Annotated in this window: 109 protein-coding genes and 1 pseudogene (2 of these 110 only partly in view); 52 read left to right on the top strand and 58 right to left on the bottom strand. The window is 59.9% G+C overall.

What is annotated here, in order from left to right; translation table 11 throughout:
- From GH769_RS25305 to lptE, 6 genes are all read left to right on the top strand, one after another.
- Positions 1–565: the final stretch of a pitrilysin family protein gene (locus tag GH769_RS25305; protein ID WP_032903962.1), read on the top strand. Its footprint begins 818 nt before the window's first position; only the last 565 of its 1383 coding nucleotides appear in the window; the start codon falls outside the window, past its left edge; the stop codon is at positions 563–565.
- Between the two features lie 68 nt (positions 566–633).
- Entirely contained in the window at positions 634–1665 is a 1032-nt protein-coding gene (locus GH769_RS25300; RefSeq protein WP_020301398.1) for a DUF5924 family protein, read from the top strand.
- Positions 1666–1719: 54 nt separating this feature from the next.
- On the top strand, positions 1720–2868 hold the full coding sequence (locus GH769_RS25295; protein WP_014716352.1) for an ABC transporter permease: 1149 nt from the start codon (positions 1720–1722) through the stop codon (positions 2866–2868).
- Positions 2865–3668, top strand: a complete 804-nt coding sequence (locus tag GH769_RS25290) for an ABC transporter ATP-binding protein (protein ID WP_014716351.1) — start codon at positions 2865–2867, stop codon at positions 3666–3668. Before GH769_RS25295 ends, GH769_RS25290 begins: the two co-directional genes overlap by 4 nt.
- A gap of 1 nt (position 3669) precedes the next feature.
- A complete protein-coding gene (locus GH769_RS25285) occupies positions 3670–4608 on the top strand; it encodes an MlaD family protein (RefSeq protein ID WP_003187394.1) in 939 nt (312 codons plus the stop codon).
- Complete coding sequence (gene lptE, locus GH769_RS25280; protein WP_032903960.1) at positions 4605–5216, top strand: LPS assembly lipoprotein LptE; 612 nt, start codon at positions 4605–4607, stop codon at positions 5214–5216. The genes GH769_RS25285 and lptE overlap by 4 nt, the downstream gene beginning before the upstream one ends.
- A 91-nt stretch (positions 5217–5307) precedes the next feature.
- Here lptE and GH769_RS25275 read toward each other — a convergent pair whose 3' ends face one another.
- From GH769_RS25275 to GH769_RS25255, 5 genes are all read right to left on the bottom strand, one after another.
- Positions 5308–6537 carry a nucleoside recognition domain-containing protein gene (locus tag GH769_RS25275; protein ID WP_019816928.1) on the bottom strand — a complete coding sequence of 410 codons (1230 nt, stop codon included), beginning with the start codon at positions 6535–6537 and terminating at the stop codon, positions 5308–5310.
- Between the two features lie 97 nt (positions 6538–6634).
- Positions 6635–7966: a glutamate/aspartate:proton symporter GltP gene (gltP, locus tag GH769_RS25270; RefSeq protein WP_003187390.1), complete on the bottom strand. Its 1332-nt coding sequence runs from the start codon at positions 7964–7966 to the stop codon at positions 6635–6637.
- A 712-nt stretch (positions 7967–8678) separates the two neighbouring features.
- Entirely contained in the window at positions 8679–9146 is a 468-nt protein-coding gene (locus GH769_RS25265; protein WP_014716348.1) for an inhibitor of vertebrate lysozyme family protein, read from the bottom strand.
- A gap of 2 nt (positions 9147–9148) precedes the next feature.
- Entirely contained in the window at positions 9149–9313 is a 165-nt protein-coding gene (locus GH769_RS25260; protein WP_003187386.1) for a DUF1328 domain-containing protein, read from the bottom strand.
- A gap of 77 nt (positions 9314–9390) precedes the next feature.
- Positions 9391–9675, bottom strand: coding sequence for a hypothetical protein (locus tag GH769_RS25255; protein ID WP_014716347.1), 285 nt, complete (start codon positions 9673–9675; stop codon positions 9391–9393).
- A 389-nt stretch (positions 9676–10064) separates the two neighbouring features.
- Between GH769_RS25255 and algB the strand changes: the two genes are divergently transcribed.
- Complete coding sequence (gene algB / locus GH769_RS25250) at positions 10065–11411, top strand: sigma-54-dependent response regulator transcription factor AlgB (protein WP_014716346.1); 1347 nt, start codon at positions 10065–10067, stop codon at positions 11409–11411.
- Positions 11412–11421: 10 nt separating this feature from the next.
- Positions 11422–13209 (top strand): KinB sensor domain-containing domain, encoded by a 1788-nt coding sequence (locus GH769_RS25245; protein ID WP_020301401.1) that lies wholly within the window; start codon positions 11422–11424, stop codon positions 13207–13209.
- A gap of 32 nt (positions 13210–13241) precedes the next feature.
- Here the strand turns inward: GH769_RS25245 and GH769_RS25240 are convergent, their stop codons facing one another.
- The 6 genes and pseudogenes from GH769_RS25240 to GH769_RS29235 all read right to left on the bottom strand — a co-directional run bounded on the left by GH769_RS25240 (position 13242) and on the right by GH769_RS29235 (position 18724).
- Positions 13242–14018 (bottom strand): N-acetylmuramoyl-L-alanine amidase, encoded by a 777-nt coding sequence (locus tag GH769_RS25240; protein ID WP_014716344.1) that lies wholly within the window; start codon positions 14016–14018, stop codon positions 13242–13244.
- A gap of 89 nt (positions 14019–14107) precedes the next feature.
- The gene (locus tag GH769_RS25235) at positions 14108–16168 is read right to left on the bottom strand and encodes a GGDEF domain-containing protein (protein WP_032903957.1); all 2061 of its coding nucleotides are present in this window, start codon (positions 16166–16168) and stop codon (positions 14108–14110) included.
- Positions 16165–17043, bottom strand: a complete 879-nt coding sequence (locus GH769_RS25230) for an endonuclease/exonuclease/phosphatase family protein (protein ID WP_003187377.1) — start codon at positions 17041–17043, stop codon at positions 16165–16167. Before GH769_RS25230 ends, GH769_RS25235 begins: the two co-directional genes overlap by 4 nt.
- Positions 17044–17053: 10 nt before the next feature.
- Positions 17054–17689, bottom strand: a complete 636-nt coding sequence (dsbA, locus tag GH769_RS25225) for a thiol:disulfide interchange protein DsbA (protein ID WP_014716341.1) — start codon at positions 17687–17689, stop codon at positions 17054–17056.
- A gap of 167 nt (positions 17690–17856) precedes the next feature.
- Positions 17857–18483, bottom strand: coding sequence for a cytochrome c4 (locus GH769_RS25220; RefSeq protein ID WP_014716340.1), 627 nt, complete (start codon positions 18481–18483; stop codon positions 17857–17859).
- A gap of 33 nt (positions 18484–18516) precedes the next feature.
- Positions 18517–18724 (bottom strand): annotated as a pseudogene (locus GH769_RS29235) (cytochrome).
- A 192-nt stretch (positions 18725–18916) separates the two neighbouring features.
- Between GH769_RS29235 and yihA the strand changes: the two are divergent.
- Positions 18917–19558 carry a ribosome biogenesis GTP-binding protein YihA/YsxC gene (gene yihA / locus GH769_RS25215; RefSeq protein WP_003187369.1) on the top strand — a complete coding sequence of 214 codons (642 nt, stop codon included), beginning with the start codon at positions 18917–18919 and terminating at the stop codon, positions 19556–19558.
- A 271-nt stretch (positions 19559–19829) separates the two neighbouring features.
- Here the strand turns inward: yihA and polA are convergent, their stop codons facing one another.
- Positions 19830–22625 carry a DNA polymerase I gene (gene polA / locus GH769_RS25210; RefSeq protein WP_020301404.1) on the bottom strand — a complete coding sequence of 932 codons (2796 nt, stop codon included), beginning with the start codon at positions 22623–22625 and terminating at the stop codon, positions 19830–19832.
- 74 nt (positions 22626–22699) lie between these two features.
- Here polA and GH769_RS25205 point away from each other — a divergent pair, with 74 nt between their 5' ends.
- Positions 22700–22990 (top strand): DUF2782 domain-containing protein, encoded by a 291-nt coding sequence (locus GH769_RS25205; protein ID WP_014716338.1) that lies wholly within the window; start codon positions 22700–22702, stop codon positions 22988–22990.
- A gap of 56 nt (positions 22991–23046) precedes the next feature.
- Positions 23047–24000, top strand: a complete 954-nt coding sequence (locus tag GH769_RS25200; protein WP_014716337.1) for a homoserine kinase — start codon at positions 23047–23049, stop codon at positions 23998–24000.
- 107 nt (positions 24001–24107) lie between these two features.
- On the opposite strand, the gene GH769_RS25195 is transcribed toward GH769_RS25200, so the two are convergent.
- On the bottom strand, positions 24108–25037 hold the full coding sequence (locus GH769_RS25195; protein ID WP_003187364.1) for a zinc ABC transporter substrate-binding protein: 930 nt from the start codon (positions 25035–25037) through the stop codon (positions 24108–24110).
- Positions 25038–25095: 58 nt separating this feature from the next.
- On the opposite strand from GH769_RS25195, the gene zur reads away from it, so the two are divergent.
- Genes zur through GH769_RS25175 form a run of 4 tightly spaced genes read left to right on the top strand, consistent with a single transcriptional unit; the run spans position 25096 to position 27886 of the window.
- Positions 25096–25578 carry a zinc uptake transcriptional repressor Zur gene (zur, locus tag GH769_RS25190; RefSeq protein ID WP_014716336.1) on the top strand — a complete coding sequence of 161 codons (483 nt, stop codon included), beginning with the start codon at positions 25096–25098 and terminating at the stop codon, positions 25576–25578.
- Entirely contained in the window at positions 25578–26348 is a 771-nt protein-coding gene (znuC, locus tag GH769_RS25185; RefSeq protein WP_003187361.1) for a zinc ABC transporter ATP-binding protein ZnuC, read from the top strand. The genes zur and znuC overlap by 1 nt, the downstream gene beginning before the upstream one ends.
- Complete coding sequence (gene znuB, locus GH769_RS25180) at positions 26341–27129, top strand: zinc ABC transporter permease subunit ZnuB (protein WP_014716335.1); 789 nt, start codon at positions 26341–26343, stop codon at positions 27127–27129. Before znuC ends, znuB begins: the two co-directional genes overlap by 8 nt.
- 37 nt (positions 27130–27166) lie before the next feature.
- Positions 27167–27886, top strand: a complete 720-nt coding sequence (locus tag GH769_RS25175; protein ID WP_032903955.1) for a PA5502 family lipoprotein — start codon at positions 27167–27169, stop codon at positions 27884–27886.
- A gap of 86 nt (positions 27887–27972) precedes the next feature.
- Here the strand turns inward: GH769_RS25175 and katE are convergent, their stop codons facing one another.
- Positions 27973–30114: a catalase HPII gene (gene katE / locus GH769_RS25170; RefSeq protein WP_108538275.1), complete on the bottom strand. Its 2142-nt coding sequence runs from the start codon at positions 30112–30114 to the stop codon at positions 27973–27975.
- A 265-nt stretch (positions 30115–30379) separates the two neighbouring features.
- On the opposite strand from katE, the gene GH769_RS25165 reads away from it, so the two are divergent.
- Genes GH769_RS25165 through GH769_RS25155 form a run of 3 tightly spaced genes read left to right on the top strand, consistent with a single transcriptional unit; the run spans position 30380 to position 32883 of the window.
- The gene (locus tag GH769_RS25165) at positions 30380–31387 is read left to right on the top strand and encodes a methionine ABC transporter ATP-binding protein (protein WP_014716332.1); all 1008 of its coding nucleotides are present in this window, start codon (positions 30380–30382) and stop codon (positions 31385–31387) included.
- Positions 31387–32061: a methionine ABC transporter permease gene (locus GH769_RS25160; protein WP_003187354.1), complete on the top strand. Its 675-nt coding sequence runs from the start codon at positions 31387–31389 to the stop codon at positions 32059–32061. The genes GH769_RS25165 and GH769_RS25160 overlap by 1 nt, the downstream gene beginning before the upstream one ends.
- Before the next feature lie 51 nt (positions 32062–32112).
- Positions 32113–32883 (top strand): MetQ/NlpA family ABC transporter substrate-binding protein, encoded by a 771-nt coding sequence (locus GH769_RS25155; RefSeq protein ID WP_014716331.1) that lies wholly within the window; start codon positions 32113–32115, stop codon positions 32881–32883.
- Positions 32884–33012: 129 nt separating this feature from the next.
- Here GH769_RS25155 and GH769_RS25150 read toward each other — a convergent pair whose 3' ends face one another.
- From GH769_RS25150 to GH769_RS25130, 5 genes are read right to left on the bottom strand one after another with little or no spacing between them, the layout of a single operon-like run.
- Positions 33013–33648 carry an SCO family protein gene (locus GH769_RS25150; protein WP_014716330.1) on the bottom strand — a complete coding sequence of 212 codons (636 nt, stop codon included), beginning with the start codon at positions 33646–33648 and terminating at the stop codon, positions 33013–33015.
- The gene (cyoE, locus tag GH769_RS25145) at positions 33645–34544 is read right to left on the bottom strand and encodes a heme o synthase (protein ID WP_032903952.1); all 900 of its coding nucleotides are present in this window, start codon (positions 34542–34544) and stop codon (positions 33645–33647) included. Before cyoE ends, GH769_RS25150 begins: the two co-directional genes overlap by 4 nt.
- Positions 34532–35611, bottom strand: a complete 1080-nt coding sequence (locus GH769_RS25140) for a heme A synthase (protein WP_032903951.1) — start codon at positions 35609–35611, stop codon at positions 34532–34534. Before GH769_RS25140 ends, cyoE begins: the two co-directional genes overlap by 13 nt.
- Positions 35612–35621: 10 nt before the next feature.
- Positions 35622–36206, bottom strand: coding sequence for a hypothetical protein (locus tag GH769_RS25135; RefSeq protein WP_014716327.1), 585 nt, complete (start codon positions 36204–36206; stop codon positions 35622–35624).
- Positions 36172–36936, bottom strand: a complete 765-nt coding sequence (locus tag GH769_RS25130; protein WP_032872186.1) for an SURF1 family protein — start codon at positions 36934–36936, stop codon at positions 36172–36174. Before GH769_RS25130 ends, GH769_RS25135 begins: the two co-directional genes overlap by 35 nt.
- A 31-nt stretch (positions 36937–36967) precedes the next feature.
- Here GH769_RS25130 and GH769_RS25125 point away from each other — a divergent pair, with 31 nt between their 5' ends.
- Entirely contained in the window at positions 36968–37171 is a 204-nt protein-coding gene (locus tag GH769_RS25125) for a twin transmembrane helix small protein (protein WP_003187345.1), read from the top strand.
- Between the two features lie 6 nt (positions 37172–37177).
- On the opposite strand, the gene GH769_RS25120 is transcribed toward GH769_RS25125, so the two are convergent.
- The 4 genes from GH769_RS25120 to coxB form a co-directional block, all read right to left on the bottom strand.
- Positions 37178–38065: a cytochrome c oxidase subunit 3 gene (locus GH769_RS25120; RefSeq protein ID WP_003187344.1), complete on the bottom strand. Its 888-nt coding sequence runs from the start codon at positions 38063–38065 to the stop codon at positions 37178–37180.
- A 35-nt stretch (positions 38066–38100) separates the two neighbouring features.
- Complete coding sequence (locus GH769_RS25115; protein WP_003187340.1) at positions 38101–38652, bottom strand: cytochrome c oxidase assembly protein; 552 nt, start codon at positions 38650–38652, stop codon at positions 38101–38103.
- A 135-nt stretch (positions 38653–38787) separates the two neighbouring features.
- Entirely contained in the window at positions 38788–40371 is a 1584-nt protein-coding gene (ctaD, locus tag GH769_RS25110; RefSeq protein WP_003187339.1) for a cytochrome c oxidase subunit I, read from the bottom strand.
- Positions 40372–40429: 58 nt separating this feature from the next.
- Positions 40430–41557 carry a cytochrome c oxidase subunit II gene (gene coxB / locus GH769_RS25105; protein WP_014716323.1) on the bottom strand — a complete coding sequence of 376 codons (1128 nt, stop codon included), beginning with the start codon at positions 41555–41557 and terminating at the stop codon, positions 40430–40432.
- A 369-nt stretch (positions 41558–41926) separates the two neighbouring features.
- On the opposite strand from coxB, the gene GH769_RS25100 reads away from it, so the two are divergent.
- The gene (locus tag GH769_RS25100) at positions 41927–42574 is read left to right on the top strand and encodes a hypothetical protein (RefSeq protein ID WP_032903950.1); all 648 of its coding nucleotides are present in this window, start codon (positions 41927–41929) and stop codon (positions 42572–42574) included.
- 67 nt (positions 42575–42641) lie between these two features.
- Here GH769_RS25100 and GH769_RS25095 read toward each other — a convergent pair whose 3' ends face one another.
- From GH769_RS25095 to GH769_RS25070, 6 genes are all read right to left on the bottom strand, one after another.
- Positions 42642–44183: a SulP family inorganic anion transporter gene (locus GH769_RS25095; protein WP_014716321.1), complete on the bottom strand. Its 1542-nt coding sequence runs from the start codon at positions 44181–44183 to the stop codon at positions 42642–42644.
- A gap of 85 nt (positions 44184–44268) precedes the next feature.
- A complete protein-coding gene (locus GH769_RS25090; protein WP_003187331.1) occupies positions 44269–45000 on the bottom strand; it encodes a carbonic anhydrase in 732 nt (243 codons plus the stop codon).
- Positions 45001–45228: 228 nt separating this feature from the next.
- Positions 45229–46287, bottom strand: a complete 1059-nt coding sequence (locus GH769_RS25085; RefSeq protein WP_153649900.1) for a PA0069 family radical SAM protein — start codon at positions 46285–46287, stop codon at positions 45229–45231.
- Between the two features lie 82 nt (positions 46288–46369).
- Entirely contained in the window at positions 46370–47668 is a 1299-nt protein-coding gene (locus GH769_RS25080) for a cytochrome c (RefSeq protein WP_108538276.1), read from the bottom strand.
- Positions 47669–47680: 12 nt separating this feature from the next.
- Positions 47681–49465, bottom strand: a complete 1785-nt coding sequence (locus GH769_RS25075; protein ID WP_014716318.1) for a GMC family oxidoreductase — start codon at positions 49463–49465, stop codon at positions 47681–47683.
- Positions 49466–49467: 2 nt separating this feature from the next.
- On the bottom strand, positions 49468–50220 hold the full coding sequence (locus tag GH769_RS25070; RefSeq protein ID WP_032901553.1) for a gluconate 2-dehydrogenase subunit 3 family protein: 753 nt from the start codon (positions 50218–50220) through the stop codon (positions 49468–49470).
- Positions 50221–50495: 275 nt separating this feature from the next.
- Here GH769_RS25070 and GH769_RS25065 point away from each other — a divergent pair, with 275 nt between their 5' ends.
- Positions 50496–51146: a dual specificity protein phosphatase family protein gene (locus GH769_RS25065; protein WP_032901552.1), complete on the top strand. Its 651-nt coding sequence runs from the start codon at positions 50496–50498 to the stop codon at positions 51144–51146.
- A gap of 35 nt (positions 51147–51181) precedes the next feature.
- On the opposite strand, the gene GH769_RS25060 is transcribed toward GH769_RS25065, so the two are convergent.
- Both GH769_RS25060 and prlC read right to left on the bottom strand, forming a co-directional pair.
- Positions 51182–51457, bottom strand: coding sequence for a YheV family putative zinc ribbon protein (locus tag GH769_RS25060; protein WP_014716315.1), 276 nt, complete (start codon positions 51455–51457; stop codon positions 51182–51184).
- Positions 51454–53505 carry an oligopeptidase A gene (gene prlC / locus GH769_RS25055; protein ID WP_032901551.1) on the bottom strand — a complete coding sequence of 684 codons (2052 nt, stop codon included), beginning with the start codon at positions 53503–53505 and terminating at the stop codon, positions 51454–51456. The genes GH769_RS25060 and prlC overlap by 4 nt, the downstream gene beginning before the upstream one ends.
- 101 nt (positions 53506–53606) lie before the next feature.
- Here prlC and GH769_RS25050 point away from each other — a divergent pair, with 101 nt between their 5' ends.
- Both GH769_RS25050 and GH769_RS25045 read left to right on the top strand, forming a co-directional pair.
- The gene (locus GH769_RS25050) at positions 53607–54149 is read left to right on the top strand and encodes a gamma carbonic anhydrase family protein (RefSeq protein ID WP_003187318.1); all 543 of its coding nucleotides are present in this window, start codon (positions 53607–53609) and stop codon (positions 54147–54149) included.
- Entirely contained in the window at positions 54146–54805 is a 660-nt protein-coding gene (locus GH769_RS25045) for an HAD family hydrolase (protein WP_020301417.1), read from the top strand. Before GH769_RS25050 ends, GH769_RS25045 begins: the two co-directional genes overlap by 4 nt.
- A gap of 95 nt (positions 54806–54900) precedes the next feature.
- Here the strand turns inward: GH769_RS25045 and GH769_RS25040 are convergent, their stop codons facing one another.
- Positions 54901–55944: an aminopeptidase gene (locus tag GH769_RS25040; protein ID WP_014716311.1), complete on the bottom strand. Its 1044-nt coding sequence runs from the start codon at positions 55942–55944 to the stop codon at positions 54901–54903.
- 110 nt (positions 55945–56054) lie between these two features.
- On the opposite strand from GH769_RS25040, the gene GH769_RS25035 reads away from it, so the two are divergent.
- Entirely contained in the window at positions 56055–56477 is a 423-nt protein-coding gene (locus GH769_RS25035) for a hypothetical protein (protein WP_032901550.1), read from the top strand.
- Position 56478: 1 nt separating this feature from the next.
- Here GH769_RS25035 and GH769_RS25030 read toward each other — a convergent pair whose 3' ends face one another.
- Both GH769_RS25030 and GH769_RS25025 read right to left on the bottom strand, forming a co-directional pair.
- Entirely contained in the window at positions 56479–56718 is a 240-nt protein-coding gene (locus GH769_RS25030) for a DUF1161 domain-containing protein (protein WP_020301418.1), read from the bottom strand.
- A 212-nt stretch (positions 56719–56930) separates the two neighbouring features.
- Positions 56931–57362, bottom strand: a complete 432-nt coding sequence (locus tag GH769_RS25025; RefSeq protein WP_003187311.1) for an OsmC family protein — start codon at positions 57360–57362, stop codon at positions 56931–56933.
- A 218-nt stretch (positions 57363–57580) separates the two neighbouring features.
- Here GH769_RS25025 and GH769_RS25020 point away from each other — a divergent pair, with 218 nt between their 5' ends.
- Positions 57581–58582, top strand: coding sequence for an LLM class flavin-dependent oxidoreductase (locus tag GH769_RS25020; RefSeq protein WP_014716309.1), 1002 nt, complete (start codon positions 57581–57583; stop codon positions 58580–58582).
- Positions 58583–58719: 137 nt separating this feature from the next.
- On the opposite strand, the gene GH769_RS25015 is transcribed toward GH769_RS25020, so the two are convergent.
- Together GH769_RS25015 and GH769_RS25010 are read right to left on the bottom strand one after the other, a co-directional pair.
- Positions 58720–58947 carry a DUF1161 domain-containing protein gene (locus tag GH769_RS25015; RefSeq protein WP_014716308.1) on the bottom strand — a complete coding sequence of 76 codons (228 nt, stop codon included), beginning with the start codon at positions 58945–58947 and terminating at the stop codon, positions 58720–58722.
- Between the two features lie 116 nt (positions 58948–59063).
- Positions 59064–59279 carry a dodecin gene (locus tag GH769_RS25010; protein WP_005783406.1) on the bottom strand — a complete coding sequence of 72 codons (216 nt, stop codon included), beginning with the start codon at positions 59277–59279 and terminating at the stop codon, positions 59064–59066.
- A gap of 157 nt (positions 59280–59436) precedes the next feature.
- Here GH769_RS25010 and GH769_RS25005 point away from each other — a divergent pair, with 157 nt between their 5' ends.
- A complete protein-coding gene (locus GH769_RS25005; protein ID WP_003187304.1) occupies positions 59437–59763 on the top strand; it encodes a YqjD family protein in 327 nt (108 codons plus the stop codon).
- Positions 59764–59771: 8 nt separating this feature from the next.
- Here the strand turns inward: GH769_RS25005 and GH769_RS25000 are convergent, their stop codons facing one another.
- Positions 59772–60668 carry a LysR family transcriptional regulator gene (locus tag GH769_RS25000; RefSeq protein WP_019816921.1) on the bottom strand — a complete coding sequence of 299 codons (897 nt, stop codon included), beginning with the start codon at positions 60666–60668 and terminating at the stop codon, positions 59772–59774.
- A gap of 108 nt (positions 60669–60776) precedes the next feature.
- Here GH769_RS25000 and trpB point away from each other — a divergent pair, with 108 nt between their 5' ends.
- The 3 genes from trpB (at position 60777) to GH769_RS24985 (ending at position 64660) form a co-directional block, all read left to right on the top strand.
- Entirely contained in the window at positions 60777–62003 is a 1227-nt protein-coding gene (gene trpB, locus GH769_RS24995; RefSeq protein ID WP_014716306.1) for a tryptophan synthase subunit beta, read from the top strand.
- Positions 62003–62812, top strand: coding sequence for a tryptophan synthase subunit alpha (trpA, locus tag GH769_RS24990; protein ID WP_014716305.1), 810 nt, complete (start codon positions 62003–62005; stop codon positions 62810–62812). The genes trpB and trpA overlap by 1 nt, the downstream gene beginning before the upstream one ends.
- Positions 62813–63001: 189 nt before the next feature.
- On the top strand, positions 63002–64660 hold the full coding sequence (locus GH769_RS24985; RefSeq protein WP_032901549.1) for a BBE domain-containing protein: 1659 nt from the start codon (positions 63002–63004) through the stop codon (positions 64658–64660).
- A gap of 32 nt (positions 64661–64692) precedes the next feature.
- Here GH769_RS24985 and GH769_RS24980 read toward each other — a convergent pair whose 3' ends face one another.
- From GH769_RS24980 to GH769_RS24955, 6 genes are all read right to left on the bottom strand, one after another.
- Complete coding sequence (locus GH769_RS24980; protein ID WP_032901548.1) at positions 64693–65997, bottom strand: MFS transporter; 1305 nt, start codon at positions 65995–65997, stop codon at positions 64693–64695.
- A gap of 162 nt (positions 65998–66159) precedes the next feature.
- On the bottom strand, positions 66160–67308 hold the full coding sequence (dgoD, locus tag GH769_RS24975) for a galactonate dehydratase (RefSeq protein ID WP_003187297.1): 1149 nt from the start codon (positions 67306–67308) through the stop codon (positions 66160–66162).
- A gap of 48 nt (positions 67309–67356) precedes the next feature.
- Positions 67357–67977: a 2-dehydro-3-deoxy-6-phosphogalactonate aldolase gene (locus GH769_RS24970; RefSeq protein WP_014716302.1), complete on the bottom strand. Its 621-nt coding sequence runs from the start codon at positions 67975–67977 to the stop codon at positions 67357–67359.
- A gap of 1 nt (position 67978) precedes the next feature.
- Complete coding sequence (locus GH769_RS24965) at positions 67979–68938, bottom strand: 2-dehydro-3-deoxygalactonokinase (protein ID WP_014716301.1); 960 nt, start codon at positions 68936–68938, stop codon at positions 67979–67981.
- Positions 68939–69114: 176 nt separating this feature from the next.
- The gene (locus GH769_RS24960; RefSeq protein WP_014716300.1) at positions 69115–69441 is read right to left on the bottom strand and encodes a DOPA 4,5-dioxygenase family protein; all 327 of its coding nucleotides are present in this window, start codon (positions 69439–69441) and stop codon (positions 69115–69117) included.
- 30 nt (positions 69442–69471) lie between these two features.
- Entirely contained in the window at positions 69472–70422 is a 951-nt protein-coding gene (locus tag GH769_RS24955; RefSeq protein WP_032901547.1) for a LysR family transcriptional regulator, read from the bottom strand.
- 103 nt (positions 70423–70525) lie between these two features.
- On the opposite strand from GH769_RS24955, the gene betC reads away from it, so the two are divergent.
- From betC to GH769_RS24940, 3 genes are all read left to right on the top strand, one after another.
- Positions 70526–72040 carry a choline-sulfatase gene (gene betC / locus GH769_RS24950; protein WP_032901546.1) on the top strand — a complete coding sequence of 505 codons (1515 nt, stop codon included), beginning with the start codon at positions 70526–70528 and terminating at the stop codon, positions 72038–72040.
- 18 nt (positions 72041–72058) lie between these two features.
- Positions 72059–72973, top strand: coding sequence for a choline ABC transporter substrate-binding protein (choX, locus tag GH769_RS24945; RefSeq protein WP_032901545.1), 915 nt, complete (start codon positions 72059–72061; stop codon positions 72971–72973).
- 222 nt (positions 72974–73195) lie between these two features.
- The gene (locus GH769_RS24940) at positions 73196–74764 is read left to right on the top strand and encodes a SulP family inorganic anion transporter (RefSeq protein ID WP_032901544.1); all 1569 of its coding nucleotides are present in this window, start codon (positions 73196–73198) and stop codon (positions 74762–74764) included.
- Positions 74765–74892: 128 nt separating this feature from the next.
- Here GH769_RS24940 and aroE read toward each other — a convergent pair whose 3' ends face one another.
- Complete coding sequence (gene aroE, locus GH769_RS24935) at positions 74893–75711, bottom strand: shikimate dehydrogenase (RefSeq protein WP_032901543.1); 819 nt, start codon at positions 75709–75711, stop codon at positions 74893–74895.
- Entirely contained in the window at positions 75711–76643 is a 933-nt protein-coding gene (hemF, locus tag GH769_RS24930; protein ID WP_014716294.1) for an oxygen-dependent coproporphyrinogen oxidase, read from the bottom strand. Before hemF ends, aroE begins: the two co-directional genes overlap by 1 nt.
- A gap of 178 nt (positions 76644–76821) precedes the next feature.
- Here hemF and GH769_RS24925 point away from each other — a divergent pair, with 178 nt between their 5' ends.
- Complete coding sequence (locus GH769_RS24925) at positions 76822–77799, top strand: quinone oxidoreductase (RefSeq protein WP_014716293.1); 978 nt, start codon at positions 76822–76824, stop codon at positions 77797–77799.
- Positions 77800–77916: 117 nt separating this feature from the next.
- Here the strand turns inward: GH769_RS24925 and GH769_RS24920 are convergent, their stop codons facing one another.
- From GH769_RS24920 to GH769_RS24910, 3 genes are all read right to left on the bottom strand, one after another.
- The gene (locus GH769_RS24920) at positions 77917–78474 is read right to left on the bottom strand and encodes an L-threonylcarbamoyladenylate synthase (RefSeq protein ID WP_014716292.1); all 558 of its coding nucleotides are present in this window, start codon (positions 78472–78474) and stop codon (positions 77917–77919) included.
- A gap of 73 nt (positions 78475–78547) precedes the next feature.
- The gene (dprA, locus tag GH769_RS24915) at positions 78548–79651 is read right to left on the bottom strand and encodes a DNA-processing protein DprA (RefSeq protein ID WP_032901541.1); all 1104 of its coding nucleotides are present in this window, start codon (positions 79649–79651) and stop codon (positions 78548–78550) included.
- Positions 79652–79714: 63 nt separating this feature from the next.
- Positions 79715–80491 (bottom strand): hypothetical protein, encoded by a 777-nt coding sequence (locus GH769_RS24910; RefSeq protein WP_032901539.1) that lies wholly within the window; start codon positions 80489–80491, stop codon positions 79715–79717.
- A 135-nt stretch (positions 80492–80626) separates the two neighbouring features.
- On the opposite strand from GH769_RS24910, the gene def reads away from it, so the two are divergent.
- From def to GH769_RS24885, 5 genes are all read left to right on the top strand, one after another.
- Entirely contained in the window at positions 80627–81133 is a 507-nt protein-coding gene (gene def / locus GH769_RS24905; protein ID WP_003187273.1) for a peptide deformylase, read from the top strand.
- Between the two features lie 69 nt (positions 81134–81202).
- Entirely contained in the window at positions 81203–82156 is a 954-nt protein-coding gene (gene fmt, locus GH769_RS24900) for a methionyl-tRNA formyltransferase (protein WP_032901537.1), read from the top strand.
- Entirely contained in the window at positions 82153–83463 is a 1311-nt protein-coding gene (gene rsmB / locus GH769_RS24895; protein ID WP_032901535.1) for a 16S rRNA (cytosine(967)-C(5))-methyltransferase RsmB, read from the top strand. The genes fmt and rsmB overlap by 4 nt, the downstream gene beginning before the upstream one ends.
- Before the next feature lie 22 nt (positions 83464–83485).
- Entirely contained in the window at positions 83486–84859 is a 1374-nt protein-coding gene (gene trkA / locus GH769_RS24890) for a Trk system potassium transporter TrkA (protein WP_014716287.1), read from the top strand.
- A gap of 134 nt (positions 84860–84993) precedes the next feature.
- Positions 84994–85305, top strand: coding sequence for a M48 family metallopeptidase (locus tag GH769_RS24885; protein WP_032901533.1), 312 nt, complete (start codon positions 84994–84996; stop codon positions 85303–85305).
- 131 nt (positions 85306–85436) lie between these two features.
- Here GH769_RS24885 and GH769_RS24880 read toward each other — a convergent pair whose 3' ends face one another.
- Together GH769_RS24880 and GH769_RS24875 are read right to left on the bottom strand one after the other, a co-directional pair.
- Positions 85437–86324 (bottom strand): lysophospholipid acyltransferase, encoded by an 888-nt coding sequence (locus tag GH769_RS24880; RefSeq protein WP_014716285.1) that lies wholly within the window; start codon positions 86322–86324, stop codon positions 85437–85439.
- Between the two features lie 40 nt (positions 86325–86364).
- Entirely contained in the window at positions 86365–86922 is a 558-nt protein-coding gene (locus tag GH769_RS24875; RefSeq protein WP_032901531.1) for a DNA-3-methyladenine glycosylase I, read from the bottom strand.
- Between the two features lie 81 nt (positions 86923–87003).
- Here GH769_RS24875 and glyQ point away from each other — a divergent pair, with 81 nt between their 5' ends.
- From glyQ to GH769_RS24855, 4 genes are all read left to right on the top strand, one after another.
- Positions 87004–87957 (top strand): glycine--tRNA ligase subunit alpha, encoded by a 954-nt coding sequence (gene glyQ, locus GH769_RS24870; RefSeq protein WP_003187265.1) that lies wholly within the window; start codon positions 87004–87006, stop codon positions 87955–87957.
- Positions 87954–90008 (top strand): glycine--tRNA ligase subunit beta, encoded by a 2055-nt coding sequence (gene glyS, locus GH769_RS24865; protein WP_032901529.1) that lies wholly within the window; start codon positions 87954–87956, stop codon positions 90006–90008. The genes glyQ and glyS overlap by 4 nt, the downstream gene beginning before the upstream one ends.
- Positions 90008–90547, top strand: a complete 540-nt coding sequence (gene gmhB / locus GH769_RS24860; RefSeq protein ID WP_173877514.1) for a D-glycero-beta-D-manno-heptose 1,7-bisphosphate 7-phosphatase — start codon at positions 90008–90010, stop codon at positions 90545–90547. Before glyS ends, gmhB begins: the two co-directional genes overlap by 1 nt.
- An 82-nt stretch (positions 90548–90629) precedes the next feature.
- On the top strand, positions 90630–91400 hold the full coding sequence (locus GH769_RS24855; RefSeq protein ID WP_032901527.1) for a 1-acyl-sn-glycerol-3-phosphate acyltransferase: 771 nt from the start codon (positions 90630–90632) through the stop codon (positions 91398–91400).
- 181 nt (positions 91401–91581) lie between these two features.
- On the opposite strand, the gene GH769_RS24850 is transcribed toward GH769_RS24855, so the two are convergent.
- Positions 91582–93861 (bottom strand): CHASE2 domain-containing protein, encoded by a 2280-nt coding sequence (locus GH769_RS24850; protein ID WP_032901525.1) that lies wholly within the window; start codon positions 93859–93861, stop codon positions 91582–91584.
- 410 nt (positions 93862–94271) lie between these two features.
- Here GH769_RS24850 and GH769_RS24845 point away from each other — a divergent pair, with 410 nt between their 5' ends.
- On the top strand, positions 94272–94994 hold the full coding sequence (locus GH769_RS24845; RefSeq protein ID WP_014716281.1) for a response regulator transcription factor: 723 nt from the start codon (positions 94272–94274) through the stop codon (positions 94992–94994).
- Between the two features lie 105 nt (positions 94995–95099).
- Here GH769_RS24845 and gyrB read toward each other — a convergent pair whose 3' ends face one another.
- From gyrB to dnaA, 4 genes are read right to left on the bottom strand one after another with little or no spacing between them, the layout of a single operon-like run.
- A complete protein-coding gene (gyrB, locus tag GH769_RS24840) occupies positions 95100–97517 on the bottom strand; it encodes a DNA topoisomerase (ATP-hydrolyzing) subunit B (protein ID WP_032901523.1) in 2418 nt (805 codons plus the stop codon).
- A gap of 4 nt (positions 97518–97521) precedes the next feature.
- A complete protein-coding gene (gene recF / locus GH769_RS24835; RefSeq protein ID WP_003187251.1) occupies positions 97522–98625 on the bottom strand; it encodes a DNA replication/repair protein RecF in 1104 nt (367 codons plus the stop codon).
- Between the two features lie 20 nt (positions 98626–98645).
- Complete coding sequence (gene dnaN / locus GH769_RS24830) at positions 98646–99749, bottom strand: DNA polymerase III subunit beta (RefSeq protein ID WP_003187250.1); 1104 nt, start codon at positions 99747–99749, stop codon at positions 98646–98648.
- Positions 99750–99787: 38 nt separating this feature from the next.
- Positions 99788–101308, bottom strand: a complete 1521-nt coding sequence (gene dnaA / locus GH769_RS24825; RefSeq protein ID WP_032901521.1) for a chromosomal replication initiator protein DnaA — start codon at positions 101306–101308, stop codon at positions 99788–99790.
- A gap of 585 nt (positions 101309–101893) precedes the next feature.
- On the opposite strand from dnaA, the gene rpmH reads away from it, so the two are divergent.
- From rpmH to mnmE, 5 genes are all read left to right on the top strand, one after another.
- Positions 101894–102028 carry a 50S ribosomal protein L34 gene (rpmH, locus tag GH769_RS24820; RefSeq protein ID WP_003213577.1) on the top strand — a complete coding sequence of 45 codons (135 nt, stop codon included), beginning with the start codon at positions 101894–101896 and terminating at the stop codon, positions 102026–102028.
- A gap of 13 nt (positions 102029–102041) precedes the next feature.
- Positions 102042–102449, top strand: a complete 408-nt coding sequence (gene rnpA / locus GH769_RS24815; RefSeq protein ID WP_020302575.1) for a ribonuclease P protein component — start codon at positions 102042–102044, stop codon at positions 102447–102449.
- A complete protein-coding gene (yidD, locus tag GH769_RS24810; protein ID WP_019816912.1) occupies positions 102442–102687 on the top strand; it encodes a membrane protein insertion efficiency factor YidD in 246 nt (81 codons plus the stop codon). The genes rnpA and yidD overlap by 8 nt, the downstream gene beginning before the upstream one ends.
- Before the next feature lie 2 nt (positions 102688–102689).
- Positions 102690–104372: a membrane protein insertase YidC gene (yidC, locus tag GH769_RS24805; RefSeq protein ID WP_014720596.1), complete on the top strand. Its 1683-nt coding sequence runs from the start codon at positions 102690–102692 to the stop codon at positions 104370–104372.
- Positions 104373–104451: 79 nt separating this feature from the next.
- Positions 104452–105822, top strand: a complete 1371-nt coding sequence (gene mnmE / locus GH769_RS24800) for a tRNA uridine-5-carboxymethylaminomethyl(34) synthesis GTPase MnmE (RefSeq protein WP_014720595.1) — start codon at positions 104452–104454, stop codon at positions 105820–105822.
- A gap of 18 nt (positions 105823–105840) precedes the next feature.
- On the opposite strand, the gene GH769_RS24795 is transcribed toward mnmE, so the two are convergent.
- The 3 genes from GH769_RS24795 to GH769_RS24785 all read right to left on the bottom strand — a co-directional run bounded on the left by GH769_RS24795 (position 105841) and on the right by GH769_RS24785 (position 109817).
- Positions 105841–108231 (bottom strand): TonB-dependent siderophore receptor, encoded by a 2391-nt coding sequence (locus GH769_RS24795; protein WP_014720594.1) that lies wholly within the window; start codon positions 108229–108231, stop codon positions 105841–105843.
- Positions 108232–108366: 135 nt separating this feature from the next.
- On the bottom strand, positions 108367–109311 hold the full coding sequence (locus GH769_RS24790) for a FecR domain-containing protein (RefSeq protein ID WP_032901520.1): 945 nt from the start codon (positions 109309–109311) through the stop codon (positions 108367–108369).
- Positions 109311–109817 (bottom strand): sigma-70 family RNA polymerase sigma factor, encoded by a 507-nt coding sequence (locus GH769_RS24785; RefSeq protein ID WP_032901518.1) that lies wholly within the window; start codon positions 109815–109817, stop codon positions 109311–109313. Before GH769_RS24785 ends, GH769_RS24790 begins: the two co-directional genes overlap by 1 nt.
- A 541-nt stretch (positions 109818–110358) precedes the next feature.
- Between GH769_RS24785 and mnmG the strand changes: the two genes are divergently transcribed.
- The 4 genes in view from mnmG to GH769_RS24765 are tightly spaced (at most 18 nt apart) and all read left to right on the top strand, a layout consistent with a single transcriptional unit that may run on beyond the window.
- Positions 110359–112251, top strand: a complete 1893-nt coding sequence (gene mnmG, locus GH769_RS24780; protein WP_014720591.1) for a tRNA uridine-5-carboxymethylaminomethyl(34) synthesis enzyme MnmG — start codon at positions 110359–110361, stop codon at positions 112249–112251.
- On the top strand, positions 112248–112892 hold the full coding sequence (gene rsmG, locus GH769_RS24775; protein ID WP_020302581.1) for a 16S rRNA (guanine(527)-N(7))-methyltransferase RsmG: 645 nt from the start codon (positions 112248–112250) through the stop codon (positions 112890–112892). Before mnmG ends, rsmG begins: the two co-directional genes overlap by 4 nt.
- A gap of 18 nt (positions 112893–112910) precedes the next feature.
- Positions 112911–113708 carry a ParA family protein gene (locus GH769_RS24770; RefSeq protein WP_003195891.1) on the top strand — a complete coding sequence of 266 codons (798 nt, stop codon included), beginning with the start codon at positions 112911–112913 and terminating at the stop codon, positions 113706–113708.
- Positions 113709–113717: 9 nt separating this feature from the next.
- On the top strand, positions 113718–113928 hold the 5' end (the start) of the coding sequence (locus GH769_RS24765) for a ParB/RepB/Spo0J family partition protein (RefSeq protein ID WP_003195890.1). 662 nt of this gene lie beyond the right edge of the window; the window shows 211 of its 873 coding nt (coding positions 1–211); its start codon is at positions 113718–113720; its stop codon lies off the right edge, out of view.

The raw sequence follows: 113928 nt of genomic DNA, 5'->3' as shown, positions 1-113928 counted from the left end.
TGTGCTGGACGACCAGCATGATGAAACCTACAACCTGCTCAAGGACTACCTCGACTGGGCGCTGTACCGGCAACTGCGCCTCAAGCACGGTTTGTCCTACGGCCCGTGGGTAGAACGCGAAGTGCTCGGCGGCGTTGGGTTCCTCAGCCTGAATGCCGACCTTGAGCGAGAAAACCTCGCTGAAGCCGAGCAGGTCTTGCAAGACCTCAAGGCCCAACTGCTCAAGGATGGCCTCGACCCAACAGTATTCACACGCCTGCAACAAGCCGCCATTGCCCGCCAAGCCTGGGCAGTGCAGGGCAACAGCGCACTGGCAGACTATTACTGGAGTGCGGCCGGCGACTACTCCAATGGACGTTTCAGCGACCCGGTCAAACGCATCAAGGCCGTGAGCCTGGCGCAAACCAACCAGGCCATGCGCGAAGCGTTCCAGCAGCCGGGCTACTGGCGCATCGAAAAACCGCTGTTGAGTTATGACGCCTTGACCTGGATCGGTGCGGGCCTACTGGGCCTGATCATCCTTGGTTTGATCGGCCTGAGGCTTTATCGCAAACCTGTTGAGTAATGAGGCACAGAATATCGGGCCAAGGCGTTATTCTGTCTGAGATTTTTCCCACAACCAGTGAACCGCCCATGCCGAACTTGCCGCCCCTCATCCAGCGCGTTATAGAACTGATCAAGCGCTACCCAGGGGTGATTGCACTCGGCGGTTTCATCTCGGGGGTGGGCAGCTTCATCCTGGTAGACCGCCAGCAGGGCATGGCCAGCTGGATCGCGGTGATCATGCTGGTGAGCTGGTTGTGGCTGATGCTGGAGAACAGCTTTACGCAACTGTTCACCAAAGTCTTCAATCGCGAGATCCCTGAACCGCTGCTGCGCTACGCCACCCAGATGATCCACCAGGAAAGTCTGTTTTTCGTCCTGCCCTTCTTTTTCGTCACCACCGCCTGGAACAGCGGCCAATCGTTGTTCACTGGCCTGCTCGGCGCAGCGGCGCTGGTGTCGATCATCGACCCGCTGTATTACAAATGGCTGGCGCCCAAACGCTCGCTATTCCTGGCCCTGCACACCCTGACCCTATTCGCCGCGTTGCTGACCGCGCTGCCGATCATCATGCACCTGACCACCGCCCAGAGTTACAAACTGGCGTTGGGCGTGGCCATGGTCCTGTCGATCCCGAGCCTGGCCGTCAGCCTGCCGCTGCGTAGCCTCAAGGGCTGGGCGATGCTGCTGGGGGTAACGGCCGCCATCGGCTGCGCCGGCTGGTTCCTGCGCAGCTGGGTACCGCCCGCCACCCTGTGGATGACCGAAGTCGCCATCAGCACCCAACTGCAAGACCGCACGCCGGGCGACGACCTCAAGCAAGTCACCTCCGCCCAATTGCGCAGCGGTGGGCTGTATGCGTACACCGCCATCAACGCACCACGCGGGCTGGATGAGCGGATTTACCATGTGTGGAAATTCAACGGCCAGGAAGTCGACCGCATTGCCCTGGACATCCATGGTGGGCGCAAGGAAGGCTATCGCGCCTGGACCCACAAGCAGAACTTCCCCGGTGACGCCGTAGGGCGCTGGCAGGTGCAGGTGCTCACCGAAGACGGGCAAGTCATCGGCGTTCTGCGCTTCAAGGTGATAGACACAGCACAAGCGGACAACCCAAAGTAAGCCGGATCGTGCTATTACGTAGCAATTGTGGATAGCCAAACAAGCTCGGAGCTTATGACCACTCGCACGACGGCCGGCGCGGCCCATCTAGATACGTCCAGCACCCCGCCTTCGCTACGGATTACCGGCGACTGGACGCTGGCCCACTACGCCGACCTGAAGAAGCTGTCGGCCGCACTCGACGGCCAATACGACGCCGGCGCCCGCATTGACCTCAACGGCCTCGGCGCGCTGGATACCGCCGGCGCCTCGCTGCTGGTAGAGCTGCTGGGCCCTGCACGCATCGAACACTCTGCCGAACAGACCGATTGCACCCTGGCAGCCGCCGACCGTGCACTGCTCAAGACCGTCTACCGCTCCCTGAATGACTTTTGCGTACCGATCAAAGAGCCGGAAGAGGCCGCCGGCATTCAAGTGTTGGCTCGCATCGGCCGTGCAGTAGACACGGTCTGGCAAGACGCAATGAAGCTGTTGGGCTTTATCGGCCTGATCCTCGAAACCTTCGCCCGCGGCATTTGGCGGCCCAAACGCTGGCGCCTGACGCCCATGGTCGCCCACATCGAACAGACGGGCCTGGATGCGGCGCCTATTGTTGCGCTGCTGACCTTTCTGGTGGGCGCCGTCGTGGCCTTCCTCGGCGCCACTGTGCTCAAGAGCTTCGGCGCGACGATCTTTACCGTGGACTTGGTGGCGTTCTCCTTCCTGCGTGAATTCGGCGTATTGCTCACCGCAATCCTCATCGCCGGCCGTACCGCCAGTGCGTTCACCGCGCAAATCGGTTCAATGAAGGCCAACGAAGAAATCGACGCCATCCGCACCCTGGGCCTGGACCCTATGGAGCTGTTGGTATTGCCCCGCGTGTTGGCGCTGCTGGTGGCGTTGCCGATGCTGACCTTCCTGGCGATGCTCTCGGGGATCGTCGGCGGTGGTGTGGTGTGTGCGGTGGCCCTGGATATTTCGCCAGCGATGTTTCTTTCGCTGCTGCAATCGGACATTGGCGTGCAGCACTTTCTGGTGGGCATGGTGAAGGCGCCGATCTTTGCGTTTTTGATCGCGGCCATTGGTTGCCTGGAAGGTTTTAAAGTCAGCGGCAGTGCCGAGTCGGTCGGCGCGCACACCACGTCCAGCGTGGTGCAATCGATCTTTGTGGTGATCGTGCTGGATGCGGTCGCGGCGATGTTCTTCATGGAGATGGGCTGGTGAGTCGTCTACACCGTGCGCCCACTGAGGCGGTGATTGAAGTACGTGGCCTGTGCAACCGTTTCGGCAGCCAAAGCGTGCATGAGAACCTCGACCTGGATTTGTACAAGGGCGAGATCCTGGCGGTGGTGGGGGGCTCTGGCAGCGGTAAATCCGTGTTGTTGCGCAGCATCGTTGGCCTGCGGCGCCCCAGCGAGGGCGAAGTGCGGGTGTTCGGCAAAAACCTGCCGAGCCTGCCTGAACATGAACGCTCACTGGTAGAACGCCGCTTTGGCGTACTGTTCCAGAAGGGCGCGCTGTTTTCCTCGCTGACGGTGACCGAGAACGTGGCTCTGCCATTGATCGAGCACGCCGGCCTCAGCCGCGCCGATGCCGAGCACCTGGCGGCGGTCAAGCTGGCCCTGGCGGGGTTGCCGCTGTCGGCGGCCGACAAATACCCGGCCTCGTTATCCGGCGGCATGATCAAGCGCGCAGCTCTGGCCCGCGCACTGGCCTTGGACCCGGACATCCTGTTCCTGGACGAACCCACCGCCGGTCTCGACCCGATTGGCGCGGCGCAGTTCGACCAACTGATCCTCACCCTGCGCGATGCGCTGGGCTTGAGTGTGTTCCTGGTCACCCACGACCTCGACACGCTGTACACCATCACCGACCGTGTGGCGGTGCTGGCGCAGAAGAAAGTGCTGGTGGCCGACGCCATCGATGTCGTTTCGGAAACGGACGACGCCTGGATTCACGAATATTTCCACGGCCCCCGGGGCCGCGCGGCATTGGATGCCGCTCAATCGCTCAACGAGGTATGACATGGAAACCCGAGCCCATCATGTGATGATCGGACTGTTCAGCGTAATTGTGGTGGTCGGCGCGATGCTGTTTGGCCTGTGGCTGGCCAAGTCCAGCGTCGATACCGCCTTCCAGGATTACGAAGTGATCTTCAACGAAGCGGTCAGCGGCCTGTCCCAGGGCAGTGCGGTGCAGTACAGCGGCATCAAGGTGGGCGACGTGATCAGCCTGCGCCTGGACCCCAAAGACCCACGCCGCGTCCTGGCGCGCATCCGCCTGGCCGGGCAAACGCCAATCAAGGAAGACACCCAGGCCAAACTGGCCCTGACCGGTATCACCGGCACCTCGATCATCCAGCTCAGTGGCGGCACCCCGCAGAGCCCGGAGCTCAAGGGCAAGGACGGCAACCTGCCGGAAATCATCGCGTCGCCATCGCCTATCGCACGCCTGCTCAATAACAGCAACGACCTGATGACCAGCGTCAACCTGCTGCTGCACAACGCCAACCACCTGTTCTCGCGGGAAAACGTCGAACGCCTGAGCAACACCCTGGACAACCTGCAACAAACCACCGGCGCCATTGCCGAGCAACGCGGCGACATCAAGGTGGTGATGCAGCAATTGATGCAAGTGAGCAAACAGGCGGGCGCGGCGCTGGAGCAAACCACCGTGCTGATGCGCAGCGCCAATGGTTTGCTCAGTGAACAAGGCAAGCAAGCCTTCGGCAGCGCCGAGCAGGCGATGAAATCCCTGGAGCAAAGCACCGCCACCATCAATACCTTGCTGACCAATAACCAGGACTCGGTGAACAGCGGCATGCAGGGCCTCAACGAACTGGCGCCAGCCGTGCGCGAGTTGCGTGAAACCCTCGGCTCGCTGCGCGCCATCTCCCGCCGTCTGGAAGCCAACCCCAGCGGTTACCTGCTGGGCAGCGACAAGAACAAGGAGTTCACGCCATGAAGCGTGCGTATCACATGATCGTCCCCATGGCCCTGGCACTGGTCAGCGCGTGCTCGATCCTACCCAAGCCGGACCCTTCGGACGTGTACCGCCTGGCGTCCACCCAGCCGGCCAGCCAAGGCACGCCGGTGAGTTGGTCGCTGCGCGTGACCAAGCCGCAGACCAGCGAGTTTCTCGACAGCCCGCGCATCGCCGTGGTGCCAGATGGCAACTTGATCAGCAACTACGCGAACTCGCGCTGGAGTGACCCGGCGCCGGTGCTGCTGCGTAATCGCCTGCTGGATGGCTTCCAGCGCGACGGGCGCGTGACATTGTTGAGCACTGACGAGACCAACCTGCAAGCCGACTATAAACTGGGCGGGCAGTTGCAGGCGTTTCAGAGCGAGTATCGGGGCAAGACGGTGGAGGTGGTGATTCGCCTCGACGCGCGATTGGTGCGTGGGCGTGATCAAAGGATTATCGCCAGCCGTCGGTTTGAAGTGAGGCAGCCGGTGAGTGACACCCAGGTGCCAGCGGTGGTGGCTGCTTTTGGCCAGGCTGGGGATCAGTTGAATAAGCAGGTGGTGGATTGGGTGGTGAGTCAGGGCAATACAGCACTGAAACCTTGAGGACCTCATCGCAGGCAAGCCAGCTCCCACAGTCTGATTTGTGAACACAGTCAAAGTGGGAGCTGGCTTGCCTGCGATAGCGATTGTAGCCTTAACCAAAAAACCAGTAGCACACCGAAACAGCCGCGACCACACCAGCAAACTCCGCGAACAACGCACACCCCACCGCATGCCGAGCCCGCTGGATCCCCACCGAACCAAAGTACACCGCCAACACATAGAAAGTGGTTTCCGTACTGCCCTGAATCGTCGCCGCCACCAAGGCCGGGAAGCTGTCCACACCCTGGGTCTGCATGGTCTCGATCAGCATCGCCCGCGCCGCGCTGCCGGAGAACGGCTTGACCATCGCGGTCGGCAGCGCGTCGACAAAGCGCGTATCCAGGCCCGTCCAGGCCACCACATGGCGAATCCCTTCCAGGCCGAACTCCAAGGCGCCCGAGGCACGCAACACGCCAACCGCACACAGCATCGCCACCAGATAGGGCAACAGGTTCTTGGCCACGTCGAAGCCTTCCTTGGCGCCTTCGACAAAGGCCTCGTACACCTTGACCTTGCGCAACGCGCCGATCACCAGGAACAGCATGATCAAGCCAAACAGCGTGAGGTTGCCCAGGATCGACGACAAACCGGCCAGCGCTGTGGCAGACAGGGTCGCCAGCAGCGCCATGAAGCCGCCCAGTACCAGCGCGCCGGGGATCAGATAGGCCAGCACCACCGGGTCCCACAAACGCAGGCGCTGCATCACCGCCACCGACAGCAGGCCCACCAGCGTCGAGGCGCTGGTGGCCAGCAGGATCGGCAGGAACACCAGCGTCGGGTCCGCAGCGCCTTGCTGGGCGCGGTACATGAAGATAGTCACCGGCAACAGCGTCAGCGAGGACGCGTTGAGCACCAGGAACAGGATCTGAGCGTTGGTCGCCGTATTGGGGATGGGGTTGAGCTCTTGCAGTGCCTTCATGGCTTTCAGGCCGATGGGCGTGGCGGCGTTGTCCAGGCCCAGGCCGTTGGCGGCAAAGTTGAGGGTGATCAAACCGATCGCGGGGTGCCCGGCGGGCACTTCCGGCATCAGGCGGCGAAACAGCGGGCCGAGGGCCTTGGCCAGCCAATCGACGATCCCGGCTTTTTCGGCGATCCGCAGAAAGCCCAGCCATAACGTCAGGGTACCGAACAGCAGCACCATGACTTCCACCGATAATTTGGCCATGGCGAAAATGCTTTCGACCATCGCCGCGAAGATCCCGGCGTTACCGCCCACCAGCCATTGCGCCAGCGCTGACACCATTGCCACGACAAAGAAGCCAAGCCACAGGCCATTGAGCATCAGATAAATCCCCCGAAAGATGGGGCGAATGATAACGGGGCTGGCAGAAACGACAAACCCCGGAATTCTCCGGGGTTTGTTTTCGATCAATCTGCAATCAGCTACGGGTGGCTTGTGCCGTAGGCAGGGCTTCCTTGCTGCGCCAGTGCGGCAAGGAATTCCAATAGCGCTCGCCCTTGGCGTCGTCGTACATGCCTTCCCAACGGGAGATAACCAGTACGGCCAAGGCGTTGCCGATCACGTTCAGAGCGGTACGCGCCATGTCCATCACACGGTCGACACCGGCGATAAACGCCAAGCCTTCCAGTGGGATGCCCACGCTGCCCAGCGTCGCCAGCAACACCACGAAGGACACGCCCGGCACGCCGGCGATGCCTTTGGAGGTCACCATCAGGGTCAGTACCAACATCAATTGCTGGCCGATCGACAGGTCGATGCCATACAGCTGGGCAATGAAGATTGCTGCGATGCTCTGGTACAGGGTCGAACCGTCGAGGTTGAACGAATAACCGGTCGGCACCACGAAGCTGCAGATCGCTTTCGGCGCGCCGTAGGCTTCCATCTTTTCGATCACACGCGGCAGCACGGTTTCGGAGCTGGCGGTGGAGTAAGCCAATACCAACTCATCTTTGAAGATGCGGATCAGCTTGAGGATCGAGAAGCCGAACAGGCGGGCGATCAAACCCAGGACCGCGAAGGCGAAGAACAGGATCGCGACGTAAACCAGGATCACCAGCTTGGCCAGCGGCAGCAGCGAGGCGAAGCCGAAGTTGGCGACCGTCACCGCGATCAGCGCGAATACACCGATAGGGGCGTACTTCATGATCATGTGGGTGACTTTGAACATGCTCTCGGACACGCCCTGGAACATGGTCACCAGCGGCTCGCGCAGCTCAGGCTTGAGGCTCGACAGCCCCAGGCCGAACAGCACCGAGAAGAAGATGATCGGCAGCATCTCGCCACGGGCAACAGCGGCGAAGATGTTCGAGGGGATCAGGTTGAGGATGGTTTCGATGAACGCATGTTCATGCTGCACTTCGGCGGCAGTCGCCTGGTACTTGGAGATATCCACGGTACCCAGGGTACTCATGTCGATGCCAGCGCCTGGGTGGAACAGGTTGGCGAGCAACAGGCCCACCACGATGGCGATGGTGGTGACGATTTCGAAGTAGAGGATGGTTTTGACGCCGATACGACCGAGCTTTTTCGCGTCGCCTACACCGGCGATACCGACGATCAGCGAAGAAATCACAATCGGGATCACGATCATCTTGATCAGGCGGATAAAGATATCGCCCGCCGGCTGCAACACATTGCTGATCCACCAGGCCTTTTCAGCACTGAAATGGTTGAGTACTGCACCGATTGCAATGCCCAGTACCAAACCGATGAGGATCTGCCAGGCGAGGCTTAGCTTTGCCTTCTTCATGTCATTACCCTTGCTTCAAGTGGACTTACGGCAAATGCGCCAGCTGCAACGCTCGAAAGCGAAAAAGTGTGTGCATCTGCCTCCATGGAAGGTCACCGCAGCGTGGCCGAAATGGCTTACTGGCAGGCGAAAAAAGGCGCAACTATTCCCATGCAAGGGAGCGACGTCTAATGCCGTAAACGCCTACCCCATGCCGAATCGGCATGGCTTTTTTTGAAATAATTTGTCCAAACGGTCAGTTCGTATCTGCCATTCCGGCGGGTGAATATGCCGTTGAGCGGCTAAATCAGGCTCGCGCAGAGATACTGGACGACTCGGATTGATTGGCAGAAATGTCTGAGAAATCCATCACCTAGCGCCAGAAAGATCCTATAGCGCCGATGAAAAATTCTCGATAGATGGTCACACCGACATACCCGGTAATGGTTGGCCAGAGGCAAAAAGCAAAACGGCGGCTATGAGCGGCATGAAACGCGGGGATGAGAGTCGTAAGCCCGCCGCAAGTTCAGCAAGCTTGAGGTCTTGTGAACTTGCGTCGCAGCTTTTCGCCTGACCCGGCCCTTGCGCAGGTACTCCCTGTACCCGTAGGTCACGCCGATCCTGATCGATCAGAGCAACCCGGCCCCCTGGTCATGCATCACTCAAGGAGCGATGCAAACAGAAAGAAGCACAAGGGCTTCCTTCTATGGACGCCAGCTCCGTCAGACGGAACCTAGTACCAATTCGGGTCTTTCTTGAGCTGCTCCATCAGCAGCTTTTGCATACCCTCGTCCGGCTTACCGAGAAAACGGTAATCGGCGTGCCGTGTCGGCGACTTGTCCGCTGGCAAACCAGCCGGGACTTCCACCAACATGGCGTAGGCATCTTCCTTGTCGAGGCTGAAGGCGACGATCAGGCGCTTGTTCAGGCAGGTGTCTGCGGTTTCGCAGAGCGGCCCGACCAAATACTTGTCGCCATCTTCCTCAACGGCATTCATTTGCTCGGCCGTGCCCGACAGGTTCATCACCCATTCGGGCAGGCGTTCCTCTTTCTTCACCACGTCTTGCCAGGTTTCACGGTACTGCGGATCCGCGCTGAGCAATTCGTTAGCCCGGGATTGGCCGTCATTGGCGGCCAAGGCAAGGCCACTTCCGCCCAACAGCAGGGCAGCAGCAAGGGCTTTAAAAGGCAGGCTGACCATATTCAACCTCGGCCTTTGCGACCAAAGAAGAACGAAGCGATAAACATCACCAGGAAGACCACAAACAGGATCTTGGCGATGCCGGTGGCGGTGCCCGCGATACCACCGAAGCCCAGGACTGCGGCCACAATGGCGATGATCAGAAATGTGATTGCCCAACTCAACATGGTGATTCTCCTTATGCTTCTATAGGGGTAACAGCGGTGATGCCGTGCAGTCGCTCAACATAAGCGACGTTTTTTGCCTAGAACACCCAACGGTCATGGGCCGGCAGTTCGTCCAGAGTGGAACCCTGATCTACCAGGCTCAATTGCGGGGCAGTCACATCGGCGCTGGCGCTGCCAATGGAACGGAAATGGGTCTGGGTCATGACGGGACGTTCAAATTGCGGGGCTGGCTGCGCACGCTCCTGCCAATGCTGCAACTGCTGGCCGGCAATCAACGTGACCATCAACGCCAGGCTGGCGAACAGGCCCTGCTGCAAGCGCAGCGGCGATACACGCAATTGGCTGAAGCTTTGGCGAGTCATACAGCATTACTCCCGCATTCTGATTATTCGTTCATGACGCTCTTGGGGGAGATATTGCAGAGTGCATGCCAGCTTTATTGCAAAATAAAACCTAATAAAATCAATAATTTATACTTGATCGATGGAATCATCGCCTAGCATCCTGCACGATGCCTCGGTATAGGCCGTGCGAAATGCACGATGCCCAGTAGACGGAACCAGACACTTGGCGCACACATCGAAGGGTCGAAGAGCAATAAGCCCTGAAAATGTCCGCAAACCACGTCTGTAGGAAGGCGCGCAGATAGCTGCACGAAGAAGCCTTTTATGAATCAGAATAAACCATGCAACTTGCCCGATTATTCCGGGACTAAACACCATCACATTTATAGTTAAGGAGTGCGGGACAGATGGATTCAGCCAAGGAACTTCAAGGCCGCATTCTTTTAGTGGATGACGAATCCGCGATCCTGCGCACCTTCCGCTATTGCCTGGAAGATGAGGGCTACACCGTCGCCACCGCGAACAGCGCCGCGCAGGCCGATGCCCTGATGCAGCGTCAGGTGTTCGACCTGTGCTTCCTCGACCTGCGGCTGGGCGAGGACAATGGCCTGGACGTGCTGGCCCAGATGCGCGTGCAGGCTCCGTGGATGCGCGTGGTGATTGTGACCGCCCATTCGGCTGTGGATACCGCCGTGGACGCCATCCAGGCTGGCGCCGCCGACTACCTGGTCAAACCTTGCAGCCCAGACCAATTGCGCCTGGCTACCGCCAAGCAACTGGAAGTGCGTCAGCTCTCAGCGCGGTTGGAAGCACTGGAAGGCGAAGTGCGCCAGCCCAAAGACGGCCTCGACTCCCATAGTCCGGCCATGATGGTGGTGTTGGAAACCGCGCGGCAGGTGGCCGGAACGGACGCCAACATCTTGATCCTCGGCGAGTCCGGCACCGGTAAAGGTGAGTTGGCCCGGGCGATACACGGCTGGAGCAAACGCTCGAAGAAGTCCTGCGTGACCATCAACTGCCCCTCACTGACCGCCGAACTAATGGAAAGCGAACTGTTCGGCCACAGCCGTGGCGCGTTCACCGGCGCCAGTGAAAGCACCTTGGGCCGAGTGAATCAGGCGGACGGCGGCACGCTGTTTCTCGACGAGATCGGCGATTTCCCCCTCACGTTGCAACCCAAGTTGCTGCGGTTTATCCAGGACAAAGAGTATGAGCGCGTGGGCGACCCGGTCACTCGCCGCGCCGACGTGCGCATCCTCGCAGCCACCAACCTGAACCTGGAAGACATGGTGCGCGATGGCCGGTTCCGTGAAGACTTGCTCTACCGCCTGAATGTCATCACCTTGCACTTGCCGCCGCTGCGCGAACGCAGTGAAGACATCCTGACCCTGGCTGACCGCTTCCTTGCCCGCTTCGTCAAGGAATACGCGCGCCCGGCACGCGGCTTCAGTGATAATGCCCGCGAAGCGCTACTCAACTATCGCTGGCCCGGCAACATCCGCGAACTGCGTAACGTGGTGGAACGCGCCAGCATCATCTGCCCTCAGGAAAAGGTGGAGATCAGCCACCTGGGGATGGCCGAGCAACCGGCCAACAATGCACCGCGTATCGGAGCGGCTTTGAGCCTGGACGAGCTGGAAAAAGCTCATATCGGCGCCGTACTTGCGACCAGCGACACGCTGGACCAAGCGGCCCGCACACTCGGCATCGATGCGTCGACGCTGTACCGCAAACGCAAGCAGTACAACCTTTGAACAGGACTTTATGAAGCTCGCGATGAAACTGCGCACCCGGTTATTCCTGAGCATCTCAGCGTTGATTACCGTGGCTTTGCTGGGGTTGATCCTGGGCTTGGTCAGCGTCATGCAAATGGCCAAGACCCAGGAATCGTTGATCCGCAGTAATTTCATCACCCTGGACCTGGGGCTCAAGTTGCGTCAGAGCCTGGGCGACCAGTTGATCATGATGCTGGAGAAGCGTCCCGACCCAGACGCCCTGCAAGCCTCAAAGCAGCATTATTTCGATCTGTTGGACCAGGGCATCGCCCATGAACAGGCCGACGGCAAAAACCATGGTTTCAGCCAGGCACGCTCGGATTACCAGAATCTGCTCAATGCGTTTGACCAATCCCAACAGGCATCACCGCCTGCGGGCAGCAAGGAAAAGCTCACCGAAACCTTCAACATACTGCGCAACGGCTTGATTGCCGAACACAAGCGAGCGCTGGAAAATATCAGTACCAGTGAGCATAAATCCCGTGAGCGCGCCTTGTTGATAGCGGGCCTGCTCGGGCTGGTGGGGCTCGCGGTGCTGATCATCGGTTTCGTCACGGCCCATGGCATCGCCCGGCGTTTCGGTGGTCCCATCGAGGCCCTGGCCAAGGCCGCCGACAAGATCGGGCAGGGCGACTTTGAAGTCACGCTGCCGATCTCCTCCGCAGCGGAAATGAACCTGCTGACCCGCCGTTTCGGCATCATGGCCGAAGCGTTGCGCCAACATCAGGCCACTAACATCGATGAGCTGCTGGCCGGCCAGCAGCGCCTGCAAGCGGTGCTCGACAGTATCGATGACGGCCTGTTGATGATTGATCGCCAAGGCTGCCTGGAGCACCTCAACCCTGTGGCGCAGCGCCAATTGGGGTGGGATGAGGAACGGCTGGGTCAAGGGCTTGGCGAAGCCATGGGTCGCGCGGAAATGGATGAACAGCTGCAACTGGTGCTACGCGGCGGCAACCTGGAGCGGGCCCCGGATGATCTGGAGGTGGAAGTCGAGGGTGAGTTACGCCTGCTGACCTACAGCCTGACCCCGGTTAGCCATACACAGGGGCACATTCTCGGGGCCGTGATGGTGCTGCATGATGTGACAGAACAGCGCGCCTTCGAACGGGTGCGCAGCGAGTTCGTGTTGCGCGCCTCCCATGAGCTGCGCACCCCGGTTACCGGCATGCACATGGCCTTCGGCTTGTTCCGTGAGCGGGCCAAGTTCCCACCGGACTCCCGCGAGGCGGACCTGCTGGATACGGTCAATGAAGAGATGCAGCGCCTGATGCAGTTGATCAATGACCTGCTCAACTTCTCGCGTTACCAGAACGGCCTGCAAAAACTCACCCTGGGGACGTGCGATGTCACCGACTTGCTGGAGCACGCACGGGCCCGATTTGCTGAGCCTGCGAACGCCCAGCACATTGAGTTGCTGGTAGAAGCTCAACCTGAATTGCCACGGCTGTATGCCGACCAAGTGCAACTGGAGCGGGTGCTCGACAACCTGCTGGGTAATGCCCTGCGCCACACCGCCGAAGGCGGGCAGATTCGTCTGCAGGCACGACGGCATGGTGAGCGGGTGATTATCAGCGTCGAGGATAACGGCGAAGGCATTGCCTACGGCCAGCAAGGGCGGATCTTCGAGCCCTTTGTACAGGTGGGCCGCAAGAAGGGCGGTGCGGGCCTGGGCTTGGCACTGTGCAAGGAAATCGTGCAATTGCACGGCGGCCGCATGGGTGTGTACTCGCGGCCGGGGCAGGGTACGCAGTTCTATATGGCATTACCCCTGTAGGAGAGAGCTTGCTCGCTCCTACCTGTACACCATCAGCGGTGATTCAAGGCCCGCAGGATTGCGGCACTTTCAGCATCCGGAGTGCCATCAAACAGCGATGGCCGGAAGCGCATCTGGAACGCGGCGATGACGTGCCGCGTGGCCACATCCAACTCGCCAGTCTGCGGCGTCTGGTAGCCCAGGCGCGCCAGCTCTTCCTGGAACCAGGTAATGCTTGGTAACTGCGCGGCGTACTGCACCTGGAACCGGGCCACTGCCTGGGCATCCGGCCACACGGCCAGACCTTCTGCCGCCAAGCGTTTCCAAGGGAACAACGGGCCTGGGTCCAGCTTGCGCAGTGGGGCGATGTCGCTGTGCCCGATGATGTTCTTGGGGTCGATGCCATTGCGCTTGCTGATGTCCTTGAGCAGCACGATCAGCGACTGCACCTGCGCTTCGGAATACGGGTACCACACACGCCCCGTGGGAGTATCACTGAACCCTGGGTTGACGATCTCGATGCCGATGGAGCTGGAATTGAGCCAGGTGCGCCCCATCCACTCGCTTTCCCCCGCGTGCCAGGCGCGCTGGCTTTCATCCACCAGCTTGTAGATGGTGCCGGAGGCGTCGTCGCCGATCAGGTAATGACTGCTGACCTGGCCATGGGTCAACAGCGCCAGGGAACGTTCAAGGTTGGTCGAGGTGTAATGCACCACAACGAACTGCACGCGGTTGTCGTGGTTAACCGAAGGATGGCTGGTGTTCAGGCGCGGGCCACTGGCGCAGCCGGCGAGCAGAAGAAACGCTAAAGCGATATACAAGGATTTCATGGCGAGAGGCATTACACTGAAAGACGATAATGCAACAGTGTAACGTACGGCTCACGGCCAAGCGGTCAAATTACAAAATGGAACATCTTTTATGCCGCCTGCACCTGATTACGTCCCGCAGCTTTTGCCCTGTAGAGCGCTTCATCGGCACGCTTGAGCGCCAGGTCACTGCGCTCGCCGGGTTGAAACTGCGCCACGCCCATGGACACCGTGATCGTTACCGGCTCACCCTTGAAGTGGAACGGGCACGCTGCAATAGCCTCACGCAATACTTCACCTACGGCCAAGGCATCCGCCAAGGCCGAGTCGGGCATTAGCAGCACAAACTCTTCACCCCCGAAACGCGCGATGAAGTCCGTCGGCCGCAGGCGCTTGCTCAGCACATTGGCGATGATCTTCAAGACTTTGTCCCCTGCCAGGTGACCGTAGCCGTCGTTGATGCGTTTGAAGTGGTCCAGGTCGAGCATGGCCAGCGACAGGCTGTTACCGCGCTGATGCCAGGCGTTGACTTCGTAATCGAGGCGTTCGCTCCACGCCGCACGGTTGGGCAACCCGGTGAGCGGATCGAGCAAGGCCTTCTGGCGTTGTACCTCCAGGTGCTCGCGGTAGCCCTGGGCCTCCTGCTCCATATGGGCCACGCGTTCAGCCAGACCTTTGAGGCGTGCGGCCACTTCCTGTTCGCGCAGGTCACGCTGTTGCTGGTGTTCATCCATGGTGCCGAGCAAGCCTTCAAGATGGCTTTCGAGCACCTGCTTGAGGCTGTCCAGGTCGGCAGCGTCCTGCACGCTGCTTTGCAGGCCGTCGACCTGCTCGCGAATCTGCGTGTCCAACTCCCGCGCGGCCAGGCTGCTGTCGGCGTGGCCCTCGCTGGCGACCTGCAGATGACCCTGGAATGCCTCGAGACGCTCGTTGAGCTGCTTGAGATAAGCCTCGAACTCATGCTGGCCACTGTCGGTGACCGCCAGCATCAGCACGGCCAGGTCATCCAGGATCGGGAGCAGTTCGTACCAATTCAAACCATGGGCGAGACGTTCACGCATCGCCTCGGCCTGGGGCTGGTGACGTTCAGGCAGGGAAAGGTCTTCCAGCAGGCCGAGCAAAGTGCCTTCAATGTGCTTGGCCACCGAACTATAGGACGGTTCAGGCGAATCAGGCAGGGCGTAGGTGCCGTCCGGTTGCAGTTCGTCGGGCTCGGGACCTTCCAGCACAGGGGGCAGCGACAGGCTGCCGATGGTGGTTTCATCCGGCGTTTCGACTGGAACCGGCGGCGGTTCGATAAAGGCGGCGAGTGCGCTTTCTTGAGCAGGCTCCGCAACCGGAGGCGCCTGCACGTCGGGTTCAGATAATTGCGCAGGCGCCGCAATCGACGGCAGCTCTGGAGCGTCGAATAACGGCGTGTCGCTGGCGACCTCTTGCCCTCCGGCCGCTGCAACAGGCGCAGGCTTCAAGGCCACGGGCGTAGGTGACAGCGGTGCAAAGGCACGCAAGGCTTGGGTCAATTCTTCCGATTGCGCAGGTTCTTCCGGTTCGGGCGCGGGTGTGGGCGCTGCAGGCTTTGGCGGTGCCAATTGCGCTGCCGGCAGTGGCTCCGCGTCAACCGGGAGCGCTTCACCGGCGGCCTCTTTACTACCGAACAGGCGTTGCAACAGACCCGGGCCTGGGCGTGCGGGTTCGCCTTCAGGCTCCAGATTATTCAGCGCCTGCCCCTGCAGGCTGCTCAGCTCACTGAGCAGCAGCGGTATCTCCCGCGCTTGCGCCACGCGACCATCGAGTTGCTTGGCGAAGGTTTTCAGCGGACGAGCCACCTCGCGGGGCAGCGGCAGCTTTTGCAACTGGGTGACCAAGGCGGTGAGCGCGGCGCTGATCTGGTCGACGCGGGTTTCGCGGCGCTGCTCCGAATCCAGCACGGCCTTTTCCAGGCGTGGCAGTAAAGCGGCGAGGGCAGCATCCATGTCGTCCGTGCGAACGACATCGCGCATTTCCTTCATGCATTGGTCGACAGCTCGGTCGGTGCCTTCGGCGGCCAGCGTGCTGCGCACCAGCCCGCGGCGCAGCAAATCGAGGCGGGCAGCCCAGCGGCGTTCGAGTTTGTCTTGTTGCTCGATGCTCTGGAGGTATTTCTCTTTCCAGCGCTGGGCGTCGTCGCTCATGCAAGGGGTCCGCGAGGGCCTGGGCTCAACGCGGGTAATGCATCAGCCGTGAGCGAACCCGGCAGACGAATCTCTACCGCGACCGGCAGGTGATCGGAAATGGGCTGCGCCAGCACTTGCACACTTTCCAGTGTGAGGCTTGGGCTGAGCAGGATATGGTCAAGACAGCGCTGCGGGCGCCAGCTGGGAAACGTGGCTTCGACTTGCGGCGCCAATAACCCAAGGTCGCGCAGCGGAGAATTCTGCAGCAGGTCGTTGGCATGGGTGTTCATGTCACCCATGAGCACCTGGTGCTTGTAGTTACCAATCAATTCACGCACGTAGGCCAGTTGCAGGTTGCGCGTACGCCCCCCGAGGGCCAGGTGCATCATCACCACCACCAAGGCTTCCGGGCCTTCGCCAAAACGCACAAGGATCGCCCCGCGCCCTTTGGGGCCTGGCAAGGGGTGATCTTCAATAGCCGTGGGTTTGAGGCGGCTGAGTACGCCATTGCTGTGCTGCGCCAGGCGCCCCAGGTTGCGGTTGAGTTGCTGATACCAGTACGGGAAGGCGCCCAGCTGAGCCAGGTGTTCCACCTGGTTGATATAGCCGGAGCGCAGGCTGCCGCCGTCGGCTTCCTGCAGCGCGACCAAGTCGAAGTCGCTGAGCAGGTCGCCGATTTTCTGCAGGTTACCGGTACGCCCCTTGTGGGGCAGCAGGTGCTGCCAGCCACGCGTGAGGTAATGCCGATACTTCTCGGTACTGTTGCCCACCTGGATATTGAAACTGAGCAGGCGCAAGCGGCTATCTGCCGGCAGGCCTGTGGACTCCAGGTGATGCTCGTTGACCTGCGGTTCATGCAGGCCAACGACACGCTCGGTACCCCAGCGGCGCATGGCGAGCCCCTTACTTGGCAGCGCGTTCTTTGGCAATCAGTTGGTCAGCAACGTTGAGGGTCGCTTCAGGACCACCGGTGCTGCCCAGGTCGAAACGGTATTTGCCGTTGACGATCAGCGTTGGAACGCCTTGCACGCCGTACTTCTGCGCGAGTTCCTTGGCCTGTTTGATCTGGCCCTGGATAGCGAAAGAGTTGAAGGTCGCCAGGAACTTGTCCTTGTCGACACCTTGAGTAGCAACAAAGTCAGCCATTTCGTCCGGTTTGGTCAGGCGCTTGCCCTGTTTCTGGATCGCTTCGAAGACGGCGTTGTGGACCTTGTGCTCAACACCCATGGCTTCCAGGGTCAGGAACAGTTGGCCGTGGGCGTCCCATGGGCCACCGAACATGGCGGGAATGCGACGGAAGTTAACGTCCTTGGGCAGCTTTTCAGCCCATGGGTTGATAGTCGGCTCGAACGCGTAGCAATGCGGGCAACCGTACCAGAACAGCTCCACCACCTCGATCTTGCCGGGTACCGCAACCGGAACCGGATTAGACAGCTCAACATAGGTTTTACCGGCTTCAAGCGGCACATCGGCAGCTTGTGCGGTCATGCCGAAGAGGCTGGCAGTGACGAGAGCGGCGCTGAGGATCAGATTACGCATGCTTTACTCCTGGACAAATAAAGTCGCCTCACGCGACCTTTGTTGTGACAGGTCTACGCGGACATGAGTTCGTTAGTGTAACGGCAGCGGCCACAAAAAAGGGCGGCCTGAGCCACCCTTTTTATGCTTGCATCGCGGGATTAATCGAGCGTTAACGCCCAGCCCCGTCAGTGCAGGCCCTGGATATAACTGGAGAGGGCTGCGATGTCTTCGTCGCTCAGCTTGCGAGCGATGGTGCGCATGGTCATGGCGTCCCCATCGTTGGCCCGGCCGGCTTCTTCTTTGCGAAAGTCGGTCAACTGCTTGGCGATGTAGGTGGCGTGCTGGCCGCTCAGGTGCGGGAAGCCTGCGGCAGCGTTGCCTGCGCCATTGGGCGAGTGGCAACCGGTGCAGGCAGGCAAGCCTTTTTCCAGGTTACCGCCACGGAACAACTGCTCTCCGCGGGCGACCAGTTTAGGATCGGCAGCTCCCACGCTACCCTTCTGGCTGGCAAAATACGCCGCGAGGTCCGCCAGGTCCTGATCGTTGAGATTGGTCAGCAGGCCGGTCATTTCCAGCACCGTGCGCTTGCCGTCCTTGATGTCGTGCATCTGCTTGCTCAGGTAACGTTCACCCTGGCCGGCCAGTTTGGGGAAGTTCGGCGCCGGGCTGTTACCATCCGGCCCGTGGCAGGCACCACACACGGCGGCCTTCGCTTGACCGGCAGTGGCATCACCTTTGACGGGGCCCTCTGCAGCGACGGCAGCGCCTGTGATGCCCAAGGTCAACAGCAGACTCACGATCAGTTTGTTCATCAGCTAATCCAACTACGGCTAAGGGTTTAAGAGTTATCTACCGGGTTTACTCACCATCAAATCAATGACGGCCTGGTAATCCTCAGTACTGCAGTCCATGCACAAACCACGCGGCGGCATTGCCTTGAAACCCTGGGTCACGCACTGCGTCAGCCTGACCATGCAAACTCGGTTGATCCTGTGTAGCCTGAGCGCCGTAAAGCGGAATCAGGGCAGCAGAAGCGAGCAACCGTCGGTCCATACATCGACCTATTCAGGGTTTGAGAGCGTTTTGCGTTCTAATGCGCAATAAAGGTCTTTCGCTCCCGTGAACCTCATCCTTCGCTGGGACAAAGCACACACAAAATCTGCGGCATTATATACTGGCGCTACTGAAACGGAAACGACACCGCTTGCCGCACCCTTTCTCGGCACCGCCCACATCGGAAATCTCATGCAACTCAAGAACCCCATCCTCGGCCTGTGCCAACAGTCCACCTTCATGCTCAGCGCCGCCAAAGTGGACCAATGCCCCGATGACGAGGGCTTTGAAGTCGCCTTTGCCGGCCGTTCCAACGCCGGTAAATCCAGCGCACTGAACACCCTGACTCACGCCAGCCTGGCGCGCACCTCGAAAACCCCGGGCCGCACGCAACTACTCAATTTCTTCAAGCTAGACGATGATCGGCGTCTGGTCGACCTGCCGGGCTACGGTTATGCAAAAGTACCTATCCCGCTGAAGCTGCACTGGCAGCGTCACCTTGAGGCTTACCTGGGTGGTCGCGAGAGTCTGAAGGGTTTGATTCTGATGATGGATATCCGTCATCCAATGACCGACTTCGACTTGCTGATGCTCGACTGGGCTGTCGCCAGCGGCATGCCGATGCACATTTTGCTGACCAAGGCCGACAAGCTCACCTACGGCGCAGCCAAGAACACCCTGCTCAAAGTTCAGTCCGAAATCCGTAAGGGCTGGGGCGATACCATTACGATTCAACTGTTCTCCGCCCCCAAGCGCATGGGCCTGGAAGAAGCCTACACCGTACTGGCCGGCTGGATGGAGTTGGCGGACAAGGGCGCAGAAATCGCCGAATAACTTTTCTGCGGGCAAAAAAAACCCCGGACTTCTTTTGGGGAGGGGAAGTTCGGGGTTCAAGTTCCGGACCGCTAGGGCGGGGTCCGGAATTATCTGCCAACACTTAACACAACATAGGAGCATTGAAGGGCTTCACCACCCATTCAGTAACTCTGAGTGGCAGTTCACAGGTTAAGTTCCGACAGGCTCAAAAAACTATTGGAAATAACTGACCCCCGTTTGCGCTCTAAACCGCTTCGCCACCACTGGCGATGATGGCAAAGCCGCAGAATCAGTGCGCCTCGTCCCAGTTATCGCCTACGCCTACGTCCACCACCAAAGGCACGTCCAACTGCGCCGCCGCGCTCATATGCTCGCGAATCTTCTCGCTGACCTGCGCGACCAAGTCTTCACGCACCTCCAGCACCAATTCGTCGTGCACTTGAAGGATAACCTTGGCATCCAGGCCCGACTCGGTCAGCCAGTTATCCACCTGCACCATGGCTTTCTTGATGATGTCCGCCGCCGTGCCCTGCATCGGCGCGTTGATCGCCGTGCGCTCGGCCGCCGCGCGCTCCTGGGGCTTGTTGGAGTTGATATCCGGCAAGTACAGCCGTCGTCCGAAGAACGTTTCGACATACCCCTGATCCGCCGCCTGGGCGCGGGTGCGCTCCATGTATTCGCGCACCCCTGGGTAGCGGGCGAAGTACACATCGATGTAAGCCTTGGCGGTCTTGGTATCGACGCCGATGTCCTTACCCAGCTTCTGGGCGCCCATGCCGTAAATCAGGCCGAAGTTGATCGCCTTGGCGCTGCGGCGCTGGTTGGACGTGACCTCATTCAACTCGACCTTGAACACTTCGGCCGCCGTGGCCGTATGCACGTCCAGGTCATTGCGGAAGGCGTTCATCAAGCCTTCGTCCTTGGACAAATGCGCCATGATCCGCAGCTCGATCTGCGAATAGTCCGCCGCTAGTAGCTTGTAACCCTTGGGCGCGACAAACGCCTGGCGAATGCGCCGCCCCTCGGCGGTGCGCACCGGGATGTTCTGCAGGTTCGGATCGCTGGAGGACAAGCGCCCGGTCGCCGCGACGGCCTGATGGTAGGACGTATGAATACGCCCGGTACGCGGGTTGATCTGTTCCGGCAGGCGGTCGGTATAGGTACTTTTGAGCTTGCTCATGCTGCGGTACTGCATCAGTACCTTGGGCAGCGGGAAATCATCCTCGGCCAGTTTGGCCAGTACTTCCTCAGCCGTGGATGCCTGGCCCTTGCCGGTTTTCTTCAGCACCGGCATGCCGAGCTTCTCGTACAGGATCGCCCCGAGCTGCTTGGGCGAACCCAGGTTGAATTCTTCACCGGCGATCTCGTACGCCTGGCGCTCCAGCTCGACCATCTTGTTACCCAGCTCGATGCTCTGGATGCCGAGCAGGTCCTTGTCTACCAGTGCGCCCTGGCGCTCGATGCGTGCCAGCACCGGCACCAGCGGGATCTCGATGTCCGTCAGCACACTGGCCAGGGTCGGGATCGCGGCCAGTTGCGCGTACAAGTGTTGATGCAGGCGCAAGGTCACGTCGGCATCTTCGGCCGCGTAGGGGCCGGCTTGCTCAAGGGCGATCTGGTCGAACGTGAGTTGCTTTGCACCTTTGCCGGCGATGTCTTGGAAGCTGACCGTGTCGTGGTCCAGGTACTTCTTCGCCAGACTGTCCATATCGTGCCGCGTCGCGGTGGAATTGAGCACGTAGGATTCGAGCATGGTGTCGAAGGCGATGCCGCGCACGGTAATGCCCTGGGCAGAGTCGCCGCCAATGGCGCAGTTGGCCAGGATGTTCATATCGAACTTGGCGTGCTGGCCCACCTTGAGTTTGGTCGGGTCTTCCAGCAGCGGTTTCAGGGCCAGCAGCACGGTGTCGCGATCCAATTGATCCGGCGCGCCGATATAGGAATGGGTCAGCGGGATGTAGGCGGCTTCATGGGGCTGCACAGCAAACGAGACCCCGACCAATTGCGCCTGCTGGGCGTCGATGCCGGTAGTTTCGGTGTCGAAAGCAAACAACGGCGCATCGTGGAGTTTTTTCAGCCACACGTCGAAGGTGGCCTGGTCCAGAATGGTGGTGTAAACGGCCTCTACCGGTACCGATATAACAGCCTCGACCGGCATTTCGGCGGCAGGCGCAACTTCGCTCGCCGATTTGAGCTCGACACGCTTGGCATCGCGCTGGATCTCGTCGTACCAGCTTTTGAACTCAAGCAGCGTGTACAGCTCCAGCAGCTTTTCGCGATCCGGTTCGATCAGGTGCAAATCATCCAACCCGATATCCAGCGGCACATCGATCTTGATCGTCGCCAACTGATAAGACAGGAATGCCATCTCCTTATGCTCTTCCAGCTTGGCCGGCAGGGTCTTGGCCCCACGGATAGGCAGGGTCGGCACAATATCCAGCTGCTCATAAAGCTCTTTGAGGCCGCCATTGACCCCTACCAGCAAGCCGGAGGCGGTCTTGGGGCCAATGCCCGGAACGCCGGGAATGTTGTCGGACGAATCCCCCATCAACGCCAGATAGTCGATGATCTGCTCCGGAGCGACACCGAATTTCTCCTTAACGCCCTCGATGTCCATCGAGCTACCGGTCATGGTGTTGACCAAGGTAATGTGGCCGTCCACCAACTGCGCCATGTCTTTGTCACCGGTCGAGATCACCACCGGGCGGCTGGCGGCCGCGCTGCTGCGGGCCAGAGTGCCGATCACGTCATCGGCCTCAACGCCCTCGACGCACAGCAACGGGAAGCCAAGAGCGATCACGCTTTGATGCAGCGGCTCGATCTGCAGGCGCATGTCATCGGGCATGCTCGGGCGGTTGGCTTTGTATTCGGCGTACATCTCATCGCGAAACGTCCCACCCTTGGCGTCGAAAACCACGGCAAATGGGCTGTCCGGGTACTGCTTGCGCAGGCTTTTGAGCATGTTCAACACGCCCTTGACCGCACCGGTGGGCAGGCCTTTGGAGGTGGTCAGCGGTGGCAGCGCGTGGAAGGCGCGGTACAGATAAGAAGAACCGTCCACCAGGACGAGGGGCGCTTGGCTCATGAGCAGGATCAACCTTTTCGGCGGGTCAGGCGCTAGAATAGCCGGACCAATGAAAACAAAGGGACAAGGTTATCATGCGTACATTCAATCGCCTGCTGTTGACCGGTTTGATTGCACTCGCTCCGATGGCTGCCACGGCGGCAGACAGTGCCCCTGGAGGTGATCCGGAAGTTACCATTCGCACGGAAGGCGACAAAACCATCCAGGAATACCGCCAAAACGGCTTTCTGTACGCAATCAAAGTCACCCCGAAGGGCGCACCACCGTACTTTCTGGTACGTGCGGACGGCACCGACGCGAACTTCATCCGCTCTGACCAGCCGGATATGCTGATCCCGTCATGGAAGATCTTCGAATGGAAATGATTTCTTAATTTTAACCGGCGCTGCCCACCGCAGCGCCCGTAACGGCAGTTTTAACCATGTCTGTGTTCACCCCCCTGGCTCGGCCCGAGCTGGAAACCTTTCTCGCCCCTTACGGGCTCGGCCGCCTGCTTGATTTCCAGGGGATTGCCGCCGGCAGCGAAAACACCAATTTCTTTATCAGCCTGGAACAGGGTGAATTCGTCCTGACCCTGGTTGAGCGTGGCCCGGTGGCAGAAATGCCGTTCTTCATCGAACTGCTTGACGTGCTCCACGACGCCGACCTGCCTGTGCCGTACGCCCTGCGTACCACCGACGGTATCGCTTTGCGCGAACTCAAGGGCAAACCGGCCTTGCTGCAACCGCGCCTGGCGGGCAAGCACATCAAGGAGGCCAATGCGCAGCATTGCGCCCAGGTTGGCGAACTGCTCGGCCACCTGCACTTGGCCACCCAGGGCGAAAAGGTACTTGAACGCAAGACCGACCGCGGCCTGGCGTGGATGCTCAGCGAGGGCGCGCAGCTTATTTCGCACCTCAACGAGGCCCAGCAACGCCTGTTGCGCGATGCGCTGGCCGAGATCGACGCTCACAAGGCTGACATCCTCGGCCTGCCACGAGCGAATGTGCACGCCGATCTGTTTCGCGATAACGCGATGTTTGAAGGCACGCACCTGACGGGCCTGATCGACTTCTACAACGCCTGTTCGGGGCCGATGCTCTACGACGTGGCAATCGCCTTGAATGACTGGTGCTCGGATGCCGATGGCGTGATTGACGGTCACCGTGCCCGGGCGCTGCTGGGCGCTTACGCGGGGCTACGAGCGTTTACCGCGAAGGAAGCCGAGCTATGGCCGACCATGCTGCGCGTGGCGTGCGTACGGTTCTGGCTGTCCCGGCTGATCGCGGCCGAGTCATTTGCCGGGCAGGATGTGTTGATTCACGACCCGGCTGAGTTCGAGCATCGCCTGGCGCAGCGTCAGCAGGTCACGCTCCATCTACCGTTCGCGCTTTAAAAGACCGACTCGGTCAATGTGGGAGCTGGCTTGCCTGCGATAGCGGTATCAACTGAGCCAACGCTATCGCGGGCAAGCCCGCTCCCACAGGAGTTTTGTGTTACCTGTTAGAGCGACTCCAGGCAACCGGCCAGATCATTGCCGAGTTTTTCCAGCACCTGCTCATAACCCTGCGCGGTAGCCGGCGTATAGCCACCCAACGCATCCAATTCCGCCAACTTCACCGGCAACCCGGCCACCAGGGTTTCGGCCAAGCGAGGTCGCAACGGCGGCTCGCTAAACACGCAAGTCTTGCCCACTTCCTGCAAACGCGCGCGCATCGCCGCTACGTGCTGCGCGCCCGGCTGCACTTCGGCGGCCACGCTGAACACGCCAGCATGCTTCAAACCGTACGCCTCTTCGAAGTAATCAAAGGCTTCGTGGAACACGAAGTATGGTTTGCCATCAACGCCCGCCAAACGCTGCTTCAGGCGCGCATCCAGCGCGTTCAGGCGTTCTTCGAAGGCCTTCGCATTGCTCTGATAACGCTCGGCATTGGCTGGGTCGGCAGCGCTCAGATCGGCCGCCATCCGAGCGGCGATCACACGTGCATTGACCGTGGACAGCCACAGGTGCGCATCCACACTGCCTGGGCGGTGATCATGGTCATGTTCGTCGGCTTCATCGGCATGTGAATGGCTATCTTCGCCGAAGATGCGCAGTTTCATGCCTGGCAGGTCCTGCACGGCCACCGTTGGCGCCGTACGGCCTTTGAGCACACGCGGCAAAAACGTTTCCATGTCCGGCCCGATCCAGTACAGCAGGTCCACCGACTGCACACGCCGTACGTCGGATGGGCGTAAAGCGAAGTTGTGCGGCGACGCCCCCGGCGGCAGCAATACCTCTGGAACAGCCACGCCGTCCTGCACGGCAGCGGCAATCAGTTGCAACGGCTTGATGCTCGTCAGTACCTTGACCTCGGCCTGAGCGGCACCCGCAACGAACAAACTGGTGACAAATACGACAAAAACGGGAAAAAGTCGGGACACGATGACCACTCGATGGCGTAGGAACGGGTAACATAATAACGTCTCTATCAAATATCTGTCGCCGCTCATGCCTAAAACACCGCTTGCCAGCCGTCCCCACGACCACTCTCACTGCGTGCACACCGCATTGTCAGAGGCCGACACCCTGTGCGCAAAGAAAGGCTTGCGCCTGACTGCCTTGCGTCGCCGGGTGCTGGAGCTGGTGTGGCAGAGCCACAAGCCTTTGGGCGCGTACGACATTCTGGGCGTCCTCAGCGAGCAGGACGGCCGCCGCGCCGCGCCGCCCACCGTTTACCGTGCGTTGGATTTCCTGCTGGAAAACGGCCTGGTGCACCGTATCGCCTCGCTTAACGCCTTTGTCGGTTGCAACCACCCGGAGCACGCGCATCAGGGCCAGTTCTTGATCTGCCGCGAGTGCCACGCCGCCATTGAGCTTGAACAAAAAAGCATCAGCGACGCCATTATCAAAAGCTCTGCCGACGTCGGCTTCAAGGTCGAAGGGCAAACGGTCGAAGTGGTCGGCCTGTGCGCAGGCTGCCAGGGGGTTTGATGAGCAATGCGTTAATCCGCCTGGAGCAGGTCGGGGTCACGTTCGCCGGGCAAAACGTGCTGGAGAACATCGCACTGAGCGTGGAACCGGGGCAAATCGTCACCCTGATCGGCCCCAACGGCGCCGGCAAAACCACCTTGGTGCGCGCCGTGCTCGGGCTGCTCAAGCCCCACAGCGGCACGGTTTGGCGCAAGCCCAAGCTGCGCGTGGGCTATATGCCGCAAAAGCTGCACGTGGACCCGACATTGCCGCTCTCCGTATTGCGCTTCCTGCGCCTGGTGCCTGGCGTAGACCGCGCCCGCGCCCAGGCTGCGCTTAAGGAAGTCGGCGCCGAACACGTCATCGACAACCCGGTGCAAAGCATCTCCGGTGGCGAAATGCAGCGCGTGCTGCTGGCCCGCGCCCTGCTGCGCGAGCCCGAGCTGCTGGTACTCGATGAACCCGTGCAAGGTGTCGATGTCGCCGGCCAGGCCGAGCTGTACAGCCTGATCACCCGCCTGCGCGACCGCCATGGTTGCGGCGTACTGATGGTCTCCCACGACTTGCACCTGGTCATGAGCACCACCGACCAAGTGGTCTGCCTCAACCGCCACGTGTGCTGCTCCGGCCACCCGGAACAGGTCAGTGGCGACCCGGCGTTCGTGGAGCTGTTCGGCAAGAACGCCCAGAGCCTGGCGATCTACCATCACCACCATGACCACGCCCATGACCTGCATGGCGCCGTCGTCGATACCCCCCACGTTCATGGAGATAGCTGCAAGCATGGCTGATTTTCTGCTCTACGCCCTGCTGGCAGGCTTGGCTTTGGCACTGGTGGCGGGCCCATTGGGCTCGTTCGTGGTGTGGCGACGCATGGCCTATTTCGGCGACACCTTGTCCCATGCTGCCTTGCTGGGCGTGGCCATGGGCTTTCTGCTGGATGTAAGCCCGGCCATCGCCGTGACCGTCGGCTGCCTGCTGCTAGCCGTGCTGCTGGTGACCCTGCAGCAACGCCAGCCACTGGCTTCCGACACACTGCTGGGCATCCTTGCGCCCAGTACCTTGTCTCTGGGCCTGGTGGTGCTGAGCTTCATGCATGAAGTGCGCATCGACCTGATGGCCTACCTGTTCGGCGACCTGCTGGCGATCAGCCCGACCGACCTGGCCTGGATCCTCGGCGGCAGCGCTGCGGTGCTGGCGTTGCTGGTGGCCCTGTGGCGCCCGTTGCTGGCGATCACCGTGCATGAAGAACTGGCCAAGGTAGAAGGCTTGCCCGTCGCAGGCCTGCGTATGGCCTTGATGTTGCTCATCGCCGTGGTGATTGCTGTCGCGATGAAGATTGTCGGCGTATTGTTGATCACGTCGCTGCTGATCATTCCAGCCGCCGCCGCCCAGCGCCACGCTCGCTCTCCGGAGCAGATGGCGATTGGCGCCAGCCTCCTGGGGATGCTTGCAGTGTGTGGTGGCCTGGCGCTGTCCTGGTTCAAGGACACACCGGCCGGGCCGTCGATTGTGGTTACGGCGGCCGCCCTGTTTCTGCTGAGTTTTGTCCTGCCCCGTCGAGGGGTGTAGACTTGCTCGCTTTTTGCGCAAATAGAGAGTCGCAGGAATGAAGCCGTTCACCTCCCGTTATCTGCTCCTTGCCGCATTTTCACTGCTGCTGGGCGCCTGCCAAAGTACGCCGCCCGCTGCCCCCCAGGCTCCGGATCCGCGGGCTGCGGCCATCGCGCAGCTGGAACAAAACCTGGCCAGCAGCGAATTGGCCACCGCCGAAGACCAGCTGGCTGCATTGCAGGCCCAATCGCCCAACGACCCGGCACTTGAGGCCTACCAGCGTCAATTGGCCGAAGCCTACCTGCAACGCAGCCAGATCGTGTTGCAAAAAGGCGACGTCAACGCTGCCGCCACGGCCCTGAGCCGCGCCCGCGCCTTGATGCCCAAGGCCCCTGCGCTGACCGGTGGCGTCAACAGCGCCATCAGCCATGCGCGCAAAGCCGAATTGGACCAGGCAGAAGCTGCGTTGAAAGCCGCTGAGGCCAAGCCTGCCGCCAAGGTCATCGACCCGGCAGCGCCGAGCACCTCCGTGGCGCTGAACCTTGCGGATGTTGAAGACATGCGCCATCAGTTGGACGCCATCGCCACCGATGTGGTGAATTACCAGTGCGACGTCAGCATCCAGGTGCCACGCACCCAGGATTACCCGTGGCTGGCCACGTTACTGACCAAGCGGGTCAAGCGGATTGATTCGGGGTATGACCTGAAGATTCACCGGCAAATCCTGAAACATATTCCGGCGCAGGTTGTGCTGATTCCGCGCAAGGCGGACTAAAAGCATCGCAGGCAAGCCAGCTCTCACATTTGAACAGTGTGGGAGCTGGCTTGCCTGCGATGACGACCTAACAAACAACCGATAAGTTAAGCCGGAATCGCCTTGGATTTCGGCTCACGCTCCCACACCCGATGCTGGGCAATCGCCGCAAAAAACGCTTTGAACGCCTTGGCATCCGCGCCCACGATCAACCCCGCATCCTCCTCCAGTTTCAGCAGGTCCAGCAACGGCTTCACATCGCTGGCTACCGCAATCGCCTTCAGGTGTTTGTAGGCTTCCAGTACGTAATGCAACGCCACGCCATCACCGCTCAGCGCCTTCACGGACTCTTTGCCACCCGGGATAAACACTGCGTCGAAGGCAATGGACGGCATGCCTTCCATGGAGGCGTCGACCGGCAGCGTCTTGCCCTGCGCGGTGGTTACCGGCGCCGAAGTAGGCCCCAGCAACTTGGCATGGGCGCCCTCAGCTTCAAGCGCGGCTTTTAACGCGTCAATGGCCGCACCATCAACGCCGTTGGCTGCCAGAATCGCCACTTTGCGCGTTTTGATATCACCCGATAGCAAATTCACCTGGCTCAAGGCTGGCGATTCTTTCAACGACGTTTCACGGGCAGGCACGGTGCCCTTGGTCGGCGCCGGCAAGCCGAGGTTCTGCGCAACGCGCTTGGCCAGCTCCAGGTCGATATTGGCCAGGACCTCGTTGACCTGGCGCGCACGGATGAACTCGCGCTCCACCTTGCCCAGCTCAAAACTGTAGGCCGCGATAATGTGCTCTTTCTCGTGGTGGCTCATGCTGTTGTAGAACAGCGTCGCCTGGGAGAAATGGTCACCGAAGGATTCGCTGCGCTCACGTACTTTGTTGGCATCGACGCGCTCGTAGTAGGACTCAAAGCCACCATCGGTAGGACCAGCAGGGGTTTCTTTCGGCCAACCACCATCAATAGAGTTTGGCTCGTAGGACGCACGACCCTTATCAATCACGGTGCGATGCTGAGCGTCGCGCTGGCCGTTATGGAAAGGCACGACAGGCCGGTTGATTGGAATCTCATGAAAGTTCGGCCCGCCCAGTCGGCTGATCTGGGTATCGGTGTAGGAAAACAGACGGCCCTGCAGCAATGGGTCGTTGGTGAAGTCGATGCCCGGCACGATGTGGCCCGGGCAGAACGCAACCTGCTCGACTTCAGCGAAGAAGTTGTCCGGGTTACGGTTGAGCACCATTTTGCCCAGCGGCGTGATCGGTACCAGTTCTTCTGGAATGATCTTGGTCGGGTCGAGCAAGTCGAAATCAAACTTGTGCTCGTCTTCTTCGGCCACGATCTGTACGCCCAGCTCCCACTCGGGGTAATCGCCGCTTTCAATCGCTTCCCACAGGTCACGACGGTGGTAGTCCGTATCTTTACCGGCCAGCTTTTGCGCCTCATCCCATACCAGCGAGCAGGTGCCGACTTTTGGACGCCAGTGGAACTTCACGAAGCTGGACTTACCTTCGGTATTGATCAAACGGAAGGTGTGTACCCCAAAGCCCTGCATGGCGCGCAGGCTTTTTGGAATGGCGCGGTCGGACATGGCCCAGATCACCATGTGCGCGGATTCCGGTTGCAGCGAAACAAAGTCCCAGAACGTATCGTGGGCCGAACCGCCGGTAGGAATCTCGTTATGAGGCTCGGGTTTCACCGCGTGGACGAAGTCAGGAAATTTGATCGCATCCTGGATGAAGAACACCGGCATGTTGTTGCCCACCAGGTCGAAGTTGCCTTCGTCGGTGAAGAACTTCACGGCAAAACCGCGAACGTCACGCACGGTGTCGCCGGAACCACGCGGGCCCTGCACCGTGGAAAAACGCGCGAACACCGGGGTTTTATGCTCAGGCGTGCGCAGAAAACCTGCCTTGGTCAGCGCCGAATGGTCGCCGTAACTCTGGAAATAGCCATGGGCCCCCGTACCACGGGCATGCACGATGCGCTCCGGGATACGCTCATGGTCAAAGTGCGTGATCTTTTCACGCATGATGAAGTCTTCCAGCAGCGAAGGGCCGCGGGCGCCGACTTTCAGGCTGTTCTGGTTGTCGGAAATCTTCACGCCCTGGTTGGTGCGCAGGGCCTGGCCGGTTGCATCGGAACGGAATTCTTCCAACGCCTGCAGCTTGGCGTTGGTGTTGCCACGGTCCAGGGTATCAGTGCCCGCGAGTTCACTCTTCGGCGGGGTGGCTGGCTTCTTGGTACTCATCAGTCAAAACTCCTTATTCAAAGTGGCCAGAGCGGTCCCCGGCTCGTTTGAGCAAAACCCCAGGCACGGCACCTGGGAAATCGAGTTGCTTAAGTAGTGACTGACTGGGTTTTGCACCGTTCCTTTTTTATGACCTTTGATCGCGTTATTGCCAAATGACTGGATGAATACGAAATAAATGCTAAGAAACGCTATGCGGACAGGCTAAAATGCGCGCCCGGCTAACCGCTGATCCCTTTTCAATGCGCCCCACAAGGTTCGCTACGTGATCGAGTTTCAAAACGTCCATAAAACCTACCGCGTCGCCGGTAAGGATATCCCCGCCCTGCACCCCACCAGCCTGCGCGTCGCCAATGGCCAGGTGTTTGGCCTGATTGGCCACTCGGGTGCGGGTAAAAGCACGCTGCTGCGCCTGATCAACCGCCTGGAAGAACCCAGCGGCGGGCAGATCACGGTCGACGGTGAAGAAGTCACCGCCCTGGATGCCAACGGCCTGCGCCGCTTCCGTCAGCAGGTCGGGATGATCTTCCAGCACTTCAACTTGCTGGCGTCCAAGACCGTGGCCGACAACGTCGCGCTGCCGCTGACGCTCGCCGGTGAACTGTCGCGCAAGGAAATCGACCAACGTGTGGCTGAGCTGCTCGCCCGCGTCGGCTTGTCGGACCACGCCAAGAAGTACCCGGCGCAGTTGTCCGGCGGCCAGAAACAGCGCGTCGGCATCGCCCGAGCCCTGGCGACCAAGCCAAAAATCCTGCTTTGTGACGAAGCCACCAGCGCGCTCGACCCGCAAACCACGGCGTCGGTCCTGCAACTGCTGGCCGAGATCAACCGCGAGTTGAACCTGACCATCGTGTTGATCACCCATGAAATGGACGTGATCCGCCGCGTATGCGACCAGGTCGCCGTGATGGACGCCGGGGTGATCGTCGAGCAAGGCTCGGTGGCCGACGTGTTCCTGCACCCCAAGCACCCGACCACCAAACGCTTCGTACAAGAAGCCGAACAGGTGGACGAAGGCGAGCAGCGCGACGACTTTGCCCATGTGCCAGGCCGTATCGTGCGCCTGACGTTCCAAGGGGACGCGACCTACGCGCCACTGCTGGGTACCGTCGCACGGGAAACCGGTGTGGACTACAGCATTCTTGCCGGTCGTATCGACCGCATCAAAGACATCCCTTACGGGCAACTGACCCTCGCCGTCACCGGCGGTGACATGGAAGCTGCGTTTGCACGCTTCACCGCCGCAGACGTTCACATGGAGGTGCTGCGCTGATGGACGTGTTCCTGAGTTTCTTCGCCAATATCGACTGGTCTGAAATCTGGCTCGCCACCGGCGACACCATGACCATGCTGTTCGGCTCGCTGTTCTTCACCGTGCTGCTGGGCCTGCCCCTGGGCGTGCTGTTGTTCCTGACCAGCCCGCGCCAGCTGTTCGAACAAAAAGGCCTGTACGCGCTTTTGTCGCTGATCGTGAATATCTTGCGCTCGCTGCCGTTCATCATTCTGTTGATCGTGATGATTCCGTTCACGGTACTGATCACCGGCACGTCGCTGGGTGTTGCCGGTGCGATCCCACCGCTGGTCGTCGGCGCTACGCCATTCTTTGCGCGCCTGGTGGAAACCGCACTGCGCGAAGTGGACCGTGGCATCATCGAAGCCACCCAGGCCATGGGCGCCACCACCCGCCAGATCATCACCAATGCCCTATTGCCCGAGGCCCGCCCTGGCATCTTCGCGGCGATTACGGTGACGGCTATTACACTGGTTTCCTACACCGCGATGGCTGGTGTGGTCGGTGCTGGCGGCCTGGGCGACCTGGCAATCCGTTTTGGCTACCAGCGCTTCCAGACCGATGTGATGGTGGTCACTGTGGTGATGCTGTTGATTCTGGTGCAAATTCTGCAAACCGTCGGCGACCGGCTGGTGGTGCACTTTTCTCGTAAATAACGGCCATTGCCGGCGCGCAGCCGGCAGATGCCCGAACAAGGAGCTTGCTGGATGAAAAAACTACTGGTTGCTTTCGCCGCCGTGGCTGCGTTTTCCGCCCACGCCGAGACCATTACGGTCGCTGCTTCGCCGGTGCCTCACGCCGAAATCCTCGAATTCGTGAAGCCTGCCCTGGCCAAAGAAGGCGTGGACCTGAAGGTCAAAGTCTTCACCGACTACGTGCAGCCGAACGTACAGGTGGCTGAAAAGCGCCTGGATGCCAACTTCTTCCAGCACCAGCCGTACCTGGATGAATTCAACAAAGCCAAAGGCACTCACCTGGTGAGCGTCGGCGCTGTGCACCTGGAACCTCTGGGCGCTTACTCCAGCAAGTACAAAAAACTGGCCGACCTGCCTGACGGCGCCAACGTGGTGATCCCGAACGACGCCACCAACGGCGGCCGTGCGCTGTTGCTGCTGGCCAAGAACGGCCTGATCACCCTGAAGGACCCGACCAACATCCTGTCGACCATCAAGGACATCACCGGCAACGATAAAAACCTGAAATTCCGTGAACTGGAAGCCGCTACCTTGCCGCGCGTGCTGACCCAGGTCGATCTGGCGCTGATCAACACCAACTACGCCCTGGAAGCCAAGCTGGACCCATCCAAGGATGCCCTGGTGATCGAAGGCAACGACTCGCCTTACGTGAACATCCTGGTGACCCGCGAAGACAACAAGGATGCAGACGCGGTGAAGAAGCTGGTTGCAGCCTTGCACACGCCTGAAGTGAAGAAATTCATCGAAGAGAAGTACAAAGGCGCGATCAAGCCAGCGTTCTGATCTCTCCTGATCTGATCGTTCCCACGCTCCGCGTGGGAACGCCTCTTGTGACGCTCTGGGTCACGCTTGGGGACGCAGAGCGCCCCTAACTGCATTCCCACGCTCAGCGTTGGAACGATCATCAGGTGCTCACTTGCGCTGTAGCAACCCCGGCAACTGCGCCACCAGCTTCTGGTTGTTCAACGGCGCACGAATAAACCCACGCTGGGTACCATCCGGGCCGATCAGTGCCAGGTTACCGCTGTGGTCGACGGTGTAGTTCGGCTTGCTGGTATCCGCCGGAATGAAGGGAATGCTCACCGCATTCGAAACCTTCTGTACATCCTCCACATTCGCGCCAGTCAGGCCTTGGAACTGTGGGTCGAAGTAACCCAGGTACTGCTTGAGCTGCGCCGGGGTATCGCGGTTCGGATCGACGCTCACCAGGATCACCTGCAACTTATCCACAGCCTCTTTGGGCAGTTCGCTCTTGATCTGGCGAAGCTGGGCGAGGGTGGTCGGGCAGATATCCGGGCAGAAGGTGTAACCGAAAAACAGCAGGCTCCACTTGCCCTTCAACTCATTGACCACCACCGGCTGACCTTCCTGGTCAGTCATGGTCACCGCTGGCAACTGGCGGCTTTGCGGCAGCAGAATGATGCCGGCGTCGATCAGCGCAGTGGGGTCGCCCTGGCCTTTGCCCGAGAGCACTTTGTTGACGGTCAGGCCCATGATCAACGCGACCAGGGCCACGAGGATGAAGACGGTTTTTTGAGTTCGAGTCATAGGTTCAACAATAAGTAGTGGTCTACGAGCAGGGCGATAAACAGCAGCAGCAAGTACCAGATAGAGTACTTGAACGTGTTGATCGCCGCGTGCGGCTGGCTGCCACGGTACAACACCCAGGCCCATTGCAGAAAGCGCGCCCCCAATACCAGCGCACAGCCCAGGTAGAGCAGCCCGCTCATGTGGATAACGTAGGGCATCAGGCTCACCGCCAGCAGGGCGAAGGTATACAGCAGGATATGCACCTTGGTGTAGTGCTCGCCATGGGTAACCGGCAGCATCGGGATGTCGGCCTTGGCGTATTCCTCTTTGCGGTGAATAGCCAGGGCCCAGAAGTGTGGCGGAGTCCAGGCGAAGATGATCAGCACCAGCAGCAAGGGTTCGGCACTCACATGCCCAGTGACAGCCACCCAACCCAGCAGCGGTGGCGCCGCACCGGCCAGACCGCCGATGACAATATTCTGCGGCGTCGCTCGCTTGAGAAAGCCGGTGTAGACCACCGCATAACCCAGCAGCGAAGCCAAGGTCAGCCAGGCCGCCAGCGGGTTGGTGAACGCCAGCAGCAGGGCCAATCCTGCAATCGCCAGGAACAACGCAAACGCTAACGCCGCCATCGGCGAGACACGCCCCTCAGCCATCGGCCGCTTGTGAGTGCGCGCCATCACGGCATCAATCCGTCGATCCACTACATGATTGACCGCCGCCGCGCCGCCGGCACACAGGGCAATGCCGAGGTTGCCGAACACCAGCACTGTCCAGGGCACACCGGCGCGGGTGGCAAGGAACATGCCCACCAGCGAAGTGATCAGCATCAGCACCACCACTTTGGGCTTGGTCAGCTCCAAATAGTCACGCCAGATCGCCCGGTCGCGACGTGCGCCGATCACGGCCGCCATGGCAGTTCTCCTTTAAGGGTGATCAGGCCTGACACCTGTTTGCGCGGGATAAAACGCCAGCCGAACAGGCGCGGGTGACGCACCCGAACCAGGCTGGTGCGCGCGTGATAATTGACCAGCACCAGCGTCATCAACAACGTTGCCCCGCCAGCGTTGTGCGCGACCGCCACCGGCAGCGGCAGGCCGAACGCCACATTGCTCACCCCCAGGCAGATCTGCGCGGCCAGGGCGATCAACAACAAGCCGGCCAGGCGCGTCATCCCCACTGCCCGCAGTTGCCAGGCCAAACCGAGCAGCACCAGCGTGACCAGCACGGCGCCGATGCGATGCGTCAGGTGGATGGCGGTGCGCGCTTCGCTGTCGAGCTGGCCCCCCAGGTAATTGGGGCCGATGTGCTGGGTCAGGTGAAAACCATTGGCGAAGTCCGCTGCTGGCCACCATTGGCCATGGCAGGTGGGCAAATCGACACAGGCCACCGCCGCGTAGTTGGAACTGACCCAGCCGCCCAGGGCGATCTGCCCGATCACCAGCACCAGCCCCGCCGTCGCCCAATATTGCAGGCGCTTGGGCACGACCAGCGCCGGTAGTACGCCGGACAGCCGCAGGGTCAGCAGAAACAGCAGGCTCAAGGTCGCAAAGCCGCCCAAAAGATGCCCTGTGACCACATGCGGCCAGAGCTTCAAGGTCACGGTCCACATGCCAAACGCCGCTTGGGCGAACACCACCGCCAGCAGGAACAGCGGCAGCTTCACCGGCTGGCCCGGATCGCGTCGATGACGCCACGAACGCGCCGCCAGCAGCGCGATCAACAGGCCCAGGCTGCCCGCGAAGTAGCGATGGGTCATCTCGGCCCAGCCTTTGTCGGCCTCCACCGGCGTGTCGGGAAAGTGCAACTCGGCATGAGCCAGTTGGGCTTCGCTTTGCGGCACGCTGATAAAGCCATAGCAGCCCGGCCAGTCCGGACAGCCGAGGCCGGCGTGGGTCAGGCGGGTATAAGCACCGAGCAGCACGACAAACAACGCCAGAAGCGTGGCAAACAGCGCGAGGCGAAATCCAGGCTTGGCCATGAGGGTGCCCTTATCCGATGTTCGACAGTTTCAGCAGCAAGCGCAGATCGTTGAGCAAGTCCTTGCCCTTGACCTTGGCGTCGTAGCGCAGCACCAGATTGCCGTGGGGGTCGACGATCCACAATTGCGCATCGCCAGGCGCGGCAGCGTTCCTGGTAAAGGTCGACACATCCAGCGGGTAGCGCTGCAGCTGTGGATATTCGGCTTTGAGCTTGGCCTCGTATTCGCCGCTCAACGGTTGCGCACCCGCCAGGGCATGGCTGGCACGGGATGCATCACGGCCAAGGCTGATCTGCAGCTGACGCGCCAGGTAGACCAGTTGCTGGCAATTGGCAGCACAGGCGGTGGGGGCGGTGACCAGCAGTTGCCAGCGCTGTTCATCGGCCTGCACGCCGATGTCGGCGCGGGTCTGGCCGTTGCCAATCAGTTCGCCGTGATAGCTGCGGCTGTCCGGCACCCAGAACTGCAATTTGTACATGAAGGTGGCCAGCACCATCGGGCCGATCACCATCATCAGGATCAAAATCAGCTGCCAGCGCCCCTTGCGCCGATCAGGCGTGTCAGATGTGCTGGGTGGATTCATGACCGCTCCCATGGGGCTTCTCCTTTTTGTTATGCCATCCGAGGTAGAGGTAAAGCGCCAGCAACGCCATGGCCATGGCGAACCATTGCACAGCGTAGGCCAGGTGTTTTTCCGGGCCCATGGCGACCACAGGCCAGCTGGTTTCGTAGGTACCGGGGCCCGCTTCGGCACGCAGCTCATAGGCAAAGCCACTGCGCCCCAGCTCGCCCCACAAGGCGGCAGGGTGCAGCGCGGTCAGCAGGCGCGGCCATTGCGTGCTGGCCGGGTCGGCATGCAGTTGGAAGGTCTCGCCGGGGGCGACGTACACCCAGGCGTCGAGGTTCAGCGTCTGTTCAGGGGTTGTAAAGGCGGGCGCGATACGCCGGTCCGGCCAGGGCAGCCAGCCGCGATTGAGCAACAGCCACAGGCCGCTGGCCTGGTCATGAAAGGGTTGCAGCAACTCGACACCGGCCTTGCCGTCACGCATGCGGTTATCCAGCAATACGCTGTGTGCACCATCCAGTTGCCCGCGAAGGTGAACGCGACGGAAGGCTGGATCAGCCATGTCATTGAGCTGAGCACTGCTGACCGGCTCGGCGGCGCGGCGCTCGGCATAACGGTCTACCAACAGTTGCTTTTCGTGCCCGCGGGACAATTGCCAAAACCCCAGGCCCACCATCAACGGCAGCAACACCAGTACCACCAGCGTCGGCGCGATGCCCGGACGAAAGCGTTGCATGGCACTGGCTATACTCGATCTCATCGCCCCTCCCCAATTAGCCCGGAGCCAGACCATGCTCAAAGCCGCCATTGCCCTGATGCTGATCGCGACCGTCGTGAGCCTGTTCAGTGGCTTGTTCTTCTTGGTCAAGGACGAGGGCAACTCTAACCGCCTCGTCACTGCCTTGACCGTGCGTGTCACCCTGGCCGTGATCACCGTGGGCTTGATCGCCTGGGGCTTTTTCAGCGGCCAATTGGTCTCTCATGCGCCGTGGTAAGCCGCGTCACAGCACATAGACAAAGAAAAACAGCCCGATCCACACCACGTCCACAAAATGCCAATACCAACTGGCCGCCTCGAAACCGAACTGGTGCTCGGCATTGAAATGCCCGCGCAGGATGCGCATCAGCATCACAAACAGAATGATGGTGCCGATGGTCACGTGGGCGCCGTGAAAGCCCGTGAGCATGAAGAACGTCGCGCCGTACACCCCCGAACCCAAGGTAAGGCCCAACTCTTTGTAGGCGTGGATGTATTCCTCGGCCTGGAACCCGAGAAAGGCCAAGCCCAGCAGCACGGTGATCGCCAGCCAGAGTTTCAGCGCACCACGATGGCCTTTGCGCAGGGCATGGTGGGCAATGGTGATGGTTACGCTGGAACTCACCAGCAGGATGGTGTTCACCAATGGCAGGCCCCAGGGGCTGATGGTGCCTTTGGGCGCAGGGTAGAGCTTAGGGTCGGGGTTGTTCAGCAGGGGCCAGGCAAACTCAAAGTTCGGCCACAGCATGTGCGCAATGCCCTTGGGCCCCTCGCCCGCCAACCAAGGCCCGGCCCAGACGCGCACGTAGAACAGCGCACCAAAAAAGGCGATGAAGAACATCACCTCCGAAAAGATGAACCAGGTCATGCCCCAGCGGAACGAGCGGTCCATCTGCGCGCTGTACAGCCCGGCGCGACTTTCCTTGATCACCGCGCCAAACCAGCCAAACAGCATGTAGGCCAGCAGCAAACCGCCGACGAAAAAGATCCACGGCCCGTGGGATTCGGGCCGCGCGGCCTTCAAGTCGTTGAACCACACGGCCAGGCCATACACGGTGACCAGCAGGCCAATCGTGGCAATTATTGGCCATTTGCTTTGCGCTGGTACGTAGTACGTATCATGAGTCGACATGTATTCGCTCTCCTGATTGAGGGGGCAAACAGTAGCTAGCCCCCGGTCCTGACGGCCACGGGCGGCTGGCGCGCAGTGATATCGAACAGCGTGTACGCCAGGGTCAAATGCTTCACATCCTTGGGCATCGCGCGGTCGACGATGAAACGTACGGGCATCTCAATGCGCTCACCGGGCTGCAACACTTGCTGGGTAAAGCAGAAGCATTCGGTCTTGTGGAAGTACATCGCCGCTTCGGCCGGGGAAATGCTGGGTATCGCCTGGGCTGTCATCGGCTTATCGGTGGGGTTGTAGGCCACGAACAGCATCTCGTTGACTGCACCGGGGTTGACCACAATCTCATCGGCCTTGGAGTGGAATTCCCAGACCATGTCGATGGCGTTGGTGGACAGAAACTGCACCCGCACCTGGCGCGAGGGGTCAACCATTTGCTCACCCTCGTACTGCCCGGCGGTCTTGCCGTTGATGCCGAACGCCTTGCACATCACGTCGTAGATCGGCACCAGGGCGAAGCCAAAGGCGAACATCGCCAGCACTAGGATTAGCAGGCGGGTGACCAGGCGCTTGAGCGGGACGGAGTCAGCCATGGCGCCCACCTGGCTTTGGACTTTCTGTGGGAGCTGGCTTGCCTGCGATGAGGGCCTGAGGGTTGGTAGATTCAGCGCCTGACCTACCGCCATCGCGGGCAAGCCCGCTCCCACAGGGGGAGTATAGGGAGGGCTTCATTTGACCTCCGGCGGCGTGGTGAAGGTGTGATACGGCGCGGGTGAGGGCACGCTCCATTCCAGGCCCTCGGCGCCATCCCACGGCTTGGCCGGCGCAGGCGGGCCGCCACGGATGCACTTGATGACAATGAACAGGAAGAAGATCTGCGTGGCGCCGAACATGAAGGCACCAATGGACGAGACCATATTGAAGTCAGCGAACTGCAGGTTGTAGTCCGGCACTCGGCGCGGCATACCGGCCAGCCCCACAAAGTGCATGGGGAAGAACGCCATGTTCATGCCCACGAAAGACAACCAGAAGTGCAGCTTGCCCAAGGTTTCGTCGTACATATGGCCGGTCCATTTCGGCAGCCAGTAGTAGGCAGAAGCGAAGATCCCGAAGATCGCGCCGGGCACCAGTACGTAATGGAAATGCGCCACCACAAAGTAGGTGTCGTGGTACTGGAAGTCCGCCGGGGCAATCGCCAGCATCAGCCCGGAGAAGCCGCCGATGGTGAACAGGATCACAAAGGCCACCGCAAACAACATCGGCGTCTCGAACGTCAGTGAGCCTTGCCACATGGTGCTGACCCAGTTGAACACCTTCACGCCCGTGGGCACGGCAATCAGCAGGGTGGCGTACATGAAGAACAGCTCACCCACCAGCGGAATGCCCACCACGAACATGTGGTGCGCCCACACGATGAACGACAGGAACGCGATGCTCGCGGTGGCGTAGACCATCGAGGTGTAACCGAACAGCGGCTTGCGCGAGAAGGTAGGGATGATCGAGCTGACGGCGCCAAAGGCCGGCAGGATCATGATGTACACCTCGGGATGCCCGAAGAACCAGAACACGTGCTGGAACAGCACCGGATCACCACCACCGGCCGCACTGAAGAAGCTGGTGCCAAAGTGAATGTCCATCAGCATCATGGTCACGCAGCCCGCCAGTACCGGCATCACCGCGATCAGCAGGAATGCGGTGATCAGCCAGGTCCACACGAACAGCGGCATTTTCATCAGGGTCATGCCCGGCGCACGCAGGTTGAGGATGGTGGCGACCACGTTGATCGCGCCCATGATCGAACTGATGCCCATCAGGTGGATGGCAAATATAAAGAACGTCACGCTTTCCGGCGCATAAGTGGTGGAGAGCGGGGCGTAGAAGGTCCAGCCGAAATTCGGCCCGCCGCCGGGCGTGAACAAGGTGGACACCAGCAACAGGAACGCCGCCGGCAACAGCCAGAAGCTGAAATTGTTCATGCGCGGCAGGGCCATGTCCGGCGCGCCGATCATCAACGGGATCATCCAGTTGGCCAGGCCGACAAACGCCGGCATCACCGCGCCGAATACCATGATCAACCCGTGCATGGTGGTCATCTGGTTGAAGAACGCCGGCTGCACGATCTGCAGGCCCGGCTGGAACAACTCGGCGCGGATCACCATGGCGAACGAGCCGCCGAGCAGGAACATGGTGAAGGCGAACCACAGGTACATGGTGCCGATGTCTTTGTGGTTGGTGGTCAGCACCCAGCGCATCAAGCCTTTGGCGGGGCCGTGGGCGTGGTCGGCATGACCGTGGTCGATCACAGTGCTCATGGCCGTTCTCCTGCAAGCGAGTGAGCGGGGCGATTCAGGGCATTGGCAATGAAAGTCGTCATTTGCTTTGGGCCTGTTTCAGAGCCAGCACGTCTTTGGGCGTGACCATGTCGCCTTTGTTATTGCCCCAGGCGTTACGCTCATAGGTCACCACAGCGGCGATATCCACTTCAGAGAGCTGCTTGCCGAAGGCTGCCATCGCGGTGCCGGGCTTGCCGTGATACACGATGCTCAGATGGTCTTTGGCCGGCCCGGTGGCGATTTTCGAGCCCTTGAGCGCTGGGAACATCGGTGGCAAGCCTTGGCCCTCGGCCTGGTGACAGGCCACGCAAGTGGTGTGATAGACCTTGTCGCCACGTGCCACCAGTTCGTCCAGTGTCCATTCTTTGGAGGTCAACTCCTTGAGCTTGGCGGCCTCCTCCTTGCGCTCCCCCAGCCAGGTGTCGTAGTCGGCCTTGGACTTGACCTCCACCACGATGGGCATGAAGCCATGGTCCTTGCCACACAGTTCGGCGCACTGGCCACGGTAGATGCCGGGCTTCTCGACGCGGGTCCAGGCCTCGTTGACGAAGCCAGGGATAGCATCGCGCTTGACCGCAAAGGCCGGCACCCACCAGGAGTGGATCACATCGGCAGCGGTCACCAGAAAGCGCACCTTGGCGCCCACCGGCAATACCAGCGGCTGGTCGACTTCCAACAGGTAGTGCTCACCCTTGGTGGCCTGGTTATGGATCTGCTCGGCGGGGGTGGCCAGGTTGCTGAAGAACTCCACATCCTGACCCAGGTATTTGTAGTGCCACTTCCACTGATAGCCGGTGACCTGGATATCGATATCCGACTCACTGCTGTCGTAGATGTTGATCAGGGTCTTGGTGGCCGGAATAGCCATGGCCACCAGGATCAGCAAGGGCACCACGGTCCAGAGGATTTCCACGGTGGTGCTTTCGTGAAACTTGGCCGCTACCTGGCCCGTGGACCGACGGTGCAGGATCATCGACCAGAACATCGCGCCAAACACGACGATGCCGATCACCACACAGATCCAGAAAATGGTCATGTGCAGGTCAAACACAGCGTGGCTGACTTCAGTAGCCCCTGGCGCCATATTCGTAGTCCAGGCGGCGTGCGCCTGGCCGAATACCGACCACAACAGGAGGCCCATCCAAACGTGTGGATGTCGCGTCATTGCGGGTTCCCCTTTATGTTTCTTGTTATCCCGCCGGTTTGCACCTGCGGCGAAGGGAGCGGCTTCCATACTGCTTACAACCGCCAAGCCTTGCCTGCGTCATGCAGTTGGGCGTCATCAGCTAATTGCGTACAAAATCGAGTATAGACAGCCGTAGCAACCCCGCAATGTGTGGGGGCAAATGAATAGAAACAGACAGACGGAGCCCGTAAAATAGGCAGCGGAATCGTTTATCCGACGAACGATGGCATTTCGATATAACCCCTGCCTATAACCATGAAATAATTATGACAAATGCGTCTTAGGCGCTCGTATAAACGAACTACCTTATCTTCTCCCTTTTCCTACGCCTGCTTCACTGGAGCCCTCATGAACACCGCCGCATTGCGCGAGCAGATTTCCCGTGCCCATCAACACGAAGCCAGCACCGGCCAGCTCGTCAGCCAGCTGAAAAAACAAGTGCCGCACCTGCATTCGTCCATCGCCCTGGCTGACGGTGATCGCAACATGGTCATGACCCGTTTTGTGACCGCTTACATCGACCTGGTTCCTGATTTGCTCGACGCCGCCAATGACGTGGCCCGTGAGGCCGGGATTGAAAGCCAGATCAAACCGGTACTGAAAATCGCTGAACATTTCTTCCTGCAGCCGCCAGCGATTCTGGCCGGACACGACGGCCTTGAAGGCCTGCTGGATGAGGCCTACCTGGCGCATCGCCTGGTCGAAGAAGTGAACGATCTGTATATCAAGCATTTTGGCCAGCCGTTGATTCCAGCGGATACCACCGTGGCCAACGTGATCGCCCATCAACTGATCGGTGAAGACTTCGCCAACCAATTGGATGAAGCCGTGCACCTGGCGGTGGATGAGATGCTTAACGAGGAAAGCTTTGCGCTGGAGTCGGTCGAGGCCTATCGCGAACAGCTCAAGAGCCCGCAGACCGAAGCGTCCTGGAAGCGCTGGCCATGCCTGTCGCGCCAGCTTGGGGTTGAGCTGTCGCTGGATCAGCCTGCGTAGACTTCAGATCCGATAGGGATCCAATGTGGGAGCCGGGCAAGCCCGGCTCCCACAGTTTTTTGAGGGGTCAGGCAGGCGCTGAGCCGATCCCCACTGTCGTTCGCACCCGACCTTCCAGCCGACGCTTCAACCCACGCGCCTCGATCACCAACGTCGAGCCCTTGGCCGCATTGGCCCGGCCCCATTCTTCCAGCAACTCCAGGCAAGAGTGGTCGATGTAACTCAAGTTGCTCAACGGCACATGCAGGGTGGTCCCCGCAGGCACCGCCGACAACACCTGAGTCAACGCCGGCACCTTCAGAAAGGTCGCCGCCCCCGTCAAACGCAGCTCCATCTCACCTTCCTGGGGCAGGTCGATCAGGCTGACTTTCAGGCGCGAGGCCTTGAAGGCCAACTTGAGCAATGTGAGCCCGAAACCCACCAGCACGCCGGTCAGCAAATCGGTAAAGATGATTGCCAGCGCGGTGGCCGCATAGGTGAACATCGGCATCCGCCCATAGCGCCCCAGCGCCTTGAACGCCTTGACGTCTACCAGCTTGATCCCGGTGTATACCAGCACACCCGCCAGGCTCGCGACCGGAATGCTCTGCAGCACGCTCGACAGCAAAAGCACGAAACCCAGCAACCACAGGCCATGGAACATCGCCGACAGACGCGTGGTAGCACCAGCCTGGACGTTAGCCGAGCTGCGTACGATCACGCCGGTCATTGGCAATGCACCCACCAGGCCGCAGAGCATGTTGCCCACGCCTTGGGCCGACAATTCCTTGTCGAAATCGGAACGTTGACCACTGTGCATACGGTCCACCGCTGCGGCAGACAGCAGGGTTTCGGCACTGGCAATAAACGCCACGGCGAATGCCGCGATCAAAAGCTGTGGATCTGCCAGGTTCAGCAGGTCGCTGGGGCGCAGCCAGTCGATAGCGTCCGCCAGGTTTTCCGGGACTTCCACGCGCTTGACCTGCAACGCCAGCACCAGGCTGGCGACGGTCGCCAGGCCCACGCCAAGCAACGCGCCAGGCACAAACCGCAGTTGTTGCGGGCGGAATTTGTCCCACAGGTACATCACCAACATCGTCGACAGGCCGAGTACGCCAGCCTGCCAGCCGAGACCGCCGCCGAAGGTAGGAATCGCTTCAGCCAGCGCTGCCGGGAAGCCAGCCAGGTTATCCAGCCCTGACGGCTTGGGCGCGCCGTCGAGCATCACATGGATCTGCGACAGCACGATCAACACGCCAATGCCGGCCAACATGCCGTAGACCACCGCCGGCGCGGTGACGCGAAACCAGCAGCCCAGGCGCAAACGCCCGGCCACCAATTGGAGGAAGCCGGCCAGCAACAGGATCGGCCCCAGCATCAGCATGCCGTGCTGGCGCACCAGTTCGAACACCAGTACCGCCAGACCCGCCGCCGGGCCGCTGACTTGCAGCGGCGAGCCGGCCAACCAGCCCACCACCAAGCCGCCGATGATGCCAGTGATCAGGCCTTTGGCCGGCGGCATGCCGGACGCAATCGCGATGCCCATGCACAGTGGCAAGGCGACCAGAAAAACAACCACCGAGGCGAGCAGCTCCCGTGGCAATACAGCTTTCAATTGAGCAGCACGCATGATGACTCTCCCGAGGCATTCGCCGGGCGCGGTAAAGCCTGGCTGCATCCATGGCAGCCACCGCATTACCCGGCAGGGAAGTGTTTTAGAAGCGCGCTTTAGGCGTCGCTGAAGGGATCGGCTCGGTGCCGTTCAGCGGTCGGAACGCCGCTTTGTCCGCATCGTAGGCCCGGATTTCGCTGGTCTCGATGTTGTAGATCCAACCATGGATAAACAAATGACCATTGGCCATGCGCGAAGCCACGGAAGGGTGGGTGCGCAAATGTTGCAGTTGGGCGATAACGTTTTCTTCGGTCAGCACCGCCATGCTCTCGCCTTCGTTGGCGCAGTCGCAGTTGTCATGGACCATTGTCTTGGCGACCTCGGCGTGACGCAACCAGGCCTTGACCGTTGGCATCTTCTCCAGGCTGTCGGGGTTGAGCACCGCACGCATGGCGCCGCAGTCCGAATGCCCGCACACTATGATGTGCTGTACGCCAAGGGCGAGCACCGCGTACTCGATAGCGGTGGAAACACCACCGTTCATCTGGCCGTAAGGCGGCACCACGTTACCGACGTTACGGGTCACGAACAGGTCGCCTGGGGAGCTTTGGGTGATCAGCTCGGGCACGATGCGCGAGTCGGCGCAGGTGATGAACATCGCCCGTGGGCTCTGGGCGGTGGCGAGTTTCTTGAAGAGTTCTTCCTGCTGGGGGAAGACGTCGTGATGGAAATGCAAAAAGCCGTCAACGATATGCTGCAGCGCTGCATCGGCGGATTCCGCCACCTGAGGGGCTGAAGCCGACGCAGCCAACGGCTGTTTATCCTTGTCACTCATGATTCATCCTCTTGATCAATGCAGGGGAGGGTTCAGGTCAGTTCGACGCCATGGCGGTGAAATAGTTGTAAAACAAGCACCGGCCAGGCCGCCGACTCATCAGTCACTCGCTGAACAAGGTAACCGTCGAAACTTAACTCAAACTGAATGAACCGCTCTAGAACGCGGGTTTCAGTGATGTCAAAACGCGACTATTCCTACAGCAAAGGTGCACGTCTCTCCATCAGTCTACAACAAAGCCATCTGCCTGCCCGGTGGGCAAAACACCGTGCAATCGAGGTTGAACCCTTCCCGCCGATTCAGCCCCAGGCGCTTGATTGACTTGCTGAAACGCTGCGCCAGCAAATCGGCAAACGGCCCCTCACCACGCATGCGCACGCCAAACCGGCTGTCATACACCTCACCCCCGCGCACCTGGCGCACCAGGCTCATCACATGGGCCGCACGCTGGGGGTAATGGGCCGCCAACCACTCCTCGAATAACGGCGCCACCTCCAACGGCAGGCGCAGCATCATATACGCCGCGCTTTGTGCGCCGGCCGCGTGAGCTTCGGTAAGCAGGCTCTCCAGCTCGCTGTCGTTGATCATCGGGATCATTGGCGAGCACAGCACGCCCACCGGGATACCCGCGTCGCGCATTACCCGAATCGCCCGCAGCCGTGCCTTGGGCGCTGCGGTGCGCGGTTCCAGGATGCGCTTGAGCTCATCGTCCAGGCTGGTGAGGCTGATCATCACCGCCACCAGGCGCTGGCGGGCCAACTCGGTCAGCAGGTCGAGGTCGCGCAGGATCAGCGAGCCCTTGGTGATGATCGTCACTGGGTGGCGGTAGCGCAGCAGGACTTGAAGGGTTTGCCGGGTGATCCGGTATTCGCGCTCAATTGGCTGGTACGGATCGGTATTGGAGCCCAGGTTGATCGGCGCACACACGTAGCCCGGCTTCGACAACTGCTGTTCCAGCACATCGGCCGCGTTGCTCTTGGCAATCAATCTGGTTTCAAAGTCCAGCCCGGGCGACATGTCCCAATAGGCGTGGCTTGGCCGTGCATAGCAGTAGATGCAACCATGTTCACAACCGCGATACGGATTGATGGACCGATCAAACGGCAAGTCCGGGGAGGTGTTGCGGGTGATGATGGTCTTGGCCGTTTCGATACGCACTTCGGTGCCTTGGGTCGGCGGCACTTCCTGGTACCAACCGTCATCCTCGGCCACGCTGACGGTGGGTGCAAAGCGATTGTGCAGGTTGGTGGCCGTACCCCGGCCACGGGGCGGCAGCGCAGTAGACATGAAAACGCCTCGATACTGTTTTTATATACAGTATCGAGGCGCGAAGCTTCTGACCAGTGCCGTTGGGCGGCCAGCGAACTTATCAGTGCTTTTGCGTCACCTGCCCCAGGTCATCGCCCGAGGTGGTGTGCAGATCGTTTTTGCGCAGATCCGCCACATCGCTCGCCTTGACCGGTGCGCCCTGGTTGCCCCAACTGCCACGGATAAAACTGACCACATCCGCCACTTCCTGGTCCGACAGACGCCAGGCAAACGCCGGCATGGTGAAGGTTGACGGCGCCGCATGGGTGGCCGGCAAGGTGCCGCCGTTCAACACAATGTTGATCAACGACGTGGCATCTGCCGTCTGCAACACCGGGTTGCCCGCCAGCGCCGGGAATACCCGCGTATAGCCATGGCCGTCGGTACGGTGGCAGGCCGCGCAGTTGTCGATGTACACCGACGCACCCGGTTTGCTGTCATCCCCCTTCCACAGCGCTTGCGCTACCTGCTTGTCGTACTGGTGCGGCTGATCCTTGGGATCGACCGCCGGCAGGCTCTTGAGGTAACGGGCGATGGCGGTCAGGTCATCTTCCGACATGTACTGCATGCTGTGCACGACCACATCACTCATGCCGCCGAATACCGCGCTGCGGTCGCTGCGACCTGTCTTGAGGAACTGCACCAACTGCTCCTCGCTCCAGCTGCCGAGGCCGTCCTTGTGGTCGCCGCGCAGGCTTTTGGCAATCCAGCCTTCCAATGGCGCACTGCCAGAGAGGAAGGCGCTGCCGTCCGTGGCACTCAGGGCTTTTTCCTGCATGGTCAGGGCACGCGGCGTATGGCAGGCGCCGCAATGTCCGAGACCTTCCACCAGGTAGGCACCGCGATCGATCACCGGGTCGGCAGCGGCTTGCGGCTGATGCGCCTCGACTGCCGGGGCAAACACCCAGCGCCAGGCCGCCAACGGCCAACGCATGCTCAGGGGCCAGGGTATATCGCTTTCCTTGTTTTCCTGGGCGACCGGTTCGACCCCCTTCATGAAGTACGCATACAACGCTTGCATATCGCTGTCGCTGACGCGCGCGTAAGACGGGTAGGGCATCGCCGGGTAAAGCGTACTACCGTTCTTGGCGACGCCATGGCGCACGGCCTTGTCGAAATCCTCGAAGCTGTAGTCGCCCAGGCCGGTCTTGTCCGGGGTGATGTTGGTGGAATAGATCACGCCAATCGGTGTTTCCATCGGCAGGCCGCCAGCGAAGGGCTTGCCACCCTTGGCGGTATGGCAGGCAACACAGTCGCCGGCCCGCGCCAGGTATTCACCCTGTTTGATCAGATCGGTTTCGGCAGCGCTGATCGAGCAGCTGCTGAACAGCGCCAGGGAGGCAATAACGAATGCTTTCATGGTCATCGCTCCTTATGCCTGAACCAGTGGGCCGGGGTTTTTGAGGTACTGCTCGCGAATCGCGCGAGCCGACCAATAGGTCAACGCTGCCACCAGGCCGGTAGGGTTGTAGCCCAAGCCTTGTGGGAAAGCGGAAGCACCAGGGACAAAGACGTTGTGTACATCCCAGCTCTGCAAGTAGCGGTTCAACGCACTGGTTTTCGGGTCGGTGCCCATGATCGCGCCACCGTTGAGGTGGGTGGTCTGGTAGGAGGCGGTATTGAAATGCTCACCGACCTTTTTACCCAGCACGGCGATGGCCTTGGGGTTCATGGCCTGGGCCACTTTGCCCATTTTTTCCATCATGAAGCGGTTCATCTTGATGTCGTTTTCTTGCCAGTCGAAGGTCATGCGCAGCAGCGGCAGGCCGTAGGCATCGCGGTAAACCGGGTCCAGATCCAGGTAGTTGCTGCGGTAGGACTGATGGGCACCGTGGGAATCCATTGAGACTTGATGGGTGTAGTAATCGGCGGTGGCGCGCTTCCAGGCACTGCCCCACGCCGGGGTGCCCGGCGGGTTGGACGTACCGGCAATCGGCCGGCTGCCCGCCTGGTTGACCCACATCGGCGACCCCCCCACAAAGCCATGGGGGCCATGGTCAAAGTTGTCGGCGTTGAAGTCGTCGATGGCCACGCCATTGCCGCCCGCGCCGATAAAGTTGTTGGTGTGGGTGTCCTTGTCGAAGAACGCCTTGATGGTGCCCATGTTCTGGTAGGCGAAGTTGCGGCCTACCACACCCTCGTTGGTAATCGGGTCATAGGGCTTGCCGATGCCCGACAGCAGCATCAGGCGCACGTTATGGAACTGGAATGCGCCAAGAATCACCAGGTCGGCCGGTTGTTCACATTCGCGACCCTGGGCGTCGATGTAGGTCACGCCGGTGGCTTTCTTCTTGGTGCTGTCGAGGTTGACCTTGAGCACGTGGGAATTGGGCCGCAGCTCGAAGTTGGGCACCTGGCGCAAGGCCGGCAGGATGTTCACGTTCGGCGAGGCTTTGGAATACATGTAGCACACGTAGCCACTGCAAAAACCGCAGAAGTTGCACGGGCCCATCTGCGCACCGTAGGGGTTGGTGTACGGCCCCGACGTGTTGGCCGAAGGCAGGTTGTAAGGTTTGTAACCTACGTCGGTCGCCGCTTTCTGAAACAGCTGGGCGGAGACGGTATTTTTCTGCGCCGCAAGCGGGAACGGGTTGGAGCGATCCGGCGCGTAGGGGTTGCCGCCACGGCCCTCGCCGACCAGTTGGCCCTTGACCGTCCAGGCTTGCCCGGAGGTGCCAAAGACTTTTTCCGCATAATCGAAAAACGGCTCCAGCTCTTCATAGCTGACGCCGAAGTCCTGGATGGTCATGTCCTTGGGAATGAAGTTCTTCCCGTAGCGCTCTTCGTAATGGCTGCGCATGCGCAGCTCAATCGGGTCGACGCGAAAATGCACGCCCGACCAGTGCAGCCCCGCACCACCAACACCGTTACCCGGCAGGAATGCGCCCAACTGGCGATTGGGCAGGGCAACGTCATTCACGCTGTGGCGAATGGTCACCGTTTCTTTGGAGATGTCCTGGAACAGCTTCTTACGCACGCTGTAGGTCAATTCGTCGATGACCTGGGGATAGTTGCCGTCTGGGTAAGTGTCCTGCATCGGGCCGCGCTCCAGCGCTACCACGTTGAGGCCCGCTTCCGTCAGCTCCTTGGCCATGATCGCGCCCGTCCAGCCGAAGCCCACAATCACTGCATCCACTTTCTTCATGATGGTCGCCACGTTTATGCCCTCTCACCGCGAATGGAAACAGCCGGGAAGGGGTATTGCTCGTTGCGTTCCACCCAATCCATGAAGTCGGCGCGGGCGCCGGGGAAGCCGATCATGGTCCAGCCGACCATGCCTTTATTACCGCCGTGGATAGGGTCGCAGAAGAAGCCTTCCTTGGTGTTTTGCAGCAAAAGGTTGAAGAACATCTTGGGCGGCACCGCGTCGAAGTGCGCCGCCACTTCGCTACCGCCAGCCTCCAGACGCCTGAGCATATCGTCTCGGGTAGCGCTGTCTTGCGCAGCAAAAGCTTTACCGTTGAACGCTTTCGACCAGGCATCCGTCGCAGCAATACCCAGGCGATAGATCTCCTTGGGCACCAATTTGCTCTGCCAGCCCATCTCCGGCGCCGCATCGGCGTTGAACGGGCCTTGCATGAACCACAGGGCGCCACTGGCGTAAGGGGTGTTCATCTGGCGGTCGATGTATTCCGGCGCGCCAGCCTCCAAGGCACCGGGTCCCTGGGCGTCAGCGGGAATCAAGCGCTCGACGGCGGCGTTGATAAACGCCCATTCCTCGGCCGTGAAATAGCTCGGCTCATAGGCTTTATCGCTCGCCGCAGGTTTGGCCGGCTCGGCCTGGGCCGGTTCCGCAGTGGCCATCAACATCGAACCGCCAAGGCCAGTGCTGGCGACCGTGACCACCGGGATCAAGGTCAAGGATTTGCGTAAAAAGTCACGCCGGGGGTTGTCTTGATCTTGATCAGACATAGGTACACCTCATCATGTGGTCACGGGTTTATCCGCCGCTTCTGGGAGCAGCGTGAAGGCTTTGCGGCTAATTGGATCCAAGCAGATACAGCACAATGGCAAACATTAGTTACAAATGATAGCAGGCTAAGAATTCAGAGGCGTCAATTCGGCGACAAAAACACCGGATCAGATAGCAAGTATCACGATTCTTTGACGCGAACCTCACGCCTTATTGACCCGCCGTGAGTGAGTCTGTGGCCCATCAACCACTTCCTCGCTCGGTCACAACGTTCATGTTCAACACACGCATACTGCTCGCTCTCGGCCTGGCGCTCATGAGCCTGCTCAACACCGTACAAGCCGATGAGGCTGCGTCGATCCGCTCGCCGGAATGGGCCCAGCCGGTGGGTAACCAATACAACCTGCATCAAATGACACCCACGCTCTATCGCAGTGCATTGCCGGACGAGCGTGCGCTGCCGCTGTTGCAAACGCTCAAGATCGCTACGGTCATCAACTTCCTGCCGGAACCTGATGCGCAGTGGCTCCAGTCATCTGATATCAAACAGGTGCAGTTGAGTTATCGCACCAACCACGTCGACGATGCCGACGTGCTGGCGGCGATCAGGGCGATTCAGGCAGCAGAGGCCGATGGCCCGGTGTTGATGCATTGCAAGCACGGCGCCGACCGCACCGGCCTGATGGCAGCGATGTATCGGGTGGTGGTTCAAGGGTGGAGCAAGGAGGACGCGCTGAACGAAATGACCTTGGGCGGCTTTGGCAGCAGCAATGGTTTCAAGGACGGCGTTCGCTACATGATAAAAGCTGATGTCGACAAGTTGCGTACAGCTTTGGCGAATGGGGATTGCAGCACCAGCGCCTTTGCGTTGTGCTCAATGAAAGACTGGATCACCACAACGGGCCAGCAAGAGAAAAAATTGTAGGAGCGAGCTTGCTCGCTCCTACAGTGAGTGCGGTTTTAGTCTTTTTTCAGCTTCGGGTTCGGGAAGAACTGCACTGCCTGCACTTTAGGATCCGCCGGCGCTTTCAACGCGGTGGTATTGACCCTAGTGCCCAATTCCTTGGGCACCGACAGGCCTTGATCATTCAGCGTATCGGTATACCCGCAGGCCACGCATTCGCGGTGCGGCACGCTGTTTTCGGTCCACATCTTCAACTTGTCCGGCTCGCTGCACGCCGGGCAGACCGCCCCGGCGATAAATTGCTTTTTGGTGATCACAGGCCCTTCACTCATGCTGCTGCGTCCTCACTCAGGCCGCTGTGGCGCAAGAGTGCGTCAATCGACGGCGCGCGTCCGCGGAAGTCGACGAACAGCACCATCGGCGCCTGGGAACCGCCACGCGCCAGGATGGCTTCACGGAAGGCACGCCCGGTCTGGGCGTTGAGCACGCCGTCTTCCTCAAACTTGGAGAACGCATCCGCCGACAGCACTTCGGCCCACTTGTAGCTGTAGTAGCCCGCCGCATAACCGCCGGCGAAGATGTGAGCGAAGCTGTTGGGGAAGCGGTTGTAGGCCGGTGGGCGCATGACCGAGACTTCATCGCGCACGCCTTCAAGCACCTGGGCCACACTGCGACCATCGCCATGGGTGGCGTGCAGTTCAAAGTCGAACAGTGAGAACTCCAGCTGACGCACCATCATCAGGCCGGACTGGAAATTTTTCGCCGCGAGCATTTTCTCCAGCAAGTCCTGGGGCAGGGGCTCGCCGGTTTCGTAGTGGCCGGAGATCAGCGCCAGGCCTTCAGGCTCCCAGCACCAGTTCTCCATGAATTGGCTCGGCAGTTCCACCGCGTCCCACGCCACACCGTTGATACCGGATACCCCGGCATGTTCCACGCGGGTGAGCAGGTGATGCAGGCCATGGCCGAATTCGTGGAACAGGGTGGTGACTTCATCGTGGGTCAGCAGGGCAGGCTTGCCGCTGTCGGCCGGAGTGAAGTTGCACACCAGGTTGGCGACGGGGCTTTGCAGCACGCCATCAACGGTACGGCGGCGGTCACGGGCGCCATCCATCCAGGCACCGCCACGCTTGTTGGCGCGGGCGTACAGGTCGAAGAAGAAACGTCCGACGTGCTCGCCGTTCTCCTTGATCTCGAACAAGCGCACATCCGGGTGCCAGGTGTCGAAGCCTTTAAGCTCGGCGATCTCGATGCCGTACAGGCGCTGCACAATGGCAAACAGGCCGCCCAGCACTTTGTCGATGGGGAAGTAGGCGCGTAGCGCTTCCTGGGACACGCTGTAGCGCTGCTCACGCAGTTTTTCGCCGTAGAAACCGCTGTCCCAGCTTTGCAGATCGGCGCAGCCTTGCTCGGCGGCATAGGCCTTGAGTTGCTGCAGGTCCTGGGCGGCAAACGGCTTGCTGCGCTTGGCCAGGTCACGCAGGAAGCTGAGCACCTGGTCGCTGGACTCGGCCATCTTGGTGGCCAGGCTCAGCTCGGAGAACGACGCATAACCCAGCAATTGGGCCAGTTCCTGACGCAGGTCGAGGATCTGTTCCATCACCGGGCCGTTATCGTTCTGACCGGCATTCGGGCCTTGGTCCGAGGCACGGGTGCAGTAGGCGGCGTACACCTCTTCACGCAGGGCACGGTCCTGGGCGTAGGTCATGACGGCGTAGTAGCTGGGGAATTCCAAGGTGATCAGCCAGCCGTCGAGGCCCTTGGCCTGAGCGGCGGCGGCCATTTGCGCCTTGGCCGAATCGGTCAGGCCGGCGAGGGTGGCTTCATCGGTGATGTGTTTGGTCCAGGCCTGGGTGGCGTCCAGCAACTGGTTGGAGAATTTGCTGCCCAGCTCGGATAGCTTGCTCTGTACCTCGGCGTAGCGTTTTTGCTGCTCCGGCGGCAAGTCGATACCCGACAGGCGGAAGTCACGCAGGGAGTGCTCCAGAATGGTTTTTTGTGCCACATCGAAACCGGCAGCTTCCGGGCTGTTGGCCAGGGCTTCGAAGGCCTGGAACAGCTCACGGTTCTGGCCCATTTCGGTGGAGTAAGCGCTCAAGGCCGGCAGGCACGCCTCGTAGGCTTCGCGCAGTTCGGCGCTGTTGCACACGGCATTGAGATGGCTGACCGGGCTCCAGGCCGCGCCGAGGCGATCATTGAGTTCATCCATGGCCAGGACCAGGCCGGCCCACGTCGGATTTTTACCCTGGCTTTGCAGGATCTCTGCGATTGCCACGCGGTTGTCGGCGAGGATCTGTTCGATGGCCGGCTGGACGTGCTCGGCACGGATCGCCGAGAACGGCGGCAGGTCGTAGGACTGCAAAAGAGGGTTGTTCGCGCTCACGGTGGGCACCTTGGCTGAAGAAACATGTAGAACAAAGATGGGGCCATCTTAATTACAATCAACACCCACCGCAGCTATCAGCACAACAGAGAGAGGCTATCGTGACCCTTCGCACCTATCAGAACCACACGCCAACCCTCGGCGCCGGGGCGTTTGTCGATATTTCGGCGGTGGTGATCGGCGATGTCGAAATCGGCACTGACAGCTCGGTTTGGCCGCTGACCGTGATTCGCGGCGACATGCACCGCATCCGCATCGGTGCGCGCACCAGCGTGCAAGACGGCTGTGTGCTGCACATTACCCATGCCGGGCCGTTCAATCCGCAGGGTTACCCGTTGCTGATCGGCGACGATGTGACCATCGCCCATAAGGTCATGCTGCATGGCTGCACCGTAGGTAGCCGCGTCCTGATCGGCATGGGCAGCATCGTGATGGATGGCGCCGTGGTTGAAGACGACGTGATCATCGGTGCCGGCAGCCTGGTGCCGCCAGGCAAGAAACTCGACAGCGGTTTTTTGTATGTGGGCAGCCCGGTTAAGCAGGTTCGCGCATTGACTGACAAAGAGCGCGCCTTTTTCACCTACAGCGCGGCGAACTACGTGAAGCTCAAAGACCTGCACCTGGCCGAAGGATTCGATCAATGACCCTGCATCACCCCACCGTCCTGTTCGACCTGGACGGCACCCTCACCGACCCGCGCGAGGGCATTACCCGTTCGATCCAGTACGCCCTGGCCAAACTGGGCATTGATGAGCCCGACCTGACCAAGCTCGAACACTTCATCGGCCCGCCCTTGTTGCAGGCGTTCATGCAGTTTTACGCCTTCGACGAGGCCAAGGCATGGGAGGCGGTGAATTTCTACCGCGAGCGCTTCAAGATTACCGGACTGTATGAAAACCGCGTGTTCGACGGGGTCATGCCGTTGTTGGAAGAGTTGAACAGCCAAGGGCGCCAGCTGTACATCGCCACCTCCAAACCGTGGGAATTTGCCCGCGAGATTGCGCGGCATTTCGACTTTGCCAAGCACTTCAAGGTGATCTACGGCAGCGAACTGGACGGTACGCGCACCAACAAGGTCGAATTGATCGCGCATTTGATGCGTGAGGAAAGGCTGGACCCAGCCACCACCCTGATGATCGGTGATCGCAAGCATGACCTGATCGGGGCACGCAGTAATGGTCTGGATTCGGTCGCCGTGGGGTATGGGTTTGGTAGTTTTGAAGAGCTGAATGCCGAGGCGCCAACCTGGCATTTCGAGACGTTGGACCAGATGCATCAGGCGTTTTTGCAGCGTCCTTGAGACCGCTTTCGCAGGCAAGCCAGCGCCCACAGTTGACCGCATTCTCATGTTGAAAATCGGTCAATTGTGGGAGCTGGCTTGCCTGCGATAAGGCCCTAACGGCCAACCCTCTCCAACTGCCTCAACGCCGCCTTACGCTGCTCCACCGGCAGCTCACCCAACTTCTCCACCGCCGCATAAAACCTCACCCAATCCCCGCCTTCCCGCGCAAACAACGCCGCAAACGCCGGCACCCATTGGTCATACAACCCAAACGGCAAAAGCCGCGCGTTATTCATCGGCTGGTTGATCCAGGCGTCATAACGCTTGTCACCACCCCATTGGCTATCGCGCAGGTGCCGGTATTCGCTACGCAACTGCTCGAATTGCGCCGCTTTGGCCCGGCGCATGGCGTCCGCCGCCAACGGCTGCGCGTACAACGCCTCCAGACGTTTGCGGGTATCGAGAATCAGCCGGATAAATTGATCGCGTTGCTTCAACGCCGCATCGCCGACAGGCGCCAGGCCCCGCGCCGCACGCCATTGTCGGGTGCCTTCCTGCTCGACAAAACTGGCATAGGACTCGTTGAACTCGGTGTCATCTTTCACGTAGAAGCGCTGGTGGGCCAGCTCATGGAAGATCAGCGTGGCGAGGCGCTCATCGCCCCAGCTCATCATCGAACTCATGATCGGGTCGTTGAACCAGCCCAGGGTGGAATAGGCCTCCACGCCACCAATCGACACATCCATGCCCTGCTGCCGCAACAGCGCCGCCTCGCCCCGCGCAGCGCCTTGGTTGTAGTAGCCGCGATAGGCGACGCAACCGGCGATGGGAAAGCAATGGTTCTGTGGTGACAGAGAAAATTCCTGCGTGGCAAAGACATTCCAGACCACATAGGGCCGGCCGATATCGGCATACAGCCGATAACTTTGGTTGTCAGGCAGATGCAGTTGTTCACTGGCAAAGGTTCGGGCTCTCTGCGATTGAGCCAGATGCTCGCGCAGCACTGGCGGGCGAGCAGGGTCGGCGATGACCTCGGCAACCGGCTCCCGGGCCCGCAACAGCTGCCACTGGCCACTCGCCAACTGGCTGTAATAACTGACACTGGAGCAGCCGCTGAGCAGCACAACCATCAGCCCTGGAAGAAAACGCCTGATCATGCCCTGACTGCTCCTGGATGATGGGTTCGCCAGACTATCGCGCTTGCAGGGGATTTTTCCACGGCATGGCGTGTTTATACTCAAGCCTCTCTTCGTGTTGAGTACCTGCCATGCGCCAGCTTGTGCTTCCCCTCGCCGCTGTGTTCCTCAGCGCTTGCGCCTATACCCCCATCCCCCCTGTGGACCCGCAGCAGGCCTGGGTGGATTTCACCACGCCGACACCGGGTTCCAAGTTGGTGATGGCTCAGCGCCTGGACGGGAAAAACCTCGACGACGGGCGCTTTTTTCAAATGCCTCCCGGCCCTCACGAGCTGATGGTGCGCTTTGACTTTGAAGTGCCCGCCGGCGGCGGCCTGGGTGGCCTCAGCCAGATGATGTATCGCACCTGCTTCATGACGCTGCAGTACGACCGCTTTCAGGCCGGCCAGCACTATGTGCTGGAAGGGCGATCACTGGCGTTCACGCCCAACATCCGGCTGTACGACTCAACCCGCCAGCTATTGGCCGAAGAGCGCAGCGTGAACTGCATCTGAATCAGTCGTTGTTCTTTTGATAGATGATGCGCTTGGTGCCGCTTTCGCATGAGCCGACAATCATGGCTTCGTCATGGTTCTTGGCTTCTTCGGCGGTGATGATTTCCAGGGTGTAGGACGGAATCGCCTTGGCCTGGATCTTCACTTCGATTTCTTTCCTGAGCTCTTCACAATCTTTTGGCGCGGCCACGGCCGAAGTGGCCAATACACCGCAGATGATTGCCAAGGCAAAACGTTTCATGTGTGGAGCTCCCTGAATGCGCTGCGCACGAGTGTGCGCCTAGGCTGCATGGGCTATTCGACCACATTTTGCAAACACGAGTTCTAATTTAACGCAGCACCAAAAATGTGAGAGCGGGCTTGCTCGCGAATACGCAGTATCAGGCACCGAAGATATCGGCTGATCCACCGCATTCGCGAGCAAGCCCGCTCCCACACAAGATGACTGCTGTGTCAGTTGACCAGCGTGGCATCCAAGGTGATGGTTGCATTCAGCACCTTGGACACCGGGCACCCTTCCTTGGCCTTTTTGCTCAGTTCATCGAACTGCGCCTGGCTCGCGCCTGGAATTTTGGCCTTCAGGATCAGATGCACTGCTGTAATCGCAAAGCCGCCCTCGACCTGGTCCAGGGTCACTTCGGCCTGGGTGTCGATACTGTCAGCCTTGAGCCCGGCGTCGCCAAGAATCATGGAAAACGCCATGGAGAAACAGCCGGCGTGAGCCGCGCCGATCAATTCTTCAGGGTTGGTACCCTTGCCGCCCTCGAAGCGGGCCTTGAAGCCGTAGGGCGCTTCGCGCAGCACGCCGGTTTCGGTGGAAATGGAGCCCAGGCCAGTCTTCAGGTCACCTTCCCAATGCGCGGATGCCTTTTTAACGATACTCATAGCTTTCTCCTCGAACGGTGGTTTTGCGTCGGTAAGGGTTCTGAGGATAGACGCCGCGGCAAAGTTCACTTGTAAGAAAAACCTAGTGATTAAGTAGGAAATTTGGCGGTTACTATTGAATCTCGGGTATATGCCCTCATTGCATAGGGTATGCACATGCAGCGGCAGGTTTTGGCTCGTTTAAAAAAGCCTGTGCGCCCAATTGGAGAAGCAGGCTTATGAAATCGCTGTCCGACGTAAAATTCTCGACCCTTGACCTCGTGCCCGTGCGCGCCGACGGCAACCCGGCGCAGTCCCTGCGCAATTCCCTGGACCTGGCCCAGCATGTGGAGAAGTTCGGATACCACCGTTTCTGGGTAGCCGAGCACCACAATATGGACGGTATCGCCAGTTCGGCTACCTCGGTACTGCTCGGTTACCTGGCAGGCGGCACCTCGACCATTCGCGTGGGTTCCGGCGGGGTGATGCTGCCTAACCACGCGCCACTGGTGATCGCCGAGCAGTTCGGCACCCTGGAAAGCCTCTACCCTGGCCGTATCGACCTGGGCCTGGGGCGCGCCCCCGGTTCCGACCAGATGACCGCCCGCGCCCTACGCCGTGAGCGCTCCGGCAGTGCCGATGACTTCCCCGAAGATGTGGCCGAGCTGATGGCCTACTTGGGCCCGCGTACGCCCGACCAACGGGTTATCGCGGTACCGGGCACCGGCACCAATGTGCCAGTGTGGCTGCTGGGTTCAAGCCTGTTCAGCGCGCAATTGGCCGGTGAGCGTGGCTTGCCTTACGCCTTCGCCTCCCATTTCGCGCCGCGCCTGATGCACGAAGCAATTCGCGTGTACCGCAATCACTTCAAGCCTTCGGCGGTGCTGGACAAGCCCTACGTGATGCTCGGCATTCCGCTGGTGGCCGCGGACACCGATGAGCAGGCCGATTACCTGGCCACCTCGGTGTACCAGCGTATTCTCGCGTTGATGCGCGGCCAGAGCCTGGTGCAGCGCCCTCCAGTAAAAACCATGGACGGCCTGTGGTTACCTCACGAAAAAGACGCGGTGGGCAGCTTCCTCGGCCTGGCCATGGTGGGCAGCCCGGCGAAGATTCGCGGCAAGCTGGAGGTGTTGATCGAGCAGACCGGCGCTGATGAGCTGATTTTTACCAGTGACCTGTATGAGCACGCCGACCGGATTCATTCCTACGAGCTGCTCGCACAAGTGATGAAGGGCTGAATGGTAAAACGATATACCTGTGGCGAGGGAGCTTGCTCCCGCTGGAGTGCGCAGCGCTCCCATTTTTTTGGGGCCGCTACGCAGCCCAGCGGGAGCAAGCTCCCTCGCCACAGGTGCGTCGCTTATACAGCACGAGGTTAGCCGCGCTTGTAGGCAATTTCCTTGGTGCCACCTTCGCAGGTGCCAACTACTGTGTGGTCACTTGGCGTAGCACCTTTGTCCACCACTTCCAGCGAATACCCCGAAGCACCCTTGGCGTCGATTTTCGCTGCGATTTCGCTTTTCAGCTCTTCACAAGGCTTGCCCGCCGCCATAGCGGTACCCGCAATGCTCAACAACCCTACCGCTAACAGAAACTTCTTCATCCGTTACTTTCCTTGCGCTGATCAAAAAGAGCGTGCCGACGCTCATCGCGTCGGCACCCGTTGTTTGTAGCGCAGGTTATGGCAATCGGCCAGCGGGCAAAGTTCAACTCTGCCGATCAACTACTGGCAATGCGGAATCCCACTTTGAGCGTGACCTGGAAGTGTGCAGCCTTGCCATCCTTGATGTGACCACGGGTTTCGGTCACCTCAAACCATTCCAGATGCTTGATGCTCTTGTTGGCTTCGGCCAGGGCATTGTTGATCGCGTCTTCGATGCTGGTGGTGGAAGAGCCTACCAGTTCGACTTTCTTGTACGTGTGATGATCACTCATGGCGTTTCTCCTTTAGGTCGTCAATCAAGACTAGCAGCGAATGTGCGTACTGCTTCAGGCGACCGTTGGGAGGCGAAAGTTCAGAATTACTGCACTTTCTGAAACCGGCGCAGTCGGTATCTACACACGCCACTCAATCACTTCAGGAGATGTCCACATGGCCAACACTTCTTTACGCAAAGCGTCGCTGGAAAGCATGGAAGCCGAGATTTCGAGCCTGCTCAAATCTCTGGAGAGCCTCAAGGACGACGCGTCCGATGAGTCGCGCAAAACGCTGAAGGCCTTGAAGAGCAATGCCGAGAACGCGCTCAAGCACTCTCGCCATCTGATCAGCGACGCCTACGAAGAAAGCAAAGTCAAAATCCGCGAAACCAGCGCTGCCACCCGTGACTACGCACAAGAGCACCCATGGACGACCGCTGGCGTCGCCGTGGGCGCGCTGGGCCTGCTGGCGGCTTACCTGCTGTGCAAGCGCGGTGACTGATTGACCGGTTACACCGGTTGACGCAACAGCTCAGCCTTGAGCCATTGCGCCAACTGCCCGGCGCGCCCGTCTGCGGCGCGCTTGGGTAGCCACAACGCCAGGTGCGCCGGGGTTTCACTGAACCCCCACGGCGCCACCAGGCGACCCGCTCGCAGGTCCTCTGCCACCAGCGGTTCTGGCGCAATTGCCACTCCCAAGCCGGCAACCGCCGCTTCCAGTAAATAATACAAATGCTCAAACCCCTGGCCGAGCTTCAGCGCACCGGGTTCGATGCCGTGTTGCCGTGCCCAACTGGGCCAGGCTTGCGGCCTTGACGTGGTGTGAAGCAAGGGTTGCTCCAGCAGTTCCGACGCTGGGGCCTGACGCAGGTGTTCAAAACCGGCGAAGCGGGGGCTCAAGACCGGGCCGATACGCTCGCTGGCCAATTCATACACTTGCATGTCCGCCGGCCAAGGCGGCTCAGCGAATACCAGCAGGGCATCCAGCCCCGGACGGCGCGGGTCCAGATCGCCTTCGCCCGCCGACAGGTGCAGGCGTAAATCCGGCAAGTCGGCATTCAACCGCCCCAGCCGAGGGATAAACCAACGCGCCAGCAAGCTGCCTGAACAGCCAAGAACGAAGGGCGCATCAGCGCCGCGTTGGGTGAGTTCGGCGCACACGTCGCGCAACCGCTCAAAAGCCTCGCTGCTGGCATCTCGTAGCCTGACGCCAGCATCTGTGAGTTTAAGGCCGCGTCCATCCTTGACGAACAGGCTCACGCCCAAATGCTCCTCCAGTACTTTCAATTGCCGGCTGACAGCACCGTGGGTCACGTGCAATAGCTGCGCAGCCTGGCTGACGCTGTTAAGGCGAGCAGTGGCTTCAAAAGCGCGCAGGGCATTAAGGGGCGGGAGATCACGACTCATCTGTGAGTTTTCCTGACAGGTTACGGCGATCTTATCGGTTTTCAGGCCAGGGCGTCACGAGTAGAGTGACCGTCATTGCCTTTAAACACATTTTTCCTGGAGCGTCCCATGACTCAGTCCCAGACCGATCTACGCAACGGCCCCGACGCCAACGGCCTGTTTGGTGCGTTCGGCGGCCGCTACGTCGCTGAAACCCTGATGCCGTTGATTCTCGACCTGGCCCGTGAATACGAAGCGGCGAAGGTAGATCCGGCGTTTAACGAAGAATTGGCCTACTTTCAGCGCGATTATGTCGGACGCCCAAGCCCGCTGTACTTTGCCGAACGCCTCACCGAGTTCTGCGGCGGCGCCAAGATCTACCTCAAGCGCGAAGAGCTCAACCACACCGGCGCGCACAAGATCAACAACTGCATCGGCCAGATCCTGCTGGCCCGGCGCATGGGCAAGAAACGCATCATCGCCGAGACCGGCGCCGGCATGCACGGCGTGGCCACCGCAACTGTGGCGGCGCGCTTTGGCCTGCAATGCGTGATCTACATGGGCACCACCGACATCGAGCGCCAGCAGGCCAACGTGTTTCGCATGAAGCTGCTGGGCGCCGAGGTCATCCCCGTGGTCGCCGGCACCGGCACCCTCAAAGACGCCATGAACGAAGCCCTGCGCGACTGGGTCACCAACGTCGACAGCACCTTCTACCTGATCGGCACCGTGGCCGGCCCACACCCATACCCGGCGATGGTGCGCGACTTCCAGGCAGTGATCGGCAAGGAAACCCGCACCCAGCTGCAAGCCCAGGAAGGCCGCCTGCCGGACAGCCTGGTGGCGTGCATCGGCGGCGGTTCCAACGCCATGGGCCTGTTCCACCCGTTCCTGGATGACACCAGCGTCGAGATCATCGGCGTTGAAGCCGCAGGCCATGGCATCGAAACCGGCAAGCACGCCGCCAGCCTCAACGGCGGCGTCCCGGGCGTGCTGCACGGCAATCGCACCTTCCTGCTGCAGGACGACGACGGCCAGATCATCGACGCCCACTCGATTTCCGCAGGCCTGGACTACCCCGGTATCGGCCCGGAACACGCCTGGTTGCATGACATTGGCCGCGTCCAATACACCTCGGTAACGGACGACGAAGCCCTGGAAGCCTTCCACAAATGCTGCCGCCTGGAAGGGATCATTCCTGCCCTGGAAAGCGCCCACGCCCTGGCTGAAGTATTCAAGCGCGCGCCAAACTTGCCCAAGGATCATCTGATGGTGGTCAATCTCTCGGGCCGTGGCGACAAAGACATGCAGACCGTGATGCACCATATGGAACAGTCCAAGCAGGAGAAACACTGATGAGCCGCCTGCAAACGCGCTTTGCGCAACTTAAAGAACAAAACCGCGCCGCCCTGGTGACCTTCGTCACCGCTGGCGACCCCGGCTATGACACCTCGCTGGCGATCCTCAAGGGCTTGCCGGCCGCTGGCGCCGACGTGATCGAACTGGGCATGCCCTTCACCGACCCGATGGCCGACGGCCCGGCCATTCAACTGGCCAATATCCGCGCGCTGGCCGCCAAACAGAACCTGTTGAAAACCCTGCAGATGGTTCGCGAGTTCCGCCAGGACAACAACGACACGCCGCTGGTGTTGATGGGCTATTTCAACCCGATCCATAAATATGGCGTGTCGCAGTTCATTGCCGATGCCAAGGCAGCTGGCGTCGACGGCCTGATCGTGGTGGACATGCCCCCCGAGCACAACGGCGAGCTGTGCGACCCGGCCCAGGCCGCAGGCATCGACTTTATCCGCCTGACCACGCCGACCACCGATGATGTGCGCCTGCCTACTGTGCTCAATGGCAGCTCCGGGTTTGTGTATTACGTGTCGGTCGCCGGTGTCACCGGGGCGGGCGCCGCCACTCTGGAACACGTCGAAGAAGCCGTGACCCGCCTGCGCCGTCATACCGACCTGCCGATCAGCATCGGCTTTGGTATCCGCACACCGGACCAGGCAGCGGCCATCGCACGCCTGGCAGACGGGGTGGTAGTGGGTTCGGCGCTGATCGATCACATCGCCACGGCCAAGAACGACCAGCAAGCCATTGATGGCGTATTGACCCTGTGCGCGGCGCTGTCGGAAGGTGTTCGCAACGCACGCAAGTAAACTGCACGGCGCAACAACCGCAGCTCATACGCTAGGCTTCAAAGGAGGTGGGCATGTCGCCCACCTCCTTTTTTATCGCACTTCGTGCCCTTTGCCGTCTAACCACCTTCGCAAGTCCTGCAGTCCTTGCCCCTCGGTCGTTAAGTTAGCCGCATCAGAAGTCATTCTTGTCTCTTTAAGGAGTACATCATGGCATTTGATCTCGTCACGGTTTCAGACCGTCGTCACTCAGCCCTACAAAAAGGCTTCAACCTGCGCTGGCCCTTGGGAAACGTGCAGGGCCAGTCGTCGACCAAGGGCGCCAATCTGATTTACCTGTGCCGCAGCCCGCAAGACATCATGGACGCCGCCGCCCAGGCATTGGCCCTGCCCAATGGGCGCATCACCGTACGCAGCGGCGGTCATTGCTACGAAGGGTTTGTCGCCAACAAGATGCCCGACAGCCCGAATGAGGTGCTGTCGATCCTGGATATCAGCGCGCTGAACCGAGTGGTGTACGACGCCAGCGGGCAAATCGGCTCAGAGCTGAGCCCGACGCAGCCCTTTCGCTACCGCTTTCGCCTCGAGGCCGGCAGCCAGGCCTGGGACAGCTATAGCGCGTTGTACAAGCAAGCCAACAAGACCCTGCCCGGCGGGTCATGTTACTCAGTGGGCCTGGGCGGGCACATTTGTGGTGGCGGCTACGGGCTGCTGTCGCGCAAGTATGGACTGGTGTGTGACTGGCTCAGCGGGGTCGATATCCTGGTGCCTGACAGCCAAGGCAAAGGGCTCGAACCGCGCCATGTCAGCCGGGACAGCACGCAACAGGACGAATTGGACCTGTTCGCCGCGTGCTGCGGTGCGGGGGGTGGGCAATTCGGCATTATCACCAGCTATTACTTCGAAGACCTGCCACCGGCCCCCAAAGAAGTACTGTGGCTGGTGTTGGAATGGGATTGGTCAGTACTGACCCAGGATGCACTGAACAATCTGCTGGCGGCTTACCAGCTATGGTTTGCCAGCCATCAGAACAACCCGGACACCTGGGGCCTGGCGACCAAACTGGAAATGCGCCACGAGCACACAGGCAATATCACCCTGGGCATCCATTATGTGGACAAGGAGGGTGAGCTGAACGACCTTGCGCCCTTCGATGATTTTGTCGACAAGATGCTCACGGCCATCGGCTTACCTGCCACCGAGTCGCTGGTGCCGTTTCATGTGGTCCATTTGCCGCCTGGCACAGTCGGCGGGCGCCCCATCGACTCAGTGTCATCCGCCCAGGCTGCGGCGCGGCGCCTGGATTGGCTGGCGTGCCAGCAAACATTGAATGGTTCGGGAGACAATCAGCGTGGGCGCTATAAATCGGCCTATCAGAAAGGTGAATTCAGCCCTCACGTATTAGAGGCCATCTGGCGGGCCTTGACCTGGCCAGACCCAGACAACCACCTGACACAAAGCCTGATCCAGATCCAGTCCTTCGGCGGCCAGATCAACGCCGCCAGTGCGCCCGTACGCAAGGAGTCGTCGGCCGCCCAGCGGTCGTCCTTCCTCAAGTGGCAACCCCAATGTTACTGGCACGGCGACAGCGCCGCTGCGGACCAAGTCCATGCTGACTGGATCCGGGGGCTGTACTTCAACGCGTTTGCCGACGCTCAAGGCGTGCCGCTCAACGATGCGTTCGAAGGCTGCTACATCAATTACCCCGACCTCGACATGACTTACAAAGGGGGTAACCCGGCCAACGGCAAAAACCCCCAGTGGTACAAAATCTTCTTTCCCGATCTGATGATCGAAAGCCGCTTGCGCCGTACCAAGCAGCGCTGGGACCCGCACAATATATTTCGCAACGAGATGTCGGTGCCGTAGAACAAAAAAAGGCGACCCGAAGGTCGCCCTTTTTACAGCTCGATCCGCTCGACTTTGCCGACCAGCAATATGTAGGAAAGCGCACCGAGCAACGCCAAGACCGCGATATAGGTGATGGCCGGCGCAAACGATGAGCCACTGGCCAGAAAGCCAATCACGATAGGTGTGGCAATCGCCGCCAGGTTGCCAATGAAGTTGAACACCCCGCCGGTCAGCCCCAGCAGACGGGCAGGCGCCAAGGTCGACACCAACGACCAGGTGATCGACGCCAGGCCATTGCCGAAAAACGCCACCGCCAGAAACGCGATGACCCACCCCGTCGATTCCACGTAGTTGGCCCCGATGATCGCCGTGGAAATCAGCAGCCCGCTGATGATCGGTAACTTGCGCGCAAAGCCCACTGACGCCCCACGCCGAATCAGCCAATCGGAAAACACCCCCGAACACAGCACGCCCACAAACGCGGCCAGGAACGGCAAGGAGGCCAGCAAGCCAGACTGGATAAAGTCCATGCCGCGATATTTCACCAGGTACGTCGGGAACCAGGTCAGGAAGAACCACAGCGTGGAGTTCAGGCAAAACTGGCCCAGGTAGATGCCCCACAGCTTGCGCTTGCTCAGCACGATGCCGAGGTCGGCCCAACTGAAGGGTGCCTTGACGGTTTTAGCCTGCATGTCCACCAGCCCGCCACCGTCGCGGATCAGTTGGACTTCGGCTTCGTTGACGCCTTTGAAATCCTTGGGCTCGCGATACACCGCATACCAGATCGCCGCCCACAGGATGCCGATGCCACCGGTTACCACAAACACCATGTGCCAGCCGTACTGGTGCTGCAGCCACGCCAACACCGGGGTGAGGAACGCCAGGCCGACGAATTGCCCGGAGGTATAGACGCCGATAGCCGTGGCGCGCTCACGCTCGGGAAACCAGGTGGTGACCACACGGCTGTTGATGGGATAGGCCGGTGCCTCCAACGCACCCACGGCCATGCGCAGCACAAACAGCGCGATAAAGCTGGCGGCGAAACCGAGCATCACGGTGGCAATCGACCACAGCAGCAGGGCTGCCGTGTAGAGAATGCGCGGCGGCACTCGATCTACCAGCCAGCCACCCGGGATTTGCATGGCCGCGTACGTCCAGCCGAAGGCAGAGAAAATCAGCCCGACTTGCACCGGGTCGATCCCCAGCTCGCTGGTCAGCGCGGGCGCGGCAATCGACAGGTTGCTGCGGTCGAGGTAGTTGATGACCACGGTGATGAACAGCAGCACCATGATGAAAAAGCGCTTTCTGCTAGGCGTGACTAAAGAAGCCTGCCCGGTGAGGGATTCAGGGTGCATGGGGGGTGCCTCTTTTTATATTTGTTGAGGAAGGAACGCGCTCAATGTGGGAGCTGGCTTGCCTGCGATGGCGGCATGAATGGCACCGCTGCGGTGACTGGCCCACCGCCATCGCAGGCAAGCCAGCTCCCACATTTTTAGCGCGTTTCAATCAAGTGGAAATCACCACTCGGCAAAACTGCCATCGGCATGGCGCCAGATCGGGTTGCGCCAGCGATGGCCGATGGCCGCGCGCTCAACCACATACTCCTCGTTGATCTCAATGCCCAACCCCGGGCCGTTGGGGATCTTCACAAAGCCCTGGTCATAGTCGAATACGCCCGGGTCTCGCACGTAGTCGAGCAGATCATTGCTTTCGTTGTAGTGAATACCCAGGCTCTGCTCCTGGATAAACGCGTTGTAGCAAACCGCATCCAATTGCAGGCATGCCGCCAAGGCAATCGGGCCCAGTGGGCAGTGCAGGGCCAAGGCCACGTCGTAGGCTTCGGCCATGTTGGCGATCTTGCGGGTTTCGGTAATCCCACCGGCGTGGGAGGCGTCCGGCTGAATGATGTCGACGTAGCCTTCGCTGAGCACCCGCTTGAAATCCCAGCGCGAGAACAGGCGCTCGCCCAGGGCGATCGGCGTACTGGTCAGCGGCGCCAGTTCTTTCAGCGCTTCGTAGTTTTCGCTCAGCACCGGCTCTTCAATGAACATCAGTTTGTATGGGTCGAGCTCTTTCATCAGCACCTTGGCCATCGGCTTGTGCACGCGGCCATGGAAGTCGACGCCGATACCCACGTTAGGGCCGACCGCATCGCGCACGGCAGCGACGTTGGCCAGGGCCAGGTCGACTTTTTCGAAGCTGTCGACGAACTGCAATTCTTCGGTGCCGTTCATTTTTACCGCCGTGAAGCCACGCGCTACGGCCTCTTTGGCAGCACGGGCGGTGTCGGCGGGGCGGTCACCGCCGATCCATGAGTACACGCGAATCTTGTCACGCACCTGGCCGCCCAGCAGATCGCTGACCGACACACCGAGGGCTTTGCCCTTGATGTCCCACAACGCTTGGTCGATACCGGCGAGGGCGCTCATGTGCACCGCGCCGCCTCGGTAGAAGCCGCCGCGATAGAGCACGGTCCAGATATCTTCGATATTGCGTGGGTCTTTGCCGATCAGGTAGTCGGACAGTTCTTCCACGGCGGCGGCCACCGTGTGAGCGCGGCCCTCGACCACCGGCTCGCCCCAGCCGGTCACACCCTGGTCGGTTTCGACCTTGAGGAAGCACCAGCGCGGCGGAACGATAAAGGTCGTCAGTTTGGTGATTTTCATCTCTTGTCTCTCTTATAGATGCAGCGCCTGTGGGCGCGGAATATGCTCTCAGCCGAGGGCTTTCCAGGCGGCGACATAAGCCTGGGCACGGCTCGCAACCTGATCCACTGTCATGCCCGGCTTGAACAGCCCGGAACCCAATCCGAAGCCCTTGGCGCCGGCGTCGGTAAACACCTGCATGTTGTCCGGGGTGATGCCGCCCACCGGCAGCAGCAATGTGCCCGCCGGCAATACCGCCAGCCATGCCTTGATCACTGAAGGGCCCATCTGCTCGGCCGGGAACAGCTTCAACACATCGGCGCCTTCGGCCAGTGCGGCAAAGGCCTCCGTAGGCGTGGCTACCCCAGGCGACAAGTACAGGCCCGCCGCTTTAGCGGCACGCAGCACCTTGGCATCGCTGTGGGGCATGACGATCACCTGGCCTCCGGCGGCCTTGACCTGTTCGACCTGCTCAGGCGTCAACACCGTGCCGGCACCGATCAGGCAATCGGCGGGCAAGCTGTCGCGCAGGATGCGGATGCTGGTGTAAGGGTCTGGCGAGTTGAGCGGCACTTCGATCACGCGAAACCCCGCGTCGTACAGCACTTGGCCGACCGCCTGGGCTTCGTCGGGGCGTAGGCCGCGCAGGATGGCGATCAAACCGTTTTGTGCGAGTGCTTGCTTGAGCATGTCAGGCCTCCAGTACAGGTCGAATGAGCCCGGCGGCTTGCGCCAGTTGCCACAGGCCACGCTCGGTGGCTTCTTGCGCCAGGCTGACGTGGGCAAATCCGCAAAGGGCGAGGGCGCGTTGATAGCGGGCGCAAAGTGCAGCAGCGCCGACCAGGATGATCGGCTGATGTTTGGCCGAATCTGGCAAGCCGGCGAGCTCATGGCCGATGAGCAGGCCAGACAGGTAATCGGGTTGCTGGTCGGGCGCCAGCTGCGCGGTCAGCCCAAGGGTACGGGCACTGAACAGGGTCGAAAGTACGCCACGCTGACCATCGTTGGACAGCGCCACGCGCACGCCTCGATCAAACGCCTCGGCCTGGAACTGCTCGCTTGCTTGTTGGGTACGCCCCAGAATGCTGTGCTTGCTCAACACCGCAAACACTTCGCCAGTCATGAAGGTATCGAAATGGGTAATGCGGCCTTCCACCACCTCGACCCACTTGGAATGGCTGCCGGGCAGGCCGATCAACACCTGGGGCCCTAGCCCTTGCAGTACGCCGAGCACTTGGGTTTCTTCGCCACGCATGACATTGGGCAGACCCACTTGCTCGATCACCCCCGGCACGATATGCACCTGCACCCCACGCAGGCTGCGTATGCCATGCAATGCCTGGCCGAGACTGGCGACATCCACGGGCGTGCTGCGATAGGCCGCCTCGCTCCAACCCTGTGCGCTGCCGACCATGCCGCAAGCGATCACCGGCAGCTCGGGCTGGGCATCAAGCCAATCGCCACAGGCGCTATCGAACGCCAGTTCAAAGCCGTCAGTGCACAGCACACCGGCTATTTCCCGGGGCTCTGTGGGCAAATGCATGATGCCCCAGGCTTGCGAGCGCTGTTCCAGCACAACCCCCGCGGGGCCGAGTTTGTAAGCACGAAGGGAGCTGGTCCCCCAATCGAGCGCGATCAATTGCGCCTGCATCGCTTCACCTGAAATGAGTGGGTGCTGAAAAAAGCAGATGGGCGAATATAAACCTAGGGCGCGGAATATCTCAATATATAAATATCAATCCCATATAATGAGACAAGACAAGATTAATCCTACAACTCATCCTGTTTTTACTTAGGGAAAGACGCAGGATTATCGGGTAGGAAAGGCTAAAAAATAGACAGGTCCAGTTCGCGCATCGCACCCATCCAGATGGCGTAATCGGTGTGGTCCTTGAGGTCGTCACCGGTTTCAGGGTGCAGGAACACCACCAGACCATTGCGATGCAGCGCCAGCCACGGCAACACCACGCCGATATATTCCGGCTCGAACGCCAACTGGCAACTCCAATCCGGGTGCGGGCCCACGGGCCGCTCGTGCACGCGGCCCATGCGCAGCGGGAACAACTTGGCGGCGTCTTCACAGAGCGTGCGCGCCTGCTCGATCGTGCTGGCATCGAAGTAGATATGGGCGTGGTAGCCCTTGATACGTTGCATGGCAGACTCCGGTTACACTGTGCGCCGATCCTAGACCGCAATCGACGGCAGGGCCAGCCCGGTCAACGACTGCGCACTGCTGGCCTGTTCCGCCACCAGCCACTCGACAAATCGGTCCACCAACTGCCCACGGCGTTTGCGCTGGGGCTGCACCACGTAATAGCCCAAGCGCGACGTCACCGTGTGGCTGATCGGCCGGCACAGCCAATTCTGCTCCAGCAGGTTATCCACCAGGTGGCGCCAGCCGATGGCGACGCCCTGGCCGGCAATCGCGGCCTGGATCAGCAAGGTGTAGTTGTCAAAGCGCAATTGCCCAGGGGTCGGCGCAGCCGTGATACCCAATTCACGGAACACGCCATTCCAGTCGAACCACTGGCTGTTGTTTTCCTGGCGCAGGTGCAGCAACGGGCAGTCTTGCAAGGTCTGCACCGTCAGGGGCGCGACCTGCTCCTTGAGCCACTGCGGGCTGCACACCGGGAACACTTCCTCATTGAACAACCACAGGCTTTCGCCCTGCTTGAAACGGCCATCGCCAAACAGCACCGCCACATCAATATCGCTGCGCAGCGTGGCGTGGTTGCGCTCACTGGTGACCAGGCTGACATCCACCTGCGGGTTGGCCTGGTGAAAGCGATGCAGGCGTGGCATCAGCCAATAGGCGGCGAAGGCAAAGTCGGTGGCGACTTGCAGCACTTCATGCTGGCTTTGTTGAGTGATGGCGCCGAGGCCCTGATTGATGTTCTGCAGGCCGCCTTGCACATGCTCGAACAGCAGGGCGCCAGCGTCGGTCAGTTCAATGCCGCGGTAAATGCGATCAAACAGGCGGATCGCCAGTTGCTCTTCAAGGCGTTTGATTTGCTGGCTGACCGCCGGTTGGGTGGTACCCAGCTCCATCGCGGCCGCGGTGAAACTGCGATGACGCGCCGCCGCCTCAAAGGCGCGCAGCAAATCGAGAGAGAGGTCACCCAGCGCTTCATACATAAGCTCAACTTATCCTAGTCATTGCTGCGCATGGGCTTTACCCCATAATTTAAGGCCCGCATGCTCATTGGCATAAACACTGCCTATGGAATGCCGAGAAACCATGAAGCGCAAGAACATTCTTTTCATCATGGCCGATCAGATGGCCGCGCCGATGCTGCCGTTCTACGGGCCTTCCCCGATCAAGCTGCCCAACCTCAGCCGCCTGGCGGCACAAGGCGTGGTGTTCGAAGCCGCCTATTGCAACAGCCCGTTGTGCGCACCGTCGCGCTTCACCTTGGTCAGCGGCCAGTTGCCGAGCAAGATCGGCGCCTACGACAACGCCGCCGATTTCCCCGCCGACGTGCCGACCTATGCCCACTACTTGCGCCGCCTGGGCTACCGCACCGCACTGTCGGGCAAGATGCACTTCTGCGGCCCCGACCAGTTGCACGGCTATGAGGAACGCCTGACCAGCGACATCTACCCCGCCGACTACGGCTGGGCGGTGAACTGGGATGAGCCAGACGTACGCCCTACCTGGTATCACAACATGTCCTCGGTGCTGCAAGCCGGTCCGTGTGTACGCACCAACCAGCTGGATTTCGACGAAGAGGTGGTGTTCAAGGCCCAGCAATATCTGTTCGACCACATCCGCGAGCCGGGCGACCAGCCGTTCTGCCTGACCGTGTCGATGACTCATCCCCACGACCCTTACACCATTCCCAAGCCGTTCTGGGACCTCTACGCCGACACCGAGATCCCAATGCCCGCGACGCCGCCCCAGGCCGATCTCGACCCGCATTCCCAGCGGCTGCTCAAGGTTTATGACTTGTGGGACAAACCGCTGCCTGTGGATAAGATCCGCGACGCCCGCCGCGCCTACTTCGGTGCCTGCAGCTACATCGACAGCAACGTCGGCAAGCTGCTGCAGACCCTGGAAGACACCGGCCTGGCCGACGACACCCTGATCATTTTCTCTGGCGACCACGGCGACATGCTTGGCGAGCGCGGCCTCTGGTACAAAATGCACTGGTTTGAAATGGCCGCCCGCGTGCCGCTGCTGATCAGTGCGCCGGGGCAGTTCGCCGCTGGCCGCGTCACCCAGGCCGTGTCGACCGCCGACCTGTTGCCGACCCTGGTGGAATTGGCCGGAGGCGAACTGGATCCGCACTTGCCGCTGGACGGCCGCTCGCTGGTCGCGCACTTGCAGGGGCAGGGCGGGCATGACGAAGTGTTTGGCGAATACATGGCTGAAGGCACCGTCAGCCCATTGATGATGATTCGCCGGGGCGCCTACAAATTCATCTACAGCGAGGACGATCCTTGCCTATTGTTCGATGTGCATAACGACCCGAGCGAGCAGGAAAACCTCAGCCAGTCAGCTGAGCATCGGCCATTGTTCGAGGCGTTCTTGCGTGAAGCGCGGGCTAAATGGGACATCCCGGCGATCCATCAACAGGTGCTCGCCAGCCAACGCCGTCGCCGCCTGGTGTTTGAAGCGCTGACCCAAGGCAAGCTCAAGAGCTGGGATCACCAGCCACTGGTAGACGCCAGTCAGCAGTACATGCGCAACCATATCGACCTTGATGACCTGGAGCGCAAAGCACGTTTTCCACAACCCTGCCAAAACCAATAAGTAGACAGAGGGAAGGCCATGCAAAAGTTGACCGTGGTACTGAGTTTGGTGGTGCTCAGCAGCGCCCAGGTGTACGCAGACACTCGCTGCGAAACGGTAAAGATGGCCGATCCAGGCTGGAGCGATATTGCCGCCACCAACGCTATCACCAGTTTCCTGCTGACGGGCATGGGCTATCAACCCAAGGTCGACACCCTGGCGGTGCCGATTACCTTCGGCGGGCTCAAGGACGGCCAGGTGGATGTCTTCCTCGGCAACTGGATGCCGGCGCAGCAGGGCTTCTACGACAAGTTCGTGGCCAACGGTGATGTGGTGCAAATGGCGAAGAACCTGGAGGGCACCGAGTTCACCCTCGCCGTGCCGGACTATGTGTGGGACGCCGGGGTGCATGACTTTGCCGACCTGAACACATTTGCCGACAAGTTCGACAAGAAGATCTACGGCATCGGCTCCGGCGCACCAGCCAATATCTCGTTGCAGGAGATCATCAAGAAAAATGATTTCGACCTGGGGCAGTGGAAGCTGATCGAGTCCAGCGAACAGGCGATGCTCGCAGAGGTCTCGCGAGCGGTGAAGAAACAGCGTTTCATCACCTTTCTCGGCTGGACCCCGCACCCGATGAACGTGCAACTGAAAATGCGCTACCTCAAGGGCGGCGAGCAGTACTTTGGTGCCACCGGCAGCGTCTATACCTTGACTCGCAAGGGTTACGCACAAGCGTGCCCCAATGTCGGCAAACTGCTGACCAACCTGAGTTTTACCCAGGCCATGGAGAACAGCATCATGGCTGACGTGGCGAACAACAAGGTCAGCAATGCGCAGGCGGCGAAGACGTGGATCAAGGCCAACCCGGCGGTCCTGGACCAGTGGCTGGAGGGGGTGAAAACCCTGGACGGCCAGGAGGCGTTGCCGGCGGTAAAAGCCAAACTCTGACGTTAAAATCGGACGCAGAGCGTCCCGAGCAGCATTCCCACGCAGAGCGTGGGAACGATCAACTCTGACGCTTGCCGGCGACCCCGTGGGAGCTGGCTTGCCTGCGATAGCATCACCCCGGTATGCCTCTCACACCGAGGCGCCAGCATCGCAGGCAAGCCAGCTCCCACAGGTACCCATGCATATTGATACTCTTGCCAAAACCCTTTATCCGAGCCTGCGATGCCCCGGCCCAACCGCCATACACTCTTGCCTTTCCTGCGCTGGCTGCCGCGCCAAACCCGCGCCAGCGTCGGCCGGGACGCGATCGTCGGCCTCAGCGGCGCTGTGCTTGCGCTGCCGCAGTCGATTGCCTACGCACTGATCGCCGGTCTCCCACCCGAATATGGGCTCTACGCAGCCATCATCCCAGTATTGATCGCCTGCCTGTGGGGCTCGTCCTGGCACCTGATCTGCGGGCCCACGGCCGCCATCTCCATCGTGCTTTACGCCAGCATCAGCCCACTGGCCGTGCCAGGCTCCCAGGACTACATCACCCTCATACTGTTGCTGACCTTCCTCGCCGGGGTATTCCAATGGTTGCTCGGCCTGCTGCGCTTCGGCGCGTTGGTGAACTTTGTCTCCCATTCGGTGGTGCTGGGTTTCACCCTGGGTGCCGCCGTAGTGATCGCCTTGGGGCAATTGCCCAACCTGCTCGGCTTGGATTTACCGAGCCAGGCCACGGCTATCAATGGCCTGCTGGCGCTGATCGACCATCGTGGCGAGTGGGACCACGCGTCCCTGGCCCTGGGGCTGGGTACATTGCTGGCAGGTATGCTGCTCAAGTACCTGGTGCCACGTTGGCCGACATTGTTGATCGCCTTGGTGTTGGGCAGCCTGGCGGCATGGCTGTTGCCGGCGATGTTCGGGCATGTGGCACGGGTCAGTTCGTTTATTGGCAAACTGCCGCCGTTCAGCCCGTTGCCGATGGATCTGGATCTGGTACTACGCCTGCTGCCCAGTGCCGTGGCGGTGGGAATGCTGGGGTTGGTGACCAGCCTGTCGATTGCCCGTTCGCTGTCCGCCCGCTCGCAACAACTGCTCGACGCCAACCAGGAAGTACGCGCCCAGGGTTTATCCAACATCGTGGGCGGATTTTTTTCCGGATACCTGTCAGCCGGATCGTTCACCCGCTCGGGCCTCAGTTATGAGGCGGGTGCCTGTTCGCCATTGGCGGGGGTTTTTTCGGCCCTGTGGGTGGCGTTATTCGCGTTATTTGGCGCAACGTTGATTGCGCATATTCCGATCCCGAGCATGGCGGCGAGCATCCTGCTGATCTGCTGGGGCCTGGTGGACCACCGCGGCATTCGTGCGCTGTTCCGGGTCAGCCGCGCCGAATTTGTGGTGATGAGCCTGACCTGTGTCGCCACCTTGTTGCTGGAGCTGCAAACGGCGATCTATGCCGGGGTACTGGCGTCGCTGTTTTTCTATCTCAAGCGCACCTCGCAGCCACGGGTGCAACACTGGCGCGACGGTGAAGCGGATGTGTTGCGGGTGGGCGGCTCGATCTTTTTTGGCGCCAGCCATTACCTGCAAGTGCGCCTGCAACGTCTGCAGGGTGAGCGGGTGGTGATCGAGGCGCAGCAGATCAACTTTATCGACTATTCCGGGGTGGAGATGCTGCACCAGGAGGCGCGGCGGTTGGCGGGGTTGGGCCGTAGCTTGACGTTGCGTGGGGCCAGGCCGCAGGTGGTCGAGGAATTGATGAAGCTGGAGGGGCCGGGTAACTGCCCCCTCCATTTCGAAGATTAAACCCGATCAACTGTGGGAGCTGGCTTGCCTGCGATAGCGGTGGATCAGCCAGCACATGGGTAACTGACCTATTGCTATCGCAGGCAAGCCAGCTCCCACATTAAGTGTGCCCACATCAGCGTGTGGGATCAGGCCAATTGCCGGCGCAGTTCGGCCAGTACGGGGCCCGAATCCGGACGCACGCCGCGCCACAGCAAGAAGGCTTCCGCCGCTTGCTCCACCAGCATGCCCAGGCCATCCATCGCCACCGCCGCGCCTTGCTCGCTCGCCCAGCGGCAGAATGCGGTGGGTTCCTTGGCGTACATCATGTCGTAGCAGAAGGTCTTGCCCGGCTCGATCAGGCTGCCGGCAATCGGCGGTACATCGCCTGACAGGCTGGCCGACGTGGCATTGATGATCACATCCACCGGCTCACGCAACCAATCGAAACCACTGGCAAACACCGGGCCCAGGTCATCGAACAGCTCAGCCAGCCGCTCGGCCTTTTCCACGGTGCGGTTGGCAATGATCAACGACGAGGGTTGCTGCGCCAGCAACGGCTCCAGCGCACCGCGTACCGCACCACCGGCGCCCAACAACAGGATGCGTTTGCCTTGCAGGCTCAGCCCGGCATTGACCGTCAAGTCGCGCACCAGGCCCGCGCCGTCGGTGTTGTCGCCCAACAACGTGCCGTCAGCCAGTTTGCTCAAGGTGTTCACGGCGCCGGCGCGCTGGGCACGTTCGGTCAGGGTATTGGCCAAGCGATAGGCCTCTTCCTTGAACGGCACCGTCACGTTGGCGCCACGGCCCTGTTGGAAAAACTCACGGGCACAGGCGGTGAAGTCCTCCAACGGCGCGAGCATCGTGCTGTAGTCCAGTTGCTCGCCGGTCTGGGCGGCGAACAGACGATGAATCAGCGGCGACTTGCTATGGCCGATGGGGTTGCCGAACACCACATAACGGTCCATCACACCGCCGCCTTGGGCGCGGCAACGCCGAGCCAGTCACGGTCTTGCAGGAAGTAGTCGGTGAGGCGCGCCTCTTCGCTGCCGGCTTCGGCCTTCCAGTCGTAGCTCCAGCGTACCTGAGGTGGCAGCGACATCAGGATCGACTCCGTACGCCCGCCCGATTGCAGGCCGAACAGGGTGCCACGGTCATAGACCAGGTTGAACTCAACGTAGCGGCCCCGGCGGAACTCCTGGAACTGGCGTTGTTGCTCGGTGTACGCCATGGCCTTGCGACGCTGCACAATCGGCAGATAGGCATCGATGTAGGCATCGCCGATGGCGCGGATGAAGGCGAAGCAGGTGTCAAAGCCCCACTCGTTCAAGTCATCGAAGAACAGCCCACCGATGCCACGGGGCTCGTTGCGGTGCTTGATGTGGAAGTAGGTGTCACACCAGGCCTTGTAGCGGGAGTACACGTCCGGGCCAAACGGTGCACAGGCCTGCTCGGCCACGCGGTGCCAGTGAATGCAGTCTTCTTCATTGCCGTAATACGGGGTGAGATCGAAGCCACCACCGAACCACCACACCGGTTCTTCACCTTCTTTTTCAGCGATGAAAAACCGCACATTGGCGTGGGAAGTCGGTACATGAGGGTTATGCGGATGGATCACCAGCGACACACCCAGGGCCTCAAACCCACGGCCCGCCAGTTCAGGGCGATGGGCACTGGCAGACGGTGGCAGACCGCTGCCGAACACGTGGGAAAAGTTGACACCGCCTTTTTCGATCACCGAACCGTTTTCCATCACACGGGTACGACCGCCACCGCCGGCTGGCCGGGTCCAGGCGTCTTCGATAAAGCGAGTGTCCGTCTCGAAGGTTTCCAGGGCGCTGCAAATGCGGTCTTGCAGGTCAAGCAGGTAGGCTTTAACGGCCTCGGTGCGGGTAGTCATGGCATCACCTTGAATCGGGCAAAGCTACGCGAGGCCCATGGGGCGTCGGCGGCAAATGGGCGCACAGGATACCACTGCGCCTACATGCCACTGCACTTAGGTGCGCAGCAGTTGACGAAGATCAAGCTTAGGAGTCCGATAGGGGGCTACGCAGATTCGAACCCAAGGAGAAGTGCAGATGGCCAAACGTATCCAGTTCAGCGCCCATGGCGGCCCCGAAGTACTTGAATATGTGGACTACACGCCAGCGGAGCCTGGCCCACAGCAGGTTCGGGTGCGCAACGAAGCTATCGGCCTGAACTTCATCGACACCTATTTCCGCAGTGGTCTCTACGCGCCGCCCGCCCTGCCATCGGGCCTGGGTGCGGAAGGCGCTGGCGTGGTGGACGCGGTGGGCAGTGAAGTCAGCCAATTCAAAGTTGGCGACCGCGTGGCCTACGGCAGCGGTCCGCTGGGTGCCTACAGCGAGCTGCATGTGTTGCCTGCCGCCAACCTGGTGCACCTACCGGATGAGATCAGCTTTGAACAGGCCGCCGGTGCCATGCTCAAAGGCCTGACCGTGCAATACCTATTGCGCCAGACCTATGAGCTCAAAGGCGGTGAAACCATTTTGTTCCACGCCGCCGCCGGTGGCGTGGGTTCCCTCGCCTGCCAATGGGCCAAGGCCCTGGGCGTGAAGTTGATTGGTACGGTCAGTTCCCCGGAAAAAGCCGCTTTGGCCAAATCGCTGGGCGCCTGGGAAACCATCGACTACAGCAAGGAGGATGTCGCACAACGCGTACTGGAATTGACTGACGGCAAGAAGTGCCCGGTGGTATATGACGGCGTCGGCAAAGACACCTGGCTGACCTCGCTCGACAGCGTGTCGCCGCGGGGCTTGTTGGTGAGCTTCGGCAATGCGTCGGGTGCGGTGGATGGGGTGAACCTGGGGATTCTGTCGGCGAAAGGATCGCTGTACGTGACCCGGCCTACTTTGGCGACCTACGCGAACAACCCGGCGAACTTGCAGGCGATGGCGGACGATCTGTTTTCGATGATCAAAAGTGGCAAGGTGCGCATTGATATCAACCAGCGCTACTCGCTGGCAGAGGCGGCCAAAGCGCAGACGGAGTTGTCGGGGCGGCGCACGACTGGATCGACCATCCTGCTGCCTTAAGATCGTACCCACGCTCTGCGTGGGAATGCATACCGTGACGCTCTGCGTCACAAGCGGACGCAGAGCGTCCAATGCGGCGTTCCCACGCAGAGCGTGGGAACGAGCTGCACCTCGGTCTCAGGACGGGCGCACCACATCACCCGTCACCAGGTCCCGAATCAGGCTCGGGTTCTTGCGCCCACCCAAGGCGCCGCCCAACACCAGGTCCACTTGCCCGCGAAAATACTGCTCCACGCGAATCCGCGTGCGGGCTGCCGGGCGGCCCTGTGGGTTGGCCGAGGTGGAAATCAACGGGCCGACCTCGGCGCACAAATCTCTCACCAACGGATGATCACTGACCCGCAGCGCTACGGTGTCATGCACACCCGTGACCCATTCGGGCAGCAAGTCTTGATGGGGCACCAGCCACGTATTCGGCCCTGGCCAGGTGCTGGCCATGCGTTCGATCCATGTGTCCGGGAAATCTTCAAACAGAAAGTCGAACTGACGAATATTGTCCGCCACCAGGATCAGGCCTTTGTCGACCGAGCGGTTCTTGATCGCCAGCAGCCGATCCACTGCTTCTTCGTTCCACGGGTCGCAGCCCAGGCCCCAGACCGCTTCGGTCGGATAGGCGATCACCGCGCCTGCGCGAATTTCCCGTGCGGCTTCCAGCACACGCCACCTGTTGACCATTGTTTACTCTCCGGACTAAAGCTCTGGGCAGTTTACCGATCTTCGTTACAAAACCTAGCGCCAAAAACGTCCACTACAAAAGCCGACACCGCGCCAGCCAGCGCCCGCTTTCGCAAATCACCTGGCCCTCCAACTCCAGCTCCGTCAGGGTGGCCAGCACTTGGGACAACGGCCGGCCGCTGGCAATCGCCAAGGCTTCGCTGCTATGCGGTGCCGCGTGCAGCAGCGCCACCAGCGGATGGGTCACGGGCACCGGCGCAGCAGGGGGCAACCGCTGCCAACCGCGCAGGCCTTCAAGAATGTGCTCGATGGTTTCCACCAGCACCGCGCCATCACGGATCAGTTGATGACAGCCCTTGGCGGCGGGGTGGTGGATGGAACCCGGAATCGCGTACACCTCACGCCCTTGCTCCGCCGCCAGGCGTGCGGTGATCAGCGAGCCGCTGGACATACTGGCCTCCACCACCAGCACGCCTAACGACAACCCGCTGATAATCCGGTTGCGCCGTGGGAAATTACCGGCCTGGGGCGCGGTATCCAGCGGAAACTCGGAAACCACGGCGCTGCCTTGGGCGATCATCGCCGCAGCAAGCTTGCGATGGCGCTGTGGATAAAAATTTTCCAGGCCAGTGCCAAGCACGCCGATGGTATGGCCGCCCACGTCCAATGCCGCCTGGTGCGCCGCGCCGTCAATGCCCACCGCCAGCCCACTGGTGATGACAAAACCGGCGCTCGCCAGGCTGCGGGAAAAGGCCGCTGCCGTGTCCATGCCTGGGCGAGAGGCACGCCGGCTTCCGACCATGGCCAACTGTGGTTTTTCCAGAATACCGGGGTCGCCCGCCACGAATAACAACGGCGGCGCATCGTCGATCTGCGCGAGCAACGCCGGGTACTCTGGTTGGTCCCACATCAGCAAATGCTGGGCCGGGTGCGCCAGCCAGGCTAACGCCTCACTGGCACCGTCACGGACTTTGGGGCTACGTCGGGCCTCGGCACTGATGGCGGGCAAACCGAGGGAACGCCAGGCGCTGGCGGGAGCACTCAGAGCCTTGGAAGCGCAACCAAAGGCTTCGATCAACACGTGAAAACGCTTGGGCCCCAGTTCTGGCAGCCTGTGCAAGCGTAGCCGGGCTTCCAGCTCTGCCGGGGAAATATCGCTACTGTTTATCGGATTCATATGATCATCCTTGACCGGAACAAGCTGTGGATAACTCTGTTGGTAACTTATTTAGCAGGCTATTTATTGCGCTTGTTGAGCCGTCTCGAAACGGTCTTGCACGGCCAACGACCTTGAAGCACTGAGCACCAGGGCATAGCTGAGCTTTTCGTAGGTGCGAAACACCAGCAGGGTGCCCGCTCGCTCATCCGGGAGCGGCGTGGGCGTACCGGTGAGGGCGTCTCGCACGGTGGCGCCAGCCTTGATCACCGTGAGCAGTTGGCCTTCCATCAGGCCATCGCGGCGGCCCTTGTTCAGGGTCACAGCATCGAGCACGCCAATCTGCGTGACGCCCTTGGGGATGTCGATGATGTGCCCTGTAATCAAGGGTGCGGGTTTGCAGGGTTCCAGGCTGGCCAAAGCAACGGGAGGCTCGGCGCGCAACAAACGGTCACCCGGGCGAATTTCCTGGGTCACCCGTTGCACTGCCAAGGTGGTGAGGCTGTCGGCAAGCACAAAGCGCGCAGTGCCGATGTCGTCGGCATTGATGCCGAGTAATTCCTGGGTAACGGGGTCGGTGTAGGCCTTGCCCCGCCGAAAGATCCCGTAGCTGGGCTGGGCCGGGTCCAGATGCCCGCGCGCATGCACACGCTCGTCGTTGGCACCCAGCACGCGCCCGCCTTGAGCCGCAACAATATAAGGCGCGTTGTCCAGGTCGTGGGGGGATTCAAAAATACGGTTGTGCAGTAAAAAATGCTGGATGGCCTGTTGCGCGGCCTGATCCAGACGCTCAGTGGGTTGCACAATCAATGCCGTGGCGAACGGGGCCCACAGCAGCAAGACGAGTAGCGATTTCCTCATGGGGTGAATCTCCTTTATTATGTGCGTTCGCGTGAAATGCCATAGCCTTCGCGGCTTCCGAGCGTTTCACACCGGCCGTATGGGTCCATCCCACCGCCGATTTGTCTCTTCCTCACATGTGCAGCAATTACGCTTATGGCTATTTTGAACATCCTCGAATTTCCCGACTCGCGCCTGCGCACGATCGCCAAGCCGGTGGCCGTAGTGGACGACAAGGTTCGTCAGTTGGTCGATGACATGTTTGAAACAATGTATGAAGCCCCGGGCATCGGCCTCGCCGCTACCCAGGTCAACGTGCACCTGCGTGTCGTGGTCATGGACCTGTCGGAAGATCGCAGCGAACCTCGGGTGTACATCAACCCTGAGTTCGAACCGCTGACCGAAGAGATGGGCGAATACCAGGAAGGCTGCCTGTCGGTGCCGGAGTTCTACGAAAACGTTGAACGCCCGCTGCGCGTGAAGATCAAGGCGCTGGACCGTGACGGCAAGCCGTTTGAGCTGATTGCCGAAGGTCTGTTGGCGGTGTGCATCCAGCATGAATGCGACCACCTCAACGGCAAACTGTTTGTCGATTACCTGTCCACGCTCAAGCGGGACAGGATCAAGAAAAAGCTGGAAAAAAAGCATCGCCAGCAAGCTTGATGCCCTTCTTCCAAAGGCTTGCTGCGGCAAGCCTTTTTCTTTTGTGACTGTTTTTAACCGAGAACTCCCATGACCGAGCCATTGCGCATTGTTTTTGCCGGCACTCCTGAATTTGCCGCCGAACACCTCAAGGCGCTGCTTGCCAGCCCTTATGACATCGTCGCGGTGTACACCCAGCCGGATCGCCCGGCCGGTCGCGGGCAAAAACTGATGCCGAGCCCAGTCAAGCAATTAGCACTGGAGCACAACATTCCGGTGCTGCAACCGCCGACCCTGCGTAACGCCGACGCCCAGGCCGAACTGGCCGCGCTGAAGCCGGACCTGCTGGTGGTGGTGGCTTACGGTTTGATCCTGCCTCAGGCTGTGCTGGATATACCGCGCCTGGGTTGCATCAACAGTCATGCTTCACTGCTGCCCCGCTGGCGCGGTGCGGCGCCGATTCAACGTGCCGTTGAAGCAGGCGACAGCGAGAGCGGCGTGACCGTGATGCGCATGGAAGCCGGCCTGGATACCGGGCCGATGCTGCTCAAAGTCACCACACCGATCACCGCCCAAGACACCGGCGGCAGCCTGCACGACCGCCTGGCTGAGCTGGGGCCGCCCGCCGTGATCCAGGCCATCGCTGGCCTGGCTGCCGGCACCCTGCAAGGTGAAATCCAAGACGACAGCCTGGCCACCTACGCCCACAAGCTGAACAAGGACGAAGCGCGCATCGACTGGAGCCGCCCAGCCGTGGAACTGGAGCGCCTGGTACGTGCCTTCAACCCATGGCCGATCTGCCACAGCACCCTGAACGGCGAAGCCTTGAAAGTGTTGGCCGCGACCCTGGCCGATGGCGCAGGCGCTCCCGGTGAGATCATCGGCGCCAGCAAAGACGGCCTGTTGGTGGCTTGCGGTGAACAGGCGCTGTGCCTGACGCGTCTGCAATTGCCCGGCGGCAAGGCGCTGAACTTCAGCGATTTGTTCAACAGTCGTCGTGAGAAATTCACCCTGGGCACCACGCTTGGAGTTGTCAATCAATGAACCCACGTCTGGCCGCCGCCAAGGCTCTCGCCGCTGTGCTCAACGGCAAGGCTTCGCTGAACAGTTCTCTGCCGACGCAGTTGGATAAGGTTGAAGACCGCGACCGCGGGTTTACCCAGGACCTGGCCTTTGGCACCGCCCGTTGGCAGCCACGGTTGTCTGCGTTGGCCGCCAAGCTGCTGCAAAAACCGTTCAAAACGGCGGACGCGGATGTCGAGGCGCTGTTGCTGGTGGGTCTCTACCAGTTGCTCTACACCCGCGTGCCGGCCCACGCCGCTATCGGTGAAACCGTCGGTTGCGCCGACAAGCTGAAAAAGCCCTGGGCCAAGGCGCTGCTCAATGCCGTGCTGCGCCGCGCCCAGCGTGAAAGCGAAACGCTGTTGGCCGAGCTGGAACATGATCCGGTGGTGCGCACCGCCCACCCGCGCTGGCTGCAAAAATCCCTGAAGGCCTTTTGGCCCGAGCAATGGGAGGCTATCTGCGCGGCCAACAACGCGCACCCGCCGATGATCCTGCGGGTCAACCGTCGCCACCACAGCCGGGATGCATACCTGCAATTACTAGCCGACGCGGCCATCAACGCCACCCCGTGCGTGTACAGCACGGACGGTATCGTGCTGGAAGTCGCCGCCGATGTACGCAGCCTGCCGGGCTTTGCCGAAGGCTGGATCAGCGTGCAGGACGAGGCCGCGCAATTGGCTGCCGATCTGCTCGATTTGGCCCCAGGCCAGCGCGTACTCGACGCCTGCTGCGCGCCAGGCGGTAAGACGTGTCACATCCTTGAGGTTGAAAAAGACCTGGCCGGTGTGGTGGCTGTGGACCTTGAGGCCAAGCGCCTGGTGCGTGTGCGGGAAAACCTTGCACGCCTGGGCCTCAACGCCGACCTGATCGCCGCCGACGGCCGCGACACCGCGACGTGGTGGGACGGCAAGCCATTCCAGCGCATCCTGCTGGACGCTCCTTGCTCCGCCACCGGCGTGATCCGCCGTCATCCGGACATCAAGCTGACCCGCCAGCCCGACGACATCGCCGCCCTGGCGGTGTTGCAAGGCGAACTGCTCGACGCGCTGTGGCCGACTCTGGAAGTCGGCGGCATCCTGCTTTACGCCACCTGCTCCACGCTGCCCACCGAAAATACCGAGGTCATCCAAGCCTTCCTCGCCCGCACCAGCGGCGCGCGCGAACTGGACCTTGCCACCAGCGCCGGCATCAAGCAGCCCCACGGCCGCCAACTGCTCGCGCAGGAAGGCGGGCACGATGGCTTCTACTACGCCAAACTGATCAAGATTGCCGCCGCGCGCGGCTGAATGGTTTTAAGGGAGTGACCGGATGAAAATCATCATCCTTGGAGCAGGGCAGGTGGGTGGCACGCTGGCCGAACATTTGGCCGGTGAAGCCAACGACATTACAGTGGTCGACACCGATGCCGAGCGCTTGCGCAACCTGGGCGACCGCCTGGACATTCGTACGGTGCAAGGCCGCGCGTCGTTTCCGACGGTGCTGCGCCAGGCCGGTGCCGACGATGCCGACATGCTGGTGGCTGTGACCAACAGCGACGAGACCAACATGGTCGCCTGCCAGGTCGCCCACACCCTGTTCCACACCCCGACCAAGATCGCTCGGGTGCGCGAAGCGGCTTACCTGACCCGCGCCGGGCTGTTCGACAACGACGCCATCCCGGTAGACGTCCTGATCAGCCCGGAACAGGTGGTGACCCACTACATCAAGCGCCTGATCGAAATTCCAGGTGCGCTACAGGTTATCGACTTCGCTGAAGGCAAAGCGCAACTGGTAGCCGTGAAGGCCTATTACGGCGGGCCGCTGGTTGGCCAGCAATTGCGCCAGCTGCGTGAGCACATGCCGAATGTGGAAACCCGCGTCGCCGCGATTTTCCGCCGTGACCGGCCGATCCTGCCCCAGGGCGATACGGTGATCGAGGCTGACGACGAAGTGTTTTTCATCGCCGCCAAGGCGAACATTCGTGCGGTCATGAGCGAAATGCGCAGGCTCGACGAAAGCTACAAACGCATCGTCATCGCCGGCGGCGGGCAGATTGGCGAGCGTTTGGCCGAAGCCATCGAAAGCCGCTACCAGGTGAAGATCATCGAGATGAGCCCGACGCGGTGCCGGCATTTGTCCGACACCCTCGACAGCACTGTCGTACTGCAAGGCAGCGCCTCGGACCGTGACCTGCTGATGGAAGAGAACATCGCCGACGCCGATATCTTCCTGGCCCTGACCAACGATGATGAAGCCAATATCATGTCGTCCTTGCTGGCCAAGCGGCTGGGGGCGAAGAAGGTGATGACCATCATCAATAACCCGGCCTATGTCGACCTGATCCAGGGCGGCGATATCGACATTGCCATCAGCCCGCAGTTGGCGACCATTGGCACCTTGCTCGCCCACGTACGGCGTGGCGACATTGTCAGCGTGCACTCGTTGCGCCGTGGCGCAGCGGAAGCCATCGAGGCGATTGCCCACGGTGACTCCAAGTCCAGCAAAGTGATTGGCAAGGCGATCCGCGATATCGGCCTGCCGCCCGGTACCACCATTGGCGCGATCATTCGCGATGAAGAAGTGATCATTGCCCACGACGACACGGTGATCGCCACCGGAGACCACGTGATTTTGTTCCTTGTGGACAAGAAACATATCCGCGATGTGGAGAAGCTGTTCCACGTGGGGTTGAGCTTTTTCTGATTAAAAATTTGAGTGAGCCTGCCGCCGCCATCGCGGCAAGCCCGCTCCCACATGTGATCGCGTTCCAAGTGTGGGAGCGGGCTTGCCCGCGATGACGATATCGAAACCGCTATGTAGCTAAAGGATGCACCGCCATGCTCGAATCCCTGGAAAAAATGCTCGCCAAGGGTGTGGATAATTCATTGCTGCGCTTTGGCCTGGGCAAGGGTTATCTGGACCTGAAGGACAACGCAACGGCGGCCGAGCATTTGCAGCGATGCGTCGAGTTCGATCCGAAGTATTCGGCGGCGTGGAAGTTGTTGGGCAAGGCGCGGCTGGGATTGGAAGATCGCGCGGCAGCACACCTGGCATGGGAGAAGGGCATCGAAGCCGCCCAGGCCCATGGCGACAAACAGGCCGAAAAAGAAATGACGGTGTTCCTGAAGAAACTTGATCGCCAACCCTGAGGTGATCACCTGTTGGAGCTGGCTTGCCTGCGATGCAGACACCTCGGTATATCAGGCACTCCGAGGTGATGCTATCGCAGGCAAGCCAGCTCCCACATTTGATCTCCACTGGGCTGGAGGTCAGCGGTGTATCAATACCACCGCGCCTCACCCGGCGGGCGTTTCTTGAAGCGCTTCATGCTCCACATGTACTGGCTTGGGTAAGCGCCTACATAGCGCTCAACTACCTTGCTCATCGCCGCACAGGACGTCGCGGTGTCGGTGCTGTACATGTCCTCCGGCGCCGCTTCCAGGATCACCTTGTAGCCCGAGCCGTCCGGCAGCCGCAGGGCATGCAGGAACACACCCACCGCCTTGTGGCCCGCGAGCATGTTCGGCACGAACTTGCTGGTAAGCGCCTGGGTGGCAAAAAACGGTACGAAGATCCCGGCGGACTCAGCCGGCTCCGGGTCGGCAGGAATGCCCACCTGGCCGCCTTTGCGCACTTCCTTGATCACACTGAGAATGCCTTCCTTGGTGGAGGCCGCCACGCGGTTGCCCAGCTGCACGCGTTGTTTGCGCAGCAGTTCGTCCACCGCCTTGAGCTTGGGCGGGCGATAGAAAATGATCGGTTTGCACTGGCTGCAATAGAAGTGGTTCAACACTTCCCAGTTGCCCAGGTGGCTGGTGATGCCCACCACGCCTTTGCCAGAAGCCAGGGCCTCGTGCAGCACTTCCAAGCCCTCGACTTCGCGGACCAGGTCGATGGAGCGCTGCGCCGGCCAGATCCACGCGCAGGCGCTTTCGGTGAGGGACTTGCCGATGTCCATCAGGCTGCGGCCCACCAGGCGCTCGCGTTCTGCAGGGTCCATGTCCGGGAAGCATTTGGAGAGGTTGATCCGCACGGTATCGCGGGAACGGTTGGGGGTTTTCCACATGATCCAGCCGATCCCCGTGCCGACGGCTTGTACGGCGCGCCAGGGCAGCAGGGCAAACAACCGAAGAGCGCCTACCAGCAAGGCGCCTTTAAACTTTTCCACAGGTCACTCCTGATCGTGTGTGGTGCGCAAAGCCGGCATTCTAACCGGCGTTGGCCAAGTCCGCGTAACGGTCGCAGTCCTGGGTGTGGTCCATGACCATGCCCGAGGCCTGCATGAAGGCGTAGCAGATGGTCGGCCCGACGAAGGTGAAGCCGGCCTTTTTCAAGGCTTTGCTCATGGCTTGGGCTTCGGGCGTGATCGCCGGGACGTCGCTGCGATCCTTGAAGTGATTGACCTTGGGTTTGCCGCCGACAAACGACCACAGCAACCCCACGGGATCTTCCAGCGCCAGCCAGGCCGCGGCGTTGCGCCGGGTAGCGTTGAGCTTCAAGCGATTGCGCACGATGCCCGGGTCCTGCATCAGCACCTCGATTTCGTCATCGCTCAATTGCGCCAGACGCTGCGCGTCAAAGCCGAACAACACCTTTCGATAATGCTCGCGTTTGCGTAAAACGGTGATCCAGGACAGGCCTGCCTGGAACCCTTCGAGCAAAAGCAACTCGAACAAACCCTGCGCATCGCGCAGCGGCGTTCCCCACTCTTGATCGTGATAAGCCATGTACAGCGGATCTTCAGAACACCAAAAGCAGCGTGGCATAAGGCTCCAGGGAGTGGTGGCGGGGCCGAATCGGGTATACTCCCGCTCTTTAAATCGCAGCCCAAGTAACAGGTGAATTTCGTGAGCCAGCCTACGCCAGCCGTGCGTACCTTCCAAGACTTGATCCTCGCCCTCCAGCAATACTGGGCCGAGCAAGGTTGTGTGGTACTTCAGCCCTACGATATGGAAGTAGGCGCCGGCACTTTCCACACCGCTACATTCCTGCGGGCCATCGGCCCGGAAACCTGGAACGCCGCTTATGTGCAGCCCAGTCGCCGCCCGACTGACGGCCGCTACGGCGAAAACCCGAACCGTCTGCAGCACTACTACCAGTTCCAGGTGGTATTGAAGCCCAACCCGGACAACTTCCAGGAGCTGTACCTGGGCTCGCTGAAACATGTCGGCCTGGACCCACTGGTGCACGACATTCGTTTCGTCGAAGACAACTGGGAATCGCCAACCCTGGGCGCCTGGGGCCTGGGCTGGGAAGTCTGGCTCAATGGCATGGAAGTGACACAGTTCACTTACTTCCAGCAAGCCGGCGGCATCGAGTGCTACCCGGTCACCGGCGAAATCACCTACGGCCTTGAGCGCCTGGCCATGTACCTGCAAGGCGTGGACTCGGTCTACGACCTGGTATGGGCTGACGGCCCGTTCGGCAAGGTGACTTACGGCGATGTGTTCCACCAGAACGAGGTGGAGCAGTCCACCTACAACTTCGAACACGCCAACGTCGACAAACTGTTCGAACTGTTCGACTTCTATGAAAGCGAAGCCAAGCGTCTGATCGAACTCGACCAGCCGCTGCCGTTGCCAAGCTATGAAATGGTGTTGAAGGCCTCCCATACCTTCAACCTGCTGGACGCCCGCCGTGCCATTTCGGTTACTGCGCGCCAGCAATACATCCTGCGTGTGCGCACCCTGGCGCGTTCCGTCGCCCAAGCCTACCTGCTGGCTCGCGCCAAGCTGGGCTTCCCGATGGCAACCCCGGATTTGCGTGATGAAGTGTTGGCTAAGCTGGAGGCTGCACAATGAGTGCTCAAGATTTCCTGGTTGAACTGGGCACCGAAGAGCTGCCACCCAAGGCCCTCAATACCCTGGCCGATGCATTCCTGGCCGGTATCGAAAAAGGCCTGCAGACCGCTGGCCTGAAGTTTCAAGCCAAGAAGGTCTACGCCGCGCCGCGCCGCCTGGCTGTGCTGCTGACCGCGCTGGAAACCCAGCAGCCGGATCGCAGCATCAACCTGGACGGCCCACCGCGCCAGGCGGCTTTCGACGCCGAAGGCAACCCGACCCAGGCGGCCCTTGGCTTTGCCAAGAAGTGTGGCGTGGAGCTGAGCGAGATCGACCAGAGCGGCCCGAAACTGCGTTTCAGCCAGGTCATCACCGGCAAGCCAACCGCCAGCCTGTTGCCGACCATCGTTGAAGATTCCCTGAACGACCTGCCTATCCCCAAGCGCATGCGCTGGGGTGCGCGCAAGGAAGAGTTCGTGCGCCCAACCCAATGGCTGGTGATGCTGCTCGGCGACCAGGTCATCGATTGCACCATCCTCGCCCAGAAGGCCGGTCGTGACTCCCGTGGTCACCGCTTCCATCATCCAGAAAGCGTGCGCATCACTTCGCCGGCCAACTACCTCAACGACCTGCGCGCTGCTTACGTGCTGGCCGACGCCAATGAGCGTCGCGAGCTGATCAGCAAGCGCACCGAAGAGCTGGCCCGTCTGCAAGAAGGCACCGCCATCGTGCCGCCAAGCCTGCTCGACGAAGTGACCGCCCTGGTGGAATGGCCGGTGCCGCTGGTGTGCTCGTTCGAAGAGCGTTTCCTCGACGTGCCGCAAGAAGCCTTGATCACCACCATGCAGGACAACCAGAAGTACTTCTGCCTGCTGGACGTGGACGGTAAGTTGTTGCCGCGTTTTATCACCGTGGCCAACATCGAAAGCAAAGACCCACAGCAGATCATCGCCGGTAACGAAAAAGTCGTGCGCCCGCGCCTGACCGACGCCGAGTTCTTCTTCAAGCAAGACAAGAAGCAGAAGCTGGAAGACTTCAACCTGCGCCTGCAAAACGTGGTGTTCCAGGAAAAACTCGGCAGCGTCTACGACAAGGCCGTGCGTGTTTCCAAGCTGGCGGCCTACATTGCCCCACGTATCGGCGGCGACGCAGCCTGGGCAGCGCGTGCTGGCTTGCTGTCCAAGTGCGACCTGGCCACCGAGATGGTCGGCGAGTTCCCAGAGATGCAAGGCGTGGCTGGTTACTACTACGCCCTCAACGACGGCGAGCCGGATGATGTCGCCCTCGCCCTGAACGAGCAGTACATGCCGCGCGGTGCCGGTGCAGAACTGCCGAGCACCCTGACCGGTGCGGCCGTGGCCATTGCCGACAAGCTGGACACCCTCGTGGGTATCTTCGGTATCGGCATGCTGCCCACCGGCAGCAAAGACCCGTATGCCCTGCGCCGTGCGGCCTTGGGCGTGCTGCGTATCCTGATCGACAAAAAGCTGGACCTCGACCTGACCCAGGCCGTGGTATTTGCCGTCGGCCAGTTCGGCACCAAGGTCAAGCAAGCCGGCCTGGCCGAGCAAGTGCTGGAGTTTGTGTTCGATCGCCTGCGTGCGCGTTATGAAGACGAAGGCGTGGACGTTTCCGTCTACCTGTCGGTACGTGCCCTGCAACCGGGCTCGGCACTGGACTTCGACCAGCGTGTACAAGCCGTGCAAGCGTTCCGCAAGCTGCCGGAAGCCGATGCCCTGGCCGCCGTGAACAAGCGCGTGTCGAACCTGTTGAGCAAGGCCGACAGCCTCGGCACTGCCGAAGTCGACCCGGGCCTGTTTGCCGATGCCAAGGAGTTCTCGCTGAACTCAGCCATCGCCAAGGCCGAGAACGCCGTGAAGCCGATGATCGCTGAGCGTAACTACGCTGAAGCGTTGGCGCGCCTGGCGTCTTTGCGTGAGCCGGTGGATGCGTTCTTCGAAGCGGTGATGATCAATGCCGATGATGCTGGCGTGCGCAAAAACCGCTACGCCATGCTGGCGCGCCTGCGTGGCTTGTTCATCAATATCGCCGACATCTCCGTACTGGGCTGATCATGTTGAAACTGCTGATTCTCGATCGGGACGGGGTGATCAACTACGACTCCGACGCTTACATCAAGTCGGTGGAGGAGTGGATCCCGCTGCCCGGTTCGATCGAGGCCATCGCGCAGTTGAGCAAAGCCGGCTGGACGGTGGCCATCGCCACCAACCAGTCCGGCATCGCCCGCGGTTACTACGACATCGCGACCCTGGAGGCCATGCACGCGCGTTTGCGCGCGTTAGTGGCCGAGCAGGGCGGCGAGGTGGGGTTGGTGGTCTACTGCCCCCACGGGCCGGACGAAGGCTGCGATTGCCGCAAGCCCAAGCCTGGCATGTTGAAAATTATTGCAGAACATTACAAGGTGCCCTTGGCTGGGATATGGTTCGTCGGGGACAGCCTCGGTGACCTGGAGGCGGCCAAAGCCGTCGACTCTCAGCCAGTTTTGGTTAAAACCGGAAAAGGCGAAAAGACCCAGGCTAAAAACCTGCCGGTAGGCACCTTGATTTTTGACGATCTGGCGGCCGTTGCCGCAGAACTTATCAACAACTAGCCGCCCTCGACTTCCTGACCAAGGACTGTTCGGGAGTGCGCTTTTAGCAGGCGGGCCGTGTCCCGCAACGGTAAATGCCGCCATGTCGATCTTGCAGGCCATCAGAACCTTTTTCTTTTACCTGCTGCTGGGCACCAGTTCGTTTCTCTGGTGCACCCTGAGCTTTTTTATTGCACCGTTCCTTCCCTTCAAGGCGCGCTATCGCTTTATCAACGTCTACTGGTGCCGCTGCGCGTTGTGGCTGAGCAAGGTGTTCCTGAATATTCGTTTCGAGATCAAGGGCGCTGAAAACGTTCCTGATCAACCGTGCGTGATTCTCTCGAACCATCAGAGCACCTGGGAGACGTTCTTCCTCTCGGCGTATTTCTCGCCGTTGAGCCAGGTGCTCAAGCGCGAGCTTCTGTATGTGCCATTCTTCGGCTGGGCCATGGCCATGTTGCGTCCGATCGCCATCGACCGGGACAACCCCAAGGCTGCGCTCAAGCATGTCGCGAAGAAGGGCGATGAGTTGCTCAAGGACGGCGTCTGGGTGCTGATCTTTCCCGAGGGCACGCGGGTGCCCTACGGCACCGTGGGTAAGTTCTCACGGGGTGGTACCGCCCTGGCGGTCAACGCCAACCTGCCTGTGCTGCCAATTGCGCATAACGCCGGCAAGTTCTGGCCCAAGACTGGCTGGGCTAAACGCTCAGGCACTATCACCGTAGTGATCGGCGAACCGATGTACGCAGAAGGCGAAGGACCACGTGCCATCGCCGCTCTGAACGACCGCGCTGCGGCGTGGAATGAAGCGCAGCAACGGGCCATGGGCTCTCTGCCACCGGAACCTGTGGTGGTGGAGACGCCGGCCGTTTGAGCATCTGTGGATAACCTGTGTACGCTTTGTTGGCGAATTGGCTTTTTTGCTTCATAACAAGCTGATTTACTTACATATTTCTGAAGCTCATAAAATTCAGAAAAACGTGCATAAGTTTTTTCTTCATAAAAAAACCGGTCCTTGTGACCGGTTTTTTATGCACAGCAGAAAAGCCGCTTTTTCAGTCCTCCAATAACGGCAGCAGCAGGATAAACGTCGAGCCCTTGCCCAGCTCACTTTCACACACGATGCGCCCACCGTGCCGCTCCAACACTGCTTTAACCATGGTCAGCCCCAGTCCAAGCCCCTCACTGCCTTGAGCCGAATCGAAACGTCGGTATTGGTTAAACAACTCCGGCAGATCCTCAGGCGCAATCCCCGGTCCCTGGTCGCTTATCCTGCATTCCAACCAACCTTGCGCACTGCCATGCCTCAACCTGACGGTGGTACCGGATGGGGAGTATTTGATCGCGTTCTCCAGCACATTGAACAACGCCCGGGTGAGCAGCGATTGGTCAGCGTAGACCATGGCCTCGTCCGCCTCATCCAGGTCGTGAACCAAATGGATGCCCTTCAACTGCGCAATCACCGCCACTTGATCAAAGGCGTCCATCACCAGCATGGCAAACAGGGTGGGCTGGAACTGGTAACCGTCCGCTTCAGCCTTGGCCAATTGCACAAAGGATTCAGTCAGGCTCAAGGCCCGCCGCACCTGCTGTTCGATCTGGGTAAACACCGGGGACTCCCCGTTGTGCACGTCCAACAGGGCAAGGATCGCTGAGTGCGGTGCACGCAGGTCGTGGGAAAGGAAACGCAGCATCGTCTCGCGGTGCTGCTGGGCTTCACGCTCCTTGCTCAGGTCCGTGAGGCTCAACAACCAGCCGAGGGCAAAATCCCCTTCGGCAGGCAGCAAAGGGGCTAGCTCCATGCGCAAACTGCGTTGGTGGATATCGCGAAACTCGACCAGTTCCAGTGCCGATAGGGCAGGGCGTACACCATTGTGCAGCGGGGGATAGCCTAGATCGGCGAGCTGTTCGACGAGGTTTTCGCCGACCAGGTCATTGCCGAATACTTCACGGGCCACGCGGTTGGCCAACAGGATGCTGCCCTGAGGGTCGGTGATCAGCGTTGCTACCGGCAGGCACTCCAGCCCGTCAGCCATAAAGCGCCGCGTATCGCGTGTACGACTGACGGCTTGTTCAAGGGCAAAGATCCGCCCTTGCAGCACATCGCCCTTACTGGCGGGCGCGCGACGACGTTCCGGAAGCACCTTGGGTTCGTTATCCAGACGTGCCAGTTCCCAGCCAAAGTAGGCGAGAATTACGCTCAGACGTCGCCAATTCCAGATCAGGTAACTCAGCAACAAACCGATCAGGCATGCTGCGGGGCTCCACCAGTGGCCCAGGCGCAATAAGCCCCATGAGCCCAGCAAAGCCACGGCCATGCACGCCAAGGTCATCCACAGGGCGTAACGGGGGCGCACAAGCAGAAGGCCCAGCAGCAGGGCCACCAGGGACGTTGCTAGCAACGCCGCCAGCCAGCCGGGCAAATCGACGATGCTGCGGCCCTGCAATAAACCATTCAGTACGTCCGCCTGGATCTCAACGCCCGCTGTGGTACCTACGGTGGAAGAGAGCGGCGTCACGAAACGATCGGCCATGCCATAGGCTGAGGCGCCGATCAGAACCAGGCGACCACGCAGAGACTCGGGAGGTACCTCGCCCCGCAATACGCTGACGTAGGACACACTGGGAAAATGGTCTGGTTCCGAAGTGAACGGCACACGGATTTCATGTTCCTGGTGCCAGTGACCTCCAGTAGGCTCTTGCGGCAGGCCCGGCATCGTCTCGGCATGCTCGCTCATGACGAACGCCAGCCACGCCAACTGAGGAAGCGTGCTCCCCGGCGGGCCTTCACGTAGATACACGCTGCGCACCACACCGTCGTTGTCCGCTTCGACGTTGATGTGACCGACACCCTTGGCGCACTTGAGCAGTGGCGACAACGGCGCTATGGGAGCCTTGGGGCTGACGCTGCTGTCTCCGGCGATGGGCAGCAATACATTGCCGGCTTTGCATACGGCATCGGCCAGGCGCTGGTCGTCATGACTGTGGTCGGTCTCACTGAAGATCACATCCAACAAAATGCCCGCCGGCTGTGCGGCGTTCACGCGTTCAATCAGCTCGGCATGTACGCTGCGCGGCCAAGGCCATGGGCCAAGTGCTTCCAGGCTGGGTGCGTCGATGGTCACCAGGACGATGCGTGGATCTACCGGCAAGGGCGTGAGGCGGCGCAGGCTGTCATAGAGCGGATTATTGAGCGCTAAGCCAGCGCTCAAGGATAAGTAGGCCGTAAAGGGCAGGAGTACCAAACCGATCAACAGCCATTCACGAACCAACCCATGGAACAAAAGCTGGGCCTGGGTAGGTTGGCGTTTCTCGGTTTTGCGCCAGAGCTTCACAGGGCTAGCGCCATGAGGGGGCCAAGGCATTGATGGTCGTTAAGTAAAGATGTCATAAGCCCAGGATCCCTCTCCATGGGGTTGCGATGAAGTGCATGCAGTGTTCTGAAACCAGTGAAGCTTATTTCGGTCTCATTGGAGGACTTCCCACGACCGCGCAATGAACGATACCGCACATTGGAGCGGGCATAACGCCCCGGCGAGGCGATCACACCGACGCTTTTACGGAACGACAGGAGCCGGTATCTTCTTTGAGGATCGTAGTGGATTGAGTTTACGGCGCTTTCAGCGTATCGAGAGATCCAGGCACTGTAGAATCCGTCCATAATTATTCAGATTCATAGGCCGGCATTTGTACAGCATGTGCCCCCCATTCAAGCTCTCGTATTTTTGTAGGAAGGACCCCGCCCATGCGTGTCGCAATACTGGATGACGAACCCGCAGAGTTGCGACGGGTGGAACAGACACTGCGACAGATTCCCGGTCCGGCTGAACAGCCCTGGTCCCTGCATTTTTTTGAACGTGGCGAAGACCTGCTACGCCAGCTACGTCGGGAAACCTTTGACCTGCTGATCCTCGACTGGCAACTGCCGGATATCTCCGGGATCGCGTTATTGCGCTGGACCCGCGAGCACATGGAGTCGCCTCCCGCCGTTATCATGCTCACCAGTCGCGATGCCGAAAGCGATATCGTGACGGCGTTGAACAGCGGGGCGGACGACTATGTCAGCAAGCCGTTTCGGCCCAACGAACTCAAAGCCCGAGTCAGCGCCGTGCTGCGGCGCCACGGTTTGCAAAAGTCGGCTACCCAGGAAGTGCAGAGCTTTAACGATCTGACGTTCGACGATGCCGAACTGACCGTCACCCGAGCGGGCAAGCCCATTAACCTGACAGAACGGGAATACCGTTTGGCAAGTTGTCTATTTGCCAACCTGGCCCGGCCGTTGTCTCGCGAGTATCTCTATGAGCGGTTCTGGAGCCACGAAGAAATGGTGTCGTCGCGGCCGTTGGACACGCATATCTACCGCCTGCGCAACAAGCTAGGGCTGACCGCGGATCGCGGTTGGCAGCTGTTGACGATCTATGGGTACGGGTATCGGTTGGAGAGTGTGACACCCGCTGTGGAAAGTTAAATAGCCTGATGTTCCACGTGGAGCATTTAAAAAATGCGCGACTACGAACCAACAAAAAAGGCCAACGCTAAGCGTTGGCCTTTTGTTTTTAGCAGATGTTCCTGATCAGAAGTCCAGGTTAGACACCGCCAAGGCATTGCTCTCGATGAAATCACGACGAGGCTCGACCGCATCACCCATCAGGGTGTTGAAGATCTGGTCGGCGCCAATGGCGTCTTCGATGGTCACGCGCAGCATGCGACGTTGAGCAGGGTCCATGGTGGTTTCCCACAGCTGATCCGGGTTCATCTCGCCCAGACCTTTATAGCGCTGGATGGTATGACGCTTGGTGCTTTCCGCCATCAACCAGTCCAAGGCTTCCTTGAACTCCTTGACCTGCTTCTTGCGTTCGCCACGCTGAATGTAAGCACCGTCGTCCAGCAGGGTGCTCAATTGCGCGCCGAGGGTAACCACGGTCTTGTAGTCGTTGCTACCGAAGAAGTCGCGGTTGAAGGTGACGTAATTGGACAGGCCGTGGGAGATCAGTTCGACCTCTGGCAGCCATACGTTACGTTCACGGTCCTCACGCAGGCTGGCTTTGTACACCAGACCAGACTTCTCCACAGTACGCAGGCGCACTTCGTATTGGGCCAGCCAATCCTGCATGGCGGCGTGATCGCCCAACTGCTCCAGGCTCACGGCCGGCAGGTAGATGAAGTGCTCGGTCAGCTCCTGAGGGTACAGGCGCGACAAACGCTTGAGTGTCTTCATGACCATGCGGAAGTCGTTGACCAGTCGCTCCAGCGACTCACCGGAGATACCCGGCGCTTCGTCATTCAAGTGCAGGCTGGCATCTTCCAGGGCCGACTGCGTCATGTACTCTTCCATGGCGTCGTCGTCTTTGATGTATTGCTCTTGCTTGCCCTTTTTCACTTTGTACAACGGCGGCTGGGCGATGTAGATGTAGCCACGCTCGATCAGCTCCGGCAACTGACGGAAGAAGAAGGTCAGCAGCAGGGTGCGGATGTGCGAACCGTCGACGTCAGCATCGGTCATGATGATGATGTTGTGGTAACGCAGCTTGTCGATGTTGTACTCATCGCGGCCAATACCGCAGCCCAACGCCGTGATCAAGGTGCCGACTTCCTGGGAGGAAATCATCTTGTCGAAGCGGGCCTTCTCAACGTTGAGGATCTTACCCTTCAACGGCAGGATGGCCTGGGTGCGACGGTTACGACCCTGCTTGGCGGAACCGCCAGCAGAGTCACCTTCCACCAGGTACAGTTCGGAGAGGGCAGGGTCCTTCTCCTGGCAGTCAGCCAGTTTGCCTGGCAGGCCGGCGATATCCAGCGCGCCTTTGCGGCGGGTCATTTCACGGGCCTTCCGCGCGGCTTCACGGGCGCGTGCAGCGTCGATCATCTTGCCGACAACCAGCTTGGCTTCGTTCGGGTTTTCCAACAGGAAGTCGGAGAAGTACTTACCCATTTCCTGTTCAACCGCAGTCTTCACTTCGGAAGACACCAGCTTGTCTTTGGTCTGGGAGCTGAACTTCGGATCCGGTACCTTGACCGAGATGATCGCCGTCAGGCCTTCACGGGCATCGTCACCGGTGGTGGCGACTTTATGTTTCTTCGCCAAGCCTTCCGCTTCGATGTAGGTGTTCAGGTTACGCGTCAGCGCAGAACGGAAACCCACCAGGTGAGTACCGCCATCGCGTTGTGGAATGTTGTTGGTGAAGCACAACAGGTTCTCGTTGAAGCTGTCGTTCCACTGCAGGGCGATTTCCACGCCGATGCCATCTTCACGCTGGATGTTGAAGTGGAACACTTGGTTGACCGCGGTCTTGTTGGTGTTCAGGTATTCAACGAACGCTCGCAGGCCACCTTCATACTTGAACAGCTCTTCCTTGCCGCTGCGCTCATCCTTGAGGACGATGCCGACACCGGAGTTAAGGAAAGACAGTTCGCGAATCCGCTTGGCCAGGATGTCCCAGCTGAAGTGGATGTTTTTGAAGGTTTCTTCCGATGGCTTGAAGTGGATCTGGGTACCGGTGGTTTCACTGTCACCGACGATTCTCATCGGCTCCTGTGGTACGCCGTGGACGTAGGTCTGCTCCCAAATCTTGCCGCTACGGCGGACAGTGAGGATCAGTTCTTCGGACAGGGCGTTCACTACCGACACACCTACACCGTGCAAACCACCGGATACTTTATAGGAGTTGTCGTCGAACTTACCGCCAGCGTGGAGCACGGTCATGATGACCTCTGCCGCCGAAACGCCTTCTTCTTTGTGCACGTCTACCGGGATGCCACGACCGTTGTCACGCACGGTGATGGATTCATCCGGGTGGATGATAATGCTGATGTCGTCGCAGTGACCGGCCAGAGCTTCGTCGATGGAGTTATCGACCACCTCGAACACCATGTGGTGCAGACCGCTACCATCATCGGTGTCGCCAATGTACATACCGGGACGTTTGCGTACGGCATCCAAACCTTTCAGCACTTTAATGCTGGTCGAGTCGTACGTGTTTTCTTCGCTCATGCCTTCACTCCCGATGGTCGTGGGTCTGGGTGATACGGCCTTGTTCCACGTGGAACAAAGCGACTGGCGTTTCCGTCTGCCAGCCTTCCCTCAATAATTCGTGGTCTACACAGGTGATAAACACCTGGCAGCGTAAGTCTTCCAACAAGCGGCATAGCGAGCGGCGGTGCTGCTCGTCGAGTTCTGACGGCAAGTCATCCACCAAATAAATACACTGACCGCGTCGAGCCTGGCTAACCAAATGGCCCTGCGCGATACGCAACGCACAGACCACTAGCTTCTGCTGGCCGCGAGACAAGATATCCGCAGCATTGTGTGCACCTAATCTAAGGCGCAAATCAGCGCGCTGGGGGCCGGCCTGGGTGTGTCCGATTTGCTGATCCCGTTGCAAGGACGTTGCGAGCACTGCACTCAGCTCACGTTCTTTGTCCCAACCCCGGTAATAACTCAGCGTCAGGCCCTCGAGGTCCAACAACTCGCTCAAGGTCTGCTCAAAGACTGGTTTCAAGGCTTTGATATAGGCGCGGCGGTATTCATCTATTTCGTCGCTGGCCAGGCACAGTTCACGGTCCCAGGCTGCTTGCGAAGCGGCGTCAAGTGTACCATGCCGCAGCCATGAGTTCCGCTGCCGCAGGGCCTTCTGCAGCCGCTGCCAAGTGGCCATGAAGCGGGGTTCCACGTGGAACACGCCCCAGTCGAGGAATTGCCGACGGATTTTCGGGGCACCTTCCAGCAATCGAAAGCTGTCGGGGTTGATCAGTTGCAACGGCAGGATCTCTGCCAGTTGCGCTGCGCTGCGCGCATTTTGCCCGTCGATTCGGATCTGAAATTCCCCACCACGATCACGCGATATCCCCAGGCTGCTATGACCGCCCTCAGCCAGTTCCACTTGGCCAAATACGGTACAGGCCAATTGTTCGTACTGAATCACGGGTAACAAACGGGCACTGCGGAAGGAACGCGCAAGCCCCAGCAGATGGATGGCTTCCAGCACACTGGTTTTGCCACTGCCGTTGGCGCCATGGAGGATATTGATGCGGGGAGAAGGGGAGAAGGTCACCGGGTGCAGATTGCGCACCGCGGTGACCGAGACGCGACTGAGGGACATCTAGCTTCTGCTGAGCATGATTACAGGCGCATCGGCATGACAACGTAAGCCGAGTCGTCGTTGTCGGATTCTTGCACCAGGGCGCTGCTGTTGGAGTCCGACAGGATCAGACGAACCTGTTCGGTAGTCATAACACCCAGCACGTCCAACAGGTAGCTCACGTTAAAGCCGATTTCCAGCGATGCGCCGTTGTAGTCGACACCCACTTCTTCTTCCGCCTCTTCCTGTTCCGGGTTGTTGGCCTGGATTTTCAGTTGGCCGTTGGCCAGCTGCAGGCGAATACCACGGTACTTTTCGTTGGACAGAATCGCAGTACGGCTAAAGGCTTCACGCAGAGCCTGACGATCACCGACCACCAGCTTGTCGCCACCTTTAGGCAACACACGCTCGTAGTCCGGGAACTTACCGTCTACCAACTTGGAGGTGAAGGTGAACTCACCGGTGGTCGCGCGAATGTGGTGCTGGCCCAACACGATGCTGACGTTGCCGTCCGGCTCGGTGAGCAAGCGCGCCAGTTCAAGGATACCTTTGCGTGGAACGATTACCTGGTGACGATCCGGCTGACCGATATCGGCACGCATCGAGCACATCGCCAGGCGGTGACCGTCGGTGGCTACAGCACGGATAATGCCTTCCGAGACTTCCAGCAGCATACCGTTGAGGTAGTAACGCACGTCCTGCTGGGCCATTGCGAAGCTGGTGCGCTCGATCAAACGACGCAGCTTGCTTTGCTCCAGGCTGCACGTCAGCGAGCCAGGGCCTTCTTCTACGGTTGGAAAGTCATTGGCCGGCAAGGTCGACAGGGTGAAACGGCTACGGCCTGCCTTGACCACCAACTTCTGCTCATCCACCTTGATGTCGATCAGCGCATCGTTAGGCAGGCTTTTGCAGATATCCATCAGCTTGCGCGCCGGCACGGTGATCTCGCCGGGTTCGGCAGGCTCTTCGAGCTGGACACGACCCACCAGTTCGACTTCCAGGTCGGTACCGGTCAAGGACAACTGTTGCCCCTCGACCACCAGTAATACGTTGGAAAGCACCGGCAAGGTCTGTCGGCGCTCGACGACGCCTGCGACCAGTTGCAGGGGTTTCAACAGGGCTTCGCGTTGAATGGTGAAATGCATGGTCTAGTCCCTTGCCTTAATAAGCTGCGCTGGTGTCATCACGTAGTCAGTGTACGCAGCAGGTTCTTGTAGTCCTCGCGAATATCCGCGTCGGATTCCTTAAGTTCATTGATCTTGCGGCATGCGTGCAAGACCGTGGTGTGGTCGCGTCCGCCAAACACATCACCGATTTCCGGCAGGCTGTGGTTAGTCAACTCCTTGGAGAGGGCCATGGCAACCTGGCGTGGACGTGCTACCGAGCGCGAACGGCGCTTGGACAGCAGGTCGGAAATCTTGATCTTGTAGTACTCGGCCACGGTGCGCTGGATGTTATCCACACTCACCAGCTTGTCCTGCAAGGCCAACAAATCCTTCAAGGACTCGCGAATCAGCTCGATGGTGATATCGCGACCCATGAAGTGCGAGTGGGCGATGACCCGCTTGAGCGCGCCTTCCAGCTCACGCACGTTGGAACGGATGCGTTGGGCGATGAAGAACGCAGCATCGTGAGGCAGATCGACTTTAGCCTGGTCGGCCTTCTTCATCAGGATCGCAACGCGGGTTTCCAGCTCCGGTGGCTCCACGGCAACCGTCAGGCCCCAGCCGAAACGAGACTTCAGACGTTCTTCCAGGCCTTCGATTTCCTTCGGGTAACGGTCACTGGTCAAGATGACCTGCTGGCCACCTTCGAGCAGGGCGTTGAAGGTGTGGAAGAACTCCTCTTGGGAACGTTCCTTGCGGGCAAAGAACTGAATGTCATCGATCAACAAGGCATCAACGGAGCGGTAGAAACGTTTGAACTCGTTGATGGCGTTGAGCTGCAAGGCCTTGACCATGTCGGCCACGAAGCGCTCCGAATGCAGGTAAACCACCTTGGCATTCGGGTTCTTCTTTAATAGGTGGTTACCGACGGCGTGCATCAAGTGCGTCTTACCCAAGCCCACGCCGCCATAAAGGAAGAGCGGGTTGTAACCATGCTTGGGGTTATCGGCGACCTGCCAGGCGGCCGCTCGGGCCAGCTGGTTGGACTTGCCTTCGACAAAGTTCTCGAAGGTAAACGTGCGGTTCAGGTAACTGGTGTGCTTGAGCGCGCCTTCTACCTGCACAGTACGTTGCTCGGAGCGCACGGGCGCCTGTTGAGAGCTGGCACCGGCCATCGGGTCGAAGCTGTCGCGGGACGGCTCTTCATTCTCTGGCGCATTATTTTTGCGCGACGACGGCTTGGACGGCGCAGCTGTCGGTGCAGGTGCTGCGGCGACAGGCGCCACTGCAGCTTGGGCTTGCGACGCGGCGGCGGCCAATGGCGCATTCGGCGCGGCGCGAGGAGCTGAGCTGCGCTTGCTGCCTATTAATAAGGAGAGAGCAGGCGCCAGACCGTTGCCATGTTCGTCGAGCAATTCGAGAACGCGGCCCAGGTACTTCTCGTTGACCCAGTCGAGGACAAAACGATTGGGCGCATAGACACGCAACTCGTCGCCTTCGGCTTCGACCTGTAGCGGACGGATCCAGGTGTTGAATTGCTGGGCAGGCAGCTCATCGCGCAAAAGCTCCACGCACTGCTGCCAAAGTTCCACTGACACGGATATCCCCTAAGTTGAAAGCCGGTGAGGCAAAAACAGCCGCCATTGTAGCGGCCAGCCGTCCACTTATCCACATGTAGGTTGTTCACAGGCCACCCAAAATCAACGCCTTAACCGCAAAAAATGCGACCAGTGGTCTGTGTATAAGCTCTGTGGATAAGCCCACCTAAGCTCGTTGTACAAGTGGGGTCGAAAGTCTGTGGGTAACCGACCTGTGGATAAGTAGCTGTTCCACACACAGCTTATCCGATAGCGCAGCACAGGCAGAGCACCGCTTCTCCCCCGTGTTGTCATTCTCTGTACAACACGTGGAACAAGGGCTCAAGGCAGTTATCCACAGATGATCGCGTCCCTAGCTTTTATAAGCTTTACAGAAAAGCTTTAAATAACTTCCTTCTTTATTTTTATATCTATCGCATGGCAGATGGAAGTCAGACGGGGAGAAGGGCGCCAGGACCCCGTCGACATCTAATTAAAGGAAAAGCTGGTTGGAAATTGACCTAGAGGCTTGCTTTCTCTAGAATCGCCGGTCTCTTAAAACGGGGGCCATTCCGGCCCGTTGTGGACGAACCAGGTAACAACGCCATGAAACGTACTTTCCAACCAAGCACCATCAAACGCGCCCGTACTCACGGCTTCCGTGCTCGCATGGCTACCAAGAACGGCCGTGCTGTCCTGTCGCGTCGCCGCGCCAAAGGTCGTGCGCGTCTGGCAGTTTGATAATCCGGTACTGGTGGTGAGTCAGGACTTCAGTCGGGAAAAGCGTCTGCTAACCCCCCGGCATTTCAAGGCAGTCTTTGACTCCCCCACCGGCAAGGTTCCGGGGAAAAATCTCCTGCTCCTTGCGCGTAACAACGATCTTGATCACCCCCGTCTCGGGTTGGTGATCGGCAAGAAGAGCGTAAAGCTCTCCGTTGAGCGCAATCGCCTCAAGCGTCTGATGCGCGAATCGTTTCGCCTCCACCAGGACACTCTGGTTGGTTGGGATATTGTTATCGTCGCGCGCAAAGGCTTGGGTGATGTAGAAAACCCCGAATTGATTCAGCATTTCGGCAAGCTCTGGAAACGTTTGGCGCGTACCCACAAGCCAGCACCAGCAGTCAGCACCGAAACTGTAGGGGTAGACAGCCTTGATGCGTAAACTGGCAATCGTTCCGATCCAGTTTTATCGCTATGCCATTAGTCCTCTGATGGCCAGCCACTGTCGTTTCTACCCCAGTTGTTCCTGCTACGCGTTAGAGGCCATAGAAAATCATGGTCTTCTGCGCGGTGGCTGGCTGACCTTTCGTCGTTTAGGTCGCTGTCATCCGTGGAATCCCGGTGGTTATGACCCGGTTCCACCTATCCCTACCTCCCGTTCTTCTTCGATGGCCGAGTAATCATGGATATTAAACGCACAATCCTGATCGTCGCCCTGGCAATCGTGTCCTATGTCATGGTCCTTAAATGGAACCAGGACTACGGTCAGGCTGCCCTGCCGACTCAGAATGTTGCTACCAATCAGGCTGCGCCGGCTATTCCGGACACCCCGCTGGGTAACAATGCGTCCGCGAGTGCCGATGTTCCCAGCGCGAATGGCGAGACAAGTGCCCCGTTAGAAACGCCAGTGGTCACCAACAAAGACCTCATCCACGTAAAAACGGATGTGCTCGACCTGGCTATCGACCCACAAGGTGGTGATATCGCACAGCTGAAGCTGCCGCTTTATCCACGTCGCCAAGACCATCCGGATGTGCCGTTCCAACTGTTCGATAACGGCGGTGAACGTACCTATCTGGCGCAAAGCGGCCTGACCGGCACCAATGGTCCGGATGCACGTGCTACCGGTCGTCCGGTTTATTCGACCGAGCAGAAGACTTATCAACTGGCAGACGGCCAGAACCAGTTGAACGTCGACCTGAAATTCAGCCTCGACGGTGTCAACTACATCAAGCGTTTCAGCTTTACCCGCGGTTTGTACGATTTGAAGGTCACTTACCTGATCGACAACACCAGCGACAAAGCCTGGAGCGGCAACCTGTTTGCCCAGCTCAAGCGTGACGCCAGCTCCGATCCGTCTTCCAGCACCGCCACCGGTACCGCCACTTACCTGGGCGCCGCCCTGTGGACAAGTAACGAGCCGTACAAAAAAGTGTCGATGAAAGATATCGACAAGGGCTCGCTGAAAGAAACCGTCCAAGGTGGCTGGGTAGCGTGGCTGCAGCACTATTTCGTGACCGCCTGGATTCCTAACAAGGGTGACGCGAACCTGGTTCAGACCCGCAAGGACAGCCAGGGCAACTACATCATTGGCTTCACTGGCCCGGCGTTGACCGTCGCTCCAGGTGCCAAGGCTGAAACCAGCGCTACCCTGTACGCCGGCCCTAAAAGCCAGGCGGTACTGAAAGAGTTGTCCCCAGGCCTGGAATTGACTGTGGACTACGGCTTCCTGTGGTTCATTGCCCAGCCGATCTTCTGGCTGTTGCAGCATATCCACAGCATCGTCGGTAACTGGGGCTGGTCGATCATCTTTCTGACCATGCTGATCAAAGGGCTTTTCTTCCCTCTGTCGGCAGCCAGCTACAAGTCGATGGCGCGTATGCGCGCCGTGGCCCCGAAACTGGCCGCGCTGAAAGAACAACATGGTGATGACCGGCAGAAAATGTCGCAGGCCATGATGGAGCTGTACAAGAAAGAGAAGATCAACCCGCTGGGTGGATGCTTGCCGATTCTGGTACAGATGCCGGTGTTCCTGTCGCTTTACTGGGTATTGCTGGAAAGCGTTGAAATGCGCCAGGCGCCGTTCATGCTGTGGATAACTGACCTGTCGATCAAAGACCCGTTCTTTATCCTGCCGATCATCATGGGCGCTACCATGTTTATCCAGCAGCGTCTGAACCCAACCCCGCCGGATCCGATGCAGGCCAAGGTAATGAAAATGATGCCAATCATCTTCACCTTCTTCTTCCTGTGGTTCCCTGCTGGCTTGGTACTGTACTGGGTGGTCAACAACGTGTTGTCGATCTCTCAACAGTGGTACATCACACGTAAAATCGAAGCGGCTACCAAAAAAGCCGAGGCGTAATTTACTCTGTGGATAACCACTCAAGACGCCCCCTAGTGGGGCGTTTTGCTTTCCGTCACTTTTGTTCTGGAACCTGCTGATGAGCGCTCCTCGTGAAACCATCGCTGCTGTCGCTACCGCTCAAGGTCGGGGCGGTGTCGGCATCGTTCGAATTTCCGGGCCATTGGCGGGCGTGGCAGCCAAGGCTATCAGCGGCCGGGAGCTGAAACCCCGTTATGCCCATTACGGCCAGTTCCTGGATGCCGACCACAGCGTATTGGACGAGGGGCTGGCCATCTATTTTCCAGGGCCAAACTCGTTCACCGGTGAAGATGTCCTTGAACTACAAGGGCACGGTGGTCCTGTGGTGTTGGACATGCTGCTGCAGCGCTGCTTGCAATTGGGTTGCCGCCTGGCCAGACCCGGGGAATTCAGCGAACGCGCATTCTTGAACGATAAGCTCGACCTGGCCCAGGCCGAAGCTATCGCTGATTTGATCGAAGCCAGTTCTGCACAGGCTGCACGTAACGCGTTGCGCTCATTGCAGGGGGCTTTTTCCCTGCGTGTGCATAATTTGACCGAGCAGTTGATCAGTCTGCGCATCTACGTCGAAGCCGCGATTGATTTTCCGGAAGAAGAAATCGACTTTCTGGCGGATGGCCATGTATTGGCGATGCTGGACAAAGTCCGCGATGAGTTATCCACAGTGCTGCGTGAAGCCGGGCAGGGCGCCTTACTGCGCGATGGTATGACGGTGGTAATTGCCGGCCGGCCCAATGCCGGCAAATCCAGCCTGCTCAATGCTCTTGCAGGGCGCGAGGCGGCCATCGTCACCGAGATCGCCGGCACTACACGGGATATCTTGCGCGAGCATATCCACATCGACGGTATGCCGCTGCACGTGGTCGACACCGCTGGTCTGCGCGACACCGACGACCAGGTGGAAAAGATCGGCGTGGAACGTGCGCTCAAGGCGATCAGCGAAGCCGATCGTGTGTTGCTGGTGGTGGATGCCACTGCACCGGAAGCTGTGGATCCTTTTGCCTTGTGGCCCGAATTCCTTGAACAACGGCCAGACCCGGCCAAAGTCACCTTGATCCGTAACAAGGCCGACCTTACGGGTGAAGCCATCGCCCTGGAAACCAGTGAAGATGGCCACGTCACGATCAGCTTGAGCGCGAAATCGGCCGGTGAGGGTCTGGAATTGCTGCGCGAACACCTTAAAGCCTGCATGGGCTACGAACAGACCTCGGAAAGCAGCTTCAGTGCGCGGCGCAGGCACCTGGAAGCGCTGCGTCATGCCAGCGCGGCCCTGGAGCACGGGCGCGCTCAGTTGACCTTGGCGGGGGCTGGGGAGCTGCTGGCTGAAGATCTGCGTCAGGCGCAGCAGCTGTTGGGTGAAATCACCGGCGCTTTCAGTTCGGATGATTTGCTGGGGCGGATTTTCTCAAGCTTTTGCATTGGCAAGTAACCGAGTTATCCACACCGTCTACCAGTTGTAAGACACCGTACCGAGCAAGGTACGGCTGTCGCCCCAATAGCAACGCCCCGCATCGTTGCAACCGGATACATATTCCTTGTCGAACAGGTTCTTGGCGTTCAGGTCCACCGACCAGTGTGGGTTGATCTGATAACCCAGTGCCGCATCCACCAAGGTGACGCTACCTGCGTCCAGCTTCCCGTAGAGCGTAGGCGGGGTGTAGGAAAAGGTACTGTCGAAATAGCGCACCCCGCCGCCCACGGAGAAACCCTTGAGTTGGCCGTCGAGAAAGCGATATTTGCCCCACACCGAAGCCTGGTTACGCGGCACGCCCGTCATCTGACGGCCTTCTACCAGCGAAGTGGCCGAATCCTTGGTTATCCGGGCGTCGGTGTAGGTATAGGCTGCCGTCACGTTGAAGTTGGAGCTGATGTTACTGTTGACCTCGACTTCCACGCCCTTGGCGCGACTTTCACCGACTTGGCGATAGCTGTTGGTGGTGGCATCAAGGTAGGTATCGTCCTGCTTGCGCAGGTCATACACCGACACGGTCATCGCCGTATCCCAGCCGATCGGTTCGTACTTAACGCCCACTTCGTATTGGCTGCTGGTGATCGGTTTCAACGGCGAGCCGGCGTTGGAGATCTGCTGCACGGGGACAAACGCGGTGGAATAGCTGACATACGGCGTAAGGCCGTTGTCGAACTGGTACATCACCCCGCCCTGGTAAGTGAATTTACGATCCTGTGAGTTGATATTGCTCGATGGCTTGACCTTGTCTCGGTAATCGCTGTCGACCCAGTCCTGGCGGCCGCCGAGCAGAAAGAGCCAATGGTCGTATTTGCTTTGGATCTGTGCATAAACCCCTTTCATCTGCTGTTCAAGCAAAGTGTTTTGCACTGCCAGGGGAGTGAGCGGGTCGCGCAGGTACACCGGGTTATACACATCGATGGTGCCGGCGAAACCCGCATCCCAGTCTTGATTGAACGAGGTTCGGTCATAGCTGGCGCCCAATAGCACTGTGTTTTCCACACTGCCCAACTGGAACTTGCCTTCGAGCTGGTTATCCAGGGAATAGACCATCGACTTGTTGTAGCGGTCGTAGGCGTTCATGTTCAGCCGGGTGCCGAAGCCACCGTTATTCAATGAGCCAGGCCAGGTTTCGTGCCGGTTGATACGTGACTGCATATAGCGCGAGTTCTGACGGAACTGCCAGTCATCATTGAAGCTGTGGCTGAACTCATAGCCGGTGCTCCACGCTTCGCGTTCAAAGGTGTTCCAGTCCGGGTTGCCCAGCAAGGTGTGTTTGGACAGCTTGCCGTTGGGATTTGTAAGCAGGGTACCGGCGGCGGGTAGGCCGAGTTCCAGGTTGGTATGGTCTTTCTGATAGTTGGCCAGCAGCGTCAGGGTGTTGTAGTCGTCGAAGTTCAGGGTCAAGGATGGCGCGATATACAGACGATCGTCCGGAACGTGATCGGTCTGCGTGTCGGATTTACGCCCCAGCATCACCACCCGACCCAGGATAGTGTCACTGTCGTTGAGCGGGCCCGAGATATCCACACCCAACTGGCGTCGATTATTCGAACCATAACTCACCTGCACCTCGCCTTGCGGGGTTGCAGTCGGGTGTTTACTCACCAGATTAACCAAGCCACCGGGTGCGTTTTCACCGTAGAGCAGGGAAGAAGGACCGCGGAAAATCTCGACCCGTTCCAGGCCGTAGGGTTCGCTGGTGGTGTCGTATCGATTGCCTTGAACTCGCAGACCATCTCGCAGCAGGCCGTAGCCGTAATCCGTGGCGTTGAAACCGCGTATGAAAAACAGATCGCCTGCCAAGCCGTCGCCCGCCGCGAACGGTGGGGCGAAGATTCCCGGTACGTAGCCCAGCACTTCTGTCAGGGTCTGGGACTTCTGGTCCTTGATACGCTGGCCAGTGACAACGGACACCGAACGCGGGGTCTCGGACAGCGGTGTGCTGGTCTTCGTGCCGATCCGGCTGCTCTGAGCCTTGTAGCCTACATCCCCGGCGATCTCTTGATTGAAGCCGCCCTGTTGATAAGCGTTGACGGTGGTAGGGGCCAAGGTCAATTGGCCAGCAGGTGCCGCCTGTAATACATAGCTGCCGGGAGCCTGTGCGACCGCCTGCAGGTCCGAGTTCTGCAACAGTAGCGCAAAGCCCTGGTCCACCGAATAGTCACCTTGCAGCCCTGGCGTATTCAAACGCGCCGTTTGCTGTGGCGAGAAGGACAGAATCACATTGGCCTTGGCGGCAAACTGGCTCAAGGCGTTGTCCAGCGGGCCTGCGGCAATGGCAAAGTGTTGCGTTGCGCTGGCGGCCATGACGGTGGTGGATAACAACACACCGGTCGTAGCGGTGATGAACTGCAGACCGTACGTCATGCCATGGCAGGAAAGTCGTTTGCGGAGCGGGGTGGGAAGGCGCATAGGTGAGTAAGCCCTGAAGGTAGCGTCGTGATTACCTGTAGGGCCGCACCAGGTCAAAAAAAGATAACCCCTCTGTGGATTATTTTTCGATTAGCCGATCCGGGTGACCGACACCCAATAGCGCGTAAAGTATTTCACTTGAATCGGCAGGCTCGCTTGCAGGTTAGCGAGGACGGCATCGGTTGAGTCCAGACGGAATGTCCCGGAAACGCGTAGGCCCGCAGAGGCTGGGTCGCAGTGCAATACGCCCGGCCGATAGCGCGCCAACTCATCGATAACTTCTCCTAGCCGAGCATCGAGCACGATCAGTTGGCCATCGACCCAGGCGGCCTGTACACCGCCATATCGCTGGGCAGGGCGCACATTGTGCCGATCAAACTCTGCGCTCTCACCCGCGCCCATAGTGCGGCGAAGTTCGGGTTGGTCGCCGGGGGATATCTCAACCCGTTCTTCCAAGACGCCCACCCGCGTGGCATCCGGCAGTTGGCGCACAGTAAACCGAGTGCCCAGCGCCTTGACCCGGCCTTGGCGAGTTTCTACATAAAACGGTAAGTACCCACCCCGCGTGCCGGTGTGGATAAGTACTTCACCCTCGCGCAGACGGATCAAACGTTGGTACCCGTCAAAGGCCACATCGATAGCGGTATGAGTATTGAGATTGATCTGCGTGCCATCCGCCAACTCGATGCGCCGCCTCTGGCCCACCGACGTGCGGTAATCAGCCCATGCGTTACCCAACGACGTATGTTGCTGGACGTTCCAGCCCAGGTAGCCACTGCCGCCAAGCACCAGCATCCACTTGAGTACCTGGCGCCGCTGTTGCGTGGTGGATAACGCGCGGCGTGTGAGATCAGGGGGCAGGCCACCGAGGCTGCGTTGCAACTGCTCCATCTGGTCCCAAGCCGCCTGGTGGGACGGGTCATGATTAAGCCACTGCTGCCAGGCTTGATGTTGTGCGGGCGTCGGTGATTGCGACTGGAATTGCACATACCAACTGGCAGCGACCTCGAACGTCTTGCGGTCAGGGCTGACCATTACCGGCTGGCCATGATCAGGGAGCACTCGGTGAGGGCACGGATCATGTGTTTCTTCACCGTGGTCAGCGATACCTGCAGTAGATCGGCGATCTGTTGATAAGTCAGCCCTTCAATCTGTGCCAGCATGAAAATTCGCCGTGCACGCTCACCCAGCCCAGACAGCGCTTTATCCACAGCCACCAGGGTTTCGATGATGATTGCCTTGTCTTCCTCACTGATAGCCGTGGCTTCAGGACGCTCTGCCAGGGTCTGCCTGTAGGCCTGCTCGATGGCATGCCGGCGATACCGATCAATCACCAGGCCCCTGGCGATGGTGGCCAGATAGTCCCGTGGTTCGAGGATCTGCGCCGCATGTCGTCCACCGAGCATGCGCACGAACGTGTCGTGGGCCACATCGGCTGCATCGCTGGCGTTATGCAATTTTCCCTTGAGCCATCCGCGCAACCACGAATGGTGCTGTTCATAGATGTGGTGGACCGCTGCGGTATGTGAGGAGGGAGGCATAGGCGCGACAAGGCAGGTTAATGATAATCGCTATTATTAACTGGCCCAGTGTTTTCCCACAATAGATCTGTTTTTGTCCCACCCGGGATTAATTCCCAGCTTTGCCGTGGACGAAATCGGCCGTTTCTGTGGATTAAGCCCTGTGAATAACCGCTCCTGTGCCCAGTTGATAACAGGGCGTGAAACCTGCGTAAAAACCCATCTGTGGATAACCGGTCGTTTAATCCACAGGCTTAAAGCACTTATCCAAGGGCCTCATTGGCAGATGACCACAACGTTTTGAGTCGCTGTACACATTGTAAATAAAGGCCTGTAGAGATCTATCCACAGAAATGTTGCTCAGTATAAATAAACATAAAAACAAAGATTTAATAAATTTCTCTCTTTTAATTTCTATTGTCTGTGATTCATCCACAGCTGGTTAAATTTTGTGCAAAGGGTTCTTTAGGAAGCCCTAAGTCCCTATACTTGCCCGCAAAGCTCTAAAACCCTTTCAACAAACAATTCCTGATTACCTACATAAGCAGGCACGAGGTGCGTGGTGGATTTCCCTTCCCGTTTTGAAGTGATCGTCATCGGCGGCGGTCATGCCGGTACCGAGGCAGCACTGGCGTCAGCACGCATGGGTGTAAAAACCCTGTTGCTGACGCATAACGTGGAAACCCTCGGTGCCATGAGTTGCAACCCCGCAATTGGCGGGATTGGCAAAAGCCATCTGGTCAAGGAAATCGATGCCCTTGGCGGGGTAATGGCGATGGCCACCGACAAGGGTGGTATTCAATTTCGCGTGCTCAACAGCCGTAAAGGCCCGGCCGTACGTGCTACCCGGGCTCAGGCCGACCGCATCCTGTACAAGGCAGCGGTACGCGAAACCCTGGAAAACCAGCCGAACCTGTGGATATTTCAGCAGGCCGCCGATGACTTGATCGTCGAGCAGGACCAGGTACGTGGTGTTGTTACACAAATGGGTCTGCGTTTTCATGCAGATTCGGTCGTACTGACCACGGGCACGTTCCTGGGCGGACTTATCCACATCGGTATGCAAAATTATTCCGGTGGCCGTGCCGGTGACCCGCCGTCGATCGCCCTGGCAAAACGTCTGCGTGAACTACCGCTGCGCGTCGGCCGCTTGAAAACCGGGACCCCGCCACGCATTGATGGGCGTTCTGTGGATTTCTCGATGATGACCGAGCAAGCCGGCGACACGCCGATCCCGGTCATGTCGTTCATGGGTTCCAAAGAACAGCACCCGAAACAGGTCAGCTGCTGGATTACCCACACCAACGCCCGTACCCACGAAATCATTGCCGCGAACCTTGATCGTTCGCCGATGTATTCCGGGGTGATCGAAGGCATTGGCCCGCGGTATTGCCCGTCGATCGAAGACAAGATCCACCGCTTTGCCGACAAGGAAAGCCACCAGGTCTTTATCGAACCCGAAGGCCTGACCACCCACGAGCTGTACCCCAACGGAATTTCCACTTCGCTGCCGTTCGATGTGCAAATCCAGATCGTGCAGTCGATTCGCGGTATGGAAAACGCGCACATCGTGCGTCCGGGCTACGCCATCGAGTACGACTACTTCGACCCGCGCGACCTGAAATACAGCCTGGAAACCAAAGTGATCGGTGGCCTGTTCTTCGCCGGCCAAATCAACGGCACCACCGGTTATGAAGAAGCCGGGGCCCAAGGTTTGCTGGCCGGGACCAACGCAGCATTGCGTGCACAGGGCAAAGACAGCTGGTGCCCGCGTCGCGATGAAGCCTACATCGGCGTATTGGTCGACGACCTGATTACTCTGGGTACCCAGGAACCGTACCGGATGTTCACATCTCGGGCGGAATACCGTCTGATCCTGCGCGAAGACAACGCCGACCTGCGCTTGACCGAAAAAGGTCGCGAGCTGGGCCTGGTCGATGACGCCCGCTGGGCGGCCTTCTGCAAAAAACGCGAAAGCATTGCGCTCGAAGAACAGCGTCTGAAAAGTACCTGGGTTCGCCCGGGCACGGAGCAGGGCGACGCCATCGCAGAAAAATTCGGCACGCCGTTGACCCATGAGTACAACTTGCTCAACCTGCTTTCCCGTCCGGAAATCGACTACGCTGGTTTGGTCGAAGTGACAGGCCAGGGCGCTGAAGACCCACAAGTTGCCGAACAGGTGGAGATCAAGACCAAGTACGCCGGTTACATTGATCGCCAGCAGGACGAAATTGCTCGCCTGCGCGCCAGTGAAGACACCAAGCTGCCTGTGGATATCGACTACACCGGGATTTCCGGGTTGTCGAAAGAAATCCAAAGCAAGTTGGGGATAACTCGTCCGGAAACCCTCGGGCAGGCTTCACGTATTCCTGGCGTCACCCCGGCAGCCATCTCGCTGTTGATGATTCATTTGAAAAAACGCGGCGCGGGCCGTCAGTTGGAGCAAAGCGCTTGAGTTCGTTGGTCACCTCGCAACACGCCGAAGAGTTATCCACAGGAGCGCGCCAGTTGGGCGTTGCGCTGACCGAAGCCCAGCATGAGCTACTGCTGGGCTACCTCGCCCTGTTGATCAAATGGAACAAGGCTTACAACCTGACCGCAGTGCGTGATCCGGACGAAATGGTCTCGCGCCATCTGCTCGATAGTCTTAGTGTTATGCCATTCATCGAAAATGGTCGCTGGCTGGATGTCGGCAGCGGCGGCGGAATGCCCGGTATTCCGCTGGCGATTCTGTTTCCCGAGTCGCAAGTGACCTGCCTGGACAGCAACGGCAAGAAAACCCGCTTCCTGACCCAGGTCAAACTCGAACTCAAGCTGGACAACCTGCAAGTTATCCACAGCCGCGTCGAAGCCTTCACGCCTGAACAGCCCTTCAACGGAATTGTTTCCCGGGCGTTCAGCAGCATGGAGAACTTCAGCAACTGGACCCGCCACCTTGGCGATCGCGACACGCGCTGGCTGGCAATGAAGGGCGTCCATCCAAGCGACGAGCTGTTAGCATTGCCGGCAGACTTCCACCTCGATAGCGAACACGCCTTGGCCGTACCTGGTTGCCAAGGCCAACGCCATCTGCTGATACTGCGCCGCACGGCATGATTGGGAACACAAGCAAGAATGGCTAAGGTATTCGCGATAGCGAACCAGAAAGGTGGCGTGGGTAAAACCACCACCTGTATCAACCTCGCAGCATCCCTGGTCGCGACCAAGCGTCGGGTGCTGTTGATCGATCTCGATCCACAGGGCAACGCCACCATGGGTAGCGGTGTGGATAAACACGGCCTGGAAAACTCGGTCTACGATTTGCTGATTGGCGAATGCGACCTGGCCCAGGCCATGCATTATTCCGAGCACGGCGGTTACCAACTGCTGCCGGCCAACCGCGATCTGACCGCGGCGGAAGTGGTGTTGCTGGAAATGCAGATGAAAGAAAGCCGTCTGCGCAGCGCCCTGGCGCCCATTCGCGACAACTACGATTACATCTTGATCGACTGCCCACCGTCGCTGTCGATGCTCACGCTTAACGCGCTGGTGGCCGCCGATGGGGTAATTATCCCCATGCAGTGCGAGTACTACGCGTTGGAAGGCCTGAGCGACCTTGTGGATAACATCAAGCGCATTGCCGAGTTGCTCAACCCGAAACTGCAGATCGAAGGCTTGTTGCGGACCATGTTCGACCCGCGCCTGAGCCTGATGAACGATGTGTCGGCGCAGCTCAAGGAACACTTCGGTGACCAGCTGTACGACACCGTGATTCCACGCAACATCCGTCTGGCCGAAGCGCCAAGCTATGGCATGCCGGCGCTGGCGTACGACAAATCCTCGCGTGGCGCCATCGCCTACCTGGCATTGGCTGGCGAGATGGTTCGCCGCCAACGCCGTAATTCACGCACCGCTGCAGCCCAGCCAACTTAAGGAATCCCCATGGCCGTCAAGAAACGAGGTCTCGGACGTGGACTGGATGCACTGTTGAGTGGTCCGACCGTCACATCGCTTGAAGAACAAGCGGTGCAGGCCGACGAGCGCGAGCTGCAGCACTTGCCGCTGGACCTGATCCAGCGCGGCAAATACCAGCCACGTCGGGACATGGACCCCCAGGCCCTGGAAGAACTGTCCAACTCGATCAAGGCTCAGG

The sequence above is a fragment of the Pseudomonas sp. CFSAN084952 genome, from assembly GCF_009648855.1.
GTDB classification, from domain to species: Bacteria; Pseudomonadota; Gammaproteobacteria; order Pseudomonadales; family Pseudomonadaceae; genus Aquipseudomonas; species Aquipseudomonas paracarnis.
This window is presented reverse-complemented; position numbering and strand designations above follow the sequence as displayed.

Excerpts from the sequence above, each read along its gene's own strand:
- rsmB (WP_032901535.1), top strand. The coding sequence starts at position 82,153 with ATGAACCCACGTCTGGCCGCCGCCAAGGCTCTCGCCGCTGTGCTCAAC.
- GH769_RS25065 (WP_032901552.1), top strand. The coding sequence starts at position 50,496 with ATGTTCAACACACGCATACTGCTCGCTCTCGGCCTGGCGCTCATGAGC.
- GH769_RS24980 (WP_032901548.1), bottom strand. The coding sequence starts at position 65,997 with ATGCACCCTGAATCCCTCACCGGGCAGGCTTCTTTAGTCACGCCTAGC.
- choX (WP_032901545.1), top strand. The coding sequence starts at position 72,059 with ATGCAAAAGTTGACCGTGGTACTGAGTTTGGTGGTGCTCAGCAGCGCC.
- GH769_RS24790 (WP_032901520.1), bottom strand. The coding sequence starts at position 109,311 with ATGGTCAGCCCTGACCGCAAGACGTTCGAGGTCGCTGCCAGTTGGTAT.
- GH769_RS24985 (WP_032901549.1), top strand. The coding sequence starts at position 63,002 with ATGGCATTTGATCTCGTCACGGTTTCAGACCGTCGTCACTCAGCCCTA.
- GH769_RS24785 (WP_032901518.1), bottom strand. The coding sequence starts at position 109,817 with ATGCCTCCCTCCTCACATACCGCAGCGGTCCACCACATCTATGAACAG.
- GH769_RS25205 (WP_014716338.1), top strand. The coding sequence starts at position 22,700 with ATGCGTACATTCAATCGCCTGCTGTTGACCGGTTTGATTGCACTCGCT.
- GH769_RS25045 (WP_020301417.1), top strand. The coding sequence starts at position 54,146 with ATGACCCTGCATCACCCCACCGTCCTGTTCGACCTGGACGGCACCCTC.
- trkA (WP_014716287.1), top strand. The coding sequence starts at position 83,486 with ATGAAAATCATCATCCTTGGAGCAGGGCAGGTGGGTGGCACGCTGGCC.
- GH769_RS25000 (WP_019816921.1), bottom strand. The coding sequence starts at position 60,668 with ATGAGTCGTGATCTCCCGCCCCTTAATGCCCTGCGCGCTTTTGAAGCC.
- aroE (WP_032901543.1), bottom strand. The coding sequence starts at position 75,711 with ATGGACCGTTATGTGGTGTTCGGCAACCCCATCGGCCATAGCAAGTCG.
- GH769_RS25285 (WP_003187394.1), top strand. The coding sequence starts at position 3,670 with ATGGAAACCCGAGCCCATCATGTGATGATCGGACTGTTCAGCGTAATT.
- GH769_RS25100 (WP_032903950.1), top strand. The coding sequence starts at position 41,927 with ATGAACACCGCCGCATTGCGCGAGCAGATTTCCCGTGCCCATCAACAC.
- GH769_RS24845 (WP_014716281.1), top strand. The coding sequence starts at position 94,272 with ATGCGTGTCGCAATACTGGATGACGAACCCGCAGAGTTGCGACGGGTG.
- polA (WP_020301404.1), bottom strand. The coding sequence starts at position 22,625 with ATGAGCCAAGCGCCCCTCGTCCTGGTGGACGGTTCTTCTTATCTGTAC.
- gyrB (WP_032901523.1), bottom strand. The coding sequence starts at position 97,517 with ATGAGCGAAGAAAACACGTACGACTCGACCAGCATTAAAGTGCTGAAA.
- GH769_RS25025 (WP_003187311.1), bottom strand. The coding sequence starts at position 57,362 with ATGAGTATCGTTAAAAAGGCATCCGCGCATTGGGAAGGTGACCTGAAG.
- GH769_RS25040 (WP_014716311.1), bottom strand. The coding sequence starts at position 55,944 with ATGATCAGGCGTTTTCTTCCAGGGCTGATGGTTGTGCTGCTCAGCGGC.
- GH769_RS25130 (WP_032872186.1), bottom strand. The coding sequence starts at position 36,936 with ATGAGATCGAGTATAGCCAGTGCCATGCAACGCTTTCGTCCGGGCATC.
- GH769_RS24965 (WP_014716301.1), bottom strand. The coding sequence starts at position 68,938 with ATGCAGGCGCAATTGATCGCGCTCGATTGGGGGACCAGCTCCCTTCGT.
- GH769_RS25240 (WP_014716344.1), bottom strand. The coding sequence starts at position 14,018 with ATGAAATCCTTGTATATCGCTTTAGCGTTTCTTCTGCTCGCCGGCTGC.
- GH769_RS24920 (WP_014716292.1), bottom strand. The coding sequence starts at position 78,474 with ATGGTCAACAGGTGGCGTGTGCTGGAAGCCGCACGGGAAATTCGCGCA.
- GH769_RS25095 (WP_014716321.1), bottom strand. The coding sequence starts at position 44,183 with ATGCGTGCTGCTCAATTGAAAGCTGTATTGCCACGGGAGCTGCTCGCC.
- GH769_RS24940 (WP_032901544.1), top strand. The coding sequence starts at position 73,196 with ATGCCCCGGCCCAACCGCCATACACTCTTGCCTTTCCTGCGCTGGCTG.
- GH769_RS25200 (WP_014716337.1), top strand. The coding sequence starts at position 23,047 with ATGTCTGTGTTCACCCCCCTGGCTCGGCCCGAGCTGGAAACCTTTCTC.
- GH769_RS25275 (WP_019816928.1), bottom strand. The coding sequence starts at position 6,537 with ATGCTCAATGGCCTGTGGCTTGGCTTCTTTGTCGTGGCAATGGTGTCA.
- yihA (WP_003187369.1), top strand. The coding sequence starts at position 18,917 with ATGCAACTCAAGAACCCCATCCTCGGCCTGTGCCAACAGTCCACCTTC.
- GH769_RS25245 (WP_020301401.1), top strand. The coding sequence starts at position 11,422 with ATGAAGCTCGCGATGAAACTGCGCACCCGGTTATTCCTGAGCATCTCA.
- znuB (WP_014716335.1), top strand. The coding sequence starts at position 26,341 with ATGGCTGATTTTCTGCTCTACGCCCTGCTGGCAGGCTTGGCTTTGGCA.
- GH769_RS24795 (WP_014720594.1), bottom strand. The coding sequence starts at position 108,231 with ATGACGTACGGTCTGCAGTTCATCACCGCTACGACCGGTGTGTTGTTA.
- fmt (WP_032901537.1), top strand. The coding sequence starts at position 81,203 with ATGACCGAGCCATTGCGCATTGTTTTTGCCGGCACTCCTGAATTTGCC.
- GH769_RS25235 (WP_032903957.1), bottom strand. The coding sequence starts at position 16,168 with ATGAGCGACGACGCCCAGCGCTGGAAAGAGAAATACCTCCAGAGCATC.
- ctaD (WP_003187339.1), bottom strand. The coding sequence starts at position 40,371 with ATGAGCACTGTGATCGACCACGGTCATGCCGACCACGCCCACGGCCCC.
- GH769_RS25125 (WP_003187345.1), top strand. The coding sequence starts at position 36,968 with ATGCTCAAAGCCGCCATTGCCCTGATGCTGATCGCGACCGTCGTGAGC.
- GH769_RS25230 (WP_003187377.1), bottom strand. The coding sequence starts at position 17,043 with ATGCGCCGCTGGGGTACCGAGCGTGTCGTTGGCCTGCATGAACCGCAG.
- dnaN (WP_003187250.1), bottom strand. The coding sequence starts at position 99,749 with ATGCATTTCACCATTCAACGCGAAGCCCTGTTGAAACCCCTGCAACTG.
- GH769_RS25140 (WP_032903951.1), bottom strand. The coding sequence starts at position 35,611 with ATGGCCAAGCCTGGATTTCGCCTCGCGCTGTTTGCCACGCTTCTGGCG.
- dprA (WP_032901541.1), bottom strand. The coding sequence starts at position 79,651 with ATGAATCCGATAAACAGTAGCGATATTTCCCCGGCAGAGCTGGAAGCC.
- GH769_RS25015 (WP_014716308.1), bottom strand. The coding sequence starts at position 58,947 with ATGAAGAAGTTTCTGTTAGCGGTAGGGTTGTTGAGCATTGCGGGTACC.
- GH769_RS25070 (WP_032901553.1), bottom strand. The coding sequence starts at position 50,220 with ATGTCTGATCAAGATCAAGACAACCCCCGGCGTGACTTTTTACGCAAA.
- GH769_RS25265 (WP_014716348.1), bottom strand. The coding sequence starts at position 9,146 with ATGGTCAGCCTGCCTTTTAAAGCCCTTGCTGCTGCCCTGCTGTTGGGC.
- recF (WP_003187251.1), bottom strand. The coding sequence starts at position 98,625 with ATGTCCCTCAGTCGCGTCTCGGTCACCGCGGTGCGCAATCTGCACCCG.
- GH769_RS24910 (WP_032901539.1), bottom strand. The coding sequence starts at position 80,491 with ATGAGGAAATCGCTACTCGTCTTGCTGCTGTGGGCCCCGTTCGCCACG.
- betC (WP_032901546.1), top strand. The coding sequence starts at position 70,526 with ATGAAGCGCAAGAACATTCTTTTCATCATGGCCGATCAGATGGCCGCG.
- GH769_RS25010 (WP_005783406.1), bottom strand. The coding sequence starts at position 59,279 with ATGAGTGATCATCACACGTACAAGAAAGTCGAACTGGTAGGCTCTTCC.
- GH769_RS24970 (WP_014716302.1), bottom strand. The coding sequence starts at position 67,977 with ATGCTCAAGCAAGCACTCGCACAAAACGGTTTGATCGCCATCCTGCGC.
- GH769_RS24925 (WP_014716293.1), top strand. The coding sequence starts at position 76,822 with ATGGCCAAACGTATCCAGTTCAGCGCCCATGGCGGCCCCGAAGTACTT.
- rpmH (WP_003213577.1), top strand. The coding sequence starts at position 101,894 with ATGAAACGTACTTTCCAACCAAGCACCATCAAACGCGCCCGTACTCAC.
- trpB (WP_014716306.1), top strand. The coding sequence starts at position 60,777 with ATGACTCAGTCCCAGACCGATCTACGCAACGGCCCCGACGCCAACGGC.
- yidC (WP_014720596.1), top strand. The coding sequence starts at position 102,690 with ATGGATATTAAACGCACAATCCTGATCGTCGCCCTGGCAATCGTGTCC.
- GH769_RS24960 (WP_014716300.1), bottom strand. The coding sequence starts at position 69,441 with ATGCAACGTATCAAGGGCTACCACGCCCATATCTACTTCGATGCCAGC.
- GH769_RS25295 (WP_014716352.1), top strand. The coding sequence starts at position 1,720 with ATGACCACTCGCACGACGGCCGGCGCGGCCCATCTAGATACGTCCAGC.
- GH769_RS25060 (WP_014716315.1), bottom strand. The coding sequence starts at position 51,457 with ATGAGTGAAGGGCCTGTGATCACCAAAAAGCAATTTATCGCCGGGGCG.
- katE (WP_108538275.1), bottom strand. The coding sequence starts at position 30,114 with ATGAGTACCAAGAAGCCAGCCACCCCGCCGAAGAGTGAACTCGCGGGC.
- zur (WP_014716336.1), top strand. The coding sequence starts at position 25,096 with ATGCCTAAAACACCGCTTGCCAGCCGTCCCCACGACCACTCTCACTGC.
- dsbA (WP_014716341.1), bottom strand. The coding sequence starts at position 17,689 with ATGCGTAATCTGATCCTCAGCGCCGCTCTCGTCACTGCCAGCCTCTTC.
- GH769_RS25220 (WP_014716340.1), bottom strand. The coding sequence starts at position 18,483 with ATGAACAAACTGATCGTGAGTCTGCTGTTGACCTTGGGCATCACAGGC.
- cyoE (WP_032903952.1), bottom strand. The coding sequence starts at position 34,544 with ATGGCGGCCGTGATCGGCGCACGTCGCGACCGGGCGATCTGGCGTGAC.
- GH769_RS25160 (WP_003187354.1), top strand. The coding sequence starts at position 31,387 with ATGGACGTGTTCCTGAGTTTCTTCGCCAATATCGACTGGTCTGAAATC.
- GH769_RS25085 (WP_153649900.1), bottom strand. The coding sequence starts at position 46,287 with ATGTCTACTGCGCTGCCGCCCCGTGGCCGGGGTACGGCCACCAACCTG.
- GH769_RS24955 (WP_032901547.1), bottom strand. The coding sequence starts at position 70,422 with ATGTATGAAGCGCTGGGTGACCTCTCTCTCGATTTGCTGCGCGCCTTT.
- GH769_RS25030 (WP_020301418.1), bottom strand. The coding sequence starts at position 56,718 with ATGAAACGTTTTGCCTTGGCAATCATCTGCGGTGTATTGGCCACTTCG.
- yidD (WP_019816912.1), top strand. The coding sequence starts at position 102,442 with ATGCGTAAACTGGCAATCGTTCCGATCCAGTTTTATCGCTATGCCATT.
- gltP (WP_003187390.1), bottom strand. The coding sequence starts at position 7,966 with ATGAAGAAGGCAAAGCTAAGCCTCGCCTGGCAGATCCTCATCGGTTTG.
- GH769_RS24875 (WP_032901531.1), bottom strand. The coding sequence starts at position 86,922 with ATGCCACGCTGCTTTTGGTGTTCTGAAGATCCGCTGTACATGGCTTAT.
- GH769_RS25020 (WP_014716309.1), top strand. The coding sequence starts at position 57,581 with ATGAAATCGCTGTCCGACGTAAAATTCTCGACCCTTGACCTCGTGCCC.
- GH769_RS25080 (WP_108538276.1), bottom strand. The coding sequence starts at position 47,668 with ATGAAAGCATTCGTTATTGCCTCCCTGGCGCTGTTCAGCAGCTGCTCG.
- algB (WP_014716346.1), top strand. The coding sequence starts at position 10,065 with ATGGATTCAGCCAAGGAACTTCAAGGCCGCATTCTTTTAGTGGATGAC.
- GH769_RS24855 (WP_032901527.1), top strand. The coding sequence starts at position 90,630 with ATGTCGATCTTGCAGGCCATCAGAACCTTTTTCTTTTACCTGCTGCTG.
- dgoD (WP_003187297.1), bottom strand. The coding sequence starts at position 67,308 with ATGAAAATCACCAAACTGACGACCTTTATCGTTCCGCCGCGCTGGTGC.
- GH769_RS25135 (WP_014716327.1), bottom strand. The coding sequence starts at position 36,206 with ATGGGAGCGGTCATGAATCCACCCAGCACATCTGACACGCCTGATCGG.
- GH769_RS24885 (WP_032901533.1), top strand. The coding sequence starts at position 84,994 with ATGCTCGAATCCCTGGAAAAAATGCTCGCCAAGGGTGTGGATAATTCA.
- mnmE (WP_014720595.1), top strand. The coding sequence starts at position 104,452 with ATGAGCGCTCCTCGTGAAACCATCGCTGCTGTCGCTACCGCTCAAGGT.
- GH769_RS25115 (WP_003187340.1), bottom strand. The coding sequence starts at position 38,652 with ATGGCTGACTCCGTCCCGCTCAAGCGCCTGGTCACCCGCCTGCTAATC.
- GH769_RS25005 (WP_003187304.1), top strand. The coding sequence starts at position 59,437 with ATGGCCAACACTTCTTTACGCAAAGCGTCGCTGGAAAGCATGGAAGCC.
- GH769_RS24770 (WP_003195891.1), top strand. The coding sequence starts at position 112,911 with ATGGCTAAGGTATTCGCGATAGCGAACCAGAAAGGTGGCGTGGGTAAA.
- trpA (WP_014716305.1), top strand. The coding sequence starts at position 62,003 with ATGAGCCGCCTGCAAACGCGCTTTGCGCAACTTAAAGAACAAAACCGC.
- GH769_RS25300 (WP_020301398.1), top strand. The coding sequence starts at position 634 with ATGCCGAACTTGCCGCCCCTCATCCAGCGCGTTATAGAACTGATCAAG.
- znuC (WP_003187361.1), top strand. The coding sequence starts at position 25,578 with ATGAGCAATGCGTTAATCCGCCTGGAGCAGGTCGGGGTCACGTTCGCC.
- hemF (WP_014716294.1), bottom strand. The coding sequence starts at position 76,643 with ATGACTACCCGCACCGAGGCCGTTAAAGCCTACCTGCTTGACCTGCAA.
- GH769_RS25035 (WP_032901550.1), top strand. The coding sequence starts at position 56,055 with ATGCGCCAGCTTGTGCTTCCCCTCGCCGCTGTGTTCCTCAGCGCTTGC.
- GH769_RS25150 (WP_014716330.1), bottom strand. The coding sequence starts at position 33,648 with ATGACTCGAACTCAAAAAACCGTCTTCATCCTCGTGGCCCTGGTCGCG.
- GH769_RS25120 (WP_003187344.1), bottom strand. The coding sequence starts at position 38,065 with ATGTCGACTCATGATACGTACTACGTACCAGCGCAAAGCAAATGGCCA.
- glyS (WP_032901529.1), top strand. The coding sequence starts at position 87,954 with ATGAGTGCTCAAGATTTCCTGGTTGAACTGGGCACCGAAGAGCTGCCA.
- GH769_RS25260 (WP_003187386.1), bottom strand. The coding sequence starts at position 9,313 with ATGTTGAGTTGGGCAATCACATTTCTGATCATCGCCATTGTGGCCGCA.
- GH769_RS25255 (WP_014716347.1), bottom strand. The coding sequence starts at position 9,675 with ATGACTCGCCAAAGCTTCAGCCAATTGCGTGTATCGCCGCTGCGCTTG.
- lptE (WP_032903960.1), top strand. The coding sequence starts at position 4,605 with ATGAAGCGTGCGTATCACATGATCGTCCCCATGGCCCTGGCACTGGTC.
- GH769_RS25155 (WP_014716331.1), top strand. The coding sequence starts at position 32,113 with ATGAAAAAACTACTGGTTGCTTTCGCCGCCGTGGCTGCGTTTTCCGCC.
- GH769_RS25090 (WP_003187331.1), bottom strand. The coding sequence starts at position 45,000 with ATGAGTGACAAGGATAAACAGCCGTTGGCTGCGTCGGCTTCAGCCCCT.
- def (WP_003187273.1), top strand. The coding sequence starts at position 80,627 with ATGGCTATTTTGAACATCCTCGAATTTCCCGACTCGCGCCTGCGCACG.
- coxB (WP_014716323.1), bottom strand. The coding sequence starts at position 41,557 with ATGACGCGACATCCACACGTTTGGATGGGCCTCCTGTTGTGGTCGGTA.
- GH769_RS25175 (WP_032903955.1), top strand. The coding sequence starts at position 27,167 with ATGAAGCCGTTCACCTCCCGTTATCTGCTCCTTGCCGCATTTTCACTG.